Below are 114,689 nucleotides of genomic sequence, written 5' to 3'. Positions count from 1 at the left end.
GGGCCCGCCAGGCGTCCCCGGTGTCGGTCTCCTCGGCGACGAACGCGGTGACGCCGTCGGCGAGCCAGCCCCGCAGCCGCTCCGGGGTGAGGTCACGCTCCGGGTCTGCGGAACGGAAGACGGCCCCGGGGCCGTTGCTCGGGCCGACGGCCTCCAGCCCCCGGCGGAAGCCGAGTTCGCGGTCGGTGGAAGCGGGTGCCTCGTCGTCCTCACGGACCAGGACCATCCGGCGGTGTCCGAGCGAGGTCAGGTGGTCGACGACTTCGCGGGCGGCGCTCACGTAGTCGGCGCCGACCCAGTGCAGCCCCTCCGGCTCGTCCCGGCGGCCGAGGTGGACCATGGGAAAGCCGTCGGCGACCAGCCGTCGCAGCTCCTGGACCGGTGGGTGGCGGCCGAGGAACAGACAGCCGTCGGCGAGGCGGACCCGGCCCAGGGTGTCGGGGGCGCCGGCCCCCGCGCCCCCGGTGCTCGAACCGGTGAACAGCACCAGGTCGTAGCCGCGTTCCGCAGCCTCCTGCTCCACGCCCACCAGGAACGGGTAGTACGAGTGCCGCACATCGGTCGGAAAGGTCGCGGTGAAGCTGAAGACGCCCAGCAGGTCGTTGCGCGCCGCCGCGAGTCTGCGGGCCGCCGGGTCGGGGACGTAGCCGAGGCTGCGGGCCGCCTCCAGCACCTTCTGCCGGGTCTCCTCGGAGATCGCGGGCCCCTGCCTCTTGTCCGCGAGCACCAGCGAGACCGTGGCCTGCGAGACCCCGGCGAGCCGGGCGACCTCGGCCTGGCGCGGCCGGCCCGTGCGGCCCGCCGGTGCGGGCGCGCGACCGGGCCTGGCCCGCTTCCCGGGTTCCTCCACCTGTGCTCCTCAATTTCATTAATGCGTATTACTCATGTGTGTTGACGAGTACTGTGAGGGCCGAACCACCCTCGGTCAAGGGGGTGGACACAACTTCTTCACCGTGTTCTTTCCCGCACCGGACGGGCTCGTTCCGGCGCGGGCCACCGCCGTACGGTGTGATCGGCATCCCCGTGGGCGATCACCCACCCTGCGAAGAAGGCGGTCCCGTATGTCCCTGTTCGATCTGCCGCTCGACCGGCTGCGCGAGCACCGCAGCGCGTCGGTGGAGCCGGAGGACTTCGACGCGTTCTGGACGAAGACGCTCGACGAGGCCAGGTCCCACGAGCTCGACGCCCGGTTCGAGCGGCGCGCCGGTACGGGTCTGGCGACCGTGGACGTGTACGACGTGACGTTCGCGGGCTTCGGCGGTCATCCGGTCAAGGGCTGGTTCGTCGTCCCGGCGGGGGCCGCGGAGCCGCTGCCGCTGGTCGTCGAGTTCATCGGCTACGGCGGCGGGCGGGGTCTGGCGCACACCCATCTGCTCTGGGCCTCGGCGGGTTTCGCCCACTTCGTGATGGACACCCGGGGCCAGGGCAGCGGGTGGCGGGTCGGCGACACCCCGGACCCGGTGGGCAGTGGTCCCGCGTTCCCCGGTTTCATGACCCGTGGCATCGAGGACCCGTACGCGTACTACTACCGGCGGGTGTTCACCGACGCGGTGCGTGCGGTGGAGGCGGCGCGCTCGCACCCGCTGGCCGACGCGGCGCGGACCGCGGTCATCGGCGAGAGCCAGGGCGGGGGCATCACGCTCGCCGTCGGCGGGCTGATACCGGATCTCGCGGCGATCGCGCCGGACGTCCCGTTCCTGTGCGACTTCCCGCGCGCCCTGACCGTCACCGACCGCAACCCGTACCGCGAGATCGGCAACTACCTCAAGACGCACCGCGGCCGGTCCGACCGGGCGAGGGCGACGCTGGCCTACTTCGACGGGGTGCACTTCGCCGCCCGCGGGCGGGCTCCGGCGCTGTTCTCGACCGCCCTGGAGGACATGACCTGCCCGCCCTCGACGGTCTTCGCCGCGTTCAACGCCTACGCCCACCCGGACAAGACCATCGAGGTGTACGACTTCAACGACCACGAGGGCGGCGGGCCGTTCCAGGAGGCCGTGCAGCTGGGCTGGCTGCCGGGGAAGCTGGGGGCCTGACCCTCCGGGGCGGCCGTCAGCCGGGCGGGAGGAGGTGCCGGGACTCCAGGTAGGCGCGCGCCACGTCCTCGGGCAACCGTCGCCGGCTGTCGACCTGCTCGTCGAGCCGGGCCAGGTCGGCGGTGGTCAGTACGGTGCCGAGCCTGCCCAGTGCCCGGCGCACGCCCTCGCCGCCCGCCCGGGAGCGGTTGACGACCGGCACGAGGTGGTCGGCGTTCTGGAGGTGCTTGTCGTCGGCGAGCAGGACGAGGCCGAAGGTGTCGAGCGTGGCGTCGGTGGTGGTGGTCAGGACCATCTGGTCCTGACCGTCGCGGACGGCCTGTTTGGCCTGGGTGGTACCGACGCCCTTGGGGTCCACGGCCGTGACGCGGATGCCGTACGTCTTCTTCAGTCCGGGCGCGCAGTAGGGGCGCCGTACGCATTCGTCACCGGCCGCCAGCCGTACGGGCAGGCCGGACGCGCCCAGGTCGCTGAGGGTCCTGAGGCGGTGTTCGGCCGCGTACGCGGCGGTGACGGCGAAGGCGTTCTGGTCGACGGCGCGTCCGGGGTCGAGGACGGTGAGGCCGCGGGGGGCGGCCAGCGCGCGCAGGGCCTTCATGGTGGTGGCGATGTCGGGCGAGCCGACGGGGGCGGCGTCGGCGCCGTTCTCCTTGGCGTTCAGCCAGTCGGCGAAGGTGGCGGCGTACTCCGGCACGATGTCGATCTGGCCGTTCTCCAGTGCGGGTTCGTAGATCTCCCGGTTGGTGACGGTGATGATTTTTGTGGTGTAGCCGGCCCGGTCCAGCAGCAGGGCGTACATCCGGGCGAGCAGCTCGCTCTCGGTGAATCCGGCGGAGCCGATGGTGAGGTGCTCGCTGTCGCCGGGCGGCGCGGTGACTTCGCCCCGGCTCTCCAGGGAGGGGCCGGTGGCGCAGGCGGTCGCCGCCAGCAGCAGCGCCGTCAGCAGCGGGAACGCTCCGCGCGGTCTCATCGGGTCGCCGCGCCGCGGAGCCGGGCGGGGAGGAGTCGTTGCGCCGCTTCGAAGAGCCCTTCGACGATCAGGGCGAAGGCAGTCACCAGGACCGCTCCGGCGACCACCTGCGGGGTGGAGGCGAGGTTGAAGCCCGCGGTGATGATGCGGCCGAGTCCGCCGCCGCCCGCCAGGGCCGCGAGGGTGGCGGTCGCGACGAGCTGGACGGCGGCGATCCGTACGCCGGTGAGGATCAGGGGCAGGGCGAGGGGCACCTCGACGCCCAGCATCAGCTGCCGGCCCGTCATGCCCATTCCCCGGGCGGCGCGCACCACTTCCCGGTCGACCTCCCGCATGCCGACGTAGGCGTTGGTGAGCAGCGGCGGTACGGCGAAGAGCACGAGGGCGATGACGGTCGGCCACTCGCCGTGGCCGCCGATCGGAGTGAGGAGGAGCAGCACCAGCACGGCGAAGGTGGGAACGGCCCGGCCGATGTTGGAGATGTTGACGGCGAGTGCGCCGCCCCTGCCGAGGTGGCCGAGGAGCACGGCGACGGGCAGCGCGATCAGACAGCTGATCAGCAGGCAGACGACGGTGAGGAAGAGGTGCTGGACGAGGCGGTCCCGGATGCCGCCCTCGCCGGTCCAGTTCGTGGCGGTGGTGAGCCAGGACCAGGCCTCGGCGAGGATGTTCACGCCCGCCTCCGGGTCCACGGGGTCAGGAACCGCTGGGCGAGCAGGAGCAGCAGGTCGGCGGCGACGGCGATGAGCACGCAGAGGACGGAGGCGGTGAGCACCTGGGCCTTGAAGTAGGTGTTCATGCCGGAGTAGATGAGGTTGCCGAGTCCGCCGTGGCCGACGATCGCGCCGACCGTGACCAGGGAGACCGCGGAGACGGTCGCGATCCGCAGTCCGGCCATGGCGGCGGGCAGGGCGAGGGGCAGTTCGACGGTGAGCAGCAGGCGCAGCGGGCCGTATCCCATGCCGCGCGCGGCCTGTCGGGTCTCCTCGGGCACGGCGCGCAGTCCGGCGAGGAGGTTGCGGACGAGGAGGGTGAGCGAGTACAGGACGAGTCCGGCGACGACGAGCGAGGCCGAGAGTCCGTACACCGGGAGCAGCAGCGAGAACATGGCGAGCGAGGGGATGGTGTACAGGGCGGTCGTCACGCCGAGCACGGGGCCCGCCGCCCAGCGCCGGTGCCGTGCCGCGAGGGCGAGCGGAACGGCGAGGAGCAGCCCGATGAGCACGGAGGCCGTGGTGAGCTGGACGTGCTGGACGACGGCGTCCCAGAGGATCTCGCGCCGACTGGAGAGGTAGGCCCCGCAGAGCCACTCGTTGCGCGCGAGGCAGTCGTCGGGGGGCGCGGTCACCCGTCCATTGGAGCGCGGGGGTGCGGGCGGGTGCGCGTCCTGATCGGCTGTCCGGGGGTACGGGGCGGGTTCCCGGCCCGTCACACGGGTTCCGGCGCCCCGGACCGTTCGACCTTTCGCACCGTGACGTCGTCCGGTCCGAGCAGGCGTCCGTCGGCCGCCCGGACCTCCAGGGGCCGCGGGGTACGGCCGTGGCGCAGGTCGACCATCTCCGAGTGGGGTTCGCCGGGGTCGAAGAAGTGCGCCTCGCCCCACTGCCGCAGCGCCACGACGACCGGGAAGAGGTCCCTGCCCTTGGCCGTCAGCACGTACTCGTGGCGGGCGCCGCCGTCGGCCGCCGGAACCAGGTCGAGGATTCCGCTGCCGACCAGTTCGCGCAGCCGCGTGGCGAGGATGTTCTTCGCGATGCCCAGGCTGCGCTGGAACTCGCCGAAGCGGCGGCTGCCGTCGAACGCGTCGCGGACGATCAGGAGCGCCCACCAGTCGCCGATCGCGTCGACCGACCGGGCCACCGGGCAGTTGCTGCCGTCGAGGCGCGTCCGCTTCACCATGCCGCTTCGCTCCATCCCATCGGTTGCAACATGCTACCAGTCGGCACTAGCGTCCATCAGGTAGCAACTTGCAACCAAAAAGCCGAGGGGTGCCCGTGACCGACAGCGAGAGAACGACCAGGACCGTGGACACGGCCGGTGGAACACCCGGGCCCGCCCTCTCCGGACGCACCCTGCTGCTCTTCGCGGTCGCCTCCGGGGCGGCGGTGGCCAACGTCTACTTCGCGCAACCCCTCCTGGTCACCCTGGGCCGGGAGTTCGGGATCGGTACGGCGTCCGTCGGCATCGTGGTGACCCTCACCCAGATCGGCTACGGCCTCGGGCTGTTCCTGCTGGTGCCGCTGGGTGACCTGGTCGACCGGCGGACCCTCGTCGTGGCCCAGCTGGCGCTGCTCGCGGTGGCGCTCGCGGCCACCGGCACGGCGGTCGCCGCGCCGGTCCTGCTGACCGCCCTGGCCGCCGTGGGCTTCCTCGCCGTGGTGACCCAGACGCTCGTGGCCTTCGCGGCGTCGCTGTCCGCCCCGGACCGGCGCGGCCGCGCGGTCGGCCTGGTCACCAGCGGAATCGTCATCGGGATCCTGCTCGCCCGCACGGTCTCCGGCGCGCTGGCCGACCTCGCGGGCTGGCGGGCGGTCTACCTCGCCTCGGCCGCGCTGACCCTGGTGCTCGCCCTGGCCCTCGCCCGCGTACTGCCGCGCCGGACGACGCCACCGGCCTCCATGCGGTACGTGCGGCTGCTGCGTTCGACGCTCGCGCTGTTCGCCGAGGAACGCGTGCTGCGGGTCCGCGCCCTGCTCGCCCTGCTCGTCTTCGCCGCCTTCAGCACCCTGTGGAGCTGTGTCGCCCTCCCGCTGAGCGAGCCCCCGCTGTCCCTGTCACACACCGCGATCGGGGCGTTCGGGCTGGTGGGAGCCGCGGGCGCGCTGGCGGCCGCGCCGGCCGGGCGGCTGCACGACCGGGGGCTCGCCGGGTGGACGACCGGTATCGCGCTGGTCCTGCTCACCATGTCGTGGCTCCCGCTCTCCCTCACCCGGCAGTCGCTGTGGGCGCTGGTGATCGGCGCGCTCGTCCTCGATCTGGCCGTGCAGGCCGTCCACGTCACCAACCAGAGCCTGATCTACGCGGTCCGCCCCGAGGCCGGGAGCCGTCTGATCGGCGGCTACATGGTCTTCTACTCGATCGGCAGCGCCACCGGCGCCCTCGCCTCGACGGCCGTCCACGCGCGGGCCGGGTGGGGCGCGGTGTGTCTGCTCGGCGCCGCGATCAGCGCGCTCGCGCTCCTCGTGTGGACGGTGGATCAGGGGCGCGGCGGTCGCAGGCGCAGTTGCAGCATCGCCTCGAACCGGGCCTCCGGGTCGGCGAGGTCGAGGTCCGCGACCGCGGCCAGCCGTTTGAGCCGGTAGCGGAAGGTGTTGGGGTGGACGTGCACGGCGGCCGCGGCGGCGGGGACGTCGCCGAAGGTGTTCAGCCAGGCGTCCAGGGTGTCCGTGAGGGCGGTGCCGTGCTGTTCGTCGTGGGCGAGCAGCCGTACGACCGGGCCGTCCGGCAGGTCGTACTCGGCGGCGATCCGGTCCGTCAGTTCCTCCAGCAGCGCGGCGGCGTAGACGTCCGACAGCCGGGCGGCCCGGCGCCGGGTGCGGCCGGAGCCGAGGACCCGCAGCGTGCGGTCCGCGTCGGCGCGGGAGCGGCGCAGTTCGGCCGGGCGGGCGGCGAGCCGGCCGACGCCGATGACGGCGGGGAACCGGTCCCCGACCCGGCCGAGGAACGCCTCGGCCACCCGCAGCCCCTGCTCGTCCGATGCCGTGGGCAGGACCGCGTAGGTGACGCCCCCGAGGGTGGCCGTGGCGGTCCGGGGGTGGATCGCGACCAGGTGCAGGGCGAGGGCCTCGGCGGCGCGGTGGCCCGCGGCGACCCGGTCGGGCGCGGACGGCTCGCCGGTCACCGTGAGGGCGAGCACGCAGGCCGGCTGCGCGGCCAGGCCGAGCCGGGCGGCGGCCTGCGGCGCGTGCTCGCCGCCGTCCAGGACCGTGGCGAGCAGGTCCGCGCGCAGCCGCCGCTCCGCGTCCTCGCCGGTGCGGCGGCGCAGCAGGTGCAGGGCGGCCACCTTCGCCGCCTCCTGGAGCGCCCGGCTGCGGTCCTCGCTCAGCGGGGCGTCGACGACGACCCAGATCGACCCGAGGATCTCGCCGCCGGCCCGGATCGCGATCGCGGCCCGGGGCCTGTCCGACAGCCCGTCCACGTAGACGGGTTCCTCCTTGCCGTAGAGGGCCTGGAAGGCTCCGACCGCCTCCAGGGCACGCAGCTTCCCGGCGGGCACCTGCCGGTCGAGGACGGTCGCGATCCGGTCGTCGTCGCCCTCTTCCTGTCTGCTGGAGAAGGCCAGCACCCGCCCGCTCCGGTCCTCCACGGTGACCGGGCCGTCCAGCAGTCCGGCCGTGGCGTTGGCCAGGGCGAACAGGTCCCCGGCCAGCGGTTCGGCGCCGTCGGGGTCGCCGGGGCCGCCCACCGTGCCCAGTTCGTCGACGGCGAGCAGCGACCGCAGCAGGGCGGCCACCTGGGCCCAGGACGCGCCGGGGGTCAGGCCCAGCACGGTCACTCCGGTGCGCGCGGCGGCCTCGGACACGGGACCGTCCACCGGGACCGGGGCGCGGACCACGACGGCCGCCGCGCCGAGCCCGTGCGCGCGGTCGACCAGGGCGGCGACGGGCCCGGCCCCGTACACGCCGACGCCGAGCACCACCGCGCCGGGCAGGCCCGCCGGTTCGTCCAACGGGTCCTGGATCAGCACTCCTCCGATGGCGCGGGCCGGGTCGGCCTCGCCGGCCGCCACCTCGATCAGGGTCGATCCGAGGTCGTCGATGATCCGGCCGAGCACGGCCCGGGGCTGCTCCGTCATCGTCACAACGTAATCGACCGGGGCCCTCGGCCCCCGGGCCGCGACGACCCGGGGCCGAGGGCCCGGACGCGCCGTCCCGCCGCCACCGCGTCCGGATACGACGGCCGGCCCGTCACCGGCCGATCCACTCCGGGGCCCCGGTGGTGACCTCGGCCAGTTTCTCCGGGACCGGGGAGATTCCGATGCCGGGTCCGCGGGGCACGGCGAGGTGGCCGTCCTCCAGCACGAACGGCTCCGTGATGTCGGTCCGGTAGTACCGGTCGGACGCGGAGGTGTCGCCGGGCAGGGTGAAGCCGGGCAGTGCGGCGAGCGCGACGTTGGCGGCGCGGCCGAGGCCGGTCTCCAGCATTCCTCCGCACCAGACGGGGACGCCGTTGGCGGCGCACACGTCGTGGATCCGCCGGGCCTCCAGGTAGCCGCCGACCCGGCCCGGTTTGATGTTGACGACCGAGCAGGCACCCATCGCGATCGCGTCGGCCGCCGAACGGGCCGAGACGACGGACTCGTCCAGGCAGATGGGGGTGCGCACCCGCCGGGCGAGTTCCGCGTGGCCCCTGAGGTCCTCCTCGTCCAGGGGCTGTTCGATCAGCAGCAGCCCGTACGGGTCGAGCCGGGCCAGTTGCGCGGCGTCGGCCAGGGTGTAGGCGGTGTTGGCGTCCACCTGGAGCAGCACGTCGTCGCCGAAGCGTTCCCGGACCGCGCGCACCGGTGCCACGTCCCAGCCGGGTTCGATCTTCAGCTTGATCCGCCGGTAGCCCTCGGCGAGATAGCCGTCGACGGCGTCGAGGAGGGCGGGGACCGAGTCCATGATGCCGACCGACACCCCGGCCGGCACCCGTGCGGCCGTCGCTCCCAGCCACTGGCCCATCGAGATCCCGTGGGTGCGCAGCCAGGCGTCCAGTACCGCGGTCTCCAGGGCGGCCTTGGCCATCCGGTGTCCCTTGAACGCGGCGAGCGCGGGCGCGACCGCCCACGGGTCGAGGTCCGGCAGGGCGGTGAGGGCGGGCACGAGGTGGCGGCGCAGCACGTCCGCGGCGCCCGCCGTGTACTCCGAGGAGTACAGCGGGTCGGCCATGGTGACGCATTCGCCGTAGCCCTCCTGGTCCCCGGTCTCGACCCTGACCAGCAGGATCTCCCGCGTGTCCAGGGTGGCGAACGAGGTCCGGAAGGGGGCGACCAGCGGCATCGCGATCCGGCGCAGTTCCACACCGACGAGTTTCATGTCCGGTTCTCCTGACGTCTTTCGATCACATACCGGCCGTCCCGGGTGAATCCGGTGACGGCGTGTCCCTCGGCCATCAGCCCGCCGAGCACGTCGCGCAGCGCACGGCGCCACTCACGGGCCAGGGACGGGGCCTCCCGGCGCATCGCCTCCGCCTCCGCCGGGACCCGGACCAGGACGGTGTCGCCCTTCAGGTCCCCGACGACGGGGCGGCCGTCGGGTCCGGCCTCCAGCCCGACCGCGGTGGGTCCGCCCGCCGCACCGGCCGTGGCGGGAGCGGGGGTGCCCGTCGCGGACGCGACGGCACGCGGGCCGGTCAGCTCCCAGCGGACCATCAGCCGGTCCGTCTCGGTCCCCGCGTTGACCTCGTCCTGCATGCTGCCGTAGAAGTCGGGCAGGTACTCGCTGGGTTCCGCGCCCAGTTTGGCCAGGTTGAAGTAGGCGTTGCGGCTGATCAACGGGTCGAAGGTCCAGGTGATCGTGGTGATGCCGCGGGCCAGGGCCCAGGCCCGCTGGTGCTGTTTGACGGCGAAGCCGACGTTGCGGCCCCGGAGTCCGTCGTCGACCCCGGCCACGTGCGAGTGCAGCCCCTCGGTGGCCAGGAAGCCCAGGCAGAACCCGACCATCCGGCCGTCCCGGTGGACGCCCGCGACATAGCTGCCGGAGTGCGCGAAGACCCGGAGCAGCTCCGGCGGGATCAACGGGCTGCCGGAAGCGGGCCGCCAGATCCGGTCCAGCACCCGGCACGCCTCGTGCATCTCCTCCGGCCGGTGCAGCTCCGACACGGTCACGCCCGCCCGGCGCGCCGCCAGGTCCGCGGCGTCCGCCGCCGCTCGTGTCCCGTTCACCCGGCCGCTCCGCCGGGTCCGGTCGGCGATTCGTGCAGCAGTGCCGCCACCAGGCGGGCCACCAGGGCCGTGCGGCGGGGCAGTTCGGCGACGACCACGTGCTCGTCGTCGGCGTGCGCCCCGCCGCCCACGGCCCCGAGCCCGTCGAGCGTGGGGGTGCCCGCCCCGGCGGTGAGGTTGCCGTCGGACGCGCCGCCGACCGCCACCCCGCGCAGGGTTCCGAGTCCCAGTTCCATGCCCTGTTCCCGGGCGAGTTCGAACAGTCCGGCCGAGGCGTCGGCCGACAGGGGCGGCCGGTCCGGGCCGCCGGTGAAGGTGAGCGAGGCGCCTTCGGTCACCGGCCGCAGGGCCCGCACGGCACGGTCCACCCGGTCCTGCTCCGCGGCCGTCTCCACCCGTACGTCGACCATCAGCCGGGCCGCGTCGGGCACGGTGTTGCGGGTGGTGCCCGACGAGGCGACGGTCGGGGTCACCGTGGTGCCGGCCGCCGGATCGGCGAGCGCGGACAACGCGAGGATCTGGTGGGCCAGTTCGGTGGTCGCGTTGATGCCGCGATGGGGTTCGAGACCGGCGTGCGCCGCGCGTCCGGCGATGCCCAGCCCGTAGCTCGACACGCCCTTGCGGACCGTCTTCAGCGCGCCGTTCTCGCTCGCCTCCAGGACGAGCACGGCCCGGGTGCGGCGGGCCTCGGCCTCGATCAGGGCGCGCGAGGTCGGGGCGCCGATCTCCTCGTCCCCGGTGAGCAGCACCGACACCCCGTCCAGGTCGTCGAGGACGGACAGGGCGTGGAACAGCTGTGCCACGCCCGCCTTCATGTCGAAGCAGCCGGGCCCGGTCAGCCGGCCCCCGGTCACCTCGAAGGGGTGGGTGGACAACGAGCCCACCGGCCACACCGTGTCGAAGTGACCGAGCAGCAGGACCCGGTCGCCGGAGCCGAACCGCCAGCGCAGGGCGGGCCGTCCCGAGCCGTCGACCCATTCCGGCGCCGCGCCGGTCAGCCGGGTGCCGAGCCCGGCGACGACCCTCGCGCAGCCGGCGACCGCGGCCAGGTCGTCGCTGGGCGACTCGGTGCGCACCAGTTGCCCGATGTCGTCCAGCATCTGCGGCAGCCCGGCCTCCAGAGCGGTGAGGATTCTCGCCGCCGGAGCCGTCGGGTCTGTCGTACTCGCCATGGTCACCTCCGAAGGAGCGGCACTCCGCCGCCACCAGGAGGACGGTAGACGGCACGGGGCGGGCCCGGTTGGTGGCGGCGCACGAAAATCCGGCCCTTCGTTGGTGCGCCGCGCCGAAGACGTACGGCGGATACGCGGGCACGGAGGTTCGTCCGGCCGGGCCGGAAAACCTTTTGCGGACCGCTCGCACCTGCTGAAAGCGTGGAATTCATGACTGCTCAGCACCGGATACGGGCCGACTACGACGCCCGGACGATCGTCGTCTACCAGGCGTACTCATCGGCGGTGGCCGATCCGGCCCTGCGGGCGAACCGGTTCGTGGCGCCGTTCTCGTTCAACCGGATGACCTGGATCAAGCCGTCGTTCCTGTGGCTCATGCACCGCAGCAACTGGGCGCAGAAGCCGGGCCAGGAACGCGTCCTCGCGGTGCGGATCACCCGGGAGGGGTGGGAGGAGGCCCTGTCCCGTGCCGTGCTGACGACGTCCGATCCCGCCGCGGTCTCCCGGGCTCCCGTGCACGTCCAGTGGGATCCCGAGCGTTCGCTGCGGGGAGCCGCCCTGAACCACTACAGCATCCAGGTCGGGGTGGGGCGCGGGCTGATCCGTACGTTCGCCGAGGAATGGGTCGTCGGTCTCACCGACGTGACTCCCCTGGTCCGCAGGATCGCGAAGCTCAGCCAGGGCGGCCGGGCGACGCAGGCCGCGCGGCTGCTGCCTCCCGAGCGGGTCTACCCGGTGCCCCCGGCCCTCGCGAAGTCCCTGTGCATCGATGCCTGACCACCCGCCGCACGGGGCGCCCGGGAGGGTCGCCCGTGCAGTGGTTCGACGAAGGGTCACCACGGCGGTTCGGTGAAGAGCCTCATCAGCTGACGCGCCCCTTCCGTGTCGCCCGTGGTGCCGAGGCCGTCGCCGGCGCCGGGGAAGAGACGTCCCCAGGAACGGGCCCGGCCGATCGCCCCGAGCCGCCACGCCAGAGCCGCCGCACGTCGCAGCCCGGCCGTGGTGCGGCCTTCGCCCGTCCACGGCTCCAGATAGGCGTCCCGCAGCCGGGGCAGCACCTCGGGGCCGAATCGCTCGCGAGCCGCCCCGGTGGGCACCAGGAAGCTGCAGAAGGGGTGGCCGACGGCCGCGTCGCCCCAGTCGAAGAAGGTGTGGCGGCCGGTCCCGGCGACGAAGAACTGACCGTCGTGGAGGTCGCAGTGGTCGAGCGTGTCGGCGATGCCCGTGTCCGCGAGCTCCTCGCACCACTCCACCAACCGGGGCCGCAGCCCACGCAGTTTCCCGCGGTCGGCGGGGTCGAGCGCGGTGTTCTCCTCGACGGTCCGGTCGAAGAGGCCGGGGAGTTCGGCCGTGTGCGCGGCGGGGACGCCGAGCCGTTCGATCTCCCCGGTGTACGGGAGCAGCGCGCGCTGCATCGTGGCGTACTGGCGCAGCGGCTCCTCCCAGGCGCGCGGGTCGGCGGCGGGGCGGGCCGCGTCGAGCGCGTCACGGAAGAGCGTGCCGCCGTCCGGGAGCAGGGACCAGCCCCGGTCCGCGTCGACGGCGAGCGGCCGCAGCACGTGCTCGGGCACCCAGCGGGACAGCGCTTCGGTCAGCCCGGCCTCGAAGGAACTGGCGGGCGGGTTGGCCTTGAACCAGACGGTGCCGCCGTCCGCGAGGGGCATCCGTACCAGCACGGACCACGGCCGCAGCCGCACCTTCCACGGGCCTGCCCGGCGCAGCCCGTGCGCGGCGAGCCCCTGCCCGGCCCAGTCCAGGGCCGCCTCCCGCCACGTCTTGCGTTCCCAGGGCGTCACCGCGTCCGGGTACTGTCCCCGGTCCACGGCCATCTGCTCGTCACTGTCCATCGCCCCATCCCACCGCTCCGGCCCCCGGTTCCTCATCCGGTTTTCCGGCCCGGTGCACTGCGGCACGTGCGCCCCGGGGCTCGGGCGCGGTGGCAGCCGCCCGCTGCGGCCGGTGGGCGGTGCGCCGTGACTCCCGCACGCCTCCGGCCCTTCTCGCCTCCCCGGCCTTTCTTACGTCCCTTGTGTTTTCTGCACCCCTTGCGTGCCGATCATGCCCAGTCCGTCGATCGCCGCGGGCGACAGCTGCGAGCGCGCCAGGTCCGCCAGCGGCAGCCAGGCGACGGCGGAGGTGGAGTCGTCGGACTTGGTGACCGCGAGCGCGCCGGGTGCGAGTTCGACCCGGTAGAAGAGCCCCACGAGGTGCCAGTGCACTCCGAGCCGGTGGGCGGTGTAGGACCGGGCGTCCACCAGCCGGGCCTCCCGCAGTTCGAGGCCGGTCTCCTCGTACAGCTCACGTGCCAGTGCCTGCTCCGGCTGCTCGCCCGGGTCGATCCCGCCGCCCGGCAGATGCCACAGCCCGGGCAGGAACACCGGGGAGGTGTCCGAGAGTTGTGTCAACAGCAGCCGGTCCTCCATGACGGCCACCGCATAGGCCGAAACGCGTGATCTCATGTCATTTCCCATGTGTACTCCCCCAGAACACAACACCTGGCCCGCCCGGGCCGTACGGAACAACCTACCGATCATGGACCGGGGCCGTAACCGGACGGGGCCCCGGCCCGTACGGCGGCTCCCGCACCCGTGGTCACACCATCCGAACCGGACGAAGGAGAAACCATCATGAGCACGAACACCTCCGGTCCCCTCCGTGTGCCCGACGCCTTCGCCGCGTGCTACGCCCGGCACAGCGGCGCCTCGGGCCGGGCCTGGATCGCCGCCCTGCCCGGCCTGGCCGGGGAGTTCCTGGACCGTTGGTCGCTGCAGCCGGACGGCCCCCCGGACCACGGCATGGCCTCCCTCGTCCTGCCGGTGGCCCGTGCGGACGGTACGCCCGCGGTGCTGAAGCTCCAGCAGGTCACCGAGGACAACGCCGGTGCCGCGTCGGGTCTGCGCGTGTGGAACGGCGACGGGGTGGTGCGCCTGCTCGACCACGACGCGGACAGCGGCACCATGCTGCTGGAACGGCTGGACGCGAGCCGGCCGCTGTCGTCGGTGGCCGACGACACGGCCGCCATCCGCATCCTGGCCGATCTGCTGGCCCGGCTGGTCGCGGTGCCCGCGCCGCCGGACATCCGGCGGCTGACCGATGTCGCCGCGGCCATGCTGGACGAGACGCCCCGCGCGGTGCCCGCACTGAGTGACCCGGCCGAGCAACGGCTGGTGCGCACGTGCGCGTCCGCGGTGGCCGAACTCGTCGGCGAGTCCGGTGACCGTCTGCTGCACTGGGACCTGCACTACGACAACGTCCTCGCCGCCGAGCGGGAGCCCTGGCTGGCCATCGATCCCGAGCCCCTGGCCGGCGATCCCGGTTTCGAGCTGTTGCCCGCGCTGACCAACCGCTGGGCAGAAGTGGTGGCGGCCGGCGACGTGACACGCGCGGTGTTCCACCGCTTCGACCTGCTGACCGAGGCGCTCGGACTGGACCGGGAACGGGCGGTCGGCTGGACGCTGGGCCGGGTCCTGCAGAACGCGTTGTGGGACATCGAGGACGGTAAAACCGCTCTGGACCCGGCCCAGGTGGCCATCGCCACGGGCCTGTTGGACCGGTCGGCACAAAAACACTGACATGCCTCGGGCGTCGGGCCGCGGGGGTGGTCCCTCTTCGCATTCGCGCCGGTTCGGTGAGCACCGTCCCCGCCCCCAGGACACCACGGGGGCCGTCGGCCCGGAGGACCCGGCCGCGCGGTGCACACGTCCTTCGCCCGCGGCCACCCGGCCGCCCGGCGCCGTCAGGACAGTGCGGCCGGCACCGCCCCGTGCGGGGTCAGTCGCGCGATCCGGGCCAGGCGACGCAGCGAGTCCACCAGGGCCGCCCGGTCGTACGTACTGGTCGTGACGAGCACCTCGTCGGCGCCGGTCTCCTCGATGGCCGTTTCGAGACCGGCGGCGACCTCGTCCTCCGTGCCATGGAGGTGTCCGCTCAGCCCGTCCTCGTAGAAGCGGCGCTCCTTCTCCGTCATGGTCCTCGCCCCGATCCGGTCGGGCGGAGCAAGCGGCGGGAAGACGCCGTGGGTACGGGAGTGCGCCATGGACCACGCTTCCGGCATCAGCAGCCGCCGGGCCTCCCGCGTGCTTCCGGCGACCGCGATGGTGCCCGCGACGACCACGTACGGTTCCGCGGCCCGGGCGGAGGGGCGGAAGTCCCGTCGGTAGCGTTCGACGGCGCGCAACAGTTTCTCCCGGCCGCGCAGGTCGCCGATCACCAGCGGCAGCCCGGCCGCCGCCGCGATGCCGGCGCCCTCGCCGGTGGCCAGCACGAACGGGGGGATGCGCAGCCCCTCGGCAGGGCGGGCGTGGACCTGCGGGTGGGCCCGTTGCGTACCGTCCAGCCAGCCGAGCAGTTCGGCCAGCTGCGCCGCGAAGTCGTCGGCGGCCGGCCGGTCGCCGCCCAGCGCCCTGCGGATGCCGTCGGTGAAGCCGACCGAGCGGCCGATGCCCATGTCGATCCGGCCGGGGAACAGGGATTCCAGTACGCCGAACTGCTCGGCCACCACCACGGGCCGGTGGTTGGGCAGCATCACCCCGCCCGTCCCGACCCGGATGGCGGAGGTCGCCGCCGCGACGGCCGCGGCCAGCACGGTCGGCGCGGAACCGGCGACGCCCGGCACGCTGTGGTGCTCGGACACCCAGAACCGGTAATAGCCGAGCGCCTCGGCCTCCTCGGCGAGGTGCACGGTGTCGCGCAGTGCCTCGGGGCCGTCGTGCCCCTCACGGGTGCGGGAGCGGTCGAGCACGGAAAACCGGGTGGATGCGATCACGGAACTCACACCCTTGTGCAACACCCGCGCGCCGCCAGGATTCCCCGGCCCCGGCTTCTCCCGTCTTCCGCTCTCCCCGGCTTCCGCCTTTCCTGCCCTTCGCCGGGGCCTTCGGCTCCGGAGCCGCTCCGCCCGGCCTCGTTCCATTCATTCCATGGGATAGATGTCCCCGCTCGCCATGCCGCTCACCTGCTCGCTCTCCGATTCGAGCCTGCGGGCCTTGTCCTCCAGGCGTCGGCGTTCCTTCGGGTCGGTGGCCCGCTCGGCCTCGCCCTTCAGGTCCTTCGCCTTGGCACGCAGTTGCCGTACACGACCGCGGAGTTCGTCCGACTCGCTCATGATCACTCCTTGGGTGGTTCTCCTCAGCCCCGGCGCCGGTGCCGACAGCACCGGGAAACGCCCGGGGCCGTGGAACGGGCGTTCGCGCCCAGGAAGCCGAGCCCGATGCCCAGCATCCAGAAGTCCTTGGCCAGGGGAGTGCCGTTCTGGGTGGGCCGCAGACTGCCCGGTTCATGCATTCCGGGGACCCGCAGGTACAGCCCGACCAGGCCCCCGGCGAACCCCGTCAGCGCCAGCCCCGCCAGCCGGGTCGGCACGCAGGGGGCGAGCAGGGTGCCACCGAGCGCGATCTCCGACCAGGCGAGCAACCGGGTGAACCGCCCGGACTCGATCCGCTGCAGGAACGGGTAGGCGACACAGGCCATGCCGTGCAGGCTCTGCGCCATCTCCGCGTCGGCCTTCAGTTTGCCCAGGCCGGAGTTGAGGACGAACGCGCCGATGGCGAGGCGAGGGGGCACGTCACGGGGTTCGATCGTCGTCATGGGAGCCTCCGTCCCTCTGGTACCGGGCCCCTCGTCGAGCTTATCCAGTGGGTGCGATCGGCGCTCCGCGAGAAGCTCCCGACCCCGGCGGGCGCACCCGCCGTCCGGCCGCGCGGCGCACCGAACCCCGTCGGAACGCCGGGCCGTCGCCCTCCCGTACCGGTGATGTCGACTTCTGTTGCTCACCGAGCAACCCGGGGCCCGCGTACGTCGTCTTGATCCACAGCAAGGCGGTTCGCCGCGAGTGAACAGGTCACGTCAAACCCCACGAGTGCCCGGGTCAGCACACCCGACAGCTATACACCGAATGTATACATATCGCGTATAGCTGTTCCGGTCCCGCCCCGGCCACACGCGAAAGGCTCCCATGCACAGCAAGGCACTGGCGCCCGAGTACCAAGGCGCCCTCACGAAGATGTCGGTGAACTCCTCCCTCACGGACGTACTGGCTGAAGGCGTACGGCACTTGGAGGAGGCCGAACGCTCCGGGTCCGGCGGGGAAGTGGCCCGGTGCAATCTCGCCGTGGCCGAGGCGCACCGCAGGCTCGGCAATGTGGCGGAGGCCGACCTGGCGTGGAAGGCCAGTTACCGGGCCGCACGCTCGGTCGAGGACCTCGGGGCGATGGCCTGGGCATTGTGGAGCGGTGGGACGCTGGCCCGCCAGCGCGGGGAACTCAGGCTGGCCTTCCGGCTGTTGGGGCTCGCGGCCGACATGGGCAAGCGGGGTGGGGACATCGTCGCCCGCGGCTACTCGCTCGCGGGCCTCGCGGAGACCGGGCGGATCCAGGGCGACTACCGGACCGTCGCCGCCCTGCACGAGCAACTGCTGGCGGAGGCGCGCGCACGCGGCGAGGCGCGCCACACCGTGTGGGCCCTGGAGGGCATCGCGCAGATCCACCGCAACACCGGCTCGCTCGACACCGCCCTGGCCATGTTCGAGGAGGCGGCCGAACTCGCGGGCAACGCCGACGACCGGCGCGGCCGGGCATGGGCGTTGCGCGGCATCGCCGACATCGTCTCCCTGCGGGACGATCCGGAGCGTGCGCTGACCCTGCTCGCGGAGGCCGAACTCACGTGCCGGGAGATGAAGTTGTCCAGCGCCCTCGCCTACAACCACAAGATGCGCGCCAACGTCCTCTTCCGTGCCCGCCGGTACGAGGAGGCGCGCGCGATGTACGAGGAGGCGCTCACGGAGTTCCGCGACATGACCGAGCCCCGGGGCGAGGCCCTGGCCCGGCTCGGCCTGGTCAAGTCGCTCGCGCGGCTGGGCCGGGACCGCGACGCCACCGCGCAGGACCTGGACGGGTTGCGCCGCACCCTGGACCGGATAGGCCTGCTCAACGCCCGGGAGATGGTGGACAAGGCGTACGCCGAACTCGGAGTGGCACCGGCCGGTGACGGCACGGACGGGGAGAGCGGACGCCGATGACGCCCTCGCCAGTGACCCAGCGGGCCACCCCGCCCGAGGTGCTCGCCCGCTGCCGCGACCTCGTGCGCCCGGCGCTCGCCCGGGCGGTGCGGCACCTGCACCCCTGGCACGCCGAGATGGCCGCCTTCTCCCTCGGCTGGAATGTGGTGGACGGCACCCCCGTACCGGGCTCGCAGGGCAAGGGCCTGCGCCAGGCCCTCGCACTGCTCGGCGCCGAGGCGGCCGGGGCACCGGCGCGGGAAGGGGTCGTCGGCGCCGTGGCCGTGGAGCTGATCCACGTCTTCTCCCTCATCCACGACGACATCATGGACGGCGACGAGACCCGCAGGCAGCGGGCCACCGCGTGGAAGGCGTACGGGACGGGCCCGGCGGTCCTCGCGGGCGACGCGCTCTTCGCCGCGGCGGTGCAGACCCTGGCCGAGGCGCCCGGGCCGCACGGTGCGGCGGCGGTGCGGCTGCTGGCCGGAACCCTGACCGACCTGGTGCACGGCCAGGCCGAGGACCTGCTCTTCGAGTCCCGGCCCTGGACCGGGCCGGAGGCGGTGCGGCCGCACGAGTACCGGTGGATGGCCGAGCACAAGACGGGGGCGCTGCTCGGTTGCGCGGCGGGGGTGGGCGCCGTGCTCGCCGGAGCCCCCACCACGACCGTGGAGGCGCTCACCCGCACGGGACGGCATCTCGGGGTGGCGTTCCAGGCGGTGGACGACCTCCTCGGGACCTGGGGGGACCCCGAGGTCACGGGCAAGCCCGTGCACAACGATCTGCGACGGCTGAAGAAGACCTACCCCGTCCTCGCGGCCCTGGCCACGGACCACCCCGCCGCCCGGCGGCTCGAGGCCCTGCTCGGCACCGGAATCCCGCTCGACGACGCCACCGCCCGGCGAGCGGCCGAACTCGTCGAGGAGGCGGGCGGCCGCCGCGCCGTGCTGACCGAGGCCCAACAGCAGCTGGAGCAGGCCCGCCGGAGCCTGGAGAGCGTTCCGCTCGCTCCGGTCGCGCTCGGTGAGATCCTCGGGCTGCTCCCCTTCGTCGTCGACCGCACCGGGTGACCAGGGCGCCACACTCCGCGTAGTACCCCTCGGATCCCACCCGGTCCCGTCGCCCGTCGCCCCGGCCCGCAGCACGCGGGCCCGGGGCGACGGGCGACGGGCGGCAGGCGGCGGCCCCGAACGCAGGACCGGCCGCCGCCCGCCGCTCACCACCCACCGCTCCCCCTGTCGGGCGAAGCGATACGCTCGATCTGTAGGCACCACGCGCCGTACAGACACGCGTCCCGATCTCGGAGGCGGCCACAATGATCAAGGATGTCGAGTACTCGACCCCCTCGCAGGCCGAGGGCGAACGGCTGGACGAGGACAGGGATCCGGCGGAGGAACGGCACCCCGCCACCACCCGCACCCAGCCGTCCCAGGCGGAGGGCGAGCGCCAGGCGGAGGACGAGAAGAGCTGACGGAACAGGGCCCGTCCCCGGCCGGCGGCACCGAGCCGCCCACCGGGGACGTGGGGCCCCCTCCGGTGCGGCCCGGATTCCTCACGTCGCGGCGGCGGCGACCGCCGCGGGTCGCTACCGAATCGGGGACGGCTCGCTCAGGACCTGCCGCGCGGCAGTGACGAAAGCCGCCTTCGCGCTCAGGAGGCTGTCCGGCGGCTCGTGGCGGCGCAGACGGTCGACGACCTCCTGCGCGGCGGCGGCGACCTCCGCCGGCCCCTCCAGGACGACCTCGCCCAGGGCGCTTTCCAGAAGGGCGTCGTCGTCACTCCTGCCCCTCCCGGTCCGCTCGGCCCGGATCCTCGCCTCCGCCGCCCCGAGGAAGCGCACATAGGTCTGGCGCCGAATGTCCGACAGCCGGACGGCCGCCTGCTCCCGGAGCGTCATCCGCACCGTTTCGAGCAACGCGTCGGCCTGCCGGTCACCGGCCCGACGCGCGGCTTCGGCCTGCCGGAATCCCGCGCTACGGGTGAACCAGCCGGTGGCGACACCCCCCGTGATCGCGGACCCCGCGGCGATCAGCGCGATTCCCCATTCGCTCATCCCGCCATCCTCCCCGTCGTCCACCGGTGTCCGCACCGGGTTGCCGAATGTGCGTCACGGATCACGTCCGGAGCCCCTGCCCGGTGACGCGGTACGATCGGAACGCGTCGCCGGACGGCGTGGAGCAACCACCCACGATCTGCGGAAACCCCGGATATGACCAGCAACTCCCCACTACGATGGACACTTGGGGCGACGGGCGACGGGCGACGGGCGACGGGCGACGGGCGACGGGCGACGGGCGACGGGCGACGGGCGACGGGCGACGGGCGACGGGTCGTGCTTCTCGCGGCCCGGTCCGCGGTGGCCCTGTACCGTCTCCTCGACGCGCTTCCGGCCCTCGCCGGGGATGACCGCATCACCCGCCTCTTCACCCTGGTGCCCGGTTCCGAATTCGACGTCGACGCGCTGTCCGTGATCGACGCCGTCGGTGGGCGGACGATCCCCTGGGACGAGGCGTGCCGACGCACGTACGACCTGGTTCTCGCCGCGAGTCCCAAAGGAGAGCTGGGTCTGCTGCGCGGCAGCCACGTACTGCTCCCGCACGGCGCCGGGTTCAACAAGTCGATTCCGACCGAGGGTTCGGCCGATTCGGCATCCGGGCTGGACCCAAAGTTCCTGATGCCGGCCGACAACGCCCCGCCGACCGCGCTGCACGCCCTCGCCCACCCCGACCAGGTCGCCCGGCTGGCCGCGGCGAGCCCACGGGCCGCGGACCGGGCGAAGGTCGTCGGCGACCCCACCCTGGAGCGCGTCCTCGCCTCGCTGTCCCTCCGCGACCGCTACCGGGCGGCACTCGGCACCGGGGCCCGCACACTGATCGCCCTCACCTCGACCTGGGGCCCGGAGTCCCTGCTGCGCCGGCGCCCCGGGCTCCCGGCCGAACTGGCCGCCCATCTGCCGCACGACGAATACCAGTTGGCGCTGATCGTGCACCCCAACGAGCACAGCCTCCTCGGCGACTACGAACTGGCCGAACGGCTGTCACCGGCCCTCGACGCGGGCATGGTGCTCGCGAAACCGCACGAGGAATGGGCCTCCGTGCTGATCGCCGCCGACGCCCTCGTCACCGACCACGGCTCGACGGCGCTGTACTTCTGCGCGGCCCACGACCGCCCGGTGGTCAGCGTCCACCGAGGCGGCACCGAACTGATCCCCGGCAGCCCGATGGAGGAACTCCTGTGCGGGGTGCCGGAGTTGGGACCTGCGGAAACGGTGCGGGAGTCGCTGGACGCGTACCAGCCGGGCACCGGGAGCAGGGCCGCCCGAGCCGCCTTCGCCGGCCGGGGAGAGGCGTTGGGGCTCCTGCGGACCGAGTTGTACGCGCTCCTCGGTCTCACGCCGCCGGACCACTGCGTACCGCCCCGGCTACTGCCGTCCCCGACACCCGCCTCCCGCACACCCGCGGCGTTCGACGTGCGTGCCGAGGTCTCGGCGGACAGCGTCCGGATCGATCGGCGTCCCGCCGGTACCGGCCTGCCCGGCCACCACCTGGCGGTGGAACACGGCGCCGCCGGTGAGCGGTTCGCCCGCTCGGCCGGTCTGCTCTACCGCCGTCCGGGCCCGCCGTCCTCGGCCCCGCAGGACATGACGTGGAGCGCCGCCGGCTGGGCCCGGCACGCCCTCTCCGAGTACCCCGGCTGCCGCTCGGCCGCGGCCGTCGTCTCCCCGGAGCTGTGCGTGCTCGCGGTCCGCGGCGACGAACGCGTCCACGCCGTCCGCCTCGAGCCCCGGCGCGCGGACGGCCGCATCATCCGCGTCGACCCGGCCGCCGCACTGTCCGCCGTCCACGCGTGGCGGTCCGCCCGGCCGGGCGGACTCCTCGCCCCGGCCGTCCTGACCTGCGTCATCGGCGACCGCGCCCATCGCATCAGCCTCTTCCCGGCCACGGACGAGGAAGCCGGGCAAGCGCTCTAGGGTGTGCTCGGTGTGCGGGCCCCGTCGCCTCCTCCCGGTGGGGCCGTCCAGACCATGGCCAGGGCGAAGCCGAGGTCGTCGAACCGGGCCCCGGGGAAGACGCTCCCGTACAGCTCGCGGAACTGCTCGCGCGACAGGTAGCGGTCGCTGAGGAGGTGCGCCAGCCACGGACGGCTGTGCCAGAAGCGCAGTTGGAACCATGCGTCGCGCAGCCCCACGCGACGGATCTCGCCGGGGAAGTTCCACAGCGCGGGCCAGGTGTACGCCTGGCGCGGTGGTGTCGGGTACCGGTCGCACACGTTGTCGATCAGTGCGACGGTACCGCCGGGCCGCACGAGTCCCCTCACATGCTCCAGGCCCGCGCGGCAGTCCTCCAGATGGTGGAACATGGTGTGGCTGTAGACCAGGTCGAAGCCCTCCTCGTCCTCCAGGTCCAGCAGGTCCTTCACCACGTAGCGCGCGTTGGGCCGGGCCCTCCTGGCCCGGGCGATCTCGATCAGGGGGCGGCTCAGGTCCAGGCCGACGACTTCCTCGAAGCTGCCTGCCAGGAACTCGACCGCGTGCCCCGAACCGCAGCCCGCGTCCAGGGCGCGCCCGCCCGCCGGGCCGAGCCCGCGCAGCCAGGCGGTGTTCCGTCCCGGGAGCAGGCTCACGAAGCGGTCGTAGTCGAGGGCGAACCGGTCGAAGGACTGTGGATCCGTTGTCTGCGTCATGCCTCTCCTCCTGCGCCTCCTGCGCCTCCTGCGCCTCCTGCGCCTCCTGCGCGGCACGGGCTCGGCGGGATTTTCCCCGGCCGAGCCGTCGTACCGGTCCTCACCAGGTGTCGCAGGGGCGGCCCTCCTTCTAGTCCAGTCCGTTGTGCCGCCGGATGGTTTCCGCCTCCGTGCGGTATCCATCGGCCGCCCCGGTGCGGCCTTCCGCGTCGGCCAGTCCGGCAAGCGCTTCGAGGACGCGGACCTGCTCGGAGCCGGAACCCCGGCGGCGTGCCCCCTCCAGCGCCTGCTCGTACAGCGGGCGGGCTTCCTCGGCACGGCCGAGGCGGAGCAGGACGCCGCCGAGCGCGAATCCGGTGCGGGCGATCAGCCTGGCGCGGTTCTGCTCGGTGGCGCCGGTGTACGCCTCGGACAGCAGGCGGGCCGCCGGCTCCAGGTCGCCGAGCGCGGCGTGGGCCTCGCCCATCCGGTAGGTCTGGAGCATGGCTCCGTAGGGGTTGTCGATCGACAGATGCACCTCGCGGGAGCGGGCGAAGTCGGCCACCGCGGCCGTCCAGTCGCCCCGCACGGAGCTGAGCGTGCCGCGGAACTCCATCGTCGAGGCACGGAGTTTGGAGTCCGTCTTGTCGTCCCCCAGCAGGTCGAGGGCGGCGAACGCGCTGTCGAGTTCGCGCCCGGCGTCGTCCGGCCGCCCCGATTCCCAGAGGGAGCGGGCGAGTTGGCACCGCATGCGGACCAGCCAGGCCGCGTTCCCCGACCGGGCAGCGGAGTTCGCCCCGAGCCGGAAGACCTCGGACACGTCGGTCCGGTGGGGGTGGTCCATCGCGTACGTCCACACGGGCTCGCACAGGGCCACCGCCTCCGCGTCCAGTCCCCGCGCGTGGGCCAGTCGCACGCACGCGAACAACGCGTGCCGTTCCGTGCGCAACCAGCGTGCCGCGCGCTCGGACCGCTCGGTGCGGACCTCGCTGTCCTCGGTCCCCGCCGGGTCCTCCAGCGGGACGTCCGGGGCGCCGGGAACGGGGCCGTGGACGTCCGCGACGATCAGGCGCGGGCCCGCCGCGAACCTGTCGGCCCGCTGGGCCTGCCGTACGAACCAGCGCAGCACCCGTACCTGTGCCCCGGCCGCCTCGCCCTCGGTCCCGTGCTCGCGGGCCCGGCGCCGGGCATGCGCGTGCAGCGGGCCCGGCAGCCGCATCCGGCCCTCCTCCTCCGGCCGTACCGCCCGCAGTTCCAGTAACCCGGCCGCGGCCAGCTCCTCCAGCGCGTCCTGGCACGGCTCCGGGCCCAGCCCCGACAGTGCGGTGGCGGACTCCCGGGTGAACGTCGTGCCGGGGTGGAGCGGCAGCAGCCGGTAGAGCAGGGCCGCCGACGGGGAGAGGCTCCGGTAGGTCGTGTCCCAGATGTCCTCCACCCCGGAGACCCCCTTCTCGTCCAGTTCGGCCCGCAGTTCCTCGAGGAGCCGGGGAAGCGGTCGCAACGGGTGTGCGCGCAGCCAGCGGCCCGCGATGTGCAGGGCGGCGGGCAGGCCGTCGCACAGCCGCACCACCGTCCGCGCCGCCTCCGGGTCGGTGGCCAGCCGACGGTCCCGGACGATCAGTTCGAGCAGTTCCATCGCCGCCGGGTCCTTCAGCGGCGGCAGCACCAGATCGACGGCGGCGCCGTCCGCCAGGTCGTACAGCGGGCCGTGGCTCGCCACGATCACCACGCTGTCGCCCGACGACGGAAGCAGGGGGACGACCTCCGAGGCGTACCGCGCGTTGTCCACGACGATCAGCAGCCGGCCGTCGAAGGTCTTGTTCCAGTACTGCCTGCACCGTGCCTTGAACTGGCGTGCCAGCGAGTCCGGTTCCACCCCGAGGGAATCCAGCAGCTGCGCGAGCGCGTCACCGGGGTCCAGCTCGCCGCCCACCCGGAAGTCGTCCAGGTCGACCGACAGCACACCGTCCGGGAAGCGGTCGCTCAGTTTCCGGGCGATCAGATAGGCCAGCTCCGTCTTGCCCAGGCCTCCCGGTCCGCTCAGCGACAGCACCAACGGCCTGGACCGGCCCCGCCACTCCTCCACCGCGCGGAAGGCTCGTTCCTTCTCCTCCTCCCGGTTGACGAAGTGCATTGGCTCCGGCGGCAGTTCCACCCTCATTCAGGCTCCGCTCCCCTGTCCGTACCCGGCTCGGTCGGGCCGGGACACCTGCTCGAACCCAGCTGGTGTCCGGAGACCTGCCGTTCCCTGGACCTCGCACTCTAGAGGGTTCCACGCACCCGGCCGACGCTTTCACCGGGGCGGCGTGCCACCCCTCCCCATCACGTGGGGTGGCCGGGCGCTCGGGACGGTCCCGCCCCGGCCCTCCCCCGGCAATGAGCCCGGAGTCAGCCCGGAGTCAGCCCGGAGTCAGCCCGGAGTCGGGCCGGCCATCGGACCGTGCAGTTCAGGCCACGGACATCCACGGTACGTCGAGGGGAAACCCCGGGGGGCGACACTCGCCGCGTCCCATCCGACGGGGGTGCGCAGACGAAGGAAGTACCGATGGATCGCAGATCGTTCATGGCCACGACGGGCAGCGCGTCGCTGGTGGGCGGGGCTCTCGCCGCCGGTGCCGGGCTCGCGGCCCCCGCGGCCGAGGCCGCGCCGCACCGGCCCGACCGGGGCCGGACCGTCCGGTTCAACATCATCAGTGACATCCAGGGCGATCTGGCCGACTTCGGCAGGGCCCTGGACGATCTGCACCGCATCAACCCCGGCAGTGCCGGTCTCGGCATCGCCGGTGACATCACCCCGCGCGGCTACGACTTCGAGTACGCGGCGGTCCGGCAGACCCTGGAGCGCCACCCGCATCCCAGGAACGTGGCGTGGGCCATCGGCAACCACGAGTTCTACGTGCCGAAGTACAGCGACCCCAACACGCTCGCGGAGGCCACCTGGCCCAACGGCACGACGGAGGACTCCCTCTTCCGCAGCTTCTACAACTTCGCGGGCCGCAACAAGGTCTACTCGGAGACGTCGTTCGGCGGTGTGCCCGTGCTCAGCCTGGGAACCGAGCGCTACTCCCACTACCACGACGCGAAGCTGTGGGACGAAGTGTGGATCAGCGACGCACAGTTCGCCTGGCTGGAGGACCGTCTCGGGTACTGGGCCCGTCGCCGCAGGCCCGTGATGGTGCTGACCCACCACCCGCTGCCCAACACGGTGTCGGGCACCCACAACAAGCTCTACCTCAACGACTACCTCCAGCCCGACCGGCTGCTGTCGGTCCTCGGACGGCACAAGGACGTGTTCCTCTTCTCGGGACACACCCACTGGGACCTCGACCTGTCCGACTGGGTGGTGCGCCGCGTCGTCCCCGGCACCGGCAACCTGGAGGGCTTCACCGTCGTGAACACCTCGGCCGTGCAGGTCGGTTGGATGGACGACGGCAAGGGCGGCGAGGTCTCCCTCGGCGGTGCCTTCAACCAGGGCCTCCAGGTCGAGGTCGGTGCGCGCTCCGTCGTCATCAAGGCCCGTGACTTCACCACGGGCACCTGGCTCAAGCAGCTGACGGTGCCGCTGCACAACGGTTCCTGACCCGGCGCCGGGCGTCGCCCGCCGGGCGGCCCCGTCGCGAGGAGCGCCACGGCACGAGGAGCGTCATGTGCCGCGGCGCTCCTCGTGCCGGGCCGGCGTCAGGGGCGGGACGGGGCGGAGTCGACCTCGGCGAACCAGGCGTCGGCGATCAGCCGGTGGCCGAGGGGGGTCGGGTGGACCCCGTCCGGGGCCAGTTCCGCCGCGCCCTTGTCCTCGGCGGCGCGGGACAGCACGAGGTCCGCGCGGACCACCAGGGCGTCGTGGGCGCGCGCGGTGCGCAGGACGGCGTCGGTGCGGGGTGACAGGTCCTCGAACCAGTCCTCCTGCCCCGGGGTCACGGGGAGCAGGAAGGGGGTGATGACAACCAGCCGTGCGGACAGCCTGCGTTCCGTTTCCGTGAGCAGCCGGTCGAGGCATGCCTCGAACTCGTCGACCGGGCTGAGGAGTTCCTGGTCGTAGCGGCGCCAGGTGTCGTTGATGCCGATCTTGACCGTGACCACGGTGGGCCGGTGGTCGATGACGTCGGTGGTCCAGCGGGGTTCGAGGTCGTACACCCGGTGGCCGCTGATGCCCCGGTTGATGACGGTGGGGGCCGGGCCGGTGCCCGCCCGGTCGCGCAGGGTCCGCGCGATCCCCCGGACGTATCCGTCGCCGAGCGACGCCGGGTCCGTGCGGTCGCGGCCCGAGTCGGTGATGGAGTCACCGATGAACAGGAGTGTGTCCTTCTCCGTGATGCGCATGTCTGTCGTCTACCGTCCTGGCGTCGGGGTGAGGGGGTGGGAGATATTCGTCCGTGCCGCGGCCCCGGGCCGGGGGGCCGCCACGCGTCGCAGTGTGGTGGTCTCGCGCGCCAGTACGGCGGGGTCGCCGCCGGGCACGAACTCCAGGAGCGCCGGTGGCCGTACGCCCCGCCGGTGCAGCAGGTCGAAGACCCCGGTCCACAGGTCCTCGCGCTCGGCCAGCTCCAGCCGGTGGTTGCCCGGCCACCACGAGAAGACGTGCACCGTGCAGACCCGGTCGGCGAGTGCGGCGAGTCCGGCCAGTGCCTCGTCGTCGGGGGCGTCGAGCGGGGGCTGCCAGTAGGTGCGGAGGTTGTCCGCGCCCACCTCGTCCAGCAGCCGGATCGTCGAGGCGACGGTGTCGGTGAGGGTCTTCGAGTGGAACTCCAGCCCGAGTTCCAGTCCGTGGTCCGCGGCGATCCGGGCCGCCTCCCGCAGACGGGCCGTGGTCTCCCGGCGTTCCTGCGGGGTGGTCGCATCCGATCCGGTGCCGCCCGCCCACACCCGTATCCGTGGTGCGCCGAGGAGGGCGGCGGCGCGGACGATCGCCGGGAAGTCGGCCGTCTCGCCGGGGGTGGCGCGGTAGTACGAGCCGTACGAGCAGCAGGTGAGCCCGTGCCGGTCGGAGGCGTCGCGGACGGCGCGGACCGTGTCGGGCTCCGTCCAGGGGGCGTGCACGTCCGCTCCCCACTCGACCAGGTCGAGCCCGGCGTCGGCGGCGCGGTGCGCGACCTCGTCGGCGGGCAGGTGCCGGAAGGTGACCGAGCACAGTCCCAGCCCGCTCATCGGGCCACCCGGCCGGGTCGGGGCGCGACGTGGCGCACCGGGCTGTTTCTTCTCATGGTCACTGCTTCCCTTTCCGTGCCCGCCCCGCGGCGGTTCTTCCATGATCTCGCACGGCTCGCCCGCCGGGGCCGTGCGGTGTCGAGTTCCCGGCGGTCCGGGAAGGGGAGATGGCCCGCCCCCGAGCGGGCCGCCTCGCCGGTGTTCCGGTCACTCGTCCCGGGTCGTCCCGGGTCCGCTCATGTCGCGTTCGGTCCCACGTCGGCGGTGGTGAGGGGGTGGCGCAGGGCGGGCTGGGTGGCGTACTCGTCGGCGCCGATGTCCCGGGTACTGCCGCGCTGGTCGCCGTCGATGTCGTCGGCCACGGTGGTGCCGGTCAGGGTGGCCGCGCCGATCGCCGGGCTGCCCGCCGACAGCCGGAACACCCCGTCCGGGCCCGCCACCAGCTTCGGATCGGCCCGGGTGAAACCGCCGGCCGGGATGTTGCCGTCGGCTGCCGCGCCCCACAACATGTTGGTCTGCCAGGTGAAGCCGGTGGTCGCCCCCATCTCGACCAGGCTGCCGGTGTCACCGACGAGCAGGTTGTCGGCGATGACGACGTCCCGGGGCTCGTACGTCCGGTTGGTCTCGCCGGAGAGCGTTCCGGTGTTGCCGACCAGGGTGTTGTGCACGATGACCGCGCGGTCGCAGGCGTCGTTGCCGCGCCGTTCCTCCTTCGTCTCGTCCGGGTTGTGGTCGCGGGTGGTGCCGCTGCCGACGACCAGGGCCCGCTTGGACAGCCCGGCGAGGTAGTTGTTGACGATCACGTGGTCGTTGCCGTAGAGCCGGACGCCCTCCTCGCCGCCGATCAGGTAGTTGCCTTCCACCCGGTTGCGGTTGCCGTGGCGCAGCACGATCCCGCCGTGGCTGTCGCGGATGGTGTTGTACCGGATGGTGTTGTCGGAGGACTTCACCGAGATGGCCTCGGGGTCGCCGTCGGCGCGCTCGAACAGGTTGTACTCCACGACCGCGTGGGCGGGGGACAGGGCCCGGCTGCTGACGCCGAGGCGGATGCACTCGCCGCCGTTGTCCCCGGGGAAGCTGTGGTCGGAGAAGTGGTTCCGGAAGATGTGGACGTTCTGGGTCATGTTGTCGGTCGAGTCCGGACCGTCGACGATCAGGAAGATGCCTGTGGTGGTCTTGTTGTGGAAGTGGTTGCGGTCGATCTTCGTGTCGTTCGCCCGTACGACGACCCAGTACGGGTCACCGGTGTCCGCGTGCTGGAAGTCGTTGCGGGTCAGCCGGATCGAGGAGCAGTTCTCCGGGATCTCCAGCGTGGTGCTCTGCCGGAAGGCGAAGCCGCTGATGACGATGTTGCTCGAATGGGCGAGGACGAAGCTGCGTTCGCCGCGCAGGACCGCGCCGCCCCGGCTCTTGGACACGATGGTGATGGGTGCCGCACCGGTGCCGTTCTTGCCGGAGATGTTGATCGCGCCGCCGGCCGGAACGGTGTAGGTGCCGTCGGCCAGGATGATCCGGTCGCCGGGGGCGGCGCCGTTGATCGCGTTCTGGAGCTCGGCCAGGGTGCTGACGGACTTGTCGGCCGCCGAGGCGTTCACCGCCATCGAGGTGCCGAGGGGTGCGGCGGAGAGGGCCGCCACCGCGGTGCCCCTGAGGAACGTGCGTCGTTGCATGGTGCCTCCTGTAGCGAGAAGGACGTGACCGGGCCGATCCGTACAGCCCCCGCGGCTGGACGTGCCGGATGACCGGGGGCGGGGCGGCCGGCCCGGTCCGGGTCTGCCGCCCCGCCTCCGGCGGTGCTCAGCGGGCGTGGGGGCCGACGTCGGCCGGGGTCAGCGGCCGGTTCCTGGGGGCCCTGTTCGAGTACTCGTCGGCGCCCACGTCCCGGAGCCGGCCGCGCGGGTGCCCGTCGATGTCGTGGGTGACCGGTGGCCGCCTGAGGGTGCCGGCGCCGATCGCCGGGCTGCCCGCCGAGAGCCGGGCGACGCCGTCCGGGCCCGTCACCAGCTTCGGGTCGACGCGGGTGAAGCCGCCGGCCGGGATGTTGCCGTCGGCGGCCGCGCCCCACAGGATGTTGCCGGACCAGGCGAACCGTACGGTGTTCGCCATCGCGACCAGTTCGCCGGTGTCCGCGACGAAGAGGTTGTCGGCGACGGTGACGTCCCTCGGCTCGTGCGGGCGGTGGCTCTCCCCGGAGAGCGTTCCGTTGTTGTTCACCAGGGTGTTGTACGCGATGAGGACCCGGTCCGGTGCGTCGTTGCCCCGGCGCGCTTCGGGTGTCTCGCCGGGCAGGTGGTCGCGCTCCGAACCGCTGCCGATCACCAGGGCACGGCCCGACAGCCCGTTGAGGTGGTTGTTGACGATCACGTGGTCGTCGCCGTAGATCCGCACCCCTTCCGTGCCGCCGAGCAGGTGGTTGCCCTCCACCCGGGTGCGGTTGCCGTGGCGCAGGACGATGCCGCCGAAGCTGTCGCGAATGGTGTTGTACCGAATGGTGTTGTCGGAGGACTTCACCGAGATGGCCTCGGGGTCGCCGTCGGCCCGCTCGAACAGGTTGTACTCCACGACCGCGTGGGCGCTGGACAGGGCGCGGGGGCTGACGCCGAGCCGGATCGGCTCGCCGCCGTTGGACCCGGCGAAGCTGTGGTCGGAGAAGTGGTTCCGGTACACGTGGACGCGCTGGGCCATCTCCTCGGTGCCCGCGCCCTCGATGCCGAGGTAGATGCCGAGGGTGCTCTTGCCGTGGAAGTGGTTGTGGTCGACCGTGCTGTCGTCCGCGCGCACCATCACCCAGTGCAGGCCCTCGATGTCGGCGAGCTGGAAGTCGTTGCGGGTGAGCCGGATGTGGGAGCAGGTCTCGGGGATCTCCAGGGTGGTGCTCTGGCGGAAGGAGAAGCCGCTGAGGATGATGTGGCTGGACCGTTCGAGGACGAAGCTGTGGGGTCCGTCGAGGACGACGCCGCCCGGGGTCCGGGCGGTGACGGTGATGGGTGCGCGCCTCCTGCCCCGCTTGTCCCGGATGGTGAGGGGCCGGTCCGGCGGGACGGTGTACCGGCCGTCGGCGAGGACGATCCGGTCGCCGGGCCGGGCCCGGTCGATCGCGGCCCGGAGCTCGTCCAGCGAGCCGACCGCGGCCGGGGCGGCGGTCGCGCTCGCGGTGAGGAGTCCGCCGGTGGGGGCGGCGACCAGCGCCGCCCCTGCCGCGGTACCCATGAGGAACGTGCGGCGTTGCATGATGCCTCCGTGAGGGTGGTGGTGGACCGGCCGGGACGGGAGCCGGCTCAGTGGGCGGCCCGGTCGTCCGGGGTGTCGAGGTACAGCTCGATGACGGGTACGGGGGTGTCGGGGCGCTGGACGGGGATCTTCAGGGTGAGCGTGCCGGCGGGCTGCCCGCCCATCTCCGTGTTGACCGCGGGCCGGTCGGGGTCGATCCGGATCCGGATGATCTCGGACGCGTCGTTCAGCAGCTGGGCGTAGCGCACCCGGCCGGCGAGTCCGGGCAGGTGCAGATGGCCCAGCGGCCAGGTGAACAGGTGAACGTAGAGCCGGTTGCCGCGCTGGGTGTACCGGCAGTCGGCGGGTGCGGTGTACGGGGACGGGCCGCAGCCGCGGACGGACCGCTCGTGCAGGTCCATCCACCGGCCGATCTCGTCGAGGACGGCGACGGCGTGCGGGTCGAGGTCGCCGCGGCCGTTGGGTCCTACGTTGAGCAGCAGGTTGCCGCCCTTGGAGACGCCGTCGACGAGCATGCGGATCAGCAGGTCGGCGCTCTTGTGGTCGAGGTTGTCGCGGTCGTAGCCCCAGCTCCCGTTGAGCGTCTGGCACGCCTCCCACAGCACGGGCCGGCCGTTCTCGGTCATGGGGCCCGAGGGCTGGTACTGCTCGGGGGTGACGAAGTCGCCGGGAAGGCCGGTCCGGTCGTTGACCAGGATGTGCGGCTGGAGTTCGCGGACCGTCTCCAGGAGCTTCGGGGAGTCCCAGTCGTCGGGGCCCTTGCCTCCCCACCAGGTCCGGCCCGCGTAGGAGAAGTCGAAGAACAGGTAGTCGATGCGTCCGAAGGACGTCAGCAGTTCCCTGACCTGGCCGTGCAGGTAGCGCCGGTAGTCGCGGATGTCGCGGTCGGCGTGGGCGGCCTTGAACTCCTCGTCGTCGCGCTGCGGGTGGGTGCCGTCCACGGGGAAGGAGGGGTGGTGCCAGTCGATCAGCGAGTAGTAGAAGCCGACCTTGAGCCCTTCGGCGCGGCACGCCTCGACGAACGGGCCGAGGAGGTCGCGGCCGTGGGGGGTGTTGGTGACCTTGTACTCGGTGAGGGCGCTGTCCCACAGGCAGAAGCCGTCGTGGTGCTTGGTGGTCAGGACGACGTAGCGCATGCCCGCCGCCCTGGCAGCCCTGGCCCACCGGGCCGGGTCGTAGCGGTCGGGGTCGAAGTGGTCGAAGTAGACCTGGTACTGCTCGTCGGTCAGCTCCTCCCGGTTCTTGACCCACTCGTGCCGGGCGGCCAGGGAGTACAGGCCCCAGTGGACGAACATGCCGAACCGGTCGGTGGTGAACCAGGTCGTCTCCGGGCTCCCGCCGGGGGCCGGGGCGGCGGGCGCGGGCGGGGCCGCCGAGGGGGTGTCGGCGCTCGGGGTCATGGGGCATCGCTCCTTGTCGTCGATGTCCGCCGGGCACTGCCGGCGCGGCGGCCGGGGTGGCCGGGAGGGGGTGTCGTGCGGGGTGGGTCGGGGGCGCGGTGCGCGGCGGCGGGCCGGCCGGGGCTCTTCGGTGGCCGACCCGCGCGGCGCGGGGCGCTGTCCGGTCAGCCCTTCAGGGCGCCGGAGGACAGGCCGTGGACGAAGGAACGCTGGAAGAACAGGAAGACGATCACGGAGGGGAGCAGGGCCAGCAGGGACGCGGCCATCACCACCCCGGGCGTGACGGCGGGGTCGACCCGCAGGGTTCGCAGCGCCAGCGGGAGCGTGTAGGAGGAGGAGTCGGTGGAGACCAGGAGGGGCAGCAGGTACTGGTCCCAGATCATGGTGAAGCCGAAGACTCCGATGACCCCGAGCGCCGGCTTGCACATCGGCATGATGATCTGCGCGAAGATGCGCAGGTCCCCGGCGCCGTCGATCCGTGCGGCCTCCTCCAGTTCCTTGGGCACGTCCTTCATGAACTCGGTCATCACCAGGATGGAGAATCCCCATGCGCCCAGCGGGACGATCATTCCGGCCAGGGTGCCGATGAGGTTGAAGTGGACCACCGGCAGGTCCGCGAGGATCACGGACAGCGGGAGGGCCAGGATCTCCTCGGGGAGCATGAGCGTGGCCAGGATGGCGACGAGCACCAGGGTCATGCCGGGGAAGATCTTCCTGGCCAGCGCGTAGCCGGCGAGGACGGAGACGGCCACCTGGAGCAGCAGTCCGAAGCCGACCACGAAGAACGAGTTCAGCAGGTAGGCGAGCACGCCCTGGTCGAAGGCGATCCTGAAGTTGTCCAGGGTCGCGCCCGAGGGGATGACGCTCAGCTGCGTGGGGTCCTTGACGTGGCCGAAGGCGCTGACCAGCAGGGCCAGCAGGGGGCCCGCGAAGACGATCAGTACCAGCAGGTAGGTGACGGCCTTCAGGATCCGTCCGCCCGGACTCCTGCTCTCGGTCAGGCCGAGGGCCGTCTCGGTCGGCGCGTTCATTTGCTCTCCCTCCGTCGCAACAGGTGGACGGCGATGGTCAGGATCAGCGTCGCGACGAAGAGCAGGACGGCTCCCGCCGCGCCGACGCCGAGCCGGTTCTGCTCCAGCCCCAGTTTGTAGATCAGGGTCATCACGACTTCGGTGGAGCCGTCGGGTCCGCCGTTGGTCAGGAGGAACACCTCGGTGAAGACGCGCAGGCCGCGGATCGCGGCGAGGATGAACAGGATCGAGAACACCGATCGCAGTCCGGGCACCGTCACGTGCCACACCCGCTGGAACCTGGACGCGCCGTCGACCTTCGCGGCCTCGTACAGGCCGCGGTCCACGCTCGTGAGTCCGGCGAGGAAGATCATCATGTCGTAGGGGGCGCCGCGCCAGATGCCGGTGACCATGATGGAGGCCATCGACGAGTCGGGGTCGTTGATGAACCCCGAGGGGCCGAATCCCACCAGGCTGAGGATGGAGTTGAGCATGCCGTCCCCGGTGGGGTGGTACATGATCCGCCACAGCTCGGCGACGACCGCGATCGGTACCACCACCGGCAGGAACGCCGCGGAGCGCACGAATCCGAGGCGGCGGCCCTGCCCTTCCATCAGCAGGGCGAGCACGAGGCCGAGGAGCATCGAGCCGGCGGTCTGTCCGGCGGCGAGGACGACGGTGTGCCACGCCGCCTCGCGGAAGCCGTCGGACTGGAGCACCGTGGCGTAGTTCTCGGTGCCGACCCACTTGTTGCCGAGGTAGGGCTGTACTTCCTGGAAGGACATGGTCAGCGCGCTGGCCATGGGGATGAACTTGAAGTACAGGAAGAGCAGCAGTGCGGGGGCCAGGAACAGCCAGGGCGTCCACCACCGGCCGCCCCGGCCGCTGCGCCCGCGGCGGCCGGTGGCGGTCCTGCCGGCCGGGCCGCCCGTGGTCCGGGCGGCGGGGCCGGCCACCGGGAGGGCGGCCGGATCCGCCTGGTCAAGGCTCATGACGCGGCGATTCCCTGTTCCTTGAGGATGTCGGCGAGCTGCTTGTCGAGCTCGCCGAGCTTGGTGTCGATGTCCAGTCCGCAGTCGGCCATCAGGGCGTTGACGGTCTCGGCCGTCGTCTGCCGTACGGGGGTCCAGTTCGGGATGGACGGGGCGTACCGGCCGGAGTTCTGGTACACCTCGGCGTAGGTCGTCCAGCGGGGGTCGGGGCGGACCTCGGCGACCTTCACCGTCTTGTTGACGGGCAGCTGGACGGTGAAGCCGGTCTCGCCCTGCATGCCGGTCTTCTGGCCCTCGGCGGAGATGGCGAAGTCGGCGAAGGCGTCCTGGCCCGCCATGTTCTCGGAGCCGGCCATGAGGTAGACGGAGCCGCCCTCGGCGAGGACGGTGGCGTCCTTCGGGCCCTTGGGCATCGGCACGACCTCGTACTTGTCCTTGCCGAGCGTCTCGTCGAAGCGGGGCAGCAGGTACGGGCCGACGACGAACATCCCGGTCCGGCCCGCCTCGAACGTCTCGTTCGTGGGCGGGGTCTCCATGGTCACGGCGCCGGGTTGGATGACCTTGTCCTTGCAGCCGAGGTCGCGGAACCACTTCACCGCCTCGACCGACTCCTTCGTGGCCATCGCGGGCTTGTACTTGCCGTCCCCGGCCCCGGTGATGAAGTCGCCGCCCGCGGCCCAGAGGAAGTTGGAGAAGTACCAGGAGGCGTATCCGCGCTTGGTGGACAGGGGCGCGGCGAGGCCGTAGGTGTTCTTCTTGCCGTCGCCGTCGGGGTCCTTCTCGGTGAAGGCCTTGGCCATCGCGGCGAAGTCGTCCCAGCTTCCGGGGACCTGGAGCTTCAGCTTCTCCCGCCAGTCCTTGCGGATGAGCAGTGCGGACGCCTGCGCCGAGTACGGCAGTCCGTACTGCTTGCCGTCCACGCTCTTGCCGGAGTCCAGCCCCTGGCCGACGAGCTGTCCGCTGTTCTTGAGCTTGCCCAGGTCGATCTCGCGCAGCAGGCCCTGGCTGTGCATGGCGCCGAGCTGTGTCACGTCGTTCATGACGATGTCGGGGAGCTTCTTCTGCGCGGCCCGCTGCTGCAGCTTGGTCTCGAAGTCGTCGAAGATCGCCGTGACTTGCACCTTGTAACCGGTGGCCTTCTCGAAGGCCGCGGCGAGCCGGAGCGCCCCCTGCTCCCCCGGTCCGCCCGGTGTGGTCCTGGTCCACAGTTCGAGGGGGGCCTTGGGATCCTGCTTGGCGTCCACTCCCGCAGGCCCTGATGTACAGCTGGTGAGGACCAGTGCCGAAGCGAGAACACCCGCACCGATCCACCGCGATCTCTGCATGACAACTCCTGTTTCAACGCATCACAGCTGGCCTGGAAAGCGCTTGCTCGGGACGCTAACGGGGTCCGAATCCACGGTCAATAGTCCGATGAATACAAAAATTTAGCCGAAGTCCGCAAGCCCCCCGGCACGTTCCTCCTCCCACACCCCGCCCGTGGTCCGATGCTCTCGCGAAGAGGCCGGGAGCCCCGAGGTATTGCCTGATGGAGCGGTAGTACGGCCCCTTGAGGAACCAGCCACTCCGTTTTGGGGCGATCACCTGCACCCATGACGACCTATGGGGCCCGGAATGGAAGGCGACTAAGCTTCACGTGAGGGGCTGCGCAGTCATCCGATGTATCGTGCTGCAAGCGCGTCGGCCGAGGTACTGAACAAGCCACGCCAAGCCTCGACATCCAGTCAGACATTTCCCCACACACCCGACCGGGGGCGTGGGTCGATTCGCTGACGTTCCGTCAGCGGCAGAGCTGAGGAGCGTACGACATGAACGAGCCGGCCACCGGACCGACGGCACTGCTGGTCATGGAGGAGGAGCGCCGGGCGGACGTCTACCCCGACGAGGTGCTGGCCGGGATCGGCCGGCTCGCGCGTTGGCAGGGCCCGCCCCTCACCCGGGAGCAGCTCGAGGAGGACCCGGGGGTGCTGCGGGAGGCCGACGTCCTGTTCACCGGCTGGGGCGCGCCCGTCCTCGACGCCGCGTTCCTGTCGCACGCCCCCCGGCTCGAGGCGGTGTTCGTCGCGGCGGGTTCCGTACGGCACCTGACCACGCCGGAGTTCTGGGCCCGTGACATCCCGATCGTCTCGGCGGCGGCGGCCAACGCCATCCCGGTGGCGGAGTTCTCCCTCGCCCAGATCCTCCTGGGGCTGAAGCAGGTCCACCGCATCGGCCGGGAGGTGTCGAGCAGCCGAAGCTTCCCCCGCAACCCGAAGGTCCCCGGCGGCTACCGGTCGCGCGTGGGGCTGCTGGGGCTCGGGCACATCGGCCGTCTCGTCGCGTCCCACCTCGCCCGCTTCGACGTGGAGGTCCTCGCCACGGACCCCGTCGCCTCGGCGGACACCGCCCGGCGGGCGGGCGTACGGCTCGTCGGCATCGAGGAACTCTTCGCCACCTGCCAGGTGGTGAGCCTCCACGCCCCGCTCCTGCCCGAGACCCGCGGCACGATCGGGGCGCGGCTGCTGAACTCCATGGAGCACGGCGCGACACTGATCAACACCGCGCGGGGCGCGCTCGTCGACGAGCCGGCCGCGGCGGAGGTGCTGCGGACCAGGCCCGATCTCACCGCCGTCCTCGACGTCACGCACCCGGAGCCCCCTTCTCCCGACTCGCCGCTGTTCGCCCTGCCCAATGTCATCCTGACGCCCCACCTGGGCGGGGCCGTCGGGGCCGAACGCAACCGCCTCGGGCAGCTCGTCCTCGACGAGCTGGGCCGCTTCGTGCGGGAGGAGCCCCTCCAGCACGCCATCGATCCCGCCCGCGCCGCGTCCCTGGCCTGACCCGGACGGGAGACCCGAGGGCGCCGTACCGGAGCGATCCGGTGCGGCGCCCCCGGCGTTCCCGGCGCGGAGTCGGCCGGGGCCAGGATCGGCCCCCGTCACGGCCGGGGCCAGGATCGGGCCCCGTCGTACGCACCCGGTTCACGGCCGCCGCTTCGCGACCGGGACCTCCACCCCCTTTGCCCGCGTTCCCGGTCGCCACGGCGGATCCGGGGACACTCCCTCTGCCGGACGGGCCGGGAGGCCGGATCCCCTCGGACACCACATCGAACCAAAGTGGGCAACTCCGGCAATTCTTCCCCGTGTCACCGTGACAGCTGGGTCACAGGGGCGTCCCGGCCCCGTCCTGGCCTCCTGCTGGCCAAAATCCGATGGTTAATCTGATCCGACTCCGAGGGCATGCCCGCGAAGTCCCACTCGCAAAGCGGACGGGACCCCTCGGACGCACCCGGGCGCCCCTCGCGTCCGGTGCGCCGGGCATCGACATCGCAGGAAGACGGGACGGAACCATGATCCGGGACAACGCGTCACGCCGCCAGGTGATGAAGCTGGCAGGCAAGGGGCTGGGGCTGGCACTGCTCGGGGCCGGCGTGTGGGGATGCACGCCGGAGGAGGAACCCGGCGGCGCCGTGCGGAAGCCGGACGGCGGCAAGGACAAGGACTCCTTCACCACCCCGCCGCCGAACACCGCGCCCGAGGCCCTGTGGCAGGGCACGACGACGAACACCTCCCTGTCCGGCAACCACGCCCTCACCGTGGTCGGCGGCATCGTCCTCGTGTCCGGCGACCCCCTGGTGGGCCGCGACATGGCCACCGGCAAGGAGGTGTGGTCCCGCAAGGACGTCACCACCCCCGGCGCCAGCATGCTCATCGGCGGCGGCACCCTCTACCTGGCCAGCGCCGAGTACGACGGGAACGTCGTCGGCCTGGACCCGGCCACCGGCAAGGAGACCTGGCGCAGCCACCTGGGCACCGAGTACTCCCAGCCCCGTCCGATCGCCGCGGACGACAACCACGTGTACGTCCTCGCGGGCATCCTCGACAAGGACTTCCGGACACCGGACAACGTGATCGCCGCGATCGACACCACCAGCGGCAAGGTCGTCTGGCGCGAGCAGCGCGACCACGGCACGGAGGAGAACGGCGTCACCGCGAAGGCCGTCGGCCGCCACCTCGTCTACACCGACTTCCGCGAGAACCTCACCGTCCGCGACACCGCCACCGGACAGCAGGTGTGGACGAAGAAGATCGGCCGGTCCAACAACCTCGACTTCGTCGTCCACGACGAACTGGCCGTCATCGCCAACGGCCGCCATCTGCGCGCCTTCGGCCTGACCGACGGAAAGGAGCGCTGGTCGCTGGCCTCCGAGGAGTTCAGCCGGTTCAACGACCCGGCGCTCCTGGACGGGGTCCTCTACGCGTCCGACACCGCGCACGGCCTGTGGGCGGTCGAGCCCGCGACCGGGAAGAAGGTCTGGCACAACAAGGGTTCGCTGGACGTCGCCTACCCGTGGCAGTTCGCCAAGGTGGGCAACACCCTCTACGGGGCGACGGAGTTCGACAAGAACGGCGGCATCCACGCCTTCGACGCCGCCGACGGGAAACTGCGCTGGACCTACAACGACGGCACCAAGGACATCCAGAAGTGGTACCTGGCGTCCGAGGGCAACCGGCTGGCGGCCCTGCACGCGAAGCGGCTGACCGGCCTGCCGGCCGTGTGACCCCCGGCCCGCCCATGTCCTGAGGAAGTCGCGCACCTGCTGGGGGACGGCTCGTCCCCCAGCAGGTCGTCGTGCTCGACGCAGCCCGCGCCGTAATTCACCGCGCCGTTCGGCAGGACGCTGCCGTCCGGGCCGGTGATCTCGTCGCATCCGGACCACCGGGTGGCGCACCGGAGAGGCCGGTGGGTGCCGTCACCCCGGGAGAAGAGTTCGGCGCCGGTGCATCCCCCGGCCCCGGGATCGGCCCGGAGCGCGCCCCGATGAACAGGTCCGTGCGCCGGGCAGGATCCCGGGGCTCCTCGCCAACACTCCCTACCTCGCGGTAACTTGGGGACGGAAAAGACCACAGAGGGGAACGGGCCCGTGACCGACCACGATCTCGACGGCTTCACCCGGGGCACGTTCACCCATGACGGCACCACCCGCCGGGTACTGCGCCGGGGCACGGGACCTGCCGTGATCATCATGGCGGAGATCCCCGGCATCACCCCCAAGGTCCTGGAGTTCGCCGAGCGCGTGGCGGCATTGAACTGCACGGCCGTGCTCCCGGTGCTCTTCGGCACCCCCGGTCGTGACCCGGCCCCCGCCGCCCACGGCCGGACGGGTACCGCCCGCTACTTGGCGTCGTCGATGTGGCGGGTGTGTGTGAGCCGGGAGTTCACGGTCCTGGCCACGGGACGCAGTTCCCGGGTCGTGCGGTGGCTGCGCGCCCTGGCGGCGGCCGAGCACGAACGTTGCGGCGGCCCCGGCGTCGGTGCCGTCGGCATGTGCGTGACCGGTGGTTTCGCCCTGGCCATGGCCGCGGACGAGCGGCTCGTCGCCCCGGTGCTCTCCCAGCCGTCGCTGCCGCTCGCCGTCCTCCCGGGCCGTGCGGGCACCATCGACATCGGCGCCGGGGAACTCGCCGCCGTCCGGCGGCGGTGCGAACGCGAGGGGCTCCAGGTCCTGGGGCTGCGCTTCCGGGGCGACCGGCTGGTGCCCGAGGACCGGTTCGCGTACCTCCGGCGCGAACTGGGCGACGCCTTCGTCGCCGTCGAACTGGACGACGGCGACGCCAACCCGGAGGCCCTCCTGCCACCGCACTCGGTGCTGACCGAGCATCTCGTCGACGAGCCCGGCCGGCCCACCCGGCAGGCGCTGGACACGGTCCTGGACCTGTTCCGCACACGGCTGCTCGGGGAGCGGCCCGGCGGCACCGGCTGACGACGCCCCGGTCTTCGGCCCACACCTTCCGGTACCGGTCCGTAAGACAACTCCCGGTACCTGCCCGGTGGATGCTCCCGCGGGTCCGGGGTGTCGTCGTTGGGACATGTCACAACGACGACACCGGGAAGCCGTGACAGCCCTTCCGGCTCTGCCTGATTCTTTCGGACAGCGTGCTTCCAGTCGTACCGAAAGAAGGGTTGGAAAAATGAGACGTGCCCGCCTCCTGGCGGCAGCACCGACGGCCTTGTTGCTGACCGCGGGCGCAATGGCGCCGGTCTCCGCCGATTCCCCGGCGCAGGACGGCCCCGTCCGCTCGGCCCCGGCGGACCCGGGCGCCACGGTGCGGTTGATCACGGGTGACCGGGTGACCGTCAGTGCCGGTCCCGACGGCAAGAAGGTCGCCTCCGTCCAGCCCGGCCCCGGCCGCAAGAACATCGTCTTCCGGACCACGGAGGAGGACGGCGCCCTGTCCGTCCTGCCCTCCGACGCCATCACCCCGATCTTCTCGGGGAAGGTCGACCGGCGGCTCTTCGACGTGACCGGGCTGCTCGCGCAGGGCTACGACGAGGCGCACACCGACGCCCTTCCGCTGATCGTCTCCCGGCCGCCCGGCGCATCGGTCTCCGCCCTCGACTCCCTGTCCGCGCTGAACGACGACTCGACTCCCGCACGCCGGCTGGACAGCATCAACGCCCGTTCGCTGCACATCGGCAACAAGGACCTGGGCCGTTTCTGGAAGCAACTCGCCCACGACTCGGGCACGTCGCCCTCCACCCTCGAGGCCACCGACGCCACCGTGTGGCTGGACGGGCGGGTGCGCCCGACGCTCGACCGCAGCACGGCGCAGATCAACGCACCCGCCGCGTGGGACGCCGGCTACCAGGGCCAGGGCGTCAAGGTCGCCGTCCTGGACACCGGCGCGGACCTCGACCACCCGGACCTGGCCGGCCGGGCCACGGCCGCGAAGGACTTCTCCGGCAGTGCCGGTACCAACGACGCCTTCGGGCACGGCACCCATGTCGCGTCCACGGTCGGCGGCACCGGAGCGGCCTCCGGCGGCAAGCGCAAGGGCGTGGCGCCCCGGTCCGAGCTGATGATCGGCAAGGTCCTCGGGGACGACGGCTACGGCAGCGAGTCCGCCGTGATCGACGGCATGGAGTGGGCGGCGGCCGGCGGCGCCCGGGTCGTCAACATGAGCCTGGGCTCGGACGCCCCCACCGACGGCACCGACCCGATGAGCCTCGCGGTGAACAGGCTGACGGAGAGCAGCGGCGCCCTGTTCGTGGTGGCCGCCGGGAACAGCGGCGAGAAGGGCAGCCAGACCATCGGCTCGCCCGGAGCGGCCGACGCCGCGCTCACCGTGGGCGCCGTCGACCGCGACGACTCGCTGGCCCCCTTCTCCAGCCGTGGACCGCGCCTGAGCGACGGGGTGGCCAAGCCCGACGTCACCGCGCCCGGTGTCGGCATCGTCGCGGCCCGCGCGGCGGGGACCACCATGGGCGACCCGGTGGACGCCGACTACACCGCGTCCTCCGGGACGTCCATGGCCACCCCCCACGTGGCCGGCGCCGCGGCGCTGCTCGCCCAGCAGCACCCGGACTGGGACGCCACGCGCCTCAAGGACGCGCTGGTGAGCACCGCCCGTCCGGTGCCCGGCCAGCAGGTGACCGAACAGGGCGGCGGACGCGTCGACCTGGCGGCCGCCGCCTTCGCCCCGGTCACCGCGACCGCGACCGTGGCGCTCGGCTCCTACGTGACGGGCGGCACCGACGGGCAGGACCGGAAAACCACCATCCGGTACACCAACACCTCCGACTCCGAGCTCACCCTCGGCCTGACGCTCCGGCTCGCCACCACCGGCGGTCGTGAGATCGCCGAGGGGGCGGTACGGCTCGGCGCCGACTCGGTCCGCGTCGCCCCCGGCGCCACGGCCGAGGTCTCCCTGCACGTCGACCCGTCGGTCGTCGAACGGGGCGACTACTACGGATACGTGAACGCCTCCACCACCGACGGCAGGACGACCGTCCACACCACGGCGAGCCTCTCGGTCCACGGCCCCAGGCACCGGATCACCGTGAACGTCATCGACCACGAGGGGAAGCCCGTCCCCGACCTGCCGGTCATCTGGGGCGCCGCGGGCTTCGAGAGCTACCTCAGCACCAGCCCGGCCGTCGCCGAGGTCGAGGAGGGCACCTACCAGCTCAGCCACTCCTTGCTGAACGACGCCGAGGACGGCCAGGAACTGCGCGAGATCGTCCTGCCCGAGGTGAAGGTCACCAAGGACATGACCGTCACGCTGGACGCCCGCAGGACCACCCCGGTGGAGATCCGCACGCCCCGTCCCGCCGAACAGCGCGGCATCGTCAGCTATCAGACGTACCGTCAGCTAGACGGCCACAGCCTCATCCAGGGCGTGATGTACTTCGACATAGCCAAGCGGCTCCACGTCAGCCCCACGGCGAAGGTCACCGAGGGCCGTTTCGAGTTCGCCTCCCGCTGGCAGCTCGTCGCCCCTCTGCTGGAGGCCCGGGTCCCCGGGTCACGGCTCGCCCTCACCCCGTACTACATGGACGACTCGCCGCTGTTCGACGCGAGGGGCAGCCGGCTGACCGCCGTCGACGCCGGAACCTCCGAGGCCCCCGATCTGCGCCGGGTCCGCGGCAGGCTCGCGGTCGTCAGGAGCGACGTCACCCATGCGGCGGAGCTCGCCCGGGCGGCGTCCGACGCCGGGGCCGCCGGACTCATGCTCGTATACCCCCCGGGCCACTACGCCTGGAGCCGGTGGACCCCGGACGGCGAGCGTCTTCCCCTGCCCGCCTTCGGGGTGCGCTCGGCCGAGGGCGAGGCCCTGCTGAAGCACGTCGAGCGCCGCAGGACCCCGGTGGCGTTCTCCGGCACCGCCAGGAGCCCGTACCTGTACGACGTGATGCAGGTGTCCCGGGACCGCGTACCCGAACGCGTCGTGCACACCGTCTCGGACCGCAACAGCGCCGTCGTGGATTCCACGTACACCGAGACCGGCGGCGTTCCCTGGGCGAGCGAACAGCGCTTCGGCAGCCGCCCCTACCAGGACTTCTTCTGGAACCAGTACAGCCGTTACGTGCCCACCGGGGCGAAGCGCACCGAGTACGTCAGCGCCGGCGACACCCAGTGGCTGCACGTGGTGAACAACGCGCTCGTCTTCTACGTCGACACGCCCCTGCTCACCGGGATGCGCGACTCCCTGCGGACCTACCGGCCCGGCAGGCAGCCCGCCGAGAACTGGTTCGGGGCCGTGGTGCGGCCGTCCGTCCCGCGCGGCACCACGACACCGTCGGTGCGCTCCCACGACGTCCTCTCGTTCCGCGTCCCCGAGTTCAACGACTCCGGCACGGGCCACTGGTCGCAGGCCCTGAGCGGCGGTTTCGGCACGAGCGGCGAGGAGGACGAGGGCGACACCGTCTCCGTCGGCCTGTTCCGTGACGGCAAGAAGATCGCCGACGCCACGGACGCCTGGGAGGACTTCGAGGTGGCGCCCGGCAAGGCCGACTACCGGCTGGACGTGTCGGCCTCCCGGGTCTCCCCCGAGTGGCGGTTCGGCACGCGGACCCGGACCTCCTGGTCCTTCCGCTCGGACACCGCCGCCGAGAAGACGGTGCTTCCGCTGCTCCAGCTCGACTACGACGTACCGGTCGACGAGCACAACACCGTGACCGCCCGGCGCGGTCACACCGTCGGCCTGATCGTCCGCAACCAGGAGGGGCTGCCCGCACCGCGCGGCGTCTCCGTCCGGGTGGCGGTCTCCTACGACGAGGGCAGGACCTGGTCGAAGGAGGTCCGGGCCGAGAACCACGGCCGAAACCGCTTCACGGCCGCCGTCGGCCGGCCGCAACGGACCCACGGCGACACGTTCGTGACGCTGCGGGTCACGGCGACCGACAGCGCCGGGAACAAGATCCGGCAGACCGTGGAACGCGCCTACGGGCTCGACAGGTAGGCCGGAAACGGATCCCGGGGGGCACGAAGGGCGGCGGGCACGGAGGCGGTCAAATCCTCCGTGCCCGCCGCTTTCCCCTTCCGGTCCGGACATGTCCGGGGCGTATAGTGCGGTTGCCCACCGCTGGTCGTCCCGGCGCGTCCCTGTAGCCCGCCGTTCCCACCGGGCCGTTCCGTCGCTCGCCGCACGTTCGGCGGGGGCGGAAAGGATCACGATGCTGGAAGCAGTGGGGCTCGCCCCGGCCGAGGAAACCGTGTACCGGCTTCTCGTCACCCTGCTCACCGCCTCGGCGGAGGAGATCGCGGAACAGTCCGGTCTGGCGACGGCGGAGGTCGAACGGGTACTGACGGTGCTCACCGAGAAAGGGCTGGTCAGCGCAACCGACCGGGCGCCCCGCAGTTTCGCCGCCACTCCCCCGGACGTCGCCCTGCTGCCCCATCTCCAGAAGCAGTCCGACGCCCTGGACCACGCGCGCCTGGCGGTCACCGATCTGCTGGAGACCTATCGGCGCACCCGGCGCCGCCGGGATCCCGACCAGCTCATCGAAGTCATCACCGGCGCCGAGGCGTTGCGCCAGCACCTGCGCCGGATCCAGGACGACACGCGCCACGAGATGTTGTGGTTCTGCAAGGCCCAGTACGTGGCCATGCCGTCGGGGAGCAACGAGGCCGAGTACGACGCCCTGGCGCGCGGGGTGCGCTACCGCGTCCTGTACGAGCGGGCGTTCTTCGACGACTCGGGCGCCGTCGCCAACGTGGTGCGGGGCATGCGGGCGGGAGAGACGGCCCGTGCGGTGCCGGACCTTCCGCTGCGGCTGGCGGTCGCCGACCGGTCCATCGCCATCTGTCCCCTGGTCCCCGGCGGGCCGAGCGGCAGCACCGAGGAGCCCACCACGGCGCTGGTCCGCGGCAGCAGTCTGCTGGAGGCGCTGGTCGCCCTGTTCGAGCGCTACTGGGAGGACGCGGTGCCGCTCCATGTGAGCGAGTCCGGAACGGTCAGCGGCACGGACGGTTCGTCCGGCAACCATGAACTGTCGGCGACGGACCGCCAGTTGTTGTCGCTGCTCGTGGCGGGCGTCGCGGACAAGGCGATAGCCAGTCAGATGGGGCTCAGCCGGCGCACCGTGCAGCGACGGGTCCAGGCGATGATGGCCCTCGCGGGCGCGACCACCCGGATGCAACTGGCGTGGCAGGCCGCCCAGCGGAACTGGATGTGCTGAGGCCGTGCGCACCGGGGCGCCCGCCGAGCGGTGTCCCGGTGCGCGGGCCCCGGTGCGGGGCGCCCGCCGGCTACTCGTCCCCGGTCAGGATCGGCAGCAACAGGGCCGCGGACCAGCTGAAACCGGGTGCGTTGAGCGGCGCCCCGGTGGTCGGGTCGTAGTTCTCCATGATCGGTCCGTCGCCCGCGAGGCCCGCCGCACGGGTGACGAGCCGGTCCCGCAGGACGTCCGCGTCCTTGTCGTAGCCGTAGCGGCGCAGGCCGCCGAGGGCGAAGTACGCCTGGTCGAGCCAGACGGGGCCGCGCCAGTACGCGGTCGGTGAGAAGTGGGGGGAGCTCTTCGCCACGGTCGGGAACGGGACGGTGGTGGCGAACTCCGCCGGGTCGGTCAGTCGGTCGCGCACGGCACGGGCCTGCGCGCCGGACGCCGTGCCGGTCCACAGCGGGACGGCGCCCTCGATGCCGCGCCCGCGGGCCGTGAGCGGTGCGCCGGTGTCGAGCGCGATGTCGTGGAACCAGCCGTCCGCGGGGACGTACATCGTGGTGCGGACGGCGGCGGACGTGGCGGCGGACCGCCGCTTCCACCGTGCGGCGTCGGCGGTGCGTCCCAGCCTGCCCGCGATGCGCGCCAAGTAGCCCTGGTCGGCGGCGAGATAGGAGTTCAGGTCGACGGACTCCTGGGTGAGGGAGTGGCCGAGGAGCGTTCCGTCGGCCGCCCGGTTGGCGACGACTGCGGTGCCGAGGGCGGCGTCGAAGCGGGGCGCGTTGTCCATGCCGCTCTCCCAGGCGGCGGCCAGTCGCTGCTGTTCGGGCGAGTCGTTGGCGGCGTCGACGGTGGCACCGTACTCGGCGAGGCCGTCGCGGTCGTGGTCCCGGTTGCGGTACCACCAGGACTGGTAGGCGGCGAGTTTCGGGTACATCTCGCGCAGGAACGCCCGGTTCCCCGACTTCTCGTACACCTTCCAGACCGCCCAGGCGGCCAGTGGGGGCTTGGAGTTGCGTTCGTTCCAGTTGCCGCCGCCGCGCGAGGGGTCGTTGTAGAAGATGACGTCGGGGATCATCCCGGCGTCCTGCGGGCGGGTCGCGGAGTCCGGGCGGACCTGCCAGTCGAACATGGCGCGGATCTGCGACTCGGCCAGTGCGGGGGCGAAGCGTGCCGTGCCCACGGCCTGCTTCCAGGTGTCCCAGGCCCAGATGCCGCCGGTGAACCACTTGTAGGAGATCGACGGTGTGATGCCGTCGTGCTTGATCTGCCCCGCCGCGCTGCGCCAGTTGGTGACGAGGGTCTCCAGCGACTTGACGGCCGTGCGCCGCCGGTCGGCCGGGACGCCCCGGGTCACCCCGGCGACGTAGCCGCGCCAGCGGGTGCCTGCCGCGGAGACGACGGCGTCGGGGCGGGCCAGCACGGCGCGGACCCTCGCCCGCTCCTCGGTGTGTTCGGCGGCGGTGAAGGTGTAGGACTCGGTCCAGTCGAAGCTGTGCGAGCGGCCCGGTGCGAGGGTCACCGGTCGCACCGTCCCGGTGCGGTACGTGTCGCCGTCCACCGTCGTGCGGACGGCTTCCCCGTGCGTGACCTCGAAGCGTTCCGTGCCGTCGGTGAGGTAGTCCCAGGTCTCGCGGATCTTCGCGAAGCCGACGCCGACGCCCGAGCGGGTGGCGGTCAGCGAGGGCGCGTCGCGCATCGGCCGGTCGGCGGGGCGCAGCAGGCTGCCGGTCCATTCGGCGCCCAGGGTGCGGGGTGCCGGGCCGGTGTTGCGGACCTCGGCCCGCACCAGGGCGCTGCGGTCGGTGGCGAAGCGGAGTTCGAGGGTGAGGCGCAGTCCGCGGCCGAGGTCGTAGGACTGGCGGAGCAGGCCCGGGAGCGAGGTGAAGCGCGGTTCGCCCCCACCGGCCAGGTCCAGGGTGCGGCCGTGTTCGGTGAGGCTGATGCGGCTGAAGGACTTGCTGAGCCACCAGGGGTATTCCTGGGCGATGTAGAGGGGCCCGGAGAAGCCGCCGTAGGCGTCGGTGTCGCCGTCCTCGGGCAGGGCGTAGGCGTGCCAGGCGCCCCGGTCGGCGAAGACGGTGACGGGGTTGTTGTCGTCGCCGTCGCCGGGCTGTGCGGTGGTGGGGGTGCCGTGCAGGTCGAGGACGTCGGCGTACGGGGGCGGTGGCTCGGGGCGGGTGCGGGCGGCGGCCGTCTGCGGTACGGCGAGGGTGCCCGTGGCCAGGAGGAGCGCGGTCAGGGCGCCGAGGTATCTGCGTGCGGTCACTTGTCGGTCTCTCCCGGGGAGTCGGTGGTGAGGTGCAGGACCGCGGCGCCGAGCGGGCCGAGGTCGATGCGGTCGCGGACGGCGGCGCCGGTGAGCAGGTCGGTGCCGCCGGTCGTCCAGGGGCCGGTCAGTGGGGTCCGGGTGGCGTGGTCGTTGTGGTTGAGGACGAAGAGGTACGTACCCTGCGGGCCGGTGCGCACGGTCGCCTCGACGCCGTGGGGGACGTCGAGCACGGGACGTACGCCGGCCGCCCGCAGCGCTTCGTCGAGCACGGCCGCGATGCCGGTGCCGAGGTGGGCGCCGACGTACCACGCGGTGCCGGTGCCGTAGGGGTGGCGGGTGACGGCGGGGCGGCCGGTCAGCTCTCCGGAGGCGTAGGTGTCGACGGTCTCGGTGGCCGGGCCCCCGGGTTCGATCCATTCGCTCCACATGGTTGCCCCGGCACCGGAGGCGAGCCGTACCTCCTCGCCGTCGGGGATCGGCCAGAACTCGTCGACGGACACGCCGAGCACGTCCCGCAGCGGGCCCGGGGCGCCGCCGTCGTGGATGTGGTCGTGGCCGTCGACGACGCCGCTGAAGGGGCCGCACACGAAGTGGCCGCCGCCGCGCACGTAGGCGGCGATGCGGGTGGCGTTCCCGGGCCGCAGCAGGTGGAGGTTGGGGGCGAGGACCGCCCGGTAGCCGTCGAGGTCCGCGTGCGGGGGCACGAAGTCGACGGCGACGGCGCGGGCGTGGAGCGCCGCGTACCAGGGGCGCAGGAGGTCGGGCCAGCGCATGCGGGCGGAGGGGTGGTCGTCGCCCTCCAGGGCCCACCAGGAGTCCCAGTCCAGGACGATCGCCACGTCGGCGCGGGTGGTGGTGCCGGCGATCTCGCCGAGCCGGGCGAGTTCGGCGCCGAAGCGGACGGTCTCGCGCCAGCCGCGGGAGGCGGTGCCGCGGTGCGGGAGGAGCGCGCTGTGGTACTTCTCGGCGCCGGCGCGGGAGGCGCGCCACTGGAAGTACATGATGCCGTCGGCGCCGCGGGCCAGGGCCTGGAGGGACCAGAGGCGTTGCAGGCCGGGTTTCTTGGGGACGTTGACCGGTCGCCAGCTGACGGCGGACGGCGCCTGTTCGAGGAGGAGCCAGGGCCGGCCGCCCTTGAGGGAGCGCATCAGGTCGTAGGTGAGGGCGGCGTGGATGTGGGCGCGCGGGTCGGCGGGGTCGGGGTAGGCGTCGTCGGAGACGAGGTCCTCGTGCTCGGCCCACTTCCAGTAGTCGAGCGCCTTGAACATCGACATGAAGTTGGTGGTGGCGGGGATGTCCGGGGAGGTCTCCCGCAGGGCCTCGCGCTCGGCGCGGTGGCATGCGAGCAGGGCGTCGGAGCAGAAGCGCCGCCAGTCCAGGAGCTGGGTCGGGTTGACGGGGCCCGGGGCGGTGCGGGGTGGTTCGATCTCGTCGTACGTGCCGTAGCGCTGCGACCAGAAGGCCGTGCCCCAGGCGTGGTTGAGTTCGTCGATCGTGCCGTACCGGCCGGTGAGCCAGCCGCGGAAGTGGTCGGCGGAGCGGGCGCAGAAGCATTCGGTGACGTGGTCGCCGTACTCGTTGTGGATGTGCCACAGGGCGAGGGCCGGGTGGTGTGCGTAGCGTTCGGCGAGGGCCCGGGTGAGGCGGAGCGCGGCGGCGCGGTACTCGGGCGAGGAGGGGCAGTAGTGCTGGCGGGAGCCGAATTCGAGGCGTACGCCGTCGGCGGTGACCGGCAGGATGGCGGGGTGGGCCCGGATCAGCCAGGCGGGCGGTGAGGCGGTGGCGGTGGCCAGGTCGACGGCGACGCCGTGGGCGTGCAGCAGGTCCAGGAGCCGGTCGAGCCAGCCGAAGTCCCAGGTGTTGGGCCCCGGTTGGAGCCTGGCCCAGGAGAAGACCCCGACGGTCACCATGGTGACGCCGGCCTCGCGCATCAGCGCGGCGTCCTCGGCCCAGACCTCCTCCGGCCACTGCTCGGGGTTGTAGTCGCCGCCGTAGAGGATGCCGGGGACGCGGGTCAGGGTGGTCATCCCTTCACCGCCCCGCCGAGGAGTCCGGCGACGAACTGCCGCTGGAAGAGCAGGAAGAGGAGTATCAGGGGAAGGGTGGCGAGGAGCGAGCCGAGCATCAGGCCGGAGTGGTCGACGCGGGTGAGGCCGGTGAGGGTGTTGAGTGCGACGGGCACGGTGTATTTGTCCTCGGAGTTGAGCATGAGCAGCGGCCAGATGAAGCTGTTCCACTGCGCCATGAACGTGAAGATGACCAGGGCGCCGAGCTGGGGGCGTACGCAGGGCAGCACCACCTGGTAGAAAGTGCGCAGTTCGCCGGAGCCGTCGATGCGGGCCGATTCGAGGAGTTCGTCGGGGAAGTCCACGAAGCTCTGTCGCATCAGCAGGATGCCGAAGGAGTTCACCAGGAAGGGCAGCACCACGGCCTGGTAGGAGTCGATCCAGCCGATGCTCGCCATCATCTGGAAGAGCGGCACGAGCAGGACCTGGAAGGGGATCATCATCGTGGCGAGCACCGCGCCGAGCAGCAGGCCCCGGCCGCGGAAGCGGAACTTGGCCAGGCCGTAGCCGCACATGGCGGAGATCAGCGAGCTGAACACGGTGTGGACGACGGCGATGGCGGCGCTGTTGAGCAGGACCTGTCCGAAGCCGATGGTGTCCTGGAGCCGGACGAGGTTGTCGAGCAGCCGTCCGCCGGGCAGGAAGGGCGGCGGCGAGCGGAACAGCTCCGAGGTGGAGTGGGTCGAGGCGATCGCCATCCAGAGGAACGGCACCAGGCTGACGACGGCGCCGGCCACGAGGAACAGCCGGACGAGGAGCCGGCCCGCGCGCCGGGCCGGGTGGACGCGCACGGGGGCCTGCGGGAGGGCGGTCACCGGCGGCGCTCCCTTCCGAAGGCGAGGTACTGGAGGGCGGAGACCGCGGCGATGAGGAGCACGACGACCCAGGCGATGGCGGCGGCGTAACCGAAGTCGAACTGTTGGAAGCCGACCCGGTAGAGGTAGAGGACCGGGGTGAGGGTGGCGTCGTCGGGGCCGCCCCGGGTGAGGACGTAGTTCTCGTCGAAGAGCTGGAGCGTGCCGATGGTGGAGGTGATCACGCAGAACAGGACGACGGGGCGCAGCTGCGGCAGGATGACGCGGACGTACGTGGACAGGGTGCCGGAGCCGTCGATCGCCGCGGCCTCGTACTGTTCCTTGCCGATGGACTGGAGCCCGGCGAGCAGGATGACGGCGTTGTAGCCGGTCCAGCGCCAGGTCAGGGAGACGATCAGGGAGATGCGGGCCCAGGTGGGGCTGTTGAGCCAGTCGATCTGTCCGAGGCCGACGGAGCCGAGGATCTGGTTGACCAGTCCGCCGTCGGTCTTGAGGAGCACCTGGAAGACGACGGCGTACGCGACGAGGGTGGTGACGGCGGGCAGGAAGAAGATGGCGCGCCAGGTGCCGCGGAAGCGCAGCCAGGACTGGTTGAGCAGGACGGCGAGGACGAGCGCGAGGCCGATCATGACGGGGACCTGGACGGCGAGGACGGCCCCGGTGTTGAGCAGGGACTTCAGGAAGACGGGGTCGTCGAGCATCCGCCGGTACTGGTCGAGTCCGGCCCAGCGGGTGGTTCCGGCCTCCTCGGTGGTGAAGCTCTGCACCAGGCTCGCGCCCAGCGGGTAGGCGAAGAAGAGCGCGAAGAGGGCGGCGGCGGGCCCGGCGAAGATCCAGGCGGTGGGGCGTCGCCGGGCGCGGCGGGCCGGGGCCCGGGCGGGGGCGGCCGGCCGTTCGGGGGTGGCGGTGACGGCCATCGGGCTACTTCGTCCTCTCGCGGCCGGTGGCCGCGGCGATCTGCCGTGCCGCCGATTCCAGGGAGGCGCGCGGGTCCTTGCCGCGGAGTGTGACCCCGGTGACGGCGGAGACCATGATGTCGACGGCCTTGGCGTCGTCCTTGGTGTACTCGACCGGCGGGATGTTGCGGGCGAGCCGGGCGAACACGTCGAGCACCGGCTGTCCGCCGAAGTACTCCTGTCCGGCGCTCAGGTACGGGTCCTCGAGCGCGGGCAGGTAGGCGGGGAAGAGGCCCTCGCGCTTGAGCATGGAGACCTGGTTGGCCCGGTCGGTGAGCACGAACTCGATGAAGGCCCAGGCGAGTTCGGGGTTCTTGCTCTGGGCGGGGACGCAGAGGGTGGAGTCGCCCTCGTTCGAGGTGCGGGGGCCGTCGGGGGTGAAGCCGGGCAGGGGCACCACACCGAACCTGCCCTTCAGTTCCGGCATCTCCCCGGTGAGGGTGCCGGTCCACCAGGCGGCGGTGGGGGTGGTGGCGGCCTTGCCCTCCTTGGTGCCGGTGACCAGTCCGCTCCAGCCCTTCTCGTAGTCGATCAGGCCCCGGTCGTGCAGGGTCTTCATCAGGGTGAGGGCCTTCACGGCCTCGGGGCTGTCGACCGCGACCCGGCCGTTCTTGAAGTAGGCCTGGCCCTGCTGCTGGAGGAGTGTGGACAGGATTCCGGTGTCGGTGGTGTCCATGATGAGCAGCTTGTGACCGGTGGCCTTCTTGATGCGGACGCCCGCCTCCACGTAGTCGTCCCAGGTGAGGAGCTTTCGCGGGTCGACCCCGGCGGCGCGGAAGTGGTCCTTGCGGTAGTAGAGCGCGCAGGGGCCGATGTCCCAGGGCAGGGCGAAGACCTCGCGGTCCGGGCCGGTGACGGTGCGCCAGGAGGCGCGGTCGAAGTCGCCCCCGTAGCGGCCGCCGAGGCTGCTCAGGTCGTAGAAGCCCTGGGGGAAGTTGCCGGTGTAGCGGGGCAGTTGGGTGCCCCCGATCGTGAGGACGTCGGCGAGGCCGGAGCCGCCGCGCAGACCCACGGTGATCTTGTCGGCGGCGTTGTCGTAGCCGATGTCGGTGACGTCGACGGTGGCGCCGGGGTGGCGGTCCTCGAAGGCGCGGGCGAGGCGTTTCAGGGCGTTGGCGGCCACGTCCCACGACCAGACGGTGATCTTCCCGCCGACCCTGCCCCTCCCTCCTTCTTCCCGCCGCCGATGTCACGGGCGGCCCCGCCGCCCATGCCCCCCATGGCACATCCGCCGACCAGTGACGATGCCGCGATAGCGAGACCCGTGGCCAGAACAACCCGTCGGGTGGGCCGTGTTGACACTCTTGCCTCCTGGAGCCTGAATGCCTAATTCTGTATTCAGAACACTGAATGGCGGCGCTCCCCGTCAAGAGGTGTACATCCAAAGACTTTCGTTGTTGTGGTTCACGACCGGTCCCGCCGGGCCGGCTCACGCGAAAGGCGCGGCATGACGTCACCCCAGGACTTCGTCCATCCCTACATCCCCAACGCGGTCCCGGCCGTGCGGCAGGCGATGCTCGCGGAGATCGGCGCGGCGAGCGTCGAGGACTTCTACGCCGACATCCCGGACGGCATCCGGCTGCACCGCCCCCTCGACCTCCCGGCCCCGCTGCGTTCGGAAGCCGAACTCACCCGCCACATGGAGGAGTTGCTCGCCCACAACACCTCCACCCGGCAGGTGCTCAGCTTCCTCGGCTCCGGCTGTTACCAGCACCACGTGCCGGCGGTCGTGGACGAGGTGGTCAACCGCAGTGAGTTCCTCACGGCGTACGCGGGCGAGCCCTACGAGGACCACGGCCGCTTCCAGGCGTTGTGGGAGTACCAGTCGATGATGGCCGAGCTGCTCGACGTCGAGGTCGTCAACGTCCCGGTGTACGACGGCTTCCAGGCCGCGGGAACCGCCCTGCGCATGGCCGGCCGGATCACCGGCCGCCGCCGTTTGCTCGTCGCCACCGCGATCGACGCCGACAAGCTCTCCCGGGTGTGCGACTACGTGCGCCCCGACCACGACGTGGTGGTGGTCCCGGTCGATCCGGACACCGGTTGCGCCGATCTCGCCGCGGTGCGCGGGGAGCTGGCCGCCGGTGACACGGCGGCGGTGTACGCGGACATGCCCTCCGCGCTCGGCATCGTCGACGAGGCGCTCCCCCGGCTCGCCGAACTCGCGCACGGGGCAGGGGCGTTGTTCGTCGTGGGCTGCAACCCGATCGCGCTCGGCGCGCTCGCCCCGCCCTCCGCGCACGGCGCCGACATCACCTGCGGCGACATCCAGCCGCTCGGCGTCCACCAGAGCTTCGGCGGCGGCAACGCGGGCTTCATCGCCACCCGGGACGAGGAGCGGCTGGTCGCCGAGTACCCCTCGCGGCTGTTCGGCCTGGTGCCGACCGCCGTCGAGGGCGAGTACGGCTTCGGTGACGTCGCCTACGAACGGACCTCGTTCGCGCTGCGCGAGGAGGGCAAGGAGTGGGTCGGCACGGCCGCCGCGCTGCACGGCATCGGCGCCGGGGTCTACCTCGCGCTGATGGGACCGCAGGGCATGCGGGAGATCGGTGACACGATCCTCGCGCTCACCGCGTACGCCCGCGGCCGTCTCGCCGAGGTGCCCGGCATCGAGGTCCCGTACGGCGACGCCCTGCACTTCGCCGACTTCACCGTCCGCTACACGGGCGGCAGGACCGCCGCCGGGATCCGTGCCGCCCTGAAGGAGCGGGGCATCTTCGGCGGTGTGCCGACCGGCGAGCACGAGGCCGCGTACTGCGTCACCGAAGTCCACACCAAGGCCGACATCGACCGGCTCGCCGCGACCCTGGAGGAGATCGTCAAGTGACCGCCCCGCACACTCCCGCGTCCGTCTCCCCCGATCGGGCACGCATCGCCGGCAAGCCGCGCCTGCGCCGTTTCCGGCAGGCGTCCTGGGACGAGGAGCTGATCTTCGAGCTCGGCTCGCCGGGTGAGCGCGGCGTCCTCGTACCGGCCCCGGACCCGTCCGTCCCGGCGGCCGAGGTGCCCGCGGTCCTGCGCCGGGCCGAACCGCCCGCCCTGCCGGAGATGTCCCAGCAGCAGGTCCTGCGGCACTACCTGCGCCTGTCGCAGGAGAATCTGGGCGCCGACCTCAACATCGACGTCGGCCAGGGCACCTGCACCATGAAGTACAGCCCCAAGGTCAACGACCAGTTCGCCCGCGACCCGCGGATCGCGGCGCTGCACCCGCTCCAGGACGAGGACACGGTCCAGGGCGTCCTCGGGATCATCCACGGCCTGGAACAGCTCCTGAAGGAGATCTCCGGCATGGACCGGGTCTCGCTCCAGCCGGGCGCCGGGTCCGCCGCGATCTACACCAACGTGGCGATGATCCGCGCGTACTTCGCCGCGCGCGGCGAGCTGGAGCAGCGCGACGAGATCATCACGACGATCTTCTCCCACCCGTCGAACGCGGCCTGCGCGAAGACGGCGGGTTTCAAGGTCATCACGCTCCACCCGGACGCGGACGGCTACCCGGACATCGAGGCGCTGCGGGCGGCGGCCGGTCCGCGCACGGCGGCGCTCCTCATCACCAACCCCGAGGACACGGGCATCTACAACCCGCGCATCGAGGAGTTCGTGCGGATCGTGCACGAGGCGGGCGGTCTGTGCTCGTACGACCAGGCCAACGCGAACGGCATCCTCGGCATCACCCGGGCCCGGGACGCGGGTTTCGACCTGTGCCACTTCAATCTGCACAAGACGTTCTCGACGCCGCACGCGTGCGGCGGCCCGGCGGCGGGCGCGTGCGCGGTCACCGAGGAACTCGCCCCGTACCTGCCGCGCCCGACGGTCGAGCCGGACCCGGGGACGGGCAGGTACCGGCTGGACGACGACCGGCCCGAGTCGGTCGGCAAGATGCGGCCGTTCCACGGGGTCGTGCCGAACCTGGTCCGCGCGTACGCCTGGATCATGTCGCTCGGCGCACCGGGCCTGCGGGCCGCCGCGGAGACGGCCGTCCTCAACAACAACTACCTGCTCCACAAGGTGCGGCAGATCCCGGGCGTCTCGGTCCCCTACGCGGCGGGACGCCCGCGCGTCGAACAGGTCCGCTACAGCTGGGAGAAGCTCCACGAGGACACCGGCCTGCACTCCGAGGACCTCGGTCTGCGCGCCGCGGACTTCGGCACGCACTACTGGACCAGCCACCACCCGTACGTCGTTCCGGAGCCCATGACGCTGGAGCCGACCGAGTCCTACACCCGCGCCGACCTCGACGAGTACGCGGCGATCCTCTCGGAGGTCGCCCGGGAGGCGTACGAGGACCCCGAGACCGTCCGTACGGCGCCACACCGCTCGACCATCCACCGGGTCCGCCCGGAGGCCCTGGACGACCCGGCGGTCTGGGCGGTCTCCTGGCGCGCCTACCGCCGCAAGGTGCTCGGCGAAGCCGAGCGGTGAGGAGGGTCGGCCTGGTGGTCAACCCGGTCGCCGGTCTCGGCGGCCGGGTGGGCCTGGGCGGCACCGACGGCCCGGACCGGCTCCGCCTGGCGCGCTCGCTGGGCGCGCTCCCCTCGGCGGGGCTCCGGGCCACCGCCGCCCTGAGTGAACTGGCGGCGCGTTCGGGGTGGTCGGCGGGGAAGGAGTCGGGCGGCGTGGCCTTCGCCCCGGCCGGTCCCGACGGTGCGCGGTCCGGAACGCCGGGTGCCGGGCTCCTCGTCGTCACCGCCGCCGGTCTCCTGGGCGCCGACTCCGTGGCCGCCGCGGGGCTCGCGGGGCGGGTCGTGTACGCCGCCGGGGCCGGGCGGGACACCTCGGCCGCGGACACCGACGCCGCGGTGCGGGCCGTCGTCGCCGAGGGCGTGGACCTCCTGCTCTTCGCGGGCGGCGACGGCACCGCGCGGGACGTGCTCGGCGCCCTCGGCGGGGCCGCCTGCCCGGTCCTCGGCGTGCCGACGGGGGTGAAGATGCACTCGGCGGTCTTCGCCGTCGGCCCGCGCGCCGCCGGTGAGGTCGCGGCGGCGTGGCTCGCCCGCGAAGGCGCCGTCCGGCTGCGGGACGCCGAGGTGATGGACCGGGACGAGGACGCCCTGGGCGAGGGCCGGGTCACCTCACGGCTGTTCGGCTGGCTGCCGGTCCCCGACGTACCGGTCCGGGTGCAGCAGCGCAAGACCGGCAGCACCGTCCCCGGGCCCGAAGCGGTCGGCGGCATCGCGGCCGAGGTCGCCGACCGGGTCGGGGACGGGCTGCTCGTGCTCGGCCCGGGCACCACCACCCGGGCGGTCGCGGCGGCGCTCGGCGCGGATGTCTCCCCGGCCGGGGTCGACGTGCTCCGCCTGCGGCCGGACCGCCCACCGTGCGTCGTGGAGCGCGACGCGGGCGAGGCCGCCCTCCTCTCGGCCGGCCCCGCCTGGATCGCCCTCTCCCCCATCGGCGGCCAGGGTTTCCTCCTCGGCCGCGGCAACCAGCAGATCTCGCCGCGCGTCCTGCGCGCGGCGGGCGGTCGCGAGCGCCTGCTCGTGCTGTGCACGGAACAGAAACTGGCCGCGCTCGGCGGCCGTCCGCTCCTCCTCGACACCGGCGACGACGCGCTCGACGCGGAGTTGTCCGGCCACCTCCCCGTCATCACCGGCAGGCGGCGCACCTCGCTGTACCGCCTGACCGGATGACCCACCCCTCTCCCCTCTTCCAGAAGGAGCCCAGGATGATCTCCCTCGACGGCAAGCGCGCCCTCGTGACCGGTGGCGGAGCCGGGATCGGCCGTGCCACCGCCCAGGTCCTCGCGGAGCTCGGCGCCCGTGTGGTGATCGCCGACATCGACGCGGACGGCGGCGAACGCACCGCGAAGGACACCGGCGGGGTCTTCGTGCGCTGCGACGTGTCACGACGCGAGGACTGCGAGGCCGTGGTGCACACGGCGCAGGAGCGGTTCGGCGGGGTGGACGTCCTCTTCAACAACGCCGGCATCATCCGTCGCTCCACGGTCTGCGAGATCACCGAGGACGACTGGGACCTGGTGATGGCCGTGAACATCCGCTCGGTGATGCTGATGAGCCGTCTCGTGATCCCCGGGATGGTGGCCCGGGGCGGCGGCTCCATCATCAACACCGGTTCCGGGTGGGGCATCCGTGGCGGGGGCCGGGCCGTCTCGTACTGCGCGTCGAAGGGTGCCGTCGTCAACATGACCCGCGCCATGGCCATCGATCACGGCCCCGACAACATCCGCGTCAACTGCGTCTGCCCCGGTGACACGGCGACCGGGATGCTCGCCGAGGAGGCCCGCCAGCTCGGCGAGAGCTCCGACGCGTTCTACGCCGAGGCAGCCGACCGGCCGCTCGGCCGGATCGGGCAGCCCCGCGACATCGCCCGGACCGTGGCGTTCCTCGCCTCCGACGCCTCGGCGTTCCTGAGCGGGGCGATCATCCCGGTCGACGGCGCCGGTACCGCGTGATCCGCCGGGAGCGGATAGCGGATAATCGACCGGACCGAAGGGAGGGCAGCCTCACATGCCAATCGAAAACCGCCCGCTGCGCGAACAGGTCAAGGAGGAACTGATCAAGCGCCTCGGGCGCGGCACGATCGCGACCAACTCACCGATCAACGAGGGGCAGCTCGCCACCGAACTCGGCGTCAGCCGCACACCGCTGCGCGAGGCGCTGATCACGTTGGAGCGCGAGGGCGTCATCACCAGCGAGCGCGGCAAGGGCTTCCGCTTCACGCCGCTCAGCGCACAGGAGTTCCGCGACCTGTCCGCGATCGTCGCGACGCTGGAGGCGCTCGCCCTGGAGTCCAGCGATCCCGGGCACCTGGCGGAGATCGCCCCCCGCCTCCTGGAGGAGGCACGCGCCTTCTCGGCCCCGCAGGCGCCGCACGACGTCATAGAGCGTTATGACGACGCGTGGCACGACCTGCTCCTGTCCGGCTGCACGAACGACCGCCTGATGAAGCTGATCGCCTCCCTGAAGGTGACGATGCACCGCTACGAGCGGGTGGCGCTGGGCGACCAGGACATCCTGGAACGTTCGGCGGTGGAGCACGAGCGGATCGCCGAGTGCCTGCAGCGCGGCGACCTCGACGCGGCCGTCGCGGCGCTCAAGGAGAACTGGAACAGCGGGATGCACCGCATCCTGGAGCATCTGAAGGACTGACCGCGGGCGGCGGGCCCGCCGTCGCAGCATGAACACGGCGACGGCGGGCCGGGAACACCGGAACCCGGCCCGCTGCACCTCACCCGCCGAACCGGCCCCGAGGGGGCCCTCGCCGCCGCAACTCCCTCGCGCCGGCCGGGAGGTGCGGATAGGTTGACGGCCGTGGACACCGAATGGACCTGGGCACACTACAGCGACGACAACCCGTCCTCCGCGCCTCTGAGCACCGGTGAGGACTACCCCACCGAGGCGGCGGCCAGACAGGCGCTCGCCCACCACATCGCCGCGCTCGGCTCGCCGCACACCGAGGAGGCACTTCAACAGCTGCGCTCCGCGCCGACGGGGCAGAATGTCGTCCTCGTCGTCCCGGACGCCGTGTTCACCACCAGGTTCGCCGGAATCCCCCACGAGGACCCCCCGGGGCGGAACCCCGAGGCACGGCCCGCCGGGTCCGCGGGGTCGCCCGGGAAGGGTTCCGGCGGCCGTGACGAGGCCGAAGCGCTCCGGCCGGTCGACTCCGGCAGGGCGCGCATCAGGCCCAGGGACGTGCCCGTACCGATGCGGGTCGAGGGCTACCTGATCGGCCTGTGCGTCGCCGCGGGCTTCCTGATGACCGGGACCGGCATCAGGGCATGGGCCCGGCCGGAGAGCAACGTGGCCAGTCCTGTCCTCCTGCTTCCCGGCCTCGTCCTGTTCTTCGGCGCCTTCTGGTGGACGTCGAACTGGCGCCGCCGCGCCGCCGCCCGTCTCGCCCGGGCGGGCCGCGCCGGGCGACGATGAGCGGCAGCGGGCCGGGCGTCGAGCGGCTCAGTCGTGGAGGGTGACGCCAGGCAGCGGGTGGCCCGCGGCGTCGAACAACGCGGCTCCGCAGTCGCAGTGTTCACCGGCCAGGCTCTGGTCCGCCGGAAGTTCCCAGACCAGCATCTGCGCGCAGTCCGGGCAGTTCAGGCTGATCAGGGTCTGCTCGGGTTCCGAGCCCCAGGCCCGTACCGGGACGCCCTGGTGCGTCAGCCCGGCCGGCTCGTGCCCGTCGGTCAGCGCGACCATCACCTCGTAGGCGTCGGTGCCGCTGTCCAGCACCACGAGCGTGCAGCCGAGATGTGCCAGCACACCGGCCAGATGATCGAGCTGGCGGACCGGGACGTCGCCCCGGCGCAGGGCCGGGTCGGCCTCGGCCGCCCGCTGGACGGCACTCGTTTCCACGTCCGCCGGGTCCGCCCCGAAGGCCCGTACCCGACCGGCCACGAACTCCGCCAGCTGCCCCGGGTGGTCCTCACCGGTCCAGTCCATCACGAACAACACGCTGCCGGCCTGAACCCCCCGGGCCCGCTCGTCGGGGGTCAGGACTATTTCTTCCAGCTCTGTCACGGCGCTCACGCTACCAACCACCGGAAGCCGTCGTGCCGTTGCCACCGCCACTGCCGTGCGGGACGGGCACTCGACGGGGCGGGGCCGGTCCGGGGTCGTGGTCGGGGGCCGGTCCGGGATGGCCCCCGATGCCCGGGCGTCCGCCCGCTGACAACGTGACGGCATGAACACAACGCACATGTCACGAAGGGGTTTTGTGGGCACCGCCCTGGCGGGGGCCGGGGCGGTGGCCGTCACTGCGGCACTCCCCGGGCGCGGCCTCGCCGCCGCGCCCGCGCCGCTTCCGCCGCTGGACCCGGCCGCCCTGCGAGCGGCGACCTGGGACACCCGCCGTCGACCGCGGCCCAGTTACGCGTGGGCGGGACGGCCGGGCGCTGGTACGGCGCCTCGGGCGTGGCCGACATCAGGACAGGGCGACCGGTGGGTACGCGCGACAGGATCCGGATCGGCAGCAGCACCAAGGTTTTCGTCGCCACCGTGGTGCTGCAACTCGTGGCGGAGGGCCGGGTCGCGTTGGACGCGCCGGTACGCGGCGTCCTGCCGGGACTGCTGCCGGCCCGGTTCTCCCCCGTCACCGTGGCACACCTGCTGAACCACACCAGTGGGCTGCCCGACCACGTCGGCGTCCCGGAGCCGAAGACCGTGCAGGAGGTGCTCCGGCACCGCTTCGACCGCTGGACGCCGCGGGAGTGGGTGGCGACCGCGACGCCCGGGCCGCTGAAGTTCGCCCCGGGCACCCGGCAGGAGTACCGCGGCATCAACTACGTGCTCGTCGCGCTGTTCTCCGGCGAACTGCTGCCGCCGGAGCGGCTGGAGCCGATGTTCACCCTGCCGCCCGAGGAGGTGCGCATGCTGGACGGCTCCCCCGCCCGCTACAGCACCGGGCTGCAACGGGCCACCGTCAACGGCGTCGCCCTCTGGGGCAGGACCGGCAAGACGTACGGCTACAAGAACGCCGTGTTCTCCACCCGTGACCAGCGGCGCCGCTTCGTGCTCGCCCACCATCCGACGGCCGTCCGCGGCGACGAGGAGGGCCGGGTGGCCGCCCGGGTCGCCGACCTGCTCACCCGCGAACCGAGCACGGGGAGACGGCCCGTCTGAGGCGCGCGTGCCCCCGTGAAGGGCTCCAGGGGCGGGAGAGGCGTGGAGGAGGGCGTGGATCACCGGGACGGGTCCGGCGGGTGGCGGGAGCCGTCCGACTTGATAGGCAAGTCGATGCTTGCCTATGGTTCGGTCATGGCGGAAGATGTTTTCAAGGCCCTGGCCGACCCCACCCGCCGGCTCATCCTCGACGAGCTGACGGAGCGGAACGGCCAGACCCTGTTCGAGATTTGCTCACGGCTGGTCACCAAGCACGGCCTGGGGCTGTCCCGTCAGGCGATCAGCCAGCACCTGGCCGTACTCGAATCCGCGGGCCTGGTCCTCTCCCGTCGCCAGGGCCGCTACAAGTTCCACGACCTGAACACCGAACCCCTCGAACACATCGTGGCCCGGTGGCTCGGGCCCGACACACCGGAGAGCACCCCGTGAAGATCCACCTTTCCAGCGTCTTCGTCGACGACCAGGACAAGGCCCTGCGCTTCTACACCGACGTGCTGGGCTTCGTGAAGAAGCACGAGGTCCCGCTGGGCGAGGACCGCTGGCTGACCGTGGTCTCGCCGGAGGACCCCGACGGGACCGAACTGCTGCTGGAGCCCGACGGCCACCCCGCCGTGAAGCCGTACAAGACGGCCCTGATGACGGACGGCATCCCGGCCGCCTCCTTCGCCGTGGACGACGTGCGGGCGGAGTTCGACCGGCTGCGCGGGCTCGGGGTGCGCTTCACCCAGGAACCGCTGAAAATGGGACCGGTCACCACTGCGGTCCTGGACGACACCTGCGGCAACCTGATCCAGATCGTGCACAGCGAGTAGGGCTCCTCGTGTGGAGGCGGCGGGGCCCCGTCCACATCCGGCCAGTCTCGCCGCCGGACCACTCCCGAACTGGCGTCGGAAGCAAGCGCGGGAAGCCGGGGCGCGCCGCCTCACGACGGCGCACCCCGGACCCGGATTCGAACAATCGGACCGGCCCGCCCCCGCCGTTCCCGCCCGGCAGGCGGCACGCGGGACAGGACCACTGGCCGAACTTCGTCCCGGCGTTCTCGACAGAGAACCTTCGCATCCTTACAGTCACAAAATGTCACACATCGTGATCATTTGAGTGGGGGAAGGTGCCATGAAAAACCGGATCATGTCCGTCCTGGGTGCCGCTGTACTCGCCGCCGGAGTGCTGGGAGTCGGCGCACCATCGGCCGGCGCCGCGCCCGGAGGCTGCGCCCACACCTCGTCGACCCACCGCCCGACCGTTCAGTACGGCAATACGGGAGTGGCGGTGAAACAGGCCCAGTGCCTGTCGAACATCTGGGGCGGCGTGCCCAAACTGGGCGTCGACGGCGCCTTCGGCAGCAAGACACGCGCCAAGATCAAGTGGATCCAGGGGTGCCACGGCCTGACCAAGGACGGAATCGTCGGCGCCAAGACCTGGAACGTCCTCTACCACCCCGCCCTCGACTGCTACGACCCCTACCCGGGATAGGACTTCGCCGGACGACCGGGGCCCCGCCCGACAGCGGTCCGGGCGGGGCCCCGGCTCCGTCCCGCCTCCCGCACGCGCCAAAGGACCCCAGAGAGGAGTGCGCGCGGAACACCGGGGAAGGCGTGCCCGGAACACCCGTGCCGAACACGGCGACCCGGGCGTCAGGCCCTACCCCCGGGATACGTCCTTGACGAACACGATGCCGTCGCTGTCCGCCAGGTGGGCCGGGTCGAACGGGGCGTAGCCGAACCAGGGGGAAACGCGGGGCGCTGGCGGTGTGCCGTCGAGGGCGGCGGCCAGTCGTGGGGCGTCGACGACACAACGGTCCTCCGGCAGCGCGTACAGGAGCCCTTCGAGGGTGTCCGGCGGCGGTGCGTCCACACCCCGGTGCCGGATCGTGCCGAGGGCCGTGGCCACGAAGGCGTACTCCTCGCCGAGCCGGGCGCCCGCCAGCGCCCCGGCGCTCCACCACTCCACCGGCCCCTGCCACATCCGCATCGAGCTCTTCTCCCGCTGGAGGTGGGAGTTGTGGGCGTGGACGAGCACCGGGCCCCGCTCGGCGAGGGCGAGGAGGTTGTGGGCCATCATCTGGTCCCGAAGGCCCACCAGCCGGGTCATGCGGGCCGGTGAGGGGTCGGCCATCCAGTGGTGGTAGCGCAGCAGGCCGGTCGCGGTGCGCCCGTACAGCCGCAGCCGGTCCCCTTCGTCCTGCGGGACCGTCCCGATCAGGTGCGGTTCCTGTGCGTCGAGCAGTGCCACCAGGTCGTCGGCGATCAGCCGCAGCCGGTCGGCATCGGCCGACCGTCCCACGGACCGCGACGGGTCCGTCATCGCGGCGGGCTCGGTCCACCGGTCGTCGGGGCCGAGCAGACGGTCGAGGGTTTCCGCGGTGCAGGGGAGCAGGTCCGCGTCCAGCCTGGCCGAGAGGTGGTCGTGGAGGGCAGTGAGGGTCCGCCGGGGGCTCTCGGCCGCGGTGATCTCCAGCGGGCCGTCGAAACCGGCGAAGCGGACCTGCTGGGAAGCGGGCCGGCCGTCGTTGTGGGCACGCATCCAGCGCACGAGTTCGCGGTTGCCCGCGTGGGCGCCCCAGCCGTGGCTGAATCCGTGTTCCATGACCTCGTCGAGCGTGCCCGTGCCCGAGGTGACGTAGTCGTCCACGACCAGGCCCCTCACGCAGTCGCTCTCGACCGTGATCGTCCGGTAGCCCTCCTGCTCGACGAGCTGCCGGAAGAGTTCGTTGCGCAGGCCGAGGAGGGTGTCCTCGCCGTGGGTGGGCTCGCCCAGGGCGAGCATCCGGGGCCGGTTCGGGAGCAGCCGCATGACGGCGGCGGCCTCGACGGCATGGACGGTTTCCTTGATGTCGATTGCCATGCCCTGAACGGTATCGTTGAACCTTCGATTGAAACTTTTACGCGATGTGGGCGGTTCGATGGGACGAAAGCTTCAAAGCCGTGAACGCCTTCGGCCGATCGACCTGGCCCGGGGGCACGGTCTGTCCACACAGGCCGTCAGGAACTACGAGGAGGCCGGCATCCTTCCGGCCGCCGACCGCACACCGCACGGTTACCGCACCTACGCCCCGTTGCACGCGCGGGCCCTGCGCACGTTCCTCGCCCTGGTGCCCGGCCACGGCCACCGGACGGCGACGTCGATCATGCGGGCCGTGAACCGGGGCGAGGCCGACGAGGCGTTCCGCCTCATCGACGAGAGCCATGCCCAACTGCTCGACGACCGGCGCACGCTCCGGGCGGTGGAGAACGCCCTGCGCGACCTGGCGTCCACCCCCGCCCCCGGGCCCGGCACGGTGGCGCCCGGGTCCGGCGGCATGTTCGTCGGGGCGCTGGCGGGGCGGCTCGGAATCCAGCCCGCGACGCTGCGCAAGTGGGAGCGCGCCGGGCTGCTGCACCCGCGCCGCGATCCGCTGACCGGGTACCGCGTCTACGACGAGGCCGACGTACGGGATGCCCTGATGGCGCATCAACTCAGGCGGGGCGGCTACCTGTTGGAGCAGATTGCCCCGCTGATCGCCCGGGTGCGGTCGGCGGGCGGACTGGAGCCCCTGGAGGCCACCCTGCGCGACTGGCACGACCGGGTGGCCGCACGCGGGCGGGCGATGCTGGCCGGGGCCGCCGAGCTGGAGGCGTACCTCCACGAGCGCGGCTGAGACCCCGGCCGCCAGCCGGGGGCCGGTGCGCGGGCGGACGTCGTGCCCCGGCCGCCCGTTCACCGGTCGCGCGGGGTCAGTCGGTGGCGGCCACGAGGGACCGGGGGCGCAGGTCGGTCCAGTTGGTCTCGACGAACTCCAGGCACGCCTCCCGGGTGTTCTCCTCGAAGGCGACCGTCCATCCACCGGGGACCTCGGCGAAGGACGGCCAGAGCGAGTGCTGCCCCTCGTCGTTCACCAGGACCAGGAAGCGGCCTTCGGGGTCGTCGAACGGGTTGGTGCTCATGCGGCGGTTCCTCCTCGGGGTGAACACGTCGGCGGCGAACCCCTGGTGACCGCCCATCAGGTCGGCGTACCGGAGCCCCACGCCGGGAAGAAGGTGCATGAGGTTAGGCTCACCTAATGCATGCCGAGCCTAGTCGCTCCCCCTCCCCCTCACAAGGAGACGTTCATGCACGTGGCGGAGGAAGCCCTCGCCGCATTCGGGCCGTCCGGCGAACCGGGCACCGACGCGTTCTGGGCGGCGGCGCGGACGCCCGTTCCGATGCCCGCCGAGGGCGGTGACTGGCCGACCCTGTTCCTGTGGCGCGGCTCCCCGGCCGTCATCGAGTTCGAGAGCTGGTCACCACCGGTCCCCCTGCGCCGGTGGGGCGCCACGGACTGCTGGTACGCCCTGGTGCGCATGCCGGCGCGCCTGCGGGTGACCTACCGGATCCTCGCGGACGGCGCGGCGCACGCCGACCCGTTCAACCCGGTCGGCGCCGGCGGCGACCGGTCCATCGCCGCGACCCCGGACGCCCCGGCCCAGCCGCACTGGCCCCCGATCGGCGCCGACGACGTCCTGCCCCTCCCCCGCACCCGGATCCGCTGGGCCGGCGGACGGCTCGGCGGGCGGCGCACCGTGCGCGTCCATCCGGTGGGCGGCGGCGGTCCGGTGGTCCTGCTGCTCGACGGGGACGACTGGCTGCACCTGCACCCGGCCATGACCGCCTTCGAGTCGGCTGCCGCCGCCGGTGACATGCCGCCCGTCACCCTGGTCTTCCTCCCGGCCGGGGACCGGCGGGCCGAGTTCGGGTGCCGGCCCGAGCTGTGGGAGGCGGTCCGGGACGAACTGCTGCCGCTGGTCGCGCGGTCCGGGGTGCCGGCCGATCCGGACCGGCTGGTGGTCGCCGGGCAGAGCCTGGGCGGGCTGAGCGCGCTGTACGCGGCGCTGGAGTTCCCGGACCTGGTCTCCCGTATCACCTGCCAGTCGGCCTCCTTCTGGTGGACGCCCGGCGCCATGGACCTGGCGGACCCCCTGGGCGGCCCGGTCGGGGGCACCGTCGCCGCGCGTCTGCGGCGGGGCCCCGATCTGTCCGGGCTGCGGTGCGCGTTCGACGTGGGGGAGCACGAGACGCGGATGCTGCCCCACTGCGAGCTGACCGAGACCCTGGCCGAACGGGCCGGGGCGACCGTACGGGTCTCCCGGTCGGCCTCGGACCACGACCGGGCGGGCTGGCGGCATGCCCTGCTCAGGGATGTCGCCTGGGCGCTGGCCTGAACCGGCCGGGGCGGGGCGGCCGGACGCACCGCCCCGGCCGCCCCGCCGCCCCCCAACTCCCGGTCGTCCGGCCGCCTCAGCGGGCCACGGCCAGGCAGTACTCCTCGTTGTCGGCGAGGAGGTTGCGATGGGTGTCCTCTGCGGTGATGACGCCGTCGTCCAGGACGAGCACCCGGTCGGCGGCGTCCAGCAGGGCCGGGCTGCTGGTGAGCACCAGCGTGGTGCGGCCGCGGCGCAGCTTCGCGACGTTGCGCGCGATGAGCTGCTCGGTGACCGCGTCGACGGCGGTCGTCGGGTCGTGCAGGACCAGTACCTCGGCGTCCGCGGCCAGGGCACGGGCCAGGGACAGCCGCTGGCGCTGCCCCCCGGAGAGGTTCGCCCCGCGGTCGCGGACCTCGTGGTCGAGCCCCTCGCGGTGGAGGGCGACGACATCGGTCAGCATGGACGCCTCGACGGCCTCGGGAACCATCCCACTGGTGCCCGAGGGGTCGATGTTCGTGCGGAGGGTGCCCGCGAAGATCTCCCCGTCGTACGGGTTCACCAGCATGTGCTCGCGGACCGCCTCGACCGACAGTTCCGCGAGCGCCTGTCCGCCGAGCCGCACCGCTCCCCCGTACGCGTCGGGCGGTACGTTCACCGCGAGGACCGAGGCGAGGTCGGCCGCCTCGCGCGGCCGGTAGGCGGTGATCGCCACGAACGCGCCGGCCTCCACCTCGAACTCCAGCCCGCGCAGGGTCCCGTACCGGAGCCGGTCTACCGTCAGGGCGCCGCCCTTCGCCGGGCGTCGCGGCCCCGGGGTGGTCACCGGTGGGGCGTCGAGCACCAGCGCCATCCGCTGGGCCGAGGCCCGCGCGATCATCACGTACTTGGGCATCTCCGAGAACATCTTCAGCGGTTCGATGATGAACTGCGCGAGGCCCACCGCCATGACCAGTTCCCCGATGGTGATCCGGCCGCCGAACGCCAGCCAGCCGGCCGTCAGCGACACGGCGGCGGCGAGCACCGCGTTGAGGGCCAGTGCGGTGCCCTCGTACGTGCCGTTCGCCCCGGCGACGGTGATCGCCTGGCGCCGCGCGTCCGTGCTGACCCTCCGGTAGGCCCCGAACGCCGCGTGGTTGCCGCCGAAGCCGTGCAGCGGGCGCAGGCCGACGATCAGGTCGGCCACCTTGGCGCCCGCCCGCGCCACCCGGGTCTGCTGTTCGCGGGTGCCGGCCCCGATCCGCTTGGACAGCACGGCCAGGACCGACAGGATCGCGACGGTTCCCACGATCACCAGCAGGCCGAGCCGGACATCGGCCAGTCCCAGCGCGAGCGCCGCGACCACCACCGCCACCAGGGAGCTGACCAGCAGCGGCACCACCTCGATGATGTCGGCGGTCTGGTCGGCGTCCTCGGTGGCGATGGTCAGCACCTCGCCGGACTTCAGGTCCGTGTCCCCGGCCACCGGCTGGAGCACCCGGGCGGCCACCCGCACCCGCCACCGGTGCGCCTCGGTCGTGTTGGCCTTCTGCAGGACGCGCATCCCGAACCGCCACGACAGCGACACCGTCGTGATGATCACGGCCAGCGCGCCGATCGACAGGCCGAGCGCGGCCGGGCTGCGGTCCCGCATGGTGTGCTCGACGATCAGGCCGAGCGCGATGGGGAAGGCGGTCTCCCCCGCCTGGTACAGGCCCATGAGGACGGTGCCCCGGACCATGGCGCCGACGTTGCGCCGCAGCGCGGTCCGCAGGATGTCCGTTCCCGGGCGGGGGCTTCGCATGTCAGGAGTTCTCATCGAGGTGACGGGCAATCGCTTCGGGGGTTCGCAGGGTGAGCAGGTCGCGGATCGTGATCACGGGGCCGTACTCCCGGCGGAGCAGCCCGGTCAGCCGTACCGCCAGCATGGAGTGTCCGCCCAGGGACACGAAATCGCTCACCGCGCTCACCTCGTCGTCGTCCAGGTCCAGTGCCTCGGCGAAGAACTCGCACACGGCGGTCTCGGTCTCCGTCCCCGGGCCGCGCTCTCCCGTCGTGGTCAGCGTGCCGAGCGGCTTGGCCTCCGGCAGCGCCTTGGTGTCGGCCTTCCCGTTCACGGTCAGCGGGATGGTGTCGACCCGGGCGAAATGTGTCGGGCGCAGGAAGTCCGGCAACCCGGCGCCCGCCTCGGCGGCGACCCGGGCCAGGTCCGTGCCCTCCGGGTCCTCCAGTACGAGGTAGGCGGCCAGCCGGTACGCGCCGTCGACCTGCGGGTCGGGCTGGGCGACCGCGGCGGCGAACCGCACCGCCGGGTGGGCCGTGAACACGGCCTCGACCTCCCCGGGTTCGACCCGGTGCCCGCGGATCTTGACCTGCTGGTCGGTGCGGCCCAGGTACGTCAGGTTCCCGTCGGGCCGGCGGGTCACCAGGTCCCCGGTGCGGTACATGCGTTCACCGGGTGCGCCGAACGGGCACGCGACGAAGCGGTGCGCGGTCAGGGCGCTTTGGCCGAGGTAGCCGCGCGCGATGCCGATGCCCGATACGTACAGCTCGCCGGGGACGTCGTCGGGCACGGGCCGCAGCCACTGGTCCAGTACGTACACGTCGGTGTTGTCGATCGCCACGCCCACCACCGGGTCCTGGCACTCGAAGGTGCCGACGCCGAGGGTGTTGATGGTGTACTCGGTGGGTCCGTACAGGTTGTAGCCGGCCGTTCCCCCGGTGTCGGCGAGCCGCTGCCACAGCGCCGGGCCGACGGCCTCGCCGCCCAGCAGCACCAGGGCCGGCCGCCGTGCCGGGTCGTCGAGCAGGCCCTCGGCCACCAGTTGCTGCGCGTAGGTGGGGGTCACGTTGATGACGTCGATGCCGTGCTCGTGGCAGTACTCGACCAGGCGGGGTGCGTCGCGGCGCAGTTCCTCGTCGCAGATGTGGACCTCGTGGCCGTCGGCGAGCCACAGGAGTTCCTCCCACGACATGTCGAACGCGAACGACACGGTGTGCGCGATCCTGAAGACCCGGTGGCCGTGCTCGGCGAGGACCGGCTCGAAGATCCGCCGCTGATGGTTGATCAGCATGTTGGTGAGCCCGGCGTACTCGGTCACCACGCCCTTGGGTCTTCCGGTGGACCCGGAGGTGTAGATCGTGTACGCGGGGTGGCGCAGGCGGTCCGGGTCGTCCGGCGCGAACGTCACGTACGGGTCGGCCCCGGGCAGCGGGCGGTCCAGTTCGATCAGGTCGCCGCTCAGCCGGGGCGCCACGGCACTCACGGTGAGGATCACCTCGGGCCGGGCGTCCGCGACGATCGTCGTGATCCGTTCGTCCGGGTGGTCCAGTTCCAGCGGTACGTACGCGGCGCCGACGCGCAGCACGGCGAACAGGGCCACGATCGAGTCCGGCGAGCGCGGGATCGCCAGGCCCACGGTCTTCTCGGGGCCGATGCCCCGCCGGGCGAGCACGCCCGCCAGGGCCCGGCTGCGGTCCCGGAGTTCGGCGAAGGTCATGGCCGAGCCGTGGGCGACGAGCGCGGTCCGCCCGGGGTCGCGGTCCGCGGCCCGGTCGAAGCGGTCGACGACGGTGTCCGTGCCGATGTCCGTGCGTCCGGCGGGCCCGGGGGCGGGCACCGGGCCGGGCAGGGCGCCCACCGGTCCCGTCGACCGGGCCAGGTCCTCCAGCACGCGCAGGTAGTCGTCGAGGAGGCGGCGGGCGCCCCCGTGGTCGTCGTCGCGGTGCTCCAGCTTGACCGTGAGGCGGTCGCCGGGCGTGACGACCCAGGTGAACGGGTAGTGCGTGGAGTCGTCGGCCGTCACCGAGGTGATGCCGTGCCGGGCGTTCATCTCGGCGAACGCGTCCAGGTCCAGGAAGTTCTGGAGCACGAACAGGTTGTCGAACAGGGTGTCGTGCCCGGCGGCCCGCTGGATCTCGCCGAGCCCCAGGTGCTCGTGCTCCATCGCCTCGACCCTGGCCGCCTGCACGGCCGCCAGGTACGTGCCGACCGGGTCGTCGGGCCGGGCCCGGGTCCACAGGGGCACCGTGTTGAGCAGCACCCCGACGATGCCGTCGTGGCCCTCGCCCTCGCGGCCCGAGACGGTCACGCCGAACACGGCGTCGCCGCGGCCCGTGCGGGCGCCGAGGAGAAGGCCGAACGCGCCGGTCAGCACCGTGTTCAGGGTGACGCCGTGGGTCCTGGCCGCTTCCCGCAGCAGCTCGGACAGTTCGGCGGACACGGTGTGCACGAGGGCGTGCGGCAGTCCGTCCGGGAGGGCCGGGGCCGGTCCGGCGAGCAGGGTCGGGCCCGGCAGTCCGGCCAGGTGCTCCGCCCAGAAGCGGTTCGTCTCGGCGGGGTCCTTGGCGGCGAGCGCCCGGGCGTGGTCCTCGAAGCCCGGCAGGGCGGGGACGGCGGTGGGCGATTCGCCCGCGGCGAAGGCCTCGTACGCCTCGAACAGGTCCCGCAGCACGATCTCGCGGGACCAGCCGTCCCAGAGCAGCAGGTGGTGACTGAGCAGCAGGCCGTCCCGGCCGTCGGGCAGCCGCACCGCGGTCAGCCGGATCAGCGGCGGCTCGGCCGGGTCGAATCCCGTCTCCCGGTCCCGGACGCGCAGCGCCTCGACCTCCGTGTCCGTCGCCGGGGCGGCCGTGCGGACGGGGACGCGCCGGCCCGCCCCGAGCACCTGGACCGGGTCTCCGTCGTCGTCGGTGGTGAAGCCGGCGCCCGCGGCCGGGTGCCGTGCGATCACGTACGCCATCGCCTCGGCCAGGGCGTCGGTGTCCAGGCGCCGGTCGAAGGTGAACCAGCTCTGTGCGACGTAGTGCCCGGCCGGGCCCGTCAGCTGGGCCTGGAAGAACAGGCCGCGCTGGAGCGGGGTGACCGGTGCCGTGCGCTCGGCCGTCGCGGCGGCGTCCGCGAGGTGTTCCAGCGCGTCCAGCCAGTGCCGGGTGATCTCGTCGGGCACTCCGTCGGCGAGGGTGAAGACCGCGTGCAGGCTGCCGGTGGTGTCGTCGGTCCACGCGTTGACCTCGACGGCGTACCGGTCGGGCCGGTCGGCGCCGGTGAGGTGCAGCGCCCGGGACTCGCCGCCCCGGCCCAGGTAGTTGAACAGCACCTGCGGGCGGGCGTCCAGCAGGGGTGCCGTCTGCGGGTTGAGGTACCTGAGCCGGCCGTGGGCGAGGTGCGTGTGCTCGTCCGGCCGGCGTTCGGCGGCCTCGCGGGCGGCCGCGACGGGGTCGGTGTGCGCCGTGAGCCGTACCGGTGCGATGGCGGTGAACCAGCCGATGGTGCGGGTGTAGTCGTGGTGTTCCAGGACCGGGACCCGGCCGTGCCGTTCCAGTTCGACCGCGAGGTCGGTGGGCACGGGCTGAACGTGTGTCAGTGCGGTGCGCAGCGCGCCGCACAGCAGCTCGGTGAGGCCCACGCCGAGGGCGGTGGGCGCCTCGCGCGTCACGCGGTCGCTCGCCCCGGGGCCGAGCACGACCGCCCTCTCGCGCAGGCCCCGGACCTCGGGCAGCAGCGCGGGGGCCCGGAGCGTGGTGATCCAGTGTCCGAGGCCGTCGGTCTCCCGGGCGGCTCGCGCCGCCAGCGCCTCGGCGTACTCGGCGTAGGGCGTGGTCGGCGGTGCCGGGTCCGCTCCGCCCATGACGGTGGCCAGGTCGTCGAGGAGGATCAGCCAGGACACCGCGTCGACGGCGAGGTGGTGCACGGTGACGACCAGGGTGCGGCTCGCCTCCAGCCAGGAGAACGCGATGACGTCCCCGGTCGTGGGGTCGAGCCGGTCGGCGGCCTCGTTCGCCGCGGCCGTGGCGTCGGCGGCGTCCGTGGGGACGACGGCGACCTCGCGGGCGGGTTCGGTGCTCAGGGCCCACACGCCGTGTTCGACGCGCAGCCGCAGCCGCAGGGCCGGGTGCGCGGCCACGACGGCGTTCGCGGCGCGCCGGGCGTCGGCGAGTCCGGTGCCCTCGGCCGCCGGCAGCGCCCTGGCCTGGGCGAACCGGGCGAGCGATCCGCCCAGTTCCCGTTGGCGCAGGATGATCGGGGTGGCCGGCAGCGGGCCGTCCTCGCGACGGGCCGGTGCGGGCTTCGCGGGCTGCGGGAGGCGGGTGCGCAGGTGGTCGGCGAGGGCGCGCGGGGTCTTGTGCAGGAACACGTCCCGGGGGGTGAGCGGCAGGCCGAGTGTTCTGGCCCGGTTGATCAGGGTGATGGCGACGATGCTGTCTCCCCCGGCGCCGAAGAAGTCGGTGTCGGCGTCCACGGCGACGCCGGGCAGGGTCCGGGTGAAGACGTCGATCAGGGCGTCGAGCGCGAAGTCTCCCTTGGCCAGCGGGAGTTCGTTCCCTTCGGCGGGGTTCGCGGCCGTCGGGGAGCCGGCCTGGGCGGCGTTCTCGGCCAGGGTCCTGCGGTCCAGTTTGCCGTTGACCGTCAGCGGCAGGGCGGCGACCGTCAGCACCCGGCCCGGCACCAGGTGCGCGGGCAGCCGGGCGGCCAGCCGGGCGAGGAGGTCGCCGGGCGCCCGGCCCACGACGTGGGCGACGAGGTGGTCGCCGCTGTCCGCGACGGTGACGGCCGCGTCGACGACACCGTCGAGTTCCCTGATCGCCGACTCCACCTCGCCGGGCTCGACGCGGAAGCCCATGAGCTGCACCTGGTCGTCGGCCCGGCCGACGAACTCCAACTCGCCGTCGAGGGTGCGGCGGGCGAGGTCGCCCGTGTGGTACATCCGGGAGCCGTCGCCGGCGAACGGGTCCGCCACGAACCGGCCCGCGGTGAGTCCCGGCCGCCCCAGGTAGCCGAGTGCCACCTGGTCGCCCGCGACGTGGACGGCGCCCACCCGGCCCGGCGGCACCGGCCGGAGCCGGTCGTCGAGCAGATGGGTGACCAGGCCGGGCAGGGGGCCGCCGATCGGGCTGACGTCGCGACCGGACCCGAAGTCCTCGTCGGTCAGCACCCGGTGGGTGACATGGACGGTGGTCTCGGTGATGCCGTACATGTTGACCAGTCGGGGCGAGGCGGTGCCGTACCGCTCGACCCAGCCGCGCAGCCGTCCGGGGTCCAGCGCCTCGCCGCCGAAGACGATCAGGCGCAGTGAGGTGACCGGTTCGGCACAGTGCCGGTCGGCCTCGACGAACCGGTGGAACGCCGACGGGGTCTGGTTGAGCACGGTCACCGCGCGTTCGCGGACCAGTCGGTGGAAGTCGACCGGGGAGCGGGTCAGACCGTACTCCGGCACCAGCAGTTCGCCGCCGTGCGCCAGCGCGCCCCACAGTTCCCAGACCGCGAAGTCGAAGGAGAAGGAGTGGAACTGGACCCATACGTCGTGCGGGCCGAAGTCCATGTCGGACCGGGTGTTCGCGAGGAGGCTCACCACGGCGGAGTGCGGGACGACGACGCCCTTGGGTCGGCCGGTGGAGCCGGACGTGTGGATCACGTACGCCGGGTCGTGCGGGCCGGCCTTCGGTCCGGTGGTGGGCGGCGCCGGTTCGTCGCCCTGGACGAGCAGCCGGGCCGGCACGCCCGCCCGGTCGAGCAACCGGGCGAAGCGGCCCAGCTGTTCGCGGGCCACGAGCACGACCCTCGGGGCGGTGTCGGCGAGGACGTACGCCAGGCGTTCGTCCGGGTACGCGGGGTCCAGCGGTACGTACGCGGCGCCCGCGGTGACGACCGCGACCAGGGCGACGACCTGTTCCGGGGAACGCGGGACGGCGACGGCGACCAGTCCGCCCGGACCGGCTCCGGCCGCGCGCAGGGTCGATGCCAACTCGTCCTTCTGCCGGGCCAGTTCGCCGTAGGCAAGGGAGCGGGTGGAGCCGTCGAGGGCGCACCCGGTGACGGCGGTGGCCGCCGGGTCGCGGTCCGCGGCGGCGTCGAACAGTTGGTCCAGGGTGGTCGGGGCGACCCTCGCCGGGGGCCGGGCGGGGCCGGGGGCCGCCGCGGCGACCGGGGTGTCCGGCCGGTCGAGCAGGCCGGTGAGGGTCCGGGTGAAGGTGTGCAGGATCGTCTCGGCGCTCTCCTTCCGCAGCAGTTCCCCGTCGTGGATCAGGTTGAAGCGCGGGCGGCCTTCGGGGGTGCGTTCCACCACCAGGGTCAACGGGTAGTGCGGGGCACCCTCGTTGACGATTCCGGTGATGGCCAGGGTGTCGTCGGGTCCGCGCAGCTCCGTCACATCGGTCGCGACGTCGAAGACCACCAGGGTGTCGAACAGGGGGCTCGTGCCGGCCTGCCGGCCGATCCGCGCGAGCGAGACGTGCTGGTGCGCCAGCACCCTGCTCCGGTGTTCCCGCACCGAGGCGAGCAGTCGGCGGGCGGTGGTTCCGTCGGTCCATCGGGCGCGTACGGGAATGGTGTTGATGAACAGGCCCACCATGTCCTCGATGCCGGGCACCTCCGCGTCGCGCCCGGACACCGTGGAACCGAATACGACGTCCCGGGTGTGCAGGATGCCGCCCAGTGTCACCGCCCAGGCGCTGTGCACGGCCACGCTCAGGGGCACGCCGGCCGACCGGGCGGCGGCGTCGATGTCGCCGGCCGGCTCGACGACGGCATCGGCGAACCGCCCGGAGGCGATGTGCCCTTCGGCGACCAGTGAGGGGCCGGGCAGGCCGGCGAGTTCGCCGCGCCAGACCCGGTCGCTCTCCTCGTGGTCGTGCGCGGCGAGGCGGCGCACGTGGTCGCGGGGGTCGCCGAGCGGGTAGCGGCTCCCCGGTGCGTGGTACTCGGCCAGCAGCGCGCGGAGCATCGGTGGCACCGACCAGCCGTCGGCGACGATGTGGTGCACGGTCTGCACCAGGACGGCGCGGCCGGAGCCGGTGCGGACGAGGGTGTAACGCATCAGCGGCCCGGTGGCCAGGTCGAATCCGGCGCGGCGGTCCCGTTCGGCGAGGTCGCGGATCTCGTCGTCGGTGACGAGGGGGCGGTCCAGCGTGGTGAAGGGCGCCGTCACGCCGTTCACCAGGACCCGGACGACCCGGCCGTCGGCGAGGGCCGTGAACCGGGCGGCCAGCTCGGGGTACAGGGTGAGCAGCCGGGTCGCCGCCGCCGCGAGCCGGTCGGCGTCCACCTCGCCCTCCAGCGTGAGCAGTTGCTGTTCGACGTAGCTGCCCGTCGCGTCGCCGTCGAAGACGGAGTGGAAGTACAGGCCCTCCTGCAGCGGGGTGAGCGGAAGGACGTCCCGCAGCGCCGGGCCGTCCAGTTCGTCGACGTCGGCCTGGGTGAGCGGCACCAGGGGGAAGTCGCTGGGCGAGTGACCGCCGTGTTCGAGGGCGGCCAGGGCGGTCAGAGTGGTCCGGAGGTAGCGGCCGATGGTGGTGATGTCCTCGTCGGTGAACATCCCTTCGGGCCAGGAGATGGTGATGACCAGTTCATGGGCGCCGCTCGCGCCGGGTTCGGCGATCGCATTGAATTCCAGGGCGCGCGGCAGACGCATCCTCGGGTCGCGCTTCTCTCCCAACTGACCTGTGCTGTGTGCGAGTTGCCATTCCTCGCCGGTGCCTGCGTCGAAGCGGCCCAGGTAGTTGAACAGCACCTGCGGGGCGGGTCCGGTCGGCCCGGTGCCGGTCAGGTACCGCAGGGCTCCGTAGGAGATGCCGTTGTCCGGCACCCGGGCGAGGTCCTCCTTGACCGCCTTGAGCGCGGCGGTCAGGTAGGCGGGCGAGGTGAGGTCGGCCGCCTCGCCGGGGTCCACGACGACCGGGAAGAGGGTGGTGAACCAGCCCACGGTCCGGGACAGTTCCGGTTCGAAGCCGGCGGTGTCCGCCACGAAGTGGCCCTCGCGGCCGTGTCCTTCGAGTTCGATGTGGGCGAACGTCTGGTGCTGCCCCCGGTCGCGGCGCCGACGGGCGAGGGTGACGGCGAGCGCGGTCAGCAGCACGTCGTTGACGCCCGCGTGGAACTTCGCGGGAATCGCGCCCAGCAGTGCGGCCGTGTCCTCGGCGCCGAGGGAGACGGTCCGGGTCCGCTCCCGGGCCACGGTGTCGGTCCCGGCCGGTGCGCGCCTGCCCAGCGGTGCGTCCGTTCCTGGCAGGGAGCACCGGAAGCGGGCGGGGTCCGTGGCGGACGCCGTGCGCTCCAGCAGTTGGGTCCAGCGCCTGAACGACGTGCCGACGGGCGGCAGTTCGACCGGTTCGCCCGCGGCGTACCGGCGCCAGGCCGTGGCCAGGTCGTCCATCAGGATCCGCCAGGACACGCCGTCGATCACGACGTGGTGGGCGACCAGGACCAGCTGCCTCGCGCCGCGGCGCCAGACGGCCCGCAGCATCACGCCGTTCTCCGGGTCGAGCGCCTCGGTGGCGAGCGCGACGCACTCCGCCGGCGGGAGGTCGCTCTCCTGCCATCCCACGACGGCCTGTCCGGCCTCGGGGACGACGAAGCCCCAGCGGTCGCCGCGCACCAGCTCGGCGCGGAGCATGTCGTGGTGCCGGAGCACGGCGGCGAGGATCTCGTCGAGGGCCTCGGCGGTCAGCTCCGCCGGGGTGTTCAGCACGACCGACTGCACGAAGCCGTCGATCGCGTCCGTGGTCCTGCCGAGCCACTGCACGATGGGCGGTCCCACGACGGGTCCGGTCGCGATGTCGTCGCGGTCCGTGGCGGGTGCGTCCTGCCTGCTCGCCACCGCGGCCAGGGCCCCCAGGACGCTGTGGGTGAAGATCTGTCGCACGGTGACGTGGAGGCCCGCCTCCCGCAGTGTGCTCAGCAGCGAGATGGCCAGGATGCTGTCCCCGCCGAGCCGGAAGAAGTCCTGGTCGACGCCGACCCGCTCCAGCCGCAACACCGCCGAGACGGCCGCGCACACCGCGCGCTCGTCGTCGGTGGCGGGCTCCACGAACGGGCCGGTGCCGATCGCGGGTTCCGGCAGTGCGGCCCGGTCGAGCTTGCCGTTCGCGGTGAGCGGGAACTCCTTCATCACGACGAGGTGGGCGGGCACCATGTACTCCACCATGTGCCGGGCCGCCCACGCCCGGACGTCCTCGGCCCGCAGGTCCTCGTCACCCGCGGCCGGGATCACGTACCCCACCAGGTGGGTGCCGCCGGTCGGGTTCTTCCTCGCGACGACGCAGGTGTGCCGTACGCCGGGGTGTTCGGCGAGACCTGCCTCGACGTCCTCGATCTCCAGCCGCATGCCGCGGATCTTGACCTGGTTGTCGGCGCGGCCGAGGAAGTCCAGCGAGCCGTCCGGGGCAAAACGTGCCAGGTCACCGGTCCGGTACAGCCGGGACCCGTCCCCGGCGAAGGGGTTCGCCACGAACCGGGAGGCCGTGAGGCCGGGGGCGTTGACGTATCCGCGGCCCAGGAGGAGCCCGCCCACGTACAGTTCGCCGCCGACCCCGGTCGGCACCGGACGCAGTTCGTCGTCCAGCACGTACAACTGGGTGTTGGGGTTGGCCCTGCCGATCGATGTCGACAGGCGTTCGGCGGCTCCCCGGTAGATGACGTGGGAGACCCCGATGGTCGTCTCGGCCGGCCCGTAGCCGTGGTACATGGGGATGTCGAGGCGGGTGCGGAACCGCTCGTACAGTTCCGGGGTCAGTACCTCGCCGCCGCACCACACGTGCCGCAGGCTGTCGAGGCCGCCGGAGTCGCCCGCGATCTCCAGCAGCACGTCCAGCATGGACGACACCAGGTAGGTGAAGGTGACGCGCTGCTCGGCGATCACGCCCAGCAGGTGGTGCGGGTCGCGTTCGCCACCGGGCCGCAGGACCACCAGTCTTCCGCCGGACACCAGGGGCAGGAAGATCTCGTTGATGGAGATGTCGAAGGACAGCGGCGCCTTGAACAGGGACGCGTCGTCGTGGCCGAAGCCCAGGATCTCGTGGACCTGCCACAGCAGGCGCTCGCTGATCGCCTCGTGCCGGATCATGGCGCCCTTGGGCCGCCCGGTCGAGCCGGACGTGAAGATCACGTAGGCCAGCGCGGCGCCGTGGGCGGTCGCCGCGGGCCCTTCGGCGGGGCGGTCGGCGAATCCCCAGTCGTCGAGGTCGACGGCCACGGCGTCCGGTTCGCCCGCGTCGTGCCCGCCCGAGGCGTTGAGCTGGAGCACGACCCGGGCGTCCTGGATGACGACGGCCCGGCGCGCGGCGGGCCACTGCGGTTCGAGCGGCACGAACGCGCCGTTCGCCCGGAGCACGGCGAGGAGCCCGACGACCATCTCGGCGGAGCGGTCCAGCGAAATGCCGACGATCTGCTCGGAGGAGATTCCCAGGGCGTTCAGATGGTGGGCCAACTGGGCCGAGTACTCATCGAGCTGACGATAGGTCAGGGAACGTTTCTCGTCGATGACGGCGACGGCGTCGGGTCTGGCGCGCACCTGTTCGCGGAACATCTCCACGAGGGTGGGACGGTCCCGGTCGGCCCGGGTGTCGTTCCATCCGGCGAGGGTCTCGATCCTCTCCGCCGTGCTGGACGGGCCTACGGTGCCGAGGGCCCGGTCCGGGAAGTCGGCCAGGTCGTCCAGCGCGAGCTGCGCTTCGTCCAGGGCGACGCCGTCGGGGACGAGGATGCTCCGGCCGTCCGGACCGATCTCCCAACCCCCTTTCCCGAAGCCGCCGTTGCCGACCCGTACGAGGACGTCGGCGAACAGTGTGCTGGGGGTGAGGCCCATGCCCTCGGGGCCGCGGCCGGTCGCCCAGTACGCCAGTGCGACGGCGCACGCCTCGACGAGGGTGCGGTCGCCGTGGTCGCCGGTTCGCCGGCGCAGGGCCGCCAGCCGGGTGGGAGAAAAAAGTACGCGCGGAGCGCCCGATTCCCTCATCGAAGACTCAGCATCCTTCCGTGCACACAGATCGGACCGGCTGAACCGGATTTCCCTAACTGCCCTCCCGCCAGGCGCGCCACAGCCGCGCGTACTGGCCGCCCAGGGCCACCAGCTCCTCGTGCGTCCCCTCCTCCACCACGCGTCCCGCGGACAGCACGGCGATCCGGTCCGCCGCCATCGCCTGGGTCAGCCGGTGGGCCACGAACAGCGTGGTCCGGCCCGCGCACGCGGCCGATACGGACCGTTCCAGTTCGGCGGCGCCCGCGCTGCCCGCCTCCGCGGTCGACTCGTCGAGCACCACCACCGGCGAGCGGCGCAGCACCAGCCGGACCAGGGCGATCTGGGCGACCTTCGTGACGTCCAGCCGTTCGCCGCCCTCGCCGACCACGGTGTCCAGCCCGTCGGGCAGCAGCCCGACCCACCGGTCGGCGCCGACCGTGCGCAACGCCTCCGTCAGCCGTTCGTCGTCCGCGTCGGGCGCGGCGAGCCGCAGGTCCTCGGCGAGCGGCCCCGAGAACACGTGCGTCTCCTGCGTCAGGATGCTCACCAGGGCCCGCGCCCCGGCCTCGTCCAGACCGGCGAGGTCGTGCGGCCCGACGCGCACCGACCCGGCCTGCGGGGTGCCGATGCCGGCGATCAGCGCGGCGAGGGTCGACTTGCCCGCGCCCGTCGCCCCCACCAGGGCGAGCGAACCACCGGCCGGGATGGACAGGTTCACGTCCCGCAGGACCGGTTCCTCGGCGCCGGGGTAGCGGAACGTCAGCCCCTCCACGGTCACCGGTGGGGGCTCGAGGTCCGCCGGGGCGACGGACCCGTCGCCCACCAGCCGCTCCTCGGCGGGCTCCCCCAGCACCCCGACCAGTCGGGTGAGGCTCGCGCCCGACTTCTGCGCCTCGTCGAAGGTGAACATGATGGCGCCCAGCGGGGTGAACAGCCGGTGGAACATCAGCGGGGCCGCCGACACCTCGCCCAGGCTGGCGGCGTCGGCCTCCAGCAGGGCGTAGCCCACCACGAGGATCAGGACCAGTCCGATGAACTCGGCGCGGTTCTCCCGGCCGACGAACCGGCCGAAGAGCCGGAACACCTCGATGCCGAGCTCGCGCACCCGCCACGACTCGTGGGTGACCTTCTCGCGGACGGCGCCCTCCAGCCGGTAGGCCCGTACCGTGTCGATGCCGTTCAGTCCGCTGATCAGCGCCTGTGCCCGGTCGGCCTGGGCCACCCGCTGTTTCCGGTAGAGCGGCGCGGACCGGGGCAGGTACCAGCGCAGGGCCAGCCCGTAGGCGGGCAGCGCGCCGGCTCCGGCCAGGCCGAGCCGCCAGTCCAGGCCGAACATGCCGGCCGTGGCGATGAGGACCAGCACTCCCGCCGAGAACACCGTGGGAACGGCCGTGCGGATGCCCCTGGACAGCACGGCCACGTCGTCGCCGACCCGGGACAGCACGTCGCCCCGGCCGACCTGTTCGACGCGGGCGCTCGGCATTCCCAGCACCGCGCGGACGGCGCCCTCCCGCAGCCGTGCGAGCAGGTCCGCCCCCAGCCGTCCGATCAGGTACGTCGATGCTGCGGTGGCCGCCGCGCCGAGCAGGGCGGCGACCGCCATCCACGCCCCGATCGTGACCAGGACCGAGCGGGGTTCGCCCCCGGCCACGCCGTCGACCACCCGGCCCAGCAGGAGCACCGGGAACACCTGGAGCGCCGCCCCGGCCACCGTGCCGAGGAGGGTGGCGGCCGTCAGCCACGGTGTCCGGCGGCAATGTGCCGCGACCCATCGGGTGGCCTCTCCCCCGGTCGCCGTGCGCAGGGTCGCAGGGGCGGCCGGGGTGCCGGTGGCGCTCACGCGGCGACCGGACCCGGACGGGGGCGCGGCGGTTCGTGCGTCATCCCCGGCCGGCCGATGCGACGAGTTCGTCGATCGCGTACGGCAGGGACAGCAGGGTGCCCTGGGACATGGCCGCGCCGACCGCCGGTCCCTCGCTGTCCAGCAGGTAGGACACCTTGCCATTCCTGACGGCGGGCAGGTTGGTGAACAGTTCGAACTTCTTCAACGCCGCCGTGTCCGCCTCGTCGTTGATGACGAAGATGCGATCGGCGTCGACCAGGTCGACGCGCTCGGGGGACAGCACGGTGAAGAACTTGCCGTCCGCGACCTCGTCGATCCCGGGCCGGTAGGTGAAGCCGATGCCCGTCACCAGTCGTCCGCGCACGTCGGTGGAGGTGAACGGGGCGAGCGAGTCCTTGTACCAGGACAGGGCGACGGCGGTCCGGCCCTTGAACTCCGGGTGCGCCTTCCTGGCCGCGTCGAGCTTGTCCTGGATGCCCCGCACCAGTTCGGTGCCCTCGTCCTCCTTGCCGAGCGCCTTGGCGATGTGCACCGCGTTGTCCTGCCACGGGGCACTGAAGGGTTCCTTCTCGCCCTTGGTGCGGCCCACCGTGGGGGCGATCCTGGAGAGCTTCTCGTAGGCGGCCTCGTCGATCTCGGAGTAGACCGCGATGATCAGGTCCGGCCGCAGGGAGGCGATCTTCTCGTAGTTGGGGCCCTGGTCGCCGTTCTTCATGACGACCTCGGGGCGGGTGTCGCCCCACTTGTCCTTCACCCAGGGCCACTGGGTGTTGATGTCGGGGGACCGGCCCGCCGGGTTGGGGTACTGGTCGACCATGCCGACCGGCTTGCTGCCGAGCGCCAGGATCGCCTGGTCGTCCGTGTAGCCCACGGAGACGATCCGCCGAGGGGCCTCGGTGATCTCCGTGGATCCGAAGGCGTGCTCCACGGTGACCGGGAACGTGCCGCCGGCGGCGGCCGGGGCGTCGTCGCCCTCCTTGTCCGCCGAGCCGGACCCGCACCCCGTGAGGAGGCCGAGACCGAGGATCGCGGCGGACAGGACCGCCGCCGTCCGCCGCCATGGCCCCACGGGCCCCGTTCGATGGAGAAGCATCCAAAACCCCTTGCTCTCGGGCTGTCCACCGCGCCCCGTACAAGGGCGGTCAAACCCAGGTCCGAATGGGTGAGGTCAGCCTATCCTAACTTCCCAACTCGCCTTTGTTTCCAACCGAGTTGAAGTCACATATTCATCAGATCTCACCGGCTCGGCGGTTCGTCGCCGCGTCCTGCGAGGACCTGCCTGCCGGGCCGGACGTGGGCGCGGCCGATCGGTACGACGAGCGGGCGGCCGCCCACCGGGTCGTCGATCACCTCGGCGCGCAGCCCGAACGCCTCGCGCAGCAACTCGGCGGTGATCACCTCGCGCGGGTGTCCCTGCGCCAGGATCGATCCCGCCCGCATCACGACGAGGTGGTCGCTGTAGCGCGCGGCCAGATTGAGGTCGTGCAGCACCATGACCACGGTGCGCCCCGCCTCGTGCAGGTCGTCCACCAGGTCGAGCACGTCGACGGCGTGCGCCAGGTCCAGATAGGTGGTCGGCTCGTCCAGCAGCAGCAGGTCGGTGCCCTGGGCCAGGGCCATCGAGATCCAGACGCGCTGGCGCTGGCCGCCGGAGAGCGAGTCCACCGGACGGCCGGCCAGTTCGGCCACCCCGGTCATGGCCAGCGCGCGTTCCACGACGCCGGCGTCGTCCGACGACCACTGCCGCAGCCAGCTCTGGTGCGGATGGCGTCCCCTGGCGACCAGGTCGGCCACCGTCAGCCCCTCCGGCGCGACGGGCGCCTGCGGCAGCAGTCCGAGCTTCTTCGCCACGTCCCTGGTCCTGAGCCCGGCGATGTCCTCGCCGTCCAGCACGACCGTCCCCGCGCTCGGTCTGAGCAGCCGCGCCAGGGTGCGCAACAGGGTGGATTTCCCGCAGCCGTTGGGGCCGATGATCGTGGTGATCACTCCGGGCGGGATCGCCACGTCGAGGCCGTCGATGACCACCCGGCCGCCGTACCCGACCGTGACGCCGCTGGCCGCCAGCCGCGACGCGCCCCCGCCCCCGGCCTCTGCCTCTGCCTCTGCCTCGGTCCCGGTGATGAACTGAGTGGCCACGGGTCTCCCTCCTCCGAGTTCTTTCCTACGCATGTGCCGCCCGCCTCAGATTCGCCCGCACCAGCAGCCAGACCAGGAACGGACCACCGATCGCGGCGGTGACCACACCGACCGGCAGGGTGATCGGCAGCGCCGTGCGCGCCACCAGGTCCGCGCCGATCAGCAACAACGCCCCCATCAGCCCGGAGGCCACCAGCGGGGGCGTCGGGAACCCCGCCAGCCGCATCGCCACCTGCGGCGCCACCAGCGCGACGAACGGAACCGGACCCGCCGCGCTCACCGCCACGGCGGCCAGCAGCACCGCGCACAGCAGCAGGACCGCCCGCACCCGCGTGTACCGGACGCCCAGCCCGGCGGCGATCTCGTCGCCCAGGTGCATCGGCCCGAACTGGAACGCGGCACCGGCGACGACGGCCACGAGGACGAGCGCGCACCAGAACGCCACCCGGACCTCGTCCCACGACCGGCTGTCCAGCGAACCCACCAGCCACGCCTGGGCCCTGGCCACGTCCCTGATGTCGGCCGAGACCAGCAGCCAGGTCGTGATCGCCTGCGCCACGGCGCTCACCGCGATGCCGATGAGGATGAGCCGGAAGCCGTCGATCCCGCGCCGCCACGCCAGGAAGTACACCAGCAGCCCGGTGCCGAGACCGCCCGCGAGCGCCGCCGCGGACAGGCCCACCGCACCGGTGACCGCCGCGGCGGCGCCGCCCGAGACGGTCACCAGGAACACCGCGACCGCGCTCGCGCCCCCGGTGATGCCCAGGACGTCCGGGCTGGCGAGCGGATTGCGCGCGACGGACTGCGTGATCGCCCCGGACATCCCCAGCGCGATCCCCACGACCAGGCCGGCCAGCGCGCGCGGCATCCGCAAGTCCATGATCACGAACTCGTCGACCCGTTCGCCCCGGCCGAGGATCGTGGCGATCACCCGGGGCAGGGCGACGGGGAAGTCCCCGACACCGATGGAGAGGCAGAACACCAGGAAGGCCGCCGCCGCCAACAGCACCGTGACCAGGACGAGCCGGGGCCGCCACACGAACGACACCGCACCGATCCGTACCCCCGGCGCCACCGCCGGTCCCGCGTGCGCCCCGCTCGGGTCCGCCTTCACCCCGTTCGGGCCCGCGTCCGCCCCGCTCGGTTTCACATCCGCCCCGTTCATGTGTTCCTGAACTTTCCGCGCCACACCAGGGCCGCGAAGAACGGGGCGCCCAGCAGGGCGACCACGACCCCCGCGTCCAACTCCCCCGGCCGCACCACCATGCGCCCCACGATGTCGCAGACCAGCAGGACGACGGAGCCGAGCAGACCCGCGTACGGCACCAGCCAGCGGTAGTCCGGGCCGGTCAGGTACCGGGCCACGTGGGCCACCATGAGTCCGAGGAACGCGATGGGGCCGCACGCCGCCGTGGCCGCGCCCGCCAGCAGGGTGACGGCGATGATGCCGACGGTCCGGCTCAGTGCGATGTTCACGCCCAGCCCCCGCGCCACGTCGTCGCCCAGGTTGAGCAGGTTGAGGGCGGGCAGGGTGATCAGCGCCAGTACCGTCCCGACCGCCACGAAGACGGTCACCGGCCGGATGACGTCGAATCCGACACCGGCCACGGAGCCCGCGTTCCAGAACCTCAGCGCGTTCAGCGACTTCTGGTCGGACAGCGTGACCGCCGTGGTCATCGCCACGAGGAACACCGTGATCCCCTGCCCGGCCAGGGCGAGCGTCAACGGGTTGCCCGCGCCCCGGCCGATGCTCGCCAGGCCGAAGACGACGACCCCGGCGACCGCCGCCCCCGCGAAGGCGAACCAGACGTACTGGAACGGGTTGGTGAGGCCGAGGACGGCGATCGCCGACACCACCGCGAACGAGGCGCCGGCGTTCACCCCCAACAAGCCCGTGTCGGCGATGGGGTTGCGCGTGTACCCCTGGATCAGCGCCCCGCCGATGCCCAGCGCGAGGCCCGCCACGACCGCGAGCACCGTCCGGGGCACCCGCACGGTCTGCACGATGAGCCCGATCTCGGTGAGCCGCCGGTCGGAGCCGGGGGACACGGACAGCCCGTGCCAGACCTCGGCGGGGCTCAGCGCCCGGGCGCCGACGGCCAACGACACCGCCGCCGCGAGGACGAGGGCCGCCCCGAGCACCACCAGTCCCACGGCCCGCCGTCGGCGGACCTCCCTCGGGCCCTCGGGCGTCGGGCGCTCAACCGCAGTGGTGCGCATGTCGATGTACGTCATTCCTTCGATCCGCCGGTGGTACGGGAGAAGTGGGGGCGCTAATTCCGGAACACGCCCTGGCGGGCGGCGGGGCCGGCGCCCCCGGCGACCGGCCGGGCCTCGTCGGAGGCGGACTTGACGCCCCGGTCGAGCAGCGAGTCCAGGATCTCGCCGACCCGTATCGCGGTGTTGGACAGCAGGGACGTCGTGATGCCGTGCGTGTGCTCCGTGCCGCCCTGCAGATAGATCCCGCAGCGCAGATCGGGTTCCGTCGCGATGCGGTAGTCGCGCTCGACGCGGACGCGTCCCTCCTCGTCGCGCAGGCAGCGGTCGGCGATCTCGCCGAGGAGGCCGAGGGGGTCGGCGGGACGGTAGCCGGTGGCGAACACCACGACATCGGCGTCCAGGTGCGTCTCCTCGCCCGTGACGAGGGACTTCACGGTGGTGCGGACGCCGTCGGGCCGCTCCTCGACGCCGGTGACCCGGGACACGTTGAGGAAGCGCAGCCGTTCGGTGCCGAGGACCTTCTCCTGGTACACCCGCCGGTACAGGTCGTCGATCAGATCGATGTCCACCACGGAGTAGTTGGTGTTCCCGTGATAGGCCATCAGCTGTTTCTTGACGCTCTCGGGGGCGGCGAAGTAGTCGTCGACGGCGTCCGGGTCGAAGATCCGGTTGGCGAAGGCACTGTCGTCGGCGGGGCTGTACCCGTAGCGGGAGAAGACCGCGCAGACCTCGGCCCGGGGGAAGCAGCGGTGCAGGTGGGCGACGTTCTCGGCGGCGCTCTGCCCGGCACCCACGACGACGAACCGCGAGGGCGACGTGCCCTCCAGCGCGTCGATCTTCCGCAGGAGGTCGGAGTTGTGCCAGATGCGGTCACCGCGCTCCACGCCCTCCGGCACGAAGGGGCGCAGCCCGGTGCCGATGACGAGGTTGCGGGCCCGGTGGACCTCGAGCCCCTCCTCCGAGCGGACGGTCACGTCCAGGTGTTCCACGACGCCGTCGTGGACGAGGGGCGTGACGGCGACGACCTCCCGGCCGTAGGAGACCATGTCGTCGACCTTGGCCGCGGCCCACTCGAAGTAGTCGTGGAACTCCACCCGCAGCGGGAAGAGGTTCTTGTGGTTGATGAAGTCGATCAGCCGGCCCTTGCTCCGCAGATAGCAGAGGAAGCTGAACTCGCTGGCCGGGTTCCGCAGCGTCACCAGGTCCTTGAGGAAGGACACCTGCATGGTGGCGTCCTCGATCAGCATGCCGCGGTGCCAGCCGAAGCCCGGCTGGCGCTCGAAGAAGTGGGCGGTGACCGGCTCCCGCCCGCCGACGCGTGTGTTGTGCTCGCCGAGCGCGATCGCCATGGCCACGTTGGAGGGTCCGAAGCCGATGCCGATGAGGTCGTGGACCGGTGGTGCGTCGTCGGGAAGAGCCTGTGACATGTCACTCCCATCGCTCGGGAAAGCCGTCTGTCCGGCATGGAGGAAGGTGCGGGAGACGGGCACGCCGACGGAGCGGCCCCTTTGAACTTAGGTGAGCCTAAGCTAATTGCACAACCCTGTCGATGGGCCCGACGGGACGATCACTCACCGATTCATCATCAACTCCGGCTCAAAATAGCCCTGTTGCCAACTAAGGTAAGCCTCGCTTTACTTTCTTCGGTCTGCCCCTGACCGAGGAGGAACCCATGCGAGTCGTCATGTTCGGTTACCAGACCTGGGGGCACCGCACCCTGCGAGCCCTTCTGGACTCCGAGCACGACGTGGTGCTGGTGGTGACGCATCCCCGGAGCGATCACGCGTACGAGAAGATCTGGAGCGACTCCGTCGCCGACCTCGCCGAGGAGCACGGCGTCCCGGTGCTGATCCGCAACCGTCCCGACGACGACGAGCTGTTCGAACGCCTCAAGGAGGCGGATCCGGACATCATCGTGGCCAACAACTGGCGGACGTGGATCCCCCCGCACATCTTCGGCCTCCCCCGTCACGGCACGCTGAACATCCACGACTCGCTGCTGCCGAAGTACGCCGGCTTCTCCCCGCTGATCTGGGCCCTGATCAACGGCGAGACCGAGGTGGGCGTCACCGCGCACCTGATGAACGACGAACTCGACGCCGGTGACATCGTCCGCCAGGAAGCGGTCCCGGTCGGCCCGACGGACACCGCCACCGACCTCTTCCACCGGACCGTCGAACTCATCGCCCCGGTCACCATCGGCGCACTCGGCCTCATCGCCTCCGGCCGGACGGAGTTCACCCCGCAGGACCGCTCGCGGGCGAGCTTCTTCCACAAGCGGTCCGCCGAGGACATCCGCATCGACTGGAACTGGCCGGCGGAGGACCTCGAACGCCTGGTGCGGGCCCAGTCCGAGCCGTACCCCAGCGCCTTCACCTTCCACCGGGGCAGGCGGCTGGAGGTCCTCGCCGCGGTCGTGTCCCAGAACCGCTACGGCGGTACGCCCGGCCGCGTCTTCTACCGCGAGGGCGACGGCGTGGTGATCGTCGCCGGGGCCGACGCCCGCACCGGCCGCAACCACGGACTGGCCATCACCCGGGTGCGGACCGAGGACGGCCGCGAAATGCCCGCGACGGAGTACTTCACCTCCATGGGCGGGTACCTGACCGGCCGCCCCTGACCCTCCCCTCCTGCCGGACCGTCACGAGGAAAGGCGCAGCCCCGGACACGGAGGTCAGGTCAGGTCCGGCCTGTCCCAGTGGCGATGGGCGGCGACCGCCGTCGCGAACAGCTCACCGAAGGCGTGGTCACCGGTCGCGGCCGTCACCACGCCCAGGACCTCGACGGGCTCGCCCCCCGTCGCGGCGGACCGGTCCGTGACAGCGGTGGGCAGGAGGTCGCCCAGAGCGGCCACGCCCCCGCCGTAACCACCGATGGGTTTGCCGTGCCGGTACGCGTTGCGCACGAACCGGCGGGCCGGGTCATCGGTGAACCGCGCGCCGTCGGGCAGCAGCACGGCGTCGTAGAGCACGGCTGCGACGGTCGGCAGCGCCCGGTCTGCCTCGACCGTACCGCCCCGGCTGGTACCGATCCTGCCGTCCATCGGGGCGAGCAGCTCGACCACGGCACCCCGGGCGGTGAGCGGGTCCCGGACCGCGGCGATCTGCTCCTCCTCGATCCCGTCCGTCACGAGGACGGCGATCCGCCGCGAGAGGATCGAACCGTCCCCCCGGTTGCTCTCCAGGCTCAGCGCGGGGGACGGGGGCGGGGTGGGCGTGTCCGTGGGGTCCGGCAGGGGCACCCCGATGCCTTCCGCGACGGCCCGGGCGAGATCGGTGGAGACCTGGGCCAACTGCGCGACGGTACGCGCCCGGACGTCCTTCGCCGACACCTTGCCCAGTTCGAAGCGGAACGCGTCGACGATGTGCTGCCGCTCCCATTCGACCATGCTGCGCCAGAACAGGGCCGCTTGCAGGTAGTGGTTCTCGAAACTGGGGCTGCGGCGACGGACCTTGCTGCCGTCCACCCGTTCGGTGAGGTGGCGGTAGGCCCCGGACTCCACGTCGGCGAGTACCGGGCAGCCCGCGCCGAGGGTGTTCGGCGTGTAGCTCGTACCGGAGTGGATCTGCTCCTGGTGGAAGCCGTCGCGCTGGTTGTTGCGCACGTCGACGACCGGGCGGTTGACCGGGATGTGGGCGAAGTTGGGGCCGCCCAGCCGCAGCAGCTGGGTGTCGAGGTAGGAGAAGTTCCTCGCCTGGAGCAGCGGGTCGTTGGTGAAGTCGATGCCGGGGACCACGTTGGCGGTGTGGAAGGCGACCTGTTCCGTCTCGGCGAAGAAGTTGTCGGGGTTGCGGTCCAGGACCATCCGGCCGATGGGCCGGACCCGGACCAGCTCCTCGGGAACGATCTTCGTCGCGTCGAGGAGGTCGAAGTCGAAGGAGTGCTCGTCCTCCTCCGGGATGAGCTGGACGCCCAGTTCCCACTCCGGGTACTGGCCCGCCTCGATGGCCTCCCAGAGGTCGCGCCGGTTGAAGTCGGGATCGCGGCCCTGGACTTCCTGGGCCTCGTCCCAGACCAGGGAGTGCACGCCCAGCTTGGGCTTCCAGTGGAACTTCACGAAGGTTCCGCGCCCGTCCGCGGTCACGAAACGGAAGGTGTGGACGCCGAATCCCTGCATCATCCGGTAGCTGCGCGGAATCGCCCGGTCCGACATCAGCCACATGATCGTGTGCAGCGTCTCGGGCTGGAGGGAGACGAAGTCCCACAGGGTGTCGTGGGCGGACGCGCCGGTGGGGATCTCGTTGTGCGGTTCGGGCTTCACGGCGTGCACGAAGTCGGGGAACTTGATGCCGTCCTGAATGAAGAAGACGGGGAAGTTGTTCCCCACGAGGTCGTAATTCCCCTCGGACGTGTAGAACTTCGTCGCGAAGCCCCGCACGTCGCGCACCGTGTCCGCCGAGCCGCGCGGGCCCTGCACGGTGGAGAACCGCACGAAGACGGGGGTGCGCACGGACGGGTCCTGGAGGAAGGCCGCCCGGGTGAACTCGGCGCAGGACTCGTACGGCTCGAAGAATCCGTAGGCCCCGGCGCCCCGGGCGTGGACGACCCGCTCGGGGATGCGCTCGTGGTCGAAGCGCGTGATCTTCTCCCGGAAGTGGAAATCCTCCAGCAGCGTGGGACCGCGGTCACCGACCGTCAACGAATCGTCCGTATGTTCGATTGCTACGCCCTGGTCCGTGGTCAACGGCCCCTCGGCCGGATCGGCGGCCCGGACGCTGTCCCGCTGGGCCTGCTTCCTGTCCTTCATGGGCTTCTCCTCCTGGGGGCGCGCCCGCAGCACCGGCCGACGGGCCGGGGCGGGGCTTCGCTCGTCTCCAAGCGGGTAACCGCCCCCGGCCACCGGTAACGCGGTATTTCCCGCACTCCCTCCAACAGCCTCGGGATCCGGCCCGGCGCATGGGCCGAGCGGACGCAGCCTTCCGGCCCCGCCCGCCTGCCCGGCGGTCCCGGGGACCGCCGGAGCATTCCCACGGCGCCCGTCGTCCCGGGGAGGTTTCCGCCACGAGAGGCGAGACGGCCGCGACACTGGTTCGCTGGATGAGTCGGCCCGTACCGACCGAAGCGGCAGCGCGGCGCCGGACGAGGGGCCCCCGCGCCGGAAGAGCCCGGCCGCCGGGGACGCCGGTGGCGGTGCCCGGGATCGTCGGCGGGAGGGTGAACGGACTTCCGGCGGGCGTGTTCCCCGGGAGGCACCGGTGAGCCGGGCCGACCGCTCCCCGGCACCGCAGTGAGGAGAGACACCATGCGTGCACTCACCTGGCAGGGACGTCGTGACGTGCGGGTGGAGACCGTCCCGGACCCGCGCATCGAGGAGTCCACCGATGTCGTCGTGCGGATCACCTCGACCGGGATCTGCGGGTCCGACCTGCACCTCTACGAAGTGCTCGGCCCGTACCTGGACCCCGGTGACGTCCTCGGTCACGAACCCATGGGGGTGGTCGAGGAGGTCGGCCGCGACGTCACGGCGTTGCGGGCGGGAGACCGCGTCGTGGTCCCCTTCAACGTCTCCTGCGGGACCTGCTTCATGTGCGACAGCGGTCTGCACTCCCAGTGCGAGACCACCCAGGTCCACGAACAGGGCACGGGGGCCGCGCTGTTCGGCTACACCAAGCTGTACGGGCAGGTCCCCGGCGGGCAGGCGGAACTGCTGCGCGTGCCCTTCGGGAACACCCTGCCGGTCAAGGTGCCCGAAGGACCGCCCGACGACCGGTACGTCTACCTGTCCGACGTGCTGCCGACGGCCTGGCAGGCCGTGCGGTACGCGTCCGTCCCTCCGGACGGAAGCGTCACGGTGCTGGGGCTCGGCCCGATCGGCGACATGGCCGCCAGGGTCGCCCGGCATCTGGGCGCCGGCCTGGTGATCGGGGTCGACCTGGTGCCCGAACGGCTCGCCCGGGCCGCCGCGCACGGGGTCCAGGTGTTCGATGTGAGCCGGTGCGGCAAGGAACTGCCCGACGCGATCCGGCAGCTCACCCACGGCCGGGGCACCGACGCCGTCATCGACGCGGTCGGCATGGAGGCCCATGGCGCGCCCCTGGCGAAGACCGCGCAGTGGGCCACCGGTCTCCTGCCGGACCTGGTCGCCCGCAGGCTCATGGAGCACATGGGCGTGGACCGTCTCGCCGCCCTGTACACCGCGATCGACGTGGTGCGGCGCGGCGGCACCATCTCGCTGTCCGGGGTCTACGGCGGCGCGGCGGACCCGTTGCCGATGCTGACCCTGTTCGACAAGCAGATCCAGCTGCGGATGGGGCAGGCCAACGTCAGGCGCTGGGTGCCCGAGATCCTGCCGCTGCTCGACGACGCGGACGTGCTGGGCGTGGACGACTTCGCCACCCACCGGCTCCCGCTGTCGGACGGCCCGAAGGCGTACGCGATGTTCCAGGCCAAGGAGAACGGCATGGTCAAGACCCTGCTGCGGCCGTAGCCGCAGCAGGAACACCCACGAGGGGCCTTCGAGGGGCCTTGCCCGGGCCGGCAGGATGCGAGGGGGGCAACAGCCGCTTCGCGGCGGGGGCGGAAGTGGGAGTATGGAGAACATGGGCGCCCCGACAGGCGCCGGAACGAGAGGAGGGCTTGTCCATGTCCGACTCCGAGTTCTACCGCCGTGACCGGCCCGAGAACGCCGAACTCCCCGAGGACCGGCCCCGTGGGGGCGGGCCGGAGGACCTGTCCCGCAGGCACCGGTCCCCATGGATATGGATCACCATTGTCGTGATCATCGTGCTGGCGGTCGCCATCGTGGTACCGCTGATCTGAGCCGGGACACCACTGATCCGCACCGGGACGACGAAGCCGGCACCCCGGTTTCCCCGTGGGCCGGCGAGGCCGTCTCCTCCCCTGGCACCGCTCGCCGGTCCCACCGGCGGCCTCCACGGCCCGGCGAAGGGCTCGGGGCGGGTTCCCGGGTCCTCGATTCAGTGGCGATTCAGCGGCCGAGGGCGTCGCGCAGTTGTTGCTTGTTCATGGATGAACGGCCTTCGATGTGCTTCTTCTTCGCCTCCTCGTACAACTGGTCGCGCGTGGGCCCCTGGGATCCGCTGTGGGAACGTTCCCCACCGCGTTGGGAGGCGGACTTCGCGTCACGGGTGGAGGTCCTGCTCGACGTGCGGGACTCGCCCGACCTGGCACGTTCCTTGTTCACCACGCGCGCGGCGAGTTCTTTCGCCCGCTCCTTCGATGCCCCGCGCTTTTCGGCGCTCTCCTTGACGTGCTCGTACTGGCGCTCACGCTTCTTGCTCGATCCGGCCGGCATGGCAGCTCCTGGGATTGACCGCGGCACGGAATGCGGCCGCGTCGACGGAAGGGAGAACTCCTTACCCATTGCACGCGCGATGTCCGTGCCCCGCCACAGGAAATCGGGCCCGGCGCAAGGGGAATCGTTGGGCCGACCGCGTGGTGACGGAAGCCGGCGACGCCCTCGCGGGGGTGGCCGCTCCGCCCTGCGGTCCCCCGGTACCGGTGCCCCTCATCACACCGCGCCAATGCCCCCGGAAAGAACTAGTTTTGATAGGGAGAGCGAAACCCCCCCATCGGAGGAGTCGCAATGACTCACGGAAGCGGTAAGGACAAGATCAAGGGCAAGGCGAAAGAAGCCATGGGCAAGTTGACGGGCAACCGGCGCAAGGAAGCCGAGGGCAGGATCGAGCAGGCCAAGGGCGAGGCGAAGAAGAAGATGAGCGGCGGTCGCGACCGCACTCCGCCGCAGCCACCGCCCGCACTCTGAGCACGGCCGCCCTTCCGTCACGCGACCGGAGACGGTCGGCGGGGTGGAAGAACCGACTGACGAGGCCCGCACGGTTCCGGGAAGGCGGGCCGTTCGCCGCTTCGGGGAACGAGCCCGCTTCGTGCTGTACGAGGTAACCGGCAGGAGCCCCGGAAAGTGCGCGGCGGACCGTGCGGCGACGTCCGCGGCGAGAAAGCGATCGTCGCGGTGCGATTCCTGCTCGACGCCCACGAGAGGGTGAATCACCCATGACCGAAGGAAACAAACTGTTGCTCGCCGCAGCGGTGGCGGGCGGTTACGTCCTGGGACGCACCAGGAAAGGGCGCCTCGCCCTCACAGCGGCGTCCTACCTGGCCGGCCGTCGGCTCGGGATCGATCCACGGAGCCTGGTGACCCAGGGCGCGAAAAAGCTCGGGGAGATTCCGCAGGTCGCGGATTTGGGCGGCCAACTGCGCGGAGAACTGATGACGGCCGGCCGCAACGCCGTCTCCGCGGCCGCCGACCGCCGGCTCTCCGCACTCGCCGATTCCGTCCGGGAACGAACCCTCCGGCTGGAGAGCGCCGGCGACGAGGGGGCGGACGAAGAGGAATACGCGTCGGAGGAGGAAGAGGAACCGGAGGAGGAAGAGGGGAAGAAGTCGCGCAGCCGCAGTGCCGCGGGGCAGGGCAGGAGCCGCGCTGCGAAGAAGTCCTCCTCCGCTCGCGCGGGGGGAGAGGACGACAGGAAGCCGGGCGAGCGCAAGCGGGGAACGGCCAAGAAAACAGCGCCTTCCGGGAAACCCCCGGCGAAGGGGAAAGCCGCCGGGAAGACCACCCCGCGGAAGAAGGCCGCTTCCACCGGTTCCACCGGGAAGAAGGCATCGTCCCGCGCCGAGCACCGAAGGTGACCAGTCATGACACAACGGCAGCAGGAGACCTCGGAATCGGGGCTCGACCGGCTCCGTGACGAGCTGACGGACTACCTGACGGCTCGGGTCGGAAATCTGGCGGAGCGGGCGAGCGACAAGGTGTTCGACATGACGGACCAGTTGACCGATGTCGCAGCCAACGGCGGAGCGCTCTCCCGGGTGGGAGCGGGCCTCCTCGGCGGTGATTCCCCCGTCAAGGCGGTGTTGTCCGGCACGGTGAAGGGCGTCAAGGACAAGATCCTGGACAAGGTGAAGGGCTCCTCCCGCGGCAAGGGAGGAAGCGGGCCGGGTGACCGGAAGGTCACCAACATGATCGAAGTGATCGACGTGGGGGTTCCCCTGCGCACGGCCTACGACCACTGGACGCAGTACGAGAAGTTCAGCGAATTCACCAAGGGCGTGCGCAGCGTCTCGGCGTCCGACGAGACGACGAGTGACTGGAAGGTCAAGGTGGGCCCCTCGACCCGGGGCTGGAAGGCGACCGTCCGGGAACAGGTGCCCGACGAACGCATCGTCTGGAATTCCGAGGGAAGCAAGGCTTCGACGCGGGGCGTCGTGAGCTTCCACGAACTGGCCCCCAATCTGACCCGCATCGTGCTGGTCGTGGAGTACTACGCGTCCGGGCTGTTCGAGAAGACGGGAAACCTCTGGCGCGCGCAGGGCCGACGGCTGCGACTGGACTTCAAGCACTTCCAGCGCTACGTCAGCCTCACCGACAAGGAGCCCGAGGGCTGGCGGGGCGAGATCCGGGACGGCGAGGTCGTACGGACCCACGAAGAGGCCGTCGAGGAGGAGGAGGAGGCCCAGGACGCCGAGGAAGCCCCGGAGGACGAGGAGGCCGGGGAACCGGACGAGGAGGACGAGGAAGGCGAAGAGGAAGAGGAGGAGCCGGAGGAGGACGAGGAATGGGAGGAGGACGACTCCGAGGAAGCGGAGGAAGAGGAGAAGTGAGGCGGCGGTCCGGCCGGGACACCCCCGGCTCCCCCGCATGACTCCGCTGTCCCGCAACCACCGGAGTGGCTCGGCGGATCCGGACGTTTGGGGAGGGTACGCACATGGCAAACGCCTGCCATGCGGCCTTCAACGAAGAGTACGGAATTCCTCGGTCCCGGTCCGTGCGGCGGCACGGTGAGGGGCGGCGCCGCCCGCACCGAGCGGCTTCTCCTGCGGTGTCTCGACGCGCTGGGCCGTGCGGAGAAGCTCGATGCGGTGTCCTTCCCGCTGCGGCGGGTGGTGCGCGGGCTGCCCCTGGGCCGCTCCCGCGATGTCCTGCACGGTCTGCCGATCGGTCATCCGCTGCACCCCGCCCTCGTGCAGATCCCCATCGGCGCGTGGTTGTCGGCTGCGGTGCTGGACTTCGTTCCCGGGGGCCGTCGCGGGGCGCGGGTGCTGGTGGGCGTGGGGGTCCTCGGGGCGGCGCCCGCGGCGCTGGCCGGCTGGGTGGACTGGGCCGAGCAGCACCCGGAGCAGATGCGCACCGGATTGGTCCACGCGGCGTCCGTCACCACCGCCCTCGCGTTGTACGCCGGTTCGTGGGCGCACCGCGGCCGGGGAGGCCGGCCGGCCCTGGCGAGGGCGCTCGGTTTCGCGGGGTTGTGTGCCGTCGGCGTCGGCGGGCTGCTGGGCGGGCACCTCGCCTACCGGCAGGCGGCCGGCTCCGACAAGGCCGAGCCGGTCGCGCACCTGCTGGAGGAGGGGTGGCATCCGGTGGGCGCCGCGGAGGACTTTCCCATCGGTGTGGCGGTCCGCCGGGAGCTGGGAGAGGTGCCCCTTCTGGTGTTCCGGGAGCGGGAGGGGCGGGTGCACGTCCTCGCGGAGCGGTGCAGTCACTTCTCGGGCCCCCTGTCCGAGGGCAGGATCATCGACGGGTGTGTGGAGTGCCCCTGGCACGGCAGCGTCTTCCGGCTGGCGGACGGCCTCAACGTGCGCGGTCCGGCCACCGCGCCGCAGCCGGCCTTCCACGTCCGGGTGGACCAGGAGGGCATCGTGCAGGTGCGGTTGCCCGGCGCGGGCCGGGACGGTCGCTGATCCGGCGACCGCCGGTTCCGTCCGGCCACGGCCTGGCGGGGAGCGCCCGGGACCGCGGCGGGGCACCGGGCGGGCTCATTCGGGGGGAGGCAGCAGGGTGCCGAGCGGGCCGAGGTCCAGGTTGAGGTCGCTCATCGAGAGGTCGTACCGGGCACAGAGTTCGTTCATGCGGTCGTGCAGGATCATCAGTGTCATCCCCAGCCGTTCCTCCTGTTCCTCCGTGAGGTCCCCCGCCTCGACCCTTCGCAGGGCCTGTCGTTCCATGAGCTGTCGCAGCAACTCGACAATGGTGAGGACGAGTTTGATGAGGTCGCGTTCCACCGTGTCGGGGTCCGCGTTCACCCTGCGGGCCGGGGGCCGGGGGCCGTTCGGCGCGTCCTCCTCCGGGGCGGGCAGGGACCGGAGTGCGCGGTCGACGGCTTCGGTGATCTCGTCGAGGCGGCTGCGGGGCCGGTGCTCCTCGCCGGTCATCGTCGCCTCCTACGGGTGCGGTCGGGTGTTCCACGGGGCGGGGTTCTGCTCGCTGATGGAAACCATCAGGGTGCGCAGGGATATGCGTACGAGGTCGATGTCGGCGATCGACAGCACGATGTCCCCGGTGAGGACGGCGCCTCCGGCGAGCAGCCGGTCCAGCAGGTCGATGAGCGCCACCTGCCGGTCGGGAAGCGGCTCCTCGGGAAGCGGCTCCCGACCGGCGGGGTCCGACGGACCGCCCACGGGCCTCACGGCGCCTCCTCCCGGTCCTCCGGGGTGTCGGGGGCGGCGAACGAGTACGGGGCCCACGGGCCCGTGATCTCGATGTGCACGCCCGTGAGTCCGTCCGCCGCGCGTGCGACGCCGGCCCGGAATTCCTCGGTGTGCCGCAGCGGGACCAGGTAGGCGTCGTTGGTGACGTTCTCCCCCGTCCGGGGCGCGATGCCGCCCTGCTGCGGGCGATGCCTGACGCGGCCGACCGCGTAGGGCCGGGCGGCGGACTCGATGCGTTCGGCCGCTTCTCCGGCGCTGCGGTAGGCGTTCTCGCGGGCGGCCCGCTGGGTCCTGCGGCGGTTCAGGTAGGCCCGCCCGGGGCTCGCTTCCCCGGCGGGCGGCCGGGTGGCGGGGGGCTGGTCCGCGGGTTCGTCGACGAAGACCTTGACGCCCCATTCGGCGCGGGAGGCCAGTTCGTCGAGCCGGGAGTCGAACGCGTCGCACCGGCCCTCCAGCACGGAGCGCACGCGCTCGTCGTCCAGGTACACCGTCACCAGCCGGAGCGGCAGGACGGTCGTGCGTGCCGCGAGCGTCTCGACCACCCGGTGGTGGGCGCGGGCGGTGGCTTCCAGCCAGTCCAGGTCCTCCAGGTGCGAGCGCAGGGCGTCCTCCCCGAATTCGCTTCCGGAGACCGGGCTCACGGCGGCCGCCAGGCCGTCGCAGGATTCTGCGCGCACCAGGCGGACCGGCGCCCCGGACACCCCGGAGAGGCCCGTCAGCGCTTCTTCCAGTGCCGGGGTGTCCCGCGCGACCGCGTACGCGTAGCTGACGGTGGCGGTCATGGCTCGTCCCGTTCGTCGGCCGGGTCGGGCTGTTCGTCGGGGGAGGGCTCCTCGGCGGGCTCCGCGCGCCCCTCCGTCAGTTCCCCTGCGTCCCGGCGCAGCGCCTCGATCTCGGCGCGCAGGCGCCGGTTCTCCTCGGTGAGCGAGCGGTAGCCGTCGTGGGCGCGTGAGGACAGCGACGGGTCGTGCTCCCACCAGTCGATGCCCATCTCCTTGGCCTTGTCCACCGAGGCGACCAGCAGGCGCAGTTTGATGGTGAGCAGTTCGATGTCCAGGAGGTTGATGCGTATGTCGCCCGCGATGACGATGCCCTTGTCCAGGACCCGTTCCAGTATGTCGGCGAGGTTGGCCGAGGACTGCTGGCCGTAGGGGCCGGTCCGGGACGGCAGGTCCCCCATCCTCCTGGCGACGGGTTCGCTCACGGTCGCCGCACCTCGCTTCCCTGGTTCTCCGGCACGTCGGCGCACGTGCCGGACCGCGTTCCCGCCGGGCTGCGGGGGCCTCGGTCAGCCGGTGTTCCCCCGGGTACGGGCCCTGATCTCGTCCAGCCGGTCCAGCAGTTCGTCCTCACGCCGGTCGAAGGTTTCCTCATCGATCTCTCCCGACAGGAGCTGTCGTTCGAGCGCGGCGAGTTCCCGCTCGACCGGCCCGGGGTCGTAGTACTCGTTCTCCGCCGCCTCGACGACGCGTTCGATCACCCATACCGCTCCGCGCACGGGCGCCAGCGGAAGGGTGACGAGCTGGGTGAACAGTCCCATCGCACCTCCTGGACGGAGCCGTGAGCGGCTAGACGAAGCTGTAGGGGGCCAGCGGGCCGCGCAGCCGCAGCTCGTGGTCGGAACCGAGTTCCTCCCCGAGGCCCCGCTCGGCGGCGAGGAAGGGCTTCTCGTCGTCCCGGGCCACCAGGAAGGACACGTTGAGGAAGTCGTTGCCCGTCGGCTGCGCCACGTGGTGCTCCCGCGCGAAGCCGCCCAGGGCCTCCACGATCGCATCGGCCGTCCGGCTCTGCCTGGCCTGCACTTCCCCGGCCACCAACTCGCCCAGGGCGAGGGGAAGTTGTGGACCGCCCCGGCCGCTCCTGATCTCTTCGTTGAGCCTGTTCGCCTCCTCGGACTCCTGGAGGATCCGCCGCAGCAGCGCGTCCTCGTCCTGGGCGGCCTTCAGGTTGTACTCGACGCATCCTTCCAGTGCCCCGAGGCGTTCGAGGAGTTGCTCGGCGCGTTCCTCCAGCACCGCTCGCACCGCGTCCTCGTCCGTCGTGGTGAAGCCGAACTGCAACGGGAGAACCGTGCCCTCGGCCATCAGGTGTTCCTGGACCGCCTGGTGGGCGGCGAGGTCGCGGCGTTTGGGCCGCAGCCCCTCCGGGGCGTCGCTGACGACGGCGGACAGCTCCGCTCCGTGCACGGAGCGCAGCGTCGTGGGCGGATCCCCCACTCCTGCCAGGCCGTTCAGGCGTTGCGGGTGCGTCCTGGCGAGGATGGTGTAGACGTACACGGCCATGGCTCACTCCTTCCGGCGCCGGGCGGCAGGCCGACGCCGCGGCCGCTCCCGTCGCTCCTCGACCTCCTCGGCCTCTTCCTCGTCGTCCTCGCCCCCCTTGAGGGCGTCGCTCAGAACTTCGGCCGCTCCGCTCAGGGCGCCCTTCGCCTTGCCGTGGGAGCCGCCCTCGGTCACTTCTCCGACCAGGTCGGTCAGCTGGGAGGGCGCCTTGCGCCCCGATTCCAGGTCCAGGCGGTTGCAGGCCTCCGCGAAGCGCAGGTAGGTGTCCACACTGGCCACGACGATGCGGGCGTCGATCTTGAGGATCTCGATGCCCACCAGGGACACCCGTACGAAGACATCGATGACGAGGCCGCGGTCGAGGATCAGATCGAGGATGTCGTAGAGGTTGCCGGAGCCTCCTCCCCCCGTGGCGACGGGTCCTCCGCCTTGCGGCACCACAGTCATGGGGTGCCTCCCTTCAGCGGCTCGCCCCCATCCGGGTGCGGCCGTCTCGTCCTTCCTTCGCGTACCGGCGGCATCCGGTGTTCAGCGGTTGCGGTCCACCTGTCCCCGCGTGTAACGACGGGTGCGTTCGTACGCCACCAGCTCGCCTTCCTCGTCCAACAGCACCCGGTAGCTCGCCATGACGCTCGTGGTGCTGGGAACGCGTTCCAGTTCCAGGACTTCCACGTCCGCCTGCCAGCCGTCGTCGGTCGGTCTGACCGCCGATACCGATTCCGGGGCCCGGCCCAGCAGCCCCCGCAACTGCTCGGCCGCGCGTCGCATGGCCTGGGGTGCGGAAACGCCGCGGGCGGTGTGTCCGGCCCCGCTCTTCCGGCCCTCGTCGGACCCGTCGCCGGCCTTCCTGCCCGTCTTCTTGGCGGAGGGGCGCCGGGGACGTTCGGCCTCGTCTTCTTCGGCTGCGGCCATGTTTACTCTCCGAAGGCGGAGACGACATCTTGCCCTGTCGTGCCGCGCCGCAACGCGAGCACTATTTCATGGTATAGGCCTTTTGCCGGAGTCTCGCTCGCAGGCGGTACCGGGCCCGGCCGTACCGCGCCGGGCGGCGCCCGCTCACCCGCGGGTGATGCCGACGCACTCGTGGACGGTGGTGCGCAGGCTGCCCGTGCGGCGCAACAGCTCGCGCTGGGTCCGGGCGCCCGTCCCCCGCGCCAGGAGGGACCGCAGCGCTCCTTCGACCCGGTCCAGGTCCCCGTGGTCGTCCAGGGCCTCGCGGACGTGCTCCAGCAGGGCGTCCACCACTTCCGGGGCGGGCCGGGGCCGCATGGTGCGCGGGTGGAGCAGGCCGTCCTCCAGCCCCCACCGGCCGGCCTGCCAGGCGGCCATCCGCAGGAGCCCCGCACCGAACCGGGCCGGGGGTTCCCCGGCCCGCCACTGCCGGGCCGCCGTCTCCACCAGGCCACGGACCAGGGAGGCGAGCAGGGCCGTGTCCGCCGGATCGAGGCAGACGTCGGCCACCCTGATCTCGACCGTGGGGTAGCGGTGCGACAGCCGTGCGTCGAAATAGACCATCCCCTTGTCGCGCAGCACCCCGGTGTCGAGCAGTTCCCGCACGTGCGCGTGGTAGCGCTCGGCGGTCCCGAAGGCCTCCACCGGGCCGGCCGACGGCCAGCGGTCCCAGACCCTGCTCCGGTAACTGCTGTACGAGCTGTCGCGGCCCTGCCAGAAGGGCGAGTTGGCGCTCAGGGCCAGCAGGACGGACAGCCACGGCCGCGCCCGGTCCAGCACGCCGATGCCTTCGTCGTCGGAGGCCACACCCACATGGACATGGCATCCGCAGGTCAGCTGTTCCTGCGCGGTCAGGCCGAATCTCCGTTCCAGCCACTGGTACCGCTCGCCCCGGCCGATCGCCGGGCTGACGGGCAGCGGCGACGTGGCCAGCGCGACCACGGCCGCGCCCGAGTCCGCGGCGTGTTCGGCGGCCTCCGCACGGCAGCGGAGGATCTCCTCCGCCAGGTCGTGCATCGAGGTCTGCGGCGTCGTGGCGAATTCCAGCTGCTGGCGGTGGAGTTCGGACTCGAAGGCCGAGTCTCCCCCGGCCCGGCAGTCCGCCCTGGCCAGCACCGCCGTCGACAGGGCCTGGGGCTCGCCCCGTTCCGCATCCACGAGAAGGAGTTCCTCCTCGACACCCACGGTCCGCACGACGCCCTACCTCCGCTCGCAGATGCCTCCTCCCAGCATCCACCGGAACCACCCCCGCCGCAGGTCCTGCTCTCAGGCTGCGACCGGCTCGAAGGCACGGAGCTCGTCGGTGCCGGGCTGCACCACCCCGTAGCTGCTCTCCGGCACCTCGTTCCAGAGTCCGGGCAGGTCCCCCAGCGGTTCGGAGACCACCAGCCGCGTCTCGTCGGACACCCCTACGAGGACTTCCAGGTCGGGATGGAGTGCCCGCACACTGTCCACCCGGCTGCTGTAGAAGAGCGACCTGGAGGCGCGGCTGCTGGAGTAGCGGAAGGTCCACAGCCGCTCCCCGTCGGACACCGCCACCGTCATCTGGAGCGGATGCTCCACACCCGCCCGCCGGCCGACCTGCTCGACGAAGCCCGCCATGCGGGCGACGGCCCCGGGCGCGTCCTGGTCCAGGCCGAACGTGACGGCCAGATAGAACATCACTTCCGAGTCGGTGGAGCCTTCGAGCGCGGAGAAGAGCGAGGGGTCCACGGCAAGGGCGAGCTCCCTGCGCAGCCTGGGAAAATCGGTGATCGCACCGTTGTGCATCCACATCCAACGGCCGTGCCGGAAGGGATGGCAGTTGGTCTGCTGCACGGCCGTGCCCGTGGAGGCCCGCACATGGGCGAAGAACAGGGGCGAGCGCACGTGTGCGGCGATCTCGCGGAGGTTGCGGTTGTTCCAGGCCGGGCCGGTGTCGCGGATCACCGCGGGTGTTTCGGCGTGGGGCCCGTACCAGCCGATGCCGAAGCCGTCGCCGTTGGTCGTCTCCACGCCCATGCGTGCGTGCAGGCTCTGGTCGATGAGGGAGTGCTCCGGCTTGTACAGCAGGTCACCGAGCAGCACGGACTGTCCCGAGTAGGCGAGCCATCGGCACATGAGCGGCCCCTTCCCCCCGGGCGGACGAATGGTTGCGGCGTCTTGCCGCCCCCCTCTGTTCACGGTACCGAGAGGTGCCGGGCCCCGCTCGCGCGTCCCCGGGCAGCGGCGGGGAGAGCGGCTGCGGCCCCGGGTGCCGGTGGCACCGGCGCGGGTGGGACGGAGGAGGCCGATGGGCCGGCGCGGGAAGGGGGCCGCGGACCGCGGGGGCCCGCCCGGCAGGACCTCCGGTGCGCACCCGGCGTACCAGGGTGCACACCCGGCGTACGCACGGTGGGGCAGCGGCCCCGGCGGCCGGTCCGCCGGCCCTCCGATCAGTCGGTCAGTCGGCCAGTCGGTCCGATTCGAGCAGGACCCCCTCGTAGGCGAGCCACTGGGCGAAGGCGTGCAGTCCACGCGCCAGGCCCGTCGCGGCCGTCCAGCCGGGCGGCCGTGCGAGGTCGGCCGGGGTGTGCCCGCCGGGATCGCCGTCCGGGGCCGTGTGCACCGGCACGGGCCGCACGGCCTCGTGCACGGCGCGGGCCAACTCGGCCGTCGTGCACGGCTTCTCGGCCGCGACCACGAGGTCGTGGTTCTCCGGCCGGTCGCGCAGGACCGCCCCGATCGCGTCGGCGAGGTCGTTGACGTACACGGGATGCACCGGGGCGTCCGGGTCGCCCACGACCGTCACGGGACGGCTGCGCAGCGCGTCCCACACCATGCGGCCGATGAGGGTGCGGCGCGAGCAGCCCGGACCGTAGACCTCCCCCACGCCCAGCGTGTACGGGACGGGGTCGCCGTGCGGACGGACCGTCACCTCCGGTTCGGCGCGGTGGAGCCGGGTCAGGTCGATCACGGCGGCGGAGAGCTCCGGCCGGTCGGCGAGTCTGCGCACGAGGTGTTCGCCGAGGGGGGTCGCCGCGCCGCGCCAGACGAGACCGTCCGGCCGTCGTGGGCGGTGCGTGCGGTGCGTGCGGTGCGTGCGGTGTTCGGCGGCGGCTTCGCGTCCGGCCCGCAGCGCCCGGTGGGCCACCTCGGCCAGGGGCTCGCGGCGTCGTGCGATCAGCTCCTCCGTACCGGCGTTGCTGATGCCGCCCGGGCCGATCGTCGCCACCGCCTCCGCGTACGCCTCCGATGCCGTGGGCGGTCCGGCGAGACCGGTGCGGCCCGCCTCGAATCCCATGGCCAGGGCCGTCAGCCAGGTTCCCCGTACGTCCGCCCCGGTCGAGCCGGTGCCGGGCGGGCGCAGCAGCGCGGCGGGGAGCCCGGCTCCCCGGAGGTACTGTTCCGCGTCGAGGTGCAGCCAGCGCTGCGGGCCGGGGCCGGGGACCCGTACCGCGCACTGTGCGACGCCGTGCTTGAAGAACGGCAGCACCGTCAGTCCGGTGAGGGTCCGGCCCTCCTCCCCCGGCCGGTCCTGGGGCAGGAAGCAGACCGAACGGCGCGGGCCGCGGAAGGCGTTGCCGGAAATGGAGCCGCGGTCGTCGTGCTCGGTGAGGTTGGGCACGGCGACATAGCGCGGAACACTGTTGTCACGTAAGTAACGGTGCATCAGAATGTCGTCGGGCCAACCACCGAGGCGTTGCCTGCCGTACGTGACGAAGCCCTCGGCGACCCGGCGCGGCAGCACGATCGCCACGCAGGGGAAGTACTCGTTGACGGCGCCGACCCAGCGGGCGTCGGCCATCGCCCCGAACCGCACGGCCGCCCCGTTGCGGGAGTCCCAGAGGGCGAACAGGGCCAGTGCCGCCTCGGGAAACTCCTCGATCGCGTGCCGGACCCGCTCGTAGAAGGATTCGGACAACACCATGTCGTCCTGGACCACCAGTTGATGTGTGGCCCCGTCCTCGATCTCCGACCACGCGGCGAGGGCGGTGCGCAGCACCGACGGGGTGCCCGTGGGGTCGGGGTCCATGACCACCCGCAGCAGGCCGGAGGGCGCGTTCAGGGCCATTTCCTCGGCTGCCGCGCGGCGTTTGGGATGGGTCATGACCACCGCGCTGAGCCGTTGACGTGTCATACGTCCTCCCTCTCTCCGCGTCCGCCCGACGGGCCGGACACAAGCCGGATCCGGACAGTACGGGGCCCCTCGACGGCCCGCAAGAGTGCCGAAATCGCCCTCTGGCAGGCCGCGTGCGACCCATGGATGCTTGCCTGGCACGCCAGTCCCACGAAGCGCGTGCACCTCTCCCGACACGCGAAAAGAGGCTTCCATGCCCGGGTTACCCCACTCGACCGCTGCCGTCGTGGGCACCGAGGAGACCGTTCGTTCCCGGCTCGACAAGCTCCGTGACGCCCGTGTCGTCGTGACCGGCGGCGGCGGGCTCGTCGGTAGCCGGCTGGTCGCGCTGCTGCGGAGTGCCGGAGCCGTCGTCACCGTCCTGGACCGCATGGACGCCTATCCCGAGTCCGGCCACGAGACCTTCGGGGTGGCCCGCAGCGGCGCCCGGCTGGTCGTCGGCGACGTCCGCGACGCCGAAACCGTCGGCGGGCTGCTGCGCGACGCCGACTTCGTGGTCCACGCGGCCGCCTACGCGGACGTCGCCGCCTGCACCCGGCGCCCCGACATCGCCTTCCGTGCCAACGTGGAGGGCACCCAGGTCGTCCTGGAGCAGGCCGCCCGGTTCCCGGTGCGCCGGCTCGTGCTCGTCTCCTCCGCCTCCGTGTACGGCGACGGTGCGTCCGGCACCGAGGGCCCGCAGGTCTTCCAGGAGGACCAGCAGCTCTTCCCGGTGTCCGTGTACGCCAACTCCAAGCTGTGGGCGGAGCACCAGACGCGGCTGATGCTCGGCGCCTCCACCGGCACCGAGTACGCGGTGGTGCGCTACTTCTCCGTGTACGGCGAGCCCCAGATCCCCAAACCGGGCAGCCACTCCTGGATGGTGCCCTGGCTCTCGCTCCAGGCGCGCCTCGGCCGGCCCATGCGGCTCAACGGCGGCGGTGACCAGGTCCGCGACCTCATCCACGTGGACGACGTCGCCGAGGCCACCGCGCTCGCCCTGATCGAGGAGCAGATGGCCGGGCAGACCGTGAACGTCGGTACGGGCCGGCCCACCTCGGTCCGCGAGGTGGCCGATCTGATCGCCCCGTACTTCCCCGGCTCGCGGCGGATCGTCACCCCGCGCCCCGAGGGGGACCCGCTCGGCGGCTACGCCTGTGTCGAGCGCTCCCGCGAACTCCTGCGCTGGCAGGCCGGCATCGAGGTCCGGGAGGGCGTGGACCGGTACGTGCGGTGGCTGCTGGCGACGCCGGACGCCACGCCACGCTGGCTGGCGGAGGAGTACGGGAAACCGGCAGGGGCGTGACACGCTGCGCACCGACGGCCCCATGGGGGCGCAGGGACGGCGGCGAAGGCGATGAGCGCACGATGAGTCACACCGGTTCCTACGTCTGGTCGTTGCGCCGGCAGGTCGGCTCCCGGAAGTTGCTGGTCCCCGGCGCGCAGGTGCTCCTGATCGACGCCGGGGGCCGCGGGCTGTTCCAGCAGCGCGCGGACAACGGGGTCTGGGAGCTCCCGGCCGGTGCCTGCGAGGAGGACGGGGACTTCGCCGACGCCGCCGTCCGTGAGGTCGCCGAGGAGACCGGCCTGCGGGTGGAACGGGACGACCTGGTGGCGTTCGGGTCGCTCTCCGATCCCCGGGTGCACACCCTGACGTACCCGAACGGGGACGTGACGCACTGTTTCGCGCTCTGCTTCGTCGCCCGGCGCTGGTCCGGGGCGCTGTCGCCCGGTGCCGACGAGGTGCGCCGGGCCCTGTTCCGGCCGCTCGACGCCCCGCCCCGGCCGCTGCACCCGCCGACGGCGGTGGTGTTGTCCATGTACGAGAGGTTCCTCGCGGAAGGAAGGTTCCAGGCCAGGTGAACGCCATGTATCCGATACGCGCGGTGGTGCCCTGCCGGGCCTGTCTGTCCGGGGAGGACCTGGACTGGCTCGGCGGGGGCCGCTCGGTGAGCCTCGCGCTCGGTCTGATGACGACCGTGGAGGTCCGTCCCGGCGCCGCGTCCGACGACGGGGCCGAGGACGGCTGGCAGCGGGAGGTGTGGGCGTTCCTGCGTGCCCGGCTGGCCGGGCTCGCCCCGCGCCCGCCCGCCGTCACGGTGCGCAGCCGGGCGCCCTCGGCGAGCGGTCTGTCCTCGTCCACGGCCCGGATCGTGGCGCTGTTCCGGGCGTTCGCGGACGCCGCCCTCCCCGGGCGGCGGCTCTCCGACGCCACGATCACGCAGTGGGCGTACGAGTTCGAGTTCGCCGTCTTCAACGGTGGCGGCATGGACCATCTCGCGGTCGTCGAGGGCGGTGCGCTGCTCCTCGACGGCCGCGAGCGGGGGCTGCCGGCCGTGCGGGACCGGCTGGAGTTCCCCGAGGGGTGGCGGGTGGTGGTCGTGGATTCCGGCACCCGCAAGGACACCGGGCACCACATCCGGGACGTGCGGGCGCAGCTCGCGTCCGGCGACCCCGCGCTGGCCTCCTACCGGTCCGCGGCCGACGAGGCGTCGGGCCGGGTGTGGGAGGCGTTGCGGGGCCGGGACCTGGCGGCGCTCGGGGCCGCGATGTCCGAGGCCCATGCCGCGATGCGGGACCACCAGGGGATGTCGACGCCGCTGCTGGAGGAGTTGCGGGCGGTCGCGCTGCGTTCCGCCGGCCTGCCGCTGAAGCTCAGCGGGGCTGGCGGGGGCGGTGCGCTGGTCGGCGTCTGCCCGGCGGACGAGGTGGCGGGGACGGTGGAGCGCCTCGCGCGGGCATTGGGGGTCTCCCATCCGGGTGCCCGGGTCGTGCCCACCGCGGCGGCCCCGGGCACCCGGCGGGAGCCGGTGCCGGTGGCGGGAGGTCAGATGAAGGGGTCGTAGTCCTGGGTGAGCGGGGTCTCGCCGGTTCCGCGGGCGATGCGTTCCAGTTCCAGGTTGGAGCGGTGGCGCGCGCAGTGGAACCGGCAGTCCCGGCTCGGGTCGACGATTCCCCGGCGGTCCGCGTCCTTCCAGATGTCGGCGAGGTCGTCGGTGACGGCGTCGCCGATCTTCGCGAGCGGGTTGCCCCGGTGGTAGGAGCACACGTACACCCCGGAAGGGGTGATGAGGGTGCGGAGTTCGGCGACCCGGCAGCGGTCGTACTCCTTGGGCTGGACGGGGCCGACGTGGCCGCGCAGCGAGGTGAGGGTGGAGGAGTTGACGAGCTGGAAGCTCTCGCTCTCCAGCCGGGCGGCCTCGGCGAGCTGGCGGTCGACGGATTCCAGCATCTCGCCGGGTACCTGCACGATGTGGTGGTCGTCGTCGAACATGGCCTTGGTCTCGAAGTAGTCGCAGCCGATGTCGTGGGCGAGTTCGGCGGCGCGCAGCACCTCGTGGTGGTTGGTGACGATCTCCCCGTCGGGTTCCCGGCGTGACATCACGAGGAAGGAGTAGCCGAGCGCGCCGGTCTTCTCGGCGGCGAGCAGCCGCATGTTCTCGATGACCTTGTCGAAGACGCTGCGGCCCTTGCGGTCGGGCCGGAACAGGCCGTACGTCCCGGCGGTGCCGGCGTCGACGGAGACCCGGACCCAGGTGGCGTACCGGGCGAGCTCGGCGAGGTTCTGCCGGATCATCGTGCCGTTGGTGACGACCCCGACGGCCAGGCCCGCCTCGCCGAGGATGCGTAACACCTTGCGGGTGCCCCGGTGGGCGAGGGGTTCCCCGCCGCCTATGAGGACCACCGCGCGTACGGACATGGCGACGAGTTCCTCGGCGAGGGCGGCGAGCCGCTCGGGGGTGAAGCGGCCCTGGTTGAGGAGCTTTCCGCTGATGCACTCGGGGCAGGCCAGGTCGCAGAAGGTGGTCGGGTCGAGGTCCACGACGAGCGGGGCGCTGGAGGGTTCGCCCGCGGCGGCCTGGAGGATCCGGGGCCAGTCGGTGGGCTGGTACAGCTTGGAGACGAGGTCGAGGCGGTCGTGCGTCACGGAACTCTCCTCTGGAGGATGTGCGGGGTGTCGTCGGCGGGTCGTACCGGTTCCGGCCGGGCGTCGCTCAGCCCTTGACCGCTCCGGTGGCCAGCCCCGCGGCGATCTTGCGCTGGACGGCCAGGAAGAAGACGACGACGGGCAGGGCGGTGAGTGTGGCGCCCGCCATCAGTCCGCCGTAGTCGGTGCCGAAACTGGTCTGGAAGGAGACCAGCCAGATGCTGAGGGTCTGTTTCTCCGGGGTGGACAGCAGGACGTAGACGAGGACGTACTCGTTCCACGCCTGCACCATCGCGAAGACGGAGGTGGCGACGAGGCCGGGGGCGAGCAGCGGCAGGACGACGCGGGCGAAGGCGCCGAACCGGCTGCAGCCGTCGACCATCGCCGCCTCCTCGAGCTCCACCGGGATCGCGGCGATGAAGCCGCGCAGCATCCACACGGTGAACGGCAGGGTGAAGACGAGGTAGACGAGGATCACGCCGCCGAGGCTGTCGGTGAGGCCGGCGTCGTTGAGCAGCAGGTAGACGGGGATGATGAGGGCGGCGAGCGGGATCATCTGGACGGTGAGGACGACGACGACGAACGCCTTGCGGCCGGCGAAGCGGAAGCGGGCCAGGGCGAACGCGGCGAGGGTGCCGACCAGGAGGGAGACCAGGACGGTGCCCAGGCCGATGACGGCGCTGGAGCGGACGTTGGACCAGAAGGTCTCCGTGCTCATCGCGCGGGCGAAGTTGTCAAGGGTGGGGTTGCTCGGCCAGAACTCGGGCGGCAGCCTGAGGATCTCGGTCGCGGGCCGGAACGCGGTGAGGACCATCCAGTAGACGGGGAAGCCGAGGATGGCCGCCACGAGGAGGCCGAGGAGGTTGTACCGGCGTCGGTGGCGGCGTGCGGTTCTCGTCCCGCGCCCCTTGCTCACCGGGCTCATTCGGCCTCCCCCAGTCTCAGCATCTGCCGCAGGTACACGACGGCACCGGCGAGCAGCAGGATGACGGTGACCAGGGCGATCGCGGCTCCGGTGCTGTAGCGGTTGACGGCGAACGACTCGATGAAGGAGTAGACGCCGAGCAGGTAGTACTCGCGTTCCGGCTGGCCGCCGCGCATCAGCCAGATCTGGTTGAAGACGCCGAAGTCCCAGATCGCCATCAGGGTGGTGACCATCACGAAGAGGGGTTTGATGGAGGGGAAGGTGACGTACCGGAAGACCTGGAACGGGCGGGCGCCGTCGATGAGGGCGGACTCCTCCAGTTCCTGCGGGATCTGGGCGAGTGCCGCGTGCAGGCTGACGGCGACGAACGGCAGCGCGCCCCAGACGACGACCGCGGTGATCACGGCGAAGCCCTGCCAGGGGTCGGTGAACCAGTTGTGGCGGGCGAGGTCGACGCCGGGCAGCGTCGTGAGGAGCCAGTTGACGAGGCCGTAGTCCGCGTCGAAGAGCCAGCGGAAGATGGCCGCGGCGACCATCACCGGCATCGCCCACACGGCGACGAGCACACCGCCGAGGATCGCCCGCACCCAGGGCTCGGTCCGCCGCATCAGCAGGGCGATCAGCAGGCCGACCAGCATGGTGAGGGTGACGCAGACGACGGTGAACAGGGCCGTGCGGGCCACCACCGTCCAGAAGAACTCGTCGCCGAGGATCGTCCGGAACTGCGCGAGACCGGCCCAGGGTGGTGTCGCGCCGCTGAACAGCTCCTTGCGGGTCATGTCCTGGAAGGCCAGGGTGACCATGTCGACCAGCGGGTAGGCCAGGACCACGACGAGCGCGAGGAGGGACGGGGCGATCAGCAGGTAGGGCAGAAGGGGGCGTGGCCTCCGGCCTGCCGGATCAGCGCTCATTGATCACTGCGTCGATCCTGCGGTCCGCCTCGCGTGCGGCGTCCCGCACGGACGCCTTTCCGGTGGCGATGCGTTCCAGCATCTCGGGCAGGACGTTGGACTTCTCCACCGAGGTCCAGCCGGGGGCCAGCGGGGTGACCCAGCCGCGCGCGGCGGCCTGGGCCGCGGGACCGTTTATGCCTCCGGCGGCGACGTCGGCGAGTTGCACGGTGTTGTTCGGGAGGGTGTTGGCCTCGATCAGTTTCTGCTGGGACTTGCTGTCGGTGAAGATGCGGATCCAGTCGGCGGCCAGGTCCTGGTTCCGCGACTTGGCGGGCACGGCCAGGGTGGAGCCGCCGAGGAACGGCGGGAGCAGTTGTCCGGAGGGGCCGGGGAAGGCGAAGGTGGCGAACTTGCCCTTGAGGGCCGGGTCGCCCCCGGAGCGGGAGTCGGCGGCGGCCTGGGCCTCCCAGGTGTTGCCGTAGAAGACGCCGACCTTGCCCTGTCCGACGACGGCCGGCTGGTCGCCGTTGTCCTTCGCCCGGTCGCCGACGTAGTAGTCGTCCAGGAGCTTCTTCCAGGTGGTGAGTCCGGCGATGGACTTCGGCGAGGAGAACGCGCCCTGCCAGCGGCCGTTCTTCTCCACCGCCATCTCGCCGCCCGCGTCCTTGACGAAGCCCATGGCGGCGGACCAGTAGCGGCCGGGCAGGTAGAGGGCCGAGAAGGAGGGGTCCTCGGCGCCGTACTTCTTCTTGAGCCCGTCGAGGGCGGAGATCAGTTCGGGGTAGGTGCGCGGGGCGCGGGTGATGCCGGCTTCCTTGAAGTAGTCGGTGCGGTAGACGCCGACGCGCGCTCCCGCGTAGTACGGCACGCAGTACGTCTCGCCGTCGAGACGACAGGCGTCGGCGAGGGCGGGCAGCCACTGGGCGGACCGGTCGAAGGTCTTCGGGTCCAGTGGTGCGAAGGTGTCGTTGACGAGGTAGTTGGTGGTTTCGCTGTTGCCCATCTCGACCACGTCGGGCACGTTCCGGCCCGCGAGGACGGCATCGAGTTTCTGGTTCTTCGTCGTCCACTGCTGGTACTGGACGTCGACCTTCACGCCCGGGTGCTGCTTCGCGAACCTGGCGTTGGCGGCGGCGACCATCCCGGGCCAGCTCTCGCGGGCGTCCACGGTCAGCCACACCGTCAGGTTGTCACCCGCCCGTCCGCCCCCGTCGCCCGAACCGCATCCCACCACCGTGAGCAGCAACAAGGCCCCCAGAATCCCGGATCGGCGGGGCAGACGCAGTGTCATGGGTTCCTCCGTGCGGAATTCGTCAAGATGTGCGGGCTTCGGTGACGGTCTTCTCACTACCCCGCTGATCACTGCTCCCCGCCACGACACGGAGTTTCGGCCGGAAGACGGCGGTGTACTTCCCACGAAGGGCCCAGCGTTCACCCATTGGTCTGCACCGATGTCATGCGGTGACGAAAAAAGCGGGGTCGTACTCGGGCCACATTGACGTGAATGACACGGCAGGTGGCCGGGTCGCTCTTGACGGTGACGGCATGGTGCCCGCAGTTTGGGCCCCTGCTGCACTCCACAACCCCGATCGAAGGGCTTGTACGTGACCGAGCAGAGCATCCCCGCGTCCGACGCCTCCTCTCCCGCCGGCTCCGAGCGCCCCGTACGGGTCAACGCCTGGAACGGGTGGGACCCGTTGAGGCATGTGATCGTCGGCCGCGCGGAGGGCACCGTGGTGCAGGCTCCCGAGCACGCGGTGCGCCGCGACTACCCCGACGACGGCTTCCCGTTGGGGACCTACGGCCCCATGCCCGCGGACATGGTGGCCGAGGCCGAGCAGCAGCTCGACGACTTCGCGGACATGCTGCGGCGGCGCGGCATCCGCGTGGACCGTCCCACCCCGATCGACTTCACCCGGGAGGTGTCCACCCCGGAGTGGACGCACGACTCGATGTTCGGCTGCATGCCGCCCCGGGACCTGCTGCTGACGGTCGGCAACGAGGTCCTCGAAGCGACCATGTCGTACCGCAGCCGCTGGTTCGAGTACCTGTGCTACCGGCCGGTGCTGCAGAACCTGTTCGACTCCGACGACCGGATGCGCTGGGAGGCCGCGCCCAAGCCGCGGCTCACGGACGCCTCGTACAAGACCGGTTTCTGGGACACGTACAACGACCTGCCGACCGAGGAGCAGTTGGCCCGGGTCCGTGACTACGACCTGGTGCTCACCGAGGCGGAGCCGCTCTTCGACGCCGCGGACGTGGCGCGGTTCGGCAAGGACCTCTTCGTGCAGTTGTCGTTCGTCACCAACAGGAGCGGCTACGAGTGGCTGCGCCGCCACTTCCCCGACCACCGGGTGCACGCGGTGACCTCGACCAACACGCATCCGCTGCACATCGACGCGACCTGGGTGCCGCTGCGGCCCGGTCTGGTGCTGCACTGCGGGGAGCGGCTCGCGGACGCCGAGCTGATGGAGTTCTTCAAGCTCAACGACTGGGAGATCGTGGAGGCCGTGCAGCCGGCCAGCTGGGACCACCCGCCGAAGTTGTCCTTCTGCAGCCCGTGGCTCGCGGGGAACATGCTGAACCTCGACCAGAACACCCTGTGCGTGGAGGAGAAGGAGGTGCGGCTCGCCGAGCAGTTGTCCTCGTACGGGTTCGAGATCGTGCCGGTGCCGTTCCGGGCAGTGGGACCGTTCGGCGGCGGACTGCACTGCGCGACCGTCGACATCGAGCGGGACGGCACTCTGGAGGACTACTTCCCGCACCGCTACGGCCGGTTCTAGGCGGATTCCGTGGTGGTGACGGACAAAACCCGTGCGGTCGTCCTCGACTTCTACGGGACGCTCGTGCGGATGGTGGAGCCGTTGCCGCCGGACCATCGCGGCATCTTCGCCCGCCGGGGCCTGGCGGCGCAGGGCGACCTCTGGGGCGACCAGTGGTCGGTGGGCCCCGGCGAGGGCGAGGAGCACGCGGCGCACTCGGTCGACGAGACGGCGTACGTGACGTGGGAACGCGACCGGCTGCGGCGCCGGGCGCGGGCCTGCGGTGTGCCGGAGGCCGAGCTCGAGGGTCTGGTCGCCGAGCTCGACCGGGCGATGAAGGCGATCCGGCTGGAGCTCTATCCGGATGTGCCCGGCGTGCTCGCACAGCTGCGGGAGCGGGGCCTGCTGATCGGGGTGTGCTCCAACTGGTTCTGGAACCTGGAGGAGTGCGTCGAATCGGTGGGGATCGGCGGGGCCGTGGACGTGGTGGTGGGCTCCGCGCGGGCGGGGGCCCGCAAGCCGCATCCGCTGATCTACCGCACGCTGGCCGAGCGCTGCGCGCTGCCGGCGGACCGGGTGCTGTTCGTCGGGGACATGTGGGTCCCCGACGTGCTCGGTCCGCTGGCGGCGGGGATGCGGGCGGCGCACCTGTGGCGGCCCGACCGGGCGGTGGACGGGGTCGCACCGCCCCTGCCGGAGGGAGTGGTGCGGATCACCGGTCTGGACGAGCTGGTCCGGTCCGTGGACTGCGGTGGCGGAGCCGGTCGAGGAGGTTGCGGGTGACGCGGACGACGGCCGGGTCCTGTTCGTGTCCGCAGACCACGGGCCAGTCGGTGGTACCGGCGGTGAAGACGGTGCCGCCACCGGCGTCGTGGAGACCCATGGTGGCGGCCCGGGGGCTGCTGATGGTCGATTCGCGCACGGGACCGTTCCAGTGGCCCCATTTGAAGTGATGGAAATCCTCGTGCACCGGTTCGAGGACGTGAATTCCGAGAATGAGGAAGGATTTCGGGGTTCCGTCCTCCCCGGTGGCGCGGGCGATTCCGTCCGCGTCGTAGGAGAACGCGGCACCGTCGCATTCGTATCCGATGAGGGGGGTATCCGCTCCCAGCCGGTCCGGCGTTCCGCCGTCGGATCCGTCGCGCAATCCGGTGCCCTCGTAGATCCAGTGGTCGGCGTGCTGCACGGTGTATCCGACGCGGGGGCGGTCGCCGGGCCATTCGGTGGCGGGCCACATTCCGCCGTTCCGGAAACTCACTCCGGTGAGCGTGTTCTCGGGATTTCCGACTCCGTCGGGCGCGGGCACCCACCACTGGTCGGTGGCCGGCAGGTGGGGATATTCGTCCCCGACGTGGTGATCGGTGTCGGAGACGAAAGCGGTGTTCCCGTCCGTCGGGTGCACCCGCCACCAGCAGGTGTTGGCGCTGAGGAAGGCGATGTTCCCGCCGTCGGCCACGAACCGCTCCGCGTGGGTGCGCATCGCGGCGCTCCAGTACTCGTCGTGGCCGACGCTGAGGAGCAGGTCGTAGGGGGCGAGCAGGCCGGGGTCCTCGTGCAGGTCGAGGTCGGTGCAGTACTCGACGGGGTAGCCGTGGCGTTCCAGCCAGGCGATGAAGGGCGCGTCCCAGTAGGCGAGGTCGATCACACCCCCGGGGCGGTGGAAGCTGACCTTGTGACCTCGTGGTTCGTCGCCGTTCCCGGCCCGGTGGACGGGGTGGTCGTAGAGGCTGACGGCGCGTTCCAGTCCGGGCCGGTCGGAGCGGTTGTAGGCGTGCCGGGTGAAGGTGGACTTCTTGTAGAGGATGCGGGAGCGGCTGCCGGGGACGCGGGGGCGCACGACGAAGAATTCCCGGGCGTGCCCCTCGAGGTGCTCCGCGTCGAGGAGCGGGGGGTCGGCGGGGCGGTCCGGGCCGCATTCGACGAATTCGACCAGATGGATTCCCGGCTCCCAGTCCCCCGGCACGGGCAGGGTGAGCGGCGGCCAGTTCCAGTCGTCGGCGGGCGACGCGCGTCCGGGTAATTCGTCGGGATGGCCGGGCGGGGTGTGCAGGGCGCCCGGATACTCCCCGGATTCCCCGACGGGTATGAGTTCTTCGCCGAGCCTGTAGAAACGGAGTCGGAACCGGGGGGCGTCGGTGGAGAGATGGAGCGTCACTTCCCCGCCGACGGTGACACTTTCACGTCCGAGATATCCCTCAATCATGCCGCTCATGCTAGGCAGCCGCCGCACCGACGACAACGGCACCACCAACCGGCCATTCGATCCCCTGTTTTCGGACACGGCAGGTGGGCCGGGACTTTCCGTC

At 72.1% G+C, this 114,689-nt stretch carries 97 protein-coding genes (1 of these 97 cut by a window edge); 38 read left to right on the top strand and 59 right to left on the bottom strand.

Translation table 11 applies throughout. The annotated features are described in order from the left end of the window. A protein-coding gene (locus OCT49_RS32615) for a LacI family DNA-binding transcriptional regulator (RefSeq protein ID WP_283855393.1) crosses the window boundary here: on the bottom strand, positions 1–850 show its 5' portion. It extends 257 nt beyond the left edge of the window; 850 of the gene's 1,107 nt are visible here — the first part of the coding sequence; its start codon is at positions 848–850; its stop codon lies beyond the left edge, outside the window. Positions 851–1,061: 211 nt separating this feature from the next. Here OCT49_RS32615 and OCT49_RS32610 point away from each other — a divergent pair, with 211 nt between their 5' ends. Continuing rightward, on the top strand, positions 1,062–2,036 hold the full coding sequence (locus tag OCT49_RS32610; protein WP_283855392.1) for an acetylxylan esterase: 975 nt from the start codon (positions 1,062–1,064) through the stop codon (positions 2,034–2,036). A gap of 16 nt (positions 2,037–2,052) precedes the next feature. Here OCT49_RS32610 and OCT49_RS32605 read toward each other — a convergent pair whose 3' ends face one another. The 4 genes from OCT49_RS32605 to OCT49_RS32590 form a co-directional block, all read right to left on the bottom strand. Continuing rightward, the gene (locus tag OCT49_RS32605) at positions 2,053–3,006 is read right to left on the bottom strand and encodes an ABC transporter substrate-binding protein (protein ID WP_283855391.1); all 954 of its coding nucleotides are present in this window, start codon (positions 3,004–3,006) and stop codon (positions 2,053–2,055) included. Then, positions 3,003–3,680: an ABC transporter permease gene (locus OCT49_RS32600; protein WP_283855390.1), complete on the bottom strand. Its 678-nt coding sequence runs from the start codon at positions 3,678–3,680 to the stop codon at positions 3,003–3,005. Before OCT49_RS32600 ends, OCT49_RS32605 begins: the two co-directional genes overlap by 4 nt. Continuing rightward, positions 3,677–4,354: an ABC transporter permease gene (locus tag OCT49_RS32595; RefSeq protein WP_283855389.1), complete on the bottom strand. Its 678-nt coding sequence runs from the start codon at positions 4,352–4,354 to the stop codon at positions 3,677–3,679. The genes OCT49_RS32600 and OCT49_RS32595 overlap by 4 nt, the downstream gene beginning before the upstream one ends. Positions 4,355–4,434: 80 nt before the next feature. Continuing rightward, positions 4,435–4,905: a winged helix-turn-helix transcriptional regulator gene (locus OCT49_RS32590; protein WP_283855388.1), complete on the bottom strand. Its 471-nt coding sequence runs from the start codon at positions 4,903–4,905 to the stop codon at positions 4,435–4,437. An 89-nt stretch (positions 4,906–4,994) separates the two neighbouring features. Between OCT49_RS32590 and OCT49_RS32585 the strand changes: the two genes are divergently transcribed. Continuing rightward, positions 4,995–6,308 (top strand): MFS transporter, encoded by a 1,314-nt coding sequence (locus tag OCT49_RS32585; protein ID WP_502963439.1) that lies wholly within the window; start codon positions 4,995–4,997, stop codon positions 6,306–6,308. Here the strand turns inward: OCT49_RS32585 and OCT49_RS32580 are convergent. From OCT49_RS32580 to OCT49_RS32565, 4 genes are all read right to left on the bottom strand, one after another. Continuing rightward, positions 6,203–7,801, bottom strand: a complete 1,599-nt coding sequence (locus OCT49_RS32580; RefSeq protein ID WP_283855387.1) for a PucR family transcriptional regulator — start codon at positions 7,799–7,801, stop codon at positions 6,203–6,205. The genes OCT49_RS32585 and OCT49_RS32580 overlap by 106 nt on opposite strands. A 112-nt stretch (positions 7,802–7,913) precedes the next feature. Next, on the bottom strand, positions 7,914–9,023 hold the full coding sequence (gene menC, locus OCT49_RS32575; RefSeq protein WP_283855386.1) for an o-succinylbenzoate synthase: 1,110 nt from the start codon (positions 9,021–9,023) through the stop codon (positions 7,914–7,916). Continuing rightward, complete coding sequence (locus tag OCT49_RS32570) at positions 9,020–9,871, bottom strand: GNAT family N-acetyltransferase (protein ID WP_283855385.1); 852 nt, start codon at positions 9,869–9,871, stop codon at positions 9,020–9,022. Before OCT49_RS32570 ends, menC begins: the two co-directional genes overlap by 4 nt. After that, entirely contained in the window at positions 9,868–10,971 is a 1,104-nt protein-coding gene (locus OCT49_RS32565; RefSeq protein WP_283856012.1) for a M20 family metallopeptidase, read from the bottom strand. Before OCT49_RS32565 ends, OCT49_RS32570 begins: the two co-directional genes overlap by 4 nt. Before the next feature lie 282 nt (positions 10,972–11,253). Between OCT49_RS32565 and OCT49_RS32560 the strand changes: the two genes are divergently transcribed. Continuing rightward, entirely contained in the window at positions 11,254–11,820 is a 567-nt protein-coding gene (locus OCT49_RS32560) for a DUF4291 domain-containing protein (RefSeq protein WP_283855384.1), read from the top strand. Between the two features lie 56 nt (positions 11,821–11,876). On the opposite strand, the gene OCT49_RS32555 is transcribed toward OCT49_RS32560, so the two are convergent. Both OCT49_RS32555 and OCT49_RS32550 read right to left on the bottom strand, forming a co-directional pair. Beyond that, positions 11,877–12,890, bottom strand: a complete 1,014-nt coding sequence (locus OCT49_RS32555; protein WP_283855383.1) for a phosphotransferase — start codon at positions 12,888–12,890, stop codon at positions 11,877–11,879. A gap of 171 nt (positions 12,891–13,061) precedes the next feature. Then, positions 13,062–13,502 (bottom strand): NUDIX hydrolase, encoded by a 441-nt coding sequence (locus OCT49_RS32550; protein ID WP_283855382.1) that lies wholly within the window; start codon positions 13,500–13,502, stop codon positions 13,062–13,064. Positions 13,503–13,670: 168 nt separating this feature from the next. Between OCT49_RS32550 and OCT49_RS32545 the strand changes: the two genes are divergently transcribed. Then, positions 13,671–14,615 carry an aminoglycoside phosphotransferase family protein gene (locus OCT49_RS32545; RefSeq protein WP_283855381.1) on the top strand — a complete coding sequence of 315 codons (945 nt, stop codon included), beginning with the start codon at positions 13,671–13,673 and terminating at the stop codon, positions 14,613–14,615. 164 nt (positions 14,616–14,779) lie between these two features. Here OCT49_RS32545 and OCT49_RS32540 read toward each other — a convergent pair whose 3' ends face one another. The 3 genes from OCT49_RS32540 to OCT49_RS32530 all read right to left on the bottom strand — a co-directional run bounded on the left by OCT49_RS32540 (position 14,780) and on the right by OCT49_RS32530 (position 16,629). Then, entirely contained in the window at positions 14,780–15,808 is a 1,029-nt protein-coding gene (locus OCT49_RS32540; RefSeq protein WP_283855380.1) for an MsnO8 family LLM class oxidoreductase, read from the bottom strand. Between the two features lie 147 nt (positions 15,809–15,955). Continuing rightward, positions 15,956–16,147 carry a DUF6381 family protein gene (locus OCT49_RS32535; RefSeq protein ID WP_283855379.1) on the bottom strand — a complete coding sequence of 64 codons (192 nt, stop codon included), beginning with the start codon at positions 16,145–16,147 and terminating at the stop codon, positions 15,956–15,958. Between the two features lie 23 nt (positions 16,148–16,170). Next, positions 16,171–16,629, bottom strand: coding sequence for a hypothetical protein (locus OCT49_RS32530; protein WP_283855378.1), 459 nt, complete (start codon positions 16,627–16,629; stop codon positions 16,171–16,173). Positions 16,630–16,996: 367 nt separating this feature from the next. Between OCT49_RS32530 and OCT49_RS32525 the strand changes: the two genes are divergently transcribed. The 3 genes from OCT49_RS32525 to OCT49_RS32515 all read left to right on the top strand — a co-directional run bounded on the left by OCT49_RS32525 (position 16,997) and on the right by OCT49_RS32515 (position 19,508). Beyond that, complete coding sequence (locus OCT49_RS32525; protein WP_283855377.1) at positions 16,997–18,058, top strand: tetratricopeptide repeat protein; 1,062 nt, start codon at positions 16,997–16,999, stop codon at positions 18,056–18,058. Continuing rightward, positions 18,055–19,107, top strand: coding sequence for a polyprenyl synthetase family protein (locus tag OCT49_RS32520; protein WP_283855376.1), 1,053 nt, complete (start codon positions 18,055–18,057; stop codon positions 19,105–19,107). Before OCT49_RS32525 ends, OCT49_RS32520 begins: the two co-directional genes overlap by 4 nt. Positions 19,108–19,352: 245 nt before the next feature. Continuing rightward, a complete protein-coding gene (locus OCT49_RS32515; protein WP_283855375.1) occupies positions 19,353–19,508 on the top strand; it encodes a hypothetical protein in 156 nt (51 codons plus the stop codon). Between the two features lie 114 nt (positions 19,509–19,622). On the opposite strand, the gene OCT49_RS32510 is transcribed toward OCT49_RS32515, so the two are convergent. After that, positions 19,623–20,090 carry a hypothetical protein gene (locus tag OCT49_RS32510; protein WP_283855374.1) on the bottom strand — a complete coding sequence of 156 codons (468 nt, stop codon included), beginning with the start codon at positions 20,088–20,090 and terminating at the stop codon, positions 19,623–19,625. A 279-nt stretch (positions 20,091–20,369) separates the two neighbouring features. Here OCT49_RS32510 and OCT49_RS32505 point away from each other — a divergent pair, with 279 nt between their 5' ends. Continuing rightward, on the top strand, positions 20,370–22,007 hold the full coding sequence (locus OCT49_RS32505) for a translation initiation factor 2 (RefSeq protein ID WP_283855373.1): 1,638 nt from the start codon (positions 20,370–20,372) through the stop codon (positions 22,005–22,007). Here the strand turns inward: OCT49_RS32505 and OCT49_RS32500 are convergent. Together OCT49_RS32500 and OCT49_RS32495 are read right to left on the bottom strand one after the other, a co-directional pair. Next, entirely contained in the window at positions 22,004–22,720 is a 717-nt protein-coding gene (locus OCT49_RS32500; RefSeq protein WP_283855372.1) for a class I SAM-dependent methyltransferase, read from the bottom strand. The genes OCT49_RS32505 and OCT49_RS32500 overlap by 4 nt on opposite strands. Positions 22,721–22,850: 130 nt before the next feature. Further along, positions 22,851–24,860, bottom strand: a complete 2,010-nt coding sequence (locus OCT49_RS32495; protein WP_283855371.1) for an NB-ARC domain-containing protein — start codon at positions 24,858–24,860, stop codon at positions 22,851–22,853. A gap of 384 nt (positions 24,861–25,244) precedes the next feature. On the opposite strand from OCT49_RS32495, the gene OCT49_RS32490 reads away from it, so the two are divergent. Beyond that, positions 25,245–26,279, top strand: coding sequence for a metallophosphoesterase family protein (locus OCT49_RS32490; protein WP_283855370.1), 1,035 nt, complete (start codon positions 25,245–25,247; stop codon positions 26,277–26,279). Between the two features lie 98 nt (positions 26,280–26,377). Here OCT49_RS32490 and OCT49_RS32485 read toward each other — a convergent pair whose 3' ends face one another. From OCT49_RS32485 to OCT49_RS32450, 8 genes are all read right to left on the bottom strand, one after another. After that, the gene (locus OCT49_RS32485; RefSeq protein ID WP_283855369.1) at positions 26,378–27,019 is read right to left on the bottom strand and encodes an SGNH/GDSL hydrolase family protein; all 642 of its coding nucleotides are present in this window, start codon (positions 27,017–27,019) and stop codon (positions 26,378–26,380) included. Between the two features lie 9 nt (positions 27,020–27,028). Beyond that, positions 27,029–27,844: a sugar phosphate isomerase/epimerase family protein gene (locus tag OCT49_RS32480; protein WP_283855368.1), complete on the bottom strand. Its 816-nt coding sequence runs from the start codon at positions 27,842–27,844 to the stop codon at positions 27,029–27,031. 236 nt (positions 27,845–28,080) lie between these two features. After that, entirely contained in the window at positions 28,081–29,514 is a 1,434-nt protein-coding gene (locus OCT49_RS32475; protein WP_283855367.1) for a polysaccharide lyase 6 family protein, read from the bottom strand. Between the two features lie 127 nt (positions 29,515–29,641). Next, positions 29,642–31,075, bottom strand: coding sequence for a polysaccharide lyase 6 family protein (locus tag OCT49_RS32470; protein ID WP_283855366.1), 1,434 nt, complete (start codon positions 31,073–31,075; stop codon positions 29,642–29,644). Between the two features lie 47 nt (positions 31,076–31,122). Continuing rightward, on the bottom strand, positions 31,123–32,475 hold the full coding sequence (locus OCT49_RS32465; protein ID WP_283855365.1) for an alpha-L-fucosidase: 1,353 nt from the start codon (positions 32,473–32,475) through the stop codon (positions 31,123–31,125). Between the two features lie 164 nt (positions 32,476–32,639). Beyond that, positions 32,640–33,506: a carbohydrate ABC transporter permease gene (locus tag OCT49_RS32460; protein ID WP_148838511.1), complete on the bottom strand. Its 867-nt coding sequence runs from the start codon at positions 33,504–33,506 to the stop codon at positions 32,640–32,642. Continuing rightward, entirely contained in the window at positions 33,503–34,477 is a 975-nt protein-coding gene (locus tag OCT49_RS32455; protein ID WP_283855364.1) for a carbohydrate ABC transporter permease, read from the bottom strand. The genes OCT49_RS32460 and OCT49_RS32455 overlap by 4 nt, the downstream gene beginning before the upstream one ends. Then, positions 34,474–35,802, bottom strand: a complete 1,329-nt coding sequence (locus OCT49_RS32450) for a sugar ABC transporter substrate-binding protein (protein WP_283855363.1) — start codon at positions 35,800–35,802, stop codon at positions 34,474–34,476. Before OCT49_RS32450 ends, OCT49_RS32455 begins: the two co-directional genes overlap by 4 nt. Positions 35,803–36,285: 483 nt before the next feature. Here OCT49_RS32450 and OCT49_RS32445 point away from each other — a divergent pair, with 483 nt between their 5' ends. The 5 genes from OCT49_RS32445 (at position 36,286) to OCT49_RS32425 (ending at position 45,418) form a co-directional block, all read left to right on the top strand. Continuing rightward, a complete protein-coding gene (locus tag OCT49_RS32445; RefSeq protein WP_283855362.1) occupies positions 36,286–37,296 on the top strand; it encodes a hydroxyacid dehydrogenase in 1,011 nt (336 codons plus the stop codon). 509 nt (positions 37,297–37,805) lie between these two features. After that, positions 37,806–39,017 (top strand): outer membrane protein assembly factor BamB family protein, encoded by a 1,212-nt coding sequence (locus OCT49_RS32440; RefSeq protein WP_283855361.1) that lies wholly within the window; start codon positions 37,806–37,808, stop codon positions 39,015–39,017. Positions 39,018–39,380: 363 nt separating this feature from the next. After that, complete coding sequence (locus tag OCT49_RS32435; protein WP_283855360.1) at positions 39,381–40,220, top strand: dienelactone hydrolase family protein; 840 nt, start codon at positions 39,381–39,383, stop codon at positions 40,218–40,220. A gap of 208 nt (positions 40,221–40,428) precedes the next feature. After that, complete coding sequence (locus OCT49_RS32430) at positions 40,429–44,199, top strand: S8 family peptidase (RefSeq protein ID WP_283855359.1); 3,771 nt, start codon at positions 40,429–40,431, stop codon at positions 44,197–44,199. Positions 44,200–44,413: 214 nt separating this feature from the next. Next, positions 44,414–45,418, top strand: coding sequence for a helix-turn-helix transcriptional regulator (locus OCT49_RS32425; RefSeq protein WP_283855358.1), 1,005 nt, complete (start codon positions 44,414–44,416; stop codon positions 45,416–45,418). Positions 45,419–45,488: 70 nt separating this feature from the next. Here the strand turns inward: OCT49_RS32425 and OCT49_RS32420 are convergent, their stop codons facing one another. From OCT49_RS32420 to OCT49_RS32400, 5 genes are read right to left on the bottom strand one after another with little or no spacing between them, the layout of a single operon-like run. Further along, entirely contained in the window at positions 45,489–47,669 is a 2,181-nt protein-coding gene (locus OCT49_RS32420) for an MGH1-like glycoside hydrolase domain-containing protein (RefSeq protein WP_283855357.1), read from the bottom strand. Continuing rightward, on the bottom strand, positions 47,666–49,699 hold the full coding sequence (locus tag OCT49_RS32415) for a beta-galactosidase (RefSeq protein WP_283855356.1): 2,034 nt from the start codon (positions 49,697–49,699) through the stop codon (positions 47,666–47,668). Before OCT49_RS32415 ends, OCT49_RS32420 begins: the two co-directional genes overlap by 4 nt. Further along, a complete protein-coding gene (locus OCT49_RS32410; protein WP_283855355.1) occupies positions 49,696–50,553 on the bottom strand; it encodes a carbohydrate ABC transporter permease in 858 nt (285 codons plus the stop codon). Before OCT49_RS32410 ends, OCT49_RS32415 begins: the two co-directional genes overlap by 4 nt. Then, a complete protein-coding gene (locus OCT49_RS32405) occupies positions 50,550–51,470 on the bottom strand; it encodes a carbohydrate ABC transporter permease (RefSeq protein WP_283855354.1) in 921 nt (306 codons plus the stop codon). The genes OCT49_RS32410 and OCT49_RS32405 overlap by 4 nt, the downstream gene beginning before the upstream one ends. Positions 51,471–51,474: 4 nt before the next feature. Further along, entirely contained in the window at positions 51,475–52,632 is a 1,158-nt protein-coding gene (locus OCT49_RS32400) for an ABC transporter substrate-binding protein (RefSeq protein WP_283855353.1), read from the bottom strand. 324 nt (positions 52,633–52,956) lie between these two features. On the opposite strand from OCT49_RS32400, the gene gcvPA reads away from it, so the two are divergent. The 6 genes from gcvPA (at position 52,957) to OCT49_RS32370 (ending at position 59,398) form a co-directional block, all read left to right on the top strand. Beyond that, positions 52,957–54,336 (top strand): aminomethyl-transferring glycine dehydrogenase subunit GcvPA, encoded by a 1,380-nt coding sequence (gcvPA, locus tag OCT49_RS32395; protein ID WP_283855352.1) that lies wholly within the window; start codon positions 52,957–52,959, stop codon positions 54,334–54,336. Continuing rightward, positions 54,333–55,931, top strand: coding sequence for an aminomethyl-transferring glycine dehydrogenase subunit GcvPB (gene gcvPB / locus OCT49_RS32390; RefSeq protein ID WP_283855351.1), 1,599 nt, complete (start codon positions 54,333–54,335; stop codon positions 55,929–55,931). The genes gcvPA and gcvPB overlap by 4 nt, the downstream gene beginning before the upstream one ends. Next, complete coding sequence (locus OCT49_RS32385; RefSeq protein ID WP_283855350.1) at positions 55,928–57,139, top strand: ATP-NAD kinase family protein; 1,212 nt, start codon at positions 55,928–55,930, stop codon at positions 57,137–57,139. The genes gcvPB and OCT49_RS32385 overlap by 4 nt, the downstream gene beginning before the upstream one ends. 35 nt (positions 57,140–57,174) lie before the next feature. Beyond that, positions 57,175–57,921: an SDR family NAD(P)-dependent oxidoreductase gene (locus tag OCT49_RS32380; protein WP_283855349.1), complete on the top strand. Its 747-nt coding sequence runs from the start codon at positions 57,175–57,177 to the stop codon at positions 57,919–57,921. A gap of 55 nt (positions 57,922–57,976) precedes the next feature. Beyond that, positions 57,977–58,618, top strand: a complete 642-nt coding sequence (locus OCT49_RS32375) for a GntR family transcriptional regulator (RefSeq protein ID WP_283855348.1) — start codon at positions 57,977–57,979, stop codon at positions 58,616–58,618. Between the two features lie 162 nt (positions 58,619–58,780). Beyond that, complete coding sequence (locus OCT49_RS32370) at positions 58,781–59,398, top strand: hypothetical protein (RefSeq protein WP_283855347.1); 618 nt, start codon at positions 58,781–58,783, stop codon at positions 59,396–59,398. Positions 59,399–59,425: 27 nt separating this feature from the next. Here the strand turns inward: OCT49_RS32370 and OCT49_RS32365 are convergent, their stop codons facing one another. Further along, a complete protein-coding gene (locus OCT49_RS32365) occupies positions 59,426–59,986 on the bottom strand; it encodes a hypothetical protein (protein ID WP_283855346.1) in 561 nt (186 codons plus the stop codon). A 420-nt stretch (positions 59,987–60,406) separates the two neighbouring features. Between OCT49_RS32365 and OCT49_RS32360 the strand changes: the two genes are divergently transcribed. The 4 genes from OCT49_RS32360 to OCT49_RS32345 all read left to right on the top strand — a co-directional run bounded on the left by OCT49_RS32360 (position 60,407) and on the right by OCT49_RS32345 (position 62,560). Further along, on the top strand, positions 60,407–61,087 hold the full coding sequence (locus OCT49_RS32360; RefSeq protein ID WP_502963438.1) for a serine hydrolase domain-containing protein: 681 nt from the start codon (positions 60,407–60,409) through the stop codon (positions 61,085–61,087). Positions 61,088–61,222: 135 nt separating this feature from the next. Then, positions 61,223–61,516, top strand: a complete 294-nt coding sequence (locus OCT49_RS32355; RefSeq protein ID WP_283855345.1) for an ArsR/SmtB family transcription factor — start codon at positions 61,223–61,225, stop codon at positions 61,514–61,516. Then, a complete protein-coding gene (locus OCT49_RS32350; RefSeq protein ID WP_283855344.1) occupies positions 61,513–61,899 on the top strand; it encodes a VOC family protein in 387 nt (128 codons plus the stop codon). Before OCT49_RS32355 ends, OCT49_RS32350 begins: the two co-directional genes overlap by 4 nt. Before the next feature lie 301 nt (positions 61,900–62,200). Next, a complete protein-coding gene (locus OCT49_RS32345) occupies positions 62,201–62,560 on the top strand; it encodes a peptidoglycan-binding domain-containing protein (protein ID WP_283855343.1) in 360 nt (119 codons plus the stop codon). A gap of 168 nt (positions 62,561–62,728) precedes the next feature. Here the strand turns inward: OCT49_RS32345 and OCT49_RS32340 are convergent, their stop codons facing one another. Further along, positions 62,729–63,931 carry an erythromycin esterase family protein gene (locus OCT49_RS32340; RefSeq protein WP_283855342.1) on the bottom strand — a complete coding sequence of 401 codons (1,203 nt, stop codon included), beginning with the start codon at positions 63,929–63,931 and terminating at the stop codon, positions 62,729–62,731. A 58-nt stretch (positions 63,932–63,989) separates the two neighbouring features. On the opposite strand from OCT49_RS32340, the gene OCT49_RS32335 reads away from it, so the two are divergent. Next, a complete protein-coding gene (locus OCT49_RS32335) occupies positions 63,990–64,724 on the top strand; it encodes a TioE family transcriptional regulator (RefSeq protein ID WP_283855341.1) in 735 nt (244 codons plus the stop codon). A gap of 76 nt (positions 64,725–64,800) precedes the next feature. Here OCT49_RS32335 and OCT49_RS32330 read toward each other — a convergent pair whose 3' ends face one another. After that, positions 64,801–65,010 (bottom strand): MbtH family protein, encoded by a 210-nt coding sequence (locus OCT49_RS32330; RefSeq protein WP_283856011.1) that lies wholly within the window; start codon positions 65,008–65,010, stop codon positions 64,801–64,803. Positions 65,011–65,175: 165 nt separating this feature from the next. On the opposite strand from OCT49_RS32330, the gene OCT49_RS32325 reads away from it, so the two are divergent. Then, on the top strand, positions 65,176–66,264 hold the full coding sequence (locus OCT49_RS32325; protein WP_283855340.1) for an alpha/beta hydrolase-fold protein: 1,089 nt from the start codon (positions 65,176–65,178) through the stop codon (positions 66,262–66,264). A gap of 76 nt (positions 66,265–66,340) precedes the next feature. Here the strand turns inward: OCT49_RS32325 and OCT49_RS32320 are convergent, their stop codons facing one another. The 8 genes from OCT49_RS32320 to OCT49_RS32285 all read right to left on the bottom strand — a co-directional run bounded on the left by OCT49_RS32320 (position 66,341) and on the right by OCT49_RS32285 (position 86,582). After that, positions 66,341–68,041 carry an ABC transporter ATP-binding protein gene (locus tag OCT49_RS32320; protein WP_283855339.1) on the bottom strand — a complete coding sequence of 567 codons (1,701 nt, stop codon included), beginning with the start codon at positions 68,039–68,041 and terminating at the stop codon, positions 66,341–66,343. Further along, the gene (locus tag OCT49_RS32315; RefSeq protein WP_283855338.1) at positions 68,028–78,953 is read right to left on the bottom strand and encodes a non-ribosomal peptide synthetase; all 10,926 of its coding nucleotides are present in this window, start codon (positions 78,951–78,953) and stop codon (positions 68,028–68,030) included. The genes OCT49_RS32320 and OCT49_RS32315 overlap by 14 nt, the downstream gene beginning before the upstream one ends. A 55-nt stretch (positions 78,954–79,008) precedes the next feature. Further along, positions 79,009–80,796 carry an ABC transporter ATP-binding protein gene (locus OCT49_RS32310; protein WP_283855337.1) on the bottom strand — a complete coding sequence of 596 codons (1,788 nt, stop codon included), beginning with the start codon at positions 80,794–80,796 and terminating at the stop codon, positions 79,009–79,011. 40 nt (positions 80,797–80,836) lie between these two features. Continuing rightward, positions 80,837–81,892 (bottom strand): iron-siderophore ABC transporter substrate-binding protein, encoded by a 1,056-nt coding sequence (locus OCT49_RS32305; protein WP_283855336.1) that lies wholly within the window; start codon positions 81,890–81,892, stop codon positions 80,837–80,839. A 143-nt stretch (positions 81,893–82,035) separates the two neighbouring features. Further along, positions 82,036–82,935, bottom strand: coding sequence for an ABC transporter ATP-binding protein (locus tag OCT49_RS32300; protein ID WP_502963437.1), 900 nt, complete (start codon positions 82,933–82,935; stop codon positions 82,036–82,038). A 25-nt stretch (positions 82,936–82,960) separates the two neighbouring features. Beyond that, positions 82,961–84,100 carry a FecCD family ABC transporter permease gene (locus OCT49_RS32295; RefSeq protein ID WP_283855335.1) on the bottom strand — a complete coding sequence of 380 codons (1,140 nt, stop codon included), beginning with the start codon at positions 84,098–84,100 and terminating at the stop codon, positions 82,961–82,963. Next, positions 84,097–85,155 carry a FecCD family ABC transporter permease gene (locus tag OCT49_RS32290; protein ID WP_283856009.1) on the bottom strand — a complete coding sequence of 353 codons (1,059 nt, stop codon included), beginning with the start codon at positions 85,153–85,155 and terminating at the stop codon, positions 84,097–84,099. The genes OCT49_RS32295 and OCT49_RS32290 overlap by 4 nt, the downstream gene beginning before the upstream one ends. A 53-nt stretch (positions 85,156–85,208) precedes the next feature. Then, entirely contained in the window at positions 85,209–86,582 is a 1,374-nt protein-coding gene (locus tag OCT49_RS32285) for a lysine N(6)-hydroxylase/L-ornithine N(5)-oxygenase family protein (protein WP_283855334.1), read from the bottom strand. 245 nt (positions 86,583–86,827) lie between these two features. On the opposite strand from OCT49_RS32285, the gene OCT49_RS32280 reads away from it, so the two are divergent. Further along, positions 86,828–87,775, top strand: coding sequence for a methionyl-tRNA formyltransferase (locus tag OCT49_RS32280; protein ID WP_283855333.1), 948 nt, complete (start codon positions 86,828–86,830; stop codon positions 87,773–87,775). 54 nt (positions 87,776–87,829) lie between these two features. Here OCT49_RS32280 and OCT49_RS32275 read toward each other — a convergent pair whose 3' ends face one another. Then, positions 87,830–89,902: a catalase gene (locus OCT49_RS32275; protein ID WP_283855332.1), complete on the bottom strand. Its 2,073-nt coding sequence runs from the start codon at positions 89,900–89,902 to the stop codon at positions 87,830–87,832. 495 nt (positions 89,903–90,397) lie between these two features. Here OCT49_RS32275 and OCT49_RS32270 point away from each other — a divergent pair, with 495 nt between their 5' ends. Both OCT49_RS32270 and OCT49_RS32265 read left to right on the top strand, forming a co-directional pair. Continuing rightward, a complete protein-coding gene (locus OCT49_RS32270; protein WP_283855331.1) occupies positions 90,398–91,582 on the top strand; it encodes an alcohol dehydrogenase catalytic domain-containing protein in 1,185 nt (394 codons plus the stop codon). A 155-nt stretch (positions 91,583–91,737) separates the two neighbouring features. Beyond that, the gene (locus OCT49_RS32265) at positions 91,738–91,914 is read left to right on the top strand and encodes a hypothetical protein (protein WP_283855330.1); all 177 of its coding nucleotides are present in this window, start codon (positions 91,738–91,740) and stop codon (positions 91,912–91,914) included. Positions 91,915–92,083: 169 nt separating this feature from the next. On the opposite strand, the gene OCT49_RS32260 is transcribed toward OCT49_RS32265, so the two are convergent. Beyond that, positions 92,084–92,410, bottom strand: coding sequence for a plasmid stabilization protein (locus OCT49_RS32260; RefSeq protein ID WP_283855329.1), 327 nt, complete (start codon positions 92,408–92,410; stop codon positions 92,084–92,086). A 291-nt stretch (positions 92,411–92,701) separates the two neighbouring features. Between OCT49_RS32260 and OCT49_RS32255 the strand changes: the two genes are divergently transcribed. From OCT49_RS32255 to OCT49_RS32240, 4 genes are all read left to right on the top strand, one after another. Then, the gene (locus OCT49_RS32255) at positions 92,702–92,881 is read left to right on the top strand and encodes a CsbD family protein (RefSeq protein ID WP_283855328.1); all 180 of its coding nucleotides are present in this window, start codon (positions 92,702–92,704) and stop codon (positions 92,879–92,881) included. 248 nt (positions 92,882–93,129) lie between these two features. Then, complete coding sequence (locus tag OCT49_RS32250) at positions 93,130–93,768, top strand: hypothetical protein (RefSeq protein ID WP_283855327.1); 639 nt, start codon at positions 93,130–93,132, stop codon at positions 93,766–93,768. A 6-nt stretch (positions 93,769–93,774) separates the two neighbouring features. Then, positions 93,775–94,740, top strand: a complete 966-nt coding sequence (locus OCT49_RS32245) for an SRPBCC family protein (RefSeq protein WP_283855326.1) — start codon at positions 93,775–93,777, stop codon at positions 94,738–94,740. A gap of 177 nt (positions 94,741–94,917) precedes the next feature. Beyond that, complete coding sequence (locus tag OCT49_RS32240) at positions 94,918–95,817, top strand: Rieske (2Fe-2S) protein (RefSeq protein WP_283855325.1); 900 nt, start codon at positions 94,918–94,920, stop codon at positions 95,815–95,817. Between the two features lie 75 nt (positions 95,818–95,892). Here the strand turns inward: OCT49_RS32240 and OCT49_RS32235 are convergent, their stop codons facing one another. The 11 genes from OCT49_RS32235 to OCT49_RS32185 all read right to left on the bottom strand — a co-directional run bounded on the left by OCT49_RS32235 (position 95,893) and on the right by OCT49_RS32185 (position 103,896). Continuing rightward, positions 95,893–96,288, bottom strand: coding sequence for a gas vesicle protein K (locus OCT49_RS32235; RefSeq protein ID WP_283855324.1), 396 nt, complete (start codon positions 96,286–96,288; stop codon positions 95,893–95,895). A 9-nt stretch (positions 96,289–96,297) separates the two neighbouring features. Then, the gene (locus OCT49_RS32230; RefSeq protein WP_283855323.1) at positions 96,298–96,543 is read right to left on the bottom strand and encodes a gas vesicle protein; all 246 of its coding nucleotides are present in this window, start codon (positions 96,541–96,543) and stop codon (positions 96,298–96,300) included. Continuing rightward, complete coding sequence (locus OCT49_RS32225; RefSeq protein ID WP_283855322.1) at positions 96,540–97,346, bottom strand: GvpL/GvpF family gas vesicle protein; 807 nt, start codon at positions 97,344–97,346, stop codon at positions 96,540–96,542. The genes OCT49_RS32230 and OCT49_RS32225 overlap by 4 nt, the downstream gene beginning before the upstream one ends. After that, the gene (locus tag OCT49_RS32220; RefSeq protein ID WP_283856008.1) at positions 97,343–97,744 is read right to left on the bottom strand and encodes a gas vesicle protein; all 402 of its coding nucleotides are present in this window, start codon (positions 97,742–97,744) and stop codon (positions 97,343–97,345) included. The genes OCT49_RS32225 and OCT49_RS32220 overlap by 4 nt, the downstream gene beginning before the upstream one ends. Before the next feature lie 108 nt (positions 97,745–97,852). Next, the gene (locus OCT49_RS32215; RefSeq protein ID WP_283855321.1) at positions 97,853–98,104 is read right to left on the bottom strand and encodes a gas vesicle protein GvpG; all 252 of its coding nucleotides are present in this window, start codon (positions 98,102–98,104) and stop codon (positions 97,853–97,855) included. 28 nt (positions 98,105–98,132) lie between these two features. Beyond that, the gene (locus OCT49_RS32210; protein WP_283855320.1) at positions 98,133–98,846 is read right to left on the bottom strand and encodes a GvpL/GvpF family gas vesicle protein; all 714 of its coding nucleotides are present in this window, start codon (positions 98,844–98,846) and stop codon (positions 98,133–98,135) included. 3 nt (positions 98,847–98,849) lie between these two features. After that, positions 98,850–99,293 carry a gas vesicle structural protein GvpA gene (locus OCT49_RS32205; RefSeq protein WP_283855319.1) on the bottom strand — a complete coding sequence of 148 codons (444 nt, stop codon included), beginning with the start codon at positions 99,291–99,293 and terminating at the stop codon, positions 98,850–98,852. Between the two features lie 81 nt (positions 99,294–99,374). Continuing rightward, on the bottom strand, positions 99,375–99,758 hold the full coding sequence (locus OCT49_RS32200; RefSeq protein WP_283855318.1) for a gas vesicle protein GvpO: 384 nt from the start codon (positions 99,756–99,758) through the stop codon (positions 99,375–99,377). A 144-nt stretch (positions 99,759–99,902) separates the two neighbouring features. Further along, positions 99,903–100,991 carry a glutamate--cysteine ligase gene (locus tag OCT49_RS32195; protein WP_283855317.1) on the bottom strand — a complete coding sequence of 363 codons (1,089 nt, stop codon included), beginning with the start codon at positions 100,989–100,991 and terminating at the stop codon, positions 99,903–99,905. Between the two features lie 72 nt (positions 100,992–101,063). Then, the gene (locus OCT49_RS32190; RefSeq protein WP_283855316.1) at positions 101,064–101,897 is read right to left on the bottom strand and encodes a class II glutamine amidotransferase; all 834 of its coding nucleotides are present in this window, start codon (positions 101,895–101,897) and stop codon (positions 101,064–101,066) included. Between the two features lie 322 nt (positions 101,898–102,219). Then, positions 102,220–103,896, bottom strand: a complete 1,677-nt coding sequence (locus tag OCT49_RS32185; RefSeq protein WP_283855315.1) for an NAD-dependent epimerase/dehydratase family protein — start codon at positions 103,894–103,896, stop codon at positions 102,220–102,222. 193 nt (positions 103,897–104,089) lie between these two features. Between OCT49_RS32185 and OCT49_RS32180 the strand changes: the two genes are divergently transcribed. The 3 genes from OCT49_RS32180 (at position 104,090) to OCT49_RS32170 (ending at position 106,721) form a co-directional block, all read left to right on the top strand. Then, positions 104,090–105,181, top strand: a complete 1,092-nt coding sequence (locus OCT49_RS32180) for an NAD-dependent epimerase/dehydratase family protein (RefSeq protein ID WP_283855314.1) — start codon at positions 104,090–104,092, stop codon at positions 105,179–105,181. 62 nt (positions 105,182–105,243) lie between these two features. Next, the gene (locus OCT49_RS32175; RefSeq protein ID WP_283855313.1) at positions 105,244–105,738 is read left to right on the top strand and encodes an NUDIX domain-containing protein; all 495 of its coding nucleotides are present in this window, start codon (positions 105,244–105,246) and stop codon (positions 105,736–105,738) included. A 5-nt stretch (positions 105,739–105,743) separates the two neighbouring features. Continuing rightward, a complete protein-coding gene (locus OCT49_RS32170; protein ID WP_283855312.1) occupies positions 105,744–106,721 on the top strand; it encodes a mevalonate kinase family protein in 978 nt (325 codons plus the stop codon). Here OCT49_RS32170 and OCT49_RS32165 read toward each other — a convergent pair. The 4 genes from OCT49_RS32165 to OCT49_RS32150 form a co-directional block, all read right to left on the bottom strand. Next, entirely contained in the window at positions 106,703–107,803 is a 1,101-nt protein-coding gene (locus OCT49_RS32165; protein ID WP_283855311.1) for a radical SAM protein, read from the bottom strand. The two genes, OCT49_RS32170 and OCT49_RS32165, sit on opposite strands and share 19 nt — an antisense overlap. Positions 107,804–107,870: 67 nt before the next feature. Then, positions 107,871–108,728, bottom strand: coding sequence for a carbohydrate ABC transporter permease (locus tag OCT49_RS32160; RefSeq protein WP_283855310.1), 858 nt, complete (start codon positions 108,726–108,728; stop codon positions 107,871–107,873). Next, positions 108,725–109,639, bottom strand: coding sequence for a carbohydrate ABC transporter permease (locus OCT49_RS32155; RefSeq protein WP_283855309.1), 915 nt, complete (start codon positions 109,637–109,639; stop codon positions 108,725–108,727). The genes OCT49_RS32160 and OCT49_RS32155 overlap by 4 nt, the downstream gene beginning before the upstream one ends. Beyond that, complete coding sequence (locus tag OCT49_RS32150) at positions 109,629–110,912, bottom strand: extracellular solute-binding protein (RefSeq protein ID WP_283855308.1); 1,284 nt, start codon at positions 110,910–110,912, stop codon at positions 109,629–109,631. Before OCT49_RS32150 ends, OCT49_RS32155 begins: the two co-directional genes overlap by 11 nt. A gap of 313 nt (positions 110,913–111,225) precedes the next feature. Between OCT49_RS32150 and OCT49_RS32145 the strand changes: the two genes are divergently transcribed. Further along, the gene (locus tag OCT49_RS32145) at positions 111,226–112,404 is read left to right on the top strand and encodes a serine/threonine protein kinase (protein ID WP_283855307.1); all 1,179 of its coding nucleotides are present in this window, start codon (positions 111,226–111,228) and stop codon (positions 112,402–112,404) included. 15 nt (positions 112,405–112,419) lie between these two features. Then, positions 112,420–113,166: an HAD family hydrolase gene (locus OCT49_RS32140; protein WP_283855306.1), complete on the top strand. Its 747-nt coding sequence runs from the start codon at positions 112,420–112,422 to the stop codon at positions 113,164–113,166. Here the strand turns inward: OCT49_RS32140 and OCT49_RS32135 are convergent. Next, positions 113,096–114,586 (bottom strand): N,N-dimethylformamidase beta subunit family domain-containing protein, encoded by a 1,491-nt coding sequence (locus OCT49_RS32135; RefSeq protein ID WP_283855305.1) that lies wholly within the window; start codon positions 114,584–114,586, stop codon positions 113,096–113,098. The genes OCT49_RS32140 and OCT49_RS32135 overlap by 71 nt on opposite strands. Positions 114,587–114,689: the final 103 nt, after the last annotated feature.

This window comes from Streptomyces sp. ML-6 (assembly GCF_030116705.1).
In the GTDB taxonomy this organism is placed as follows: domain Bacteria; phylum Actinomycetota; class Actinomycetes; order Streptomycetales; family Streptomycetaceae; genus Streptomyces.
Note: the sequence above shows the minus strand (reverse complement) of the source record. Positions and strands in the feature narration are given on the sequence as shown.

Coding starts and splice junctions, on each gene's coding strand:
- OCT49_RS32215 (WP_283855321.1), bottom strand. CDS start 98,104: ATGGGACTGTTCACCCAGCTCGTCACCCTTCCGCTGGCGCCCGTGCGC.
- OCT49_RS32275 (WP_283855332.1), bottom strand. CDS start 89,902: ATGAAGGACAGGAAGCAGGCCCAGCGGGACAGCGTCCGGGCCGCCGAT.
- OCT49_RS32605 (WP_283855391.1), bottom strand. CDS start 3,006: ATGAGACCGCGCGGAGCGTTCCCGCTGCTGACGGCGCTGCTGCTGGCG.
- OCT49_RS32515 (WP_283855375.1), top strand. CDS start 19,353: ATGATCAAGGATGTCGAGTACTCGACCCCCTCGCAGGCCGAGGGCGAA.
- OCT49_RS32495 (WP_283855371.1), bottom strand. CDS start 24,860: ATGAGGGTGGAACTGCCGCCGGAGCCAATGCACTTCGTCAACCGGGAG.
- OCT49_RS32475 (WP_283855367.1), bottom strand. CDS start 29,514: ATGCAACGACGCACGTTCCTCAGGGGCACCGCGGTGGCGGCCCTCTCC.
- OCT49_RS32500 (WP_283855372.1), bottom strand. CDS start 22,720: ATGACGCAGACAACGGATCCACAGTCCTTCGACCGGTTCGCCCTCGAC.
- OCT49_RS32320 (WP_283855339.1), bottom strand. CDS start 68,041: ATGAGAACTCCTGACATGCGAAGCCCCCGCCCGGGAACGGACATCCTG.
- OCT49_RS32315 (WP_283855338.1), bottom strand. CDS start 78,953: ATGAGGGAATCGGGCGCTCCGCGCGTACTTTTTTCTCCCACCCGGCTG.
- OCT49_RS32250 (WP_283855327.1), top strand. CDS start 93,130: ATGACCGAAGGAAACAAACTGTTGCTCGCCGCAGCGGTGGCGGGCGGT.
- OCT49_RS32480 (WP_283855368.1), bottom strand. CDS start 27,844: ATGAGCGGGCTGGGACTGTGCTCGGTCACCTTCCGGCACCTGCCCGCC.
- OCT49_RS32285 (WP_283855334.1), bottom strand. CDS start 86,582: ATGTCACAGGCTCTTCCCGACGACGCACCACCGGTCCACGACCTCATC.
- OCT49_RS32340 (WP_283855342.1), bottom strand. CDS start 63,931: ATGGCAATCGACATCAAGGAAACCGTCCATGCCGTCGAGGCCGCCGCC.
- OCT49_RS32525 (WP_283855377.1), top strand. CDS start 16,997: ATGCACAGCAAGGCACTGGCGCCCGAGTACCAAGGCGCCCTCACGAAG.
- OCT49_RS32160 (WP_283855310.1), bottom strand. CDS start 108,728: ATGAGCCCGGTGAGCAAGGGGCGCGGGACGAGAACCGCACGCCGCCAC.
- OCT49_RS32280 (WP_283855333.1), top strand. CDS start 86,828: ATGCGAGTCGTCATGTTCGGTTACCAGACCTGGGGGCACCGCACCCTG.
- OCT49_RS32470 (WP_283855366.1), bottom strand. CDS start 31,075: ATGCAACGCCGCACGTTCCTCATGGGTACCGCGGCAGGGGCGGCGCTG.
- OCT49_RS32610 (WP_283855392.1), top strand. CDS start 1,062: ATGTCCCTGTTCGATCTGCCGCTCGACCGGCTGCGCGAGCACCGCAGC.
- OCT49_RS32190 (WP_283855316.1), bottom strand. CDS start 101,897: ATGTGCCGATGGCTCGCCTACTCGGGACAGTCCGTGCTGCTCGGTGAC.
- OCT49_RS32220 (WP_283856008.1), bottom strand. CDS start 97,744: ATGGGGGACCTGCCGTCCCGGACCGGCCCCTACGGCCAGCAGTCCTCG.
- OCT49_RS32545 (WP_283855381.1), top strand. CDS start 13,671: ATGAGCACGAACACCTCCGGTCCCCTCCGTGTGCCCGACGCCTTCGCC.
- OCT49_RS32200 (WP_283855318.1), bottom strand. CDS start 99,758: ATGGCCGCAGCCGAAGAAGACGAGGCCGAACGTCCCCGGCGCCCCTCC.
- OCT49_RS32255 (WP_283855328.1), top strand. CDS start 92,702: ATGACTCACGGAAGCGGTAAGGACAAGATCAAGGGCAAGGCGAAAGAA.
- OCT49_RS32260 (WP_283855329.1), bottom strand. CDS start 92,410: ATGCCGGCCGGATCGAGCAAGAAGCGTGAGCGCCAGTACGAGCACGTC.
- OCT49_RS32345 (WP_283855343.1), top strand. CDS start 62,201: ATGAAAAACCGGATCATGTCCGTCCTGGGTGCCGCTGTACTCGCCGCC.
- OCT49_RS32170 (WP_283855312.1), top strand. CDS start 105,744: ATGTATCCGATACGCGCGGTGGTGCCCTGCCGGGCCTGTCTGTCCGGG.
- OCT49_RS32375 (WP_283855348.1), top strand. CDS start 57,977: ATGCCAATCGAAAACCGCCCGCTGCGCGAACAGGTCAAGGAGGAACTG.
- OCT49_RS32450 (WP_283855363.1), bottom strand. CDS start 35,802: ATGCAGAGATCGCGGTGGATCGGTGCGGGTGTTCTCGCTTCGGCACTG.
- OCT49_RS32460 (WP_148838511.1), bottom strand. CDS start 33,506: ATGAACGCGCCGACCGAGACGGCCCTCGGCCTGACCGAGAGCAGGAGT.
- OCT49_RS32510 (WP_283855374.1), bottom strand. CDS start 20,090: ATGAGCGAATGGGGAATCGCGCTGATCGCCGCGGGGTCCGCGATCACG.
- OCT49_RS32210 (WP_283855320.1), bottom strand. CDS start 98,846: ATGGCCGTGTACGTCTACACCATCCTCGCCAGGACGCACCCGCAACGC.
- OCT49_RS32235 (WP_283855324.1), bottom strand. CDS start 96,288: ATGACCGGCGAGGAGCACCGGCCCCGCAGCCGCCTCGACGAGATCACC.
- OCT49_RS32535 (WP_283855379.1), bottom strand. CDS start 16,147: ATGAGCGAGTCGGACGAACTCCGCGGTCGTGTACGGCAACTGCGTGCC.
- OCT49_RS32590 (WP_283855388.1), bottom strand. CDS start 4,905: ATGGTGAAGCGGACGCGCCTCGACGGCAGCAACTGCCCGGTGGCCCGG.
- OCT49_RS32295 (WP_283855335.1), bottom strand. CDS start 84,100: ATGAACGGGGCGGATGTGAAACCGAGCGGGGCGGACGCGGGCCCGAAC.
- OCT49_RS32180 (WP_283855314.1), top strand. CDS start 104,090: ATGCCCGGGTTACCCCACTCGACCGCTGCCGTCGTGGGCACCGAGGAG.
- OCT49_RS32265 (WP_283855330.1), top strand. CDS start 91,738: ATGTCCGACTCCGAGTTCTACCGCCGTGACCGGCCCGAGAACGCCGAA.
- OCT49_RS32405 (WP_283855354.1), bottom strand. CDS start 51,470: ATGGCCGTCACCGCCACCCCCGAACGGCCGGCCGCCCCCGCCCGGGCC.
- OCT49_RS32185 (WP_283855315.1), bottom strand. CDS start 103,896: ATGACACGTCAACGGCTCAGCGCGGTGGTCATGACCCATCCCAAACGC.
- OCT49_RS32565 (WP_283856012.1), bottom strand. CDS start 10,971: ATGCTGGACGACATCGGGCAACTGGTGCGCACCGAGTCGCCCAGCGAC.
- OCT49_RS32270 (WP_283855331.1), top strand. CDS start 90,398: ATGCGTGCACTCACCTGGCAGGGACGTCGTGACGTGCGGGTGGAGACC.
- OCT49_RS32325 (WP_283855340.1), top strand. CDS start 65,176: ATGCACGTGGCGGAGGAAGCCCTCGCCGCATTCGGGCCGTCCGGCGAA.
- OCT49_RS32335 (WP_283855341.1), top strand. CDS start 63,990: ATGGGACGAAAGCTTCAAAGCCGTGAACGCCTTCGGCCGATCGACCTG.
- OCT49_RS32305 (WP_283855336.1), bottom strand. CDS start 81,892: ATGCTTCTCCATCGAACGGGGCCCGTGGGGCCATGGCGGCGGACGGCG.
- OCT49_RS32430 (WP_283855359.1), top strand. CDS start 40,429: ATGAGACGTGCCCGCCTCCTGGCGGCAGCACCGACGGCCTTGTTGCTG.
- OCT49_RS32465 (WP_283855365.1), bottom strand. CDS start 32,475: ATGACCCCGAGCGCCGACACCCCCTCGGCGGCCCCGCCCGCGCCCGCC.
- OCT49_RS32225 (WP_283855322.1), bottom strand. CDS start 97,346: ATGACCGCCACCGTCAGCTACGCGTACGCGGTCGCGCGGGACACCCCG.
- OCT49_RS32290 (WP_283856009.1), bottom strand. CDS start 85,155: ATGCGCACCACTGCGGTTGAGCGCCCGACGCCCGAGGGCCCGAGGGAG.
- OCT49_RS32355 (WP_283855345.1), top strand. CDS start 61,223: ATGGCGGAAGATGTTTTCAAGGCCCTGGCCGACCCCACCCGCCGGCTC.
- OCT49_RS32330 (WP_283856011.1), bottom strand. CDS start 65,010: ATGAGCACCAACCCGTTCGACGACCCCGAAGGCCGCTTCCTGGTCCTG.
- OCT49_RS32485 (WP_283855369.1), bottom strand. CDS start 27,019: ATGCGCATCACGGAGAAGGACACACTCCTGTTCATCGGTGACTCCATC.
- OCT49_RS32530 (WP_283855378.1), bottom strand. CDS start 16,629: ATGACGACGATCGAACCCCGTGACGTGCCCCCTCGCCTCGCCATCGGC.
- OCT49_RS32560 (WP_283855384.1), top strand. CDS start 11,254: ATGACTGCTCAGCACCGGATACGGGCCGACTACGACGCCCGGACGATC.
- OCT49_RS32415 (WP_283855356.1), bottom strand. CDS start 49,699: ATGACCACCCTGACCCGCGTCCCCGGCATCCTCTACGGCGGCGACTAC.
- menC (WP_283855386.1), bottom strand. CDS start 9,023: ATGAAACTCGTCGGTGTGGAACTGCGCCGGATCGCGATGCCGCTGGTC.
- OCT49_RS32520 (WP_283855376.1), top strand. CDS start 18,055: ATGACGCCCTCGCCAGTGACCCAGCGGGCCACCCCGCCCGAGGTGCTC.
- OCT49_RS32550 (WP_283855382.1), bottom strand. CDS start 13,502: ATGAGATCACGCGTTTCGGCCTATGCGGTGGCCGTCATGGAGGACCGG.
- OCT49_RS32380 (WP_283855349.1), top strand. CDS start 57,175: ATGATCTCCCTCGACGGCAAGCGCGCCCTCGTGACCGGTGGCGGAGCC.
- OCT49_RS32580 (WP_283855387.1), bottom strand. CDS start 7,801: ATGACGGAGCAGCCCCGGGCCGTGCTCGGCCGGATCATCGACGACCTC.
- gcvPA (WP_283855352.1), top strand. CDS start 52,957: ATGACGTCACCCCAGGACTTCGTCCATCCCTACATCCCCAACGCGGTC.
- OCT49_RS32175 (WP_283855313.1), top strand. CDS start 105,244: ATGAGTCACACCGGTTCCTACGTCTGGTCGTTGCGCCGGCAGGTCGGC.
- OCT49_RS32205 (WP_283855319.1), bottom strand. CDS start 99,293: ATGACTGTGGTGCCGCAAGGCGGAGGACCCGTCGCCACGGGGGGAGGA.
- OCT49_RS32445 (WP_283855362.1), top strand. CDS start 36,286: ATGAACGAGCCGGCCACCGGACCGACGGCACTGCTGGTCATGGAGGAG.
- OCT49_RS32455 (WP_283855364.1), bottom strand. CDS start 34,477: ATGAGCCTTGACCAGGCGGATCCGGCCGCCCTCCCGGTGGCCGGCCCC.
- OCT49_RS32245 (WP_283855326.1), top strand. CDS start 93,775: ATGACACAACGGCAGCAGGAGACCTCGGAATCGGGGCTCGACCGGCTC.
- OCT49_RS32490 (WP_283855370.1), top strand. CDS start 25,245: ATGGATCGCAGATCGTTCATGGCCACGACGGGCAGCGCGTCGCTGGTG.
- OCT49_RS32155 (WP_283855309.1), bottom strand. CDS start 109,639: ATGAGCGCTGATCCGGCAGGCCGGAGGCCACGCCCCCTTCTGCCCTAC.
- OCT49_RS32555 (WP_283855383.1), bottom strand. CDS start 12,890: ATGGACAGTGACGAGCAGATGGCCGTGGACCGGGGACAGTACCCGGAC.
- OCT49_RS32135 (WP_283855305.1), bottom strand. CDS start 114,586: ATGATTGAGGGATATCTCGGACGTGAAAGTGTCACCGTCGGCGGGGAA.
- OCT49_RS32440 (WP_283855361.1), top strand. CDS start 37,806: ATGATCCGGGACAACGCGTCACGCCGCCAGGTGATGAAGCTGGCAGGC.
- OCT49_RS32425 (WP_283855358.1), top strand. CDS start 44,414: ATGCTGGAAGCAGTGGGGCTCGCCCCGGCCGAGGAAACCGTGTACCGG.
- OCT49_RS32150 (WP_283855308.1), bottom strand. CDS start 110,912: ATGACACTGCGTCTGCCCCGCCGATCCGGGATTCTGGGGGCCTTGTTG.